Source organism: Paenarthrobacter sp. GQ52 (assembly GCF_059759005.1).
Map to the genome: position 1 here is coordinate 1 of NZ_JCAXEJ010000014.1, position 113,930 is coordinate 113,930.

The following is a 113,930-nucleotide window of genomic DNA, read 5'->3' on the forward strand; positions in this document are numbered from 1 at the left end:
ACTCCTCGCCGCCAAGGGAGAAGTTGAAGCAGGTGCGCTGGAAAAGGCGATCGAAAAGTACCGGCTTCTGGATGTGAACGCCGGCACCACCGGCGGAGCAGGCGGCGACGCCTAACTGTTCGTCGGGTAATTAGCGGCAAAAGCAGCGACAGCAATATCCGCGACGGCGGCTTTCACCGAAAGGTGGGGGCCGCCGTCGGGCGTTAAGCGGGTTAGGACATACATGCCAAGGACGTGACCAGCAACAACACGAGTTGTAGCCTTCTCACAAATGGAGCTTGTCCGTGATGGGCCGTATGCTCGTTCCATGGCAGAGCCGAGCAAAACAACCACCAAGCGCAAGGCAGCATCCCAGGCATTGTCACCCGAAAAGGCTGAAACCCTTCGGCAACTCCGCGCCAACGTGGGCCAGCTGTCCACCAGCACCATGCGCCAGCTCGAGAAATCGCTGCCCTGGTATGGCCGCCTGAGCTCCGATGAACGCTCGGCCTTGGGCCTGGTGGCCCAGAACGGCATCGCGGCCTTCGTGACGTGGTACGAACGGCCCAGTTCGCCGTCGTGGATCCTCACAGACGTCTTTGGCAACGCCCCCACGGAACTGACTCGTTCCATCAGCCTGCAAAAGGCCCTGCAGCTGATCCGCATCGTGGTGGAAGTCGTCGAGGACCAGGTGCCCGTAATTGCCCCGGAATCGGACCAGCCGTCACTCCGGGAAGCCGTATTGCGCTATTCACGGGAAGTAGCTTTCGCGGCCGCTGATGTTTATGCGCGGGCTGCGGAATCCCGCGGGTCCTGGGATACGCGGTTGGAAGCGTTGATCGTTGACGCCATTTTGCGAGGCGAGAACACCGATGCGTTAAGGTCCAGGATCGCAGCCCTTGGTTGGAAAGCGCAGGAGCGATTCACCGTGATGGTGGGAAATTCGCCGTCGGAGCCCAGCGCCAGCTATGTCAGTGAGCTTCGCCGTACCGCCGGCCGCTTCGCCGAGGATGCACTGGTGGGAATCCAGGGCGACCGGCTCATCTTGATCCTTGGCGGGGTGCAGGACCGCGACACAGCCTATGTCAAGCTCAGTGAGCTCTTTGCACCAGGGGCTGTGGTTTACGGCCCGGAAGCAGGCTCGTTGCTTGAGGCGAGCAGTTCCGCCCAAGCGGCATTCGCAGGGCTGACCGCAGCCCGTGCATGGCCGTCCGCGCCACGGCCTGTTGCTGCAGACGACCTCCTCCCCGAGCGTGTCGTTTCCGGTGATGACGCCGCGCGCAGGTCACTGATCAAGAACATTTACAGGCCCCTGCTGGCGGCCTCAAACGGGCTCGTGGAGACCCTGGGCACGTACTTGGAGCTCGGCCACTCGCTGGAAGCCACGGCACGCGAACTATTCGTCCATGCCAACACCGTGCGCTACCGTTTGAAGCGTGTCTGCGATGTGACAGGCTGGGATCCGCTCCTCCCCAGGGAAGCGTTTGTGCTGCAAACGGCGTTGGTGGTGGGGCGCCTTTCGGCCCAACCGAAAGCCGCCGCCGAACGTCACGCGTCACGTTCACAGAACTGAACCGTTGTAGACTTCCTACAAACTGACCCAGTGAGCTTGGTGTACCAAAACACCAGTGGATCACGTGGCAATTTGGAAAGCTGGATACGTGCTTGCAATCGTCTGCCCTGGACAGGGCTCCCAGACCCCCGGATTTTTGGCCCCTTGGCTGGAACTCCCCTCCGTCGAAGGCCAATTGGCCGTACTGAGCGAAATCGCAGGCATTGACCTCAAGGCCCACGGAACCACCTCGGATGAAGAGACCATCAAGGACACTGCCGTAGCGCAGCCATTGATCGTCGCCGCCGGCCTGGTTGCTGCCAAGTCCTTGTTCGATGTCGAACTCAGCACCCTTCCCGTCATCCTCGCCGGGCACTCGGTGGGCGAAATCACGGCCTCAGCCCTCGCGGGCGTCCTCACCGAGGCCGAGGCCATGAGCTTCGTTCGGGAGCGGGCCAACAGCATGGCTGCAGCAGCCGCAGTGACCCCCACGGGCATGAGCGCCGTTGTGGGCGGAGACCCGGCCGAGGTCCTGTCGGCAATTACTGCCGCGGGTGCCACACCAGCCAATGTCAACGGCGCGGGACAAACAGTCGCTGCAGGTACCTTCGAGCAACTCAAGGCTTTGGCGGACAACCCGCCAGCGAAGGCCCGCGTCATTCCCCTCAAGGTGGCTGGCGCTTTCCATACTTCCCACATGGCACCGGCAGTCAGCGCCCTTGAGGCCCTCAAGCCGTCCCTGTCGCCGCGAAACCCGGCAGTTCCGCTGTTGTCGAACTACGATGGCAAGGAAGTCACAGAAGGGTCTGCCGCAGTCGAAAGCCTGATCGCGCAGGTCTCACGCCCGGTCCGCTGGGATCAGTGCATGGAAACCCTGGTTGAACGCGGCGTCACCGGTGTGATCGAACTTGCCCCTGCCGGCACGCTCGCAGGGCTAGCCAAGCGCGGCATGCCCGGCGTCAAGACGGTTGCTGTCAAAACCCCGGAGGATCTCTCCGCGGCTCTCGCACTCTTTGCTGAATTGGAGGGGCAGGCATGAGCACTCCAGTACTCAACAAGGCTGCTGTCAACGAGAATGCACGCATTCTGGGCATCGGTGCCTACCGGCCGGACGTCATCGTCACAAACGACGACGTGTGCCAGTGGATTGACTCCTCGGACGAGTGGATCCGCCAGCGCACCGGCATCATCACCCGTCATCGTGCAGCCGCGGATGTCAGCGTGATCGACATGGCCGAAGGCGCCGCACGTGAGGCCCTCAAGCAGGCAGGAATTGAACCGTCCCAGCTGGGTGCCGTCATCGTGTCCACCGTGACACACCCGTACGCGACTCCCTCCGCTGCCGCTGCGCTTACCGACCGATTGGGCGCGACGCCGGCACCGGCCTTCGACATCTCGGCCGCCTGCGCAGGGTACTGCTACGGCGTGGCCCAGGCTGATGCCCTTGTCCGTTCCGGCGCTGCCGAGTACGTTCTCGTGGTCGGCGCCGAGAAACTCTCAGACGTCATCGACAACCACGAACGGACCATCTCGTTCCTCCTCGGCGACGGCGCCGGCGCTGTGGTGGTCGGCCCGTCCGATACCCCCGGCATCGGACCTTCGGTCTGGGGCTCCGATGGCAGCAAGTGGGACGCGATCGGGATGACCCACTCCTTGGAAGATGTCAAGAAACTCGGCGAATCTGCCCGCCACTCGGACGAAATCGACGACCCCGCCATCCTCTCCGCGACTCAGGACGTTTGGCCCACCCTGCGCCAGGACGGCCAGACCGTTTTCCGCTGGGCAGTCTGGGAAATGGCCAAGGTAGCCCAGCAGGCTTTGGATGCCGCCGGCATCGAAGCCAGCGACCTCGCTGCTTTCGTTCCCCACCAGGCCAACATGCGCATCATCGACGAGATGGTCAAGAAGCTCAAGCTTCCCGAATCTGTTGTCATCGGCCGCGACATCGCCCAGGCGGGAAACACGTCGGCGGCATCCATCCCCTTGGCAACGCACCGCTTGCTTCAGGAGAACCCTGAGCTGAGCGGCGGCCTGGCACTGCAGATCGGCTTCGGTGCCGGACTGGTCTTCGGCGCCCAGGTAGTGGTTCTGCCGTAGACCGGGACACGTCCCGGCTACCACCAGCCAACTGAATACGACTTACATACCCAAGCCGCAACCCGCGGTTTGCCCCCTTTCCGGCAGTAGCCGGTACAACAAGAAAAGGAGCCAACAATGGCTAGCAACGAAGAGATCCTGGCCGGCCTGGCTGAAATCGTCAACGAAGAAACGGGCCTTGCAACCGAAGCCGTGGAGCTGGACAAGTCCTTCACCGAGGACCTGGACATCGACTCCATCTCGATGATGACCATCGTCGTCAACGCTGAAGAGAAGTTCGGCGTTCGCATCCCGGACGAAGAGGTCAAGAACCTCAAGACCGTCGGCGACGCCGTCAGCTTCATCGCCAACGCACAGGCCTAGTCCTGACACCAGCTGTGCCGGGCCGGGATTCCTATCCTTGCGCCCGGCACAGCCGCAGTAACACCCATAGATTTTCATGCCTCCCCCTGTGAACCGCGCATGCGGGACGGCTATCCGACAGAGAGTGATCGCATGGCACGCAAAGTAGTCATAACCGGTCTGGGGGCCACCACTCCCATCGGCGGCGACGTACCCACAATGTGGCAGAACGCGCTGAAAGGGGTGTCCGGCGCCCGCACGCTCGGCGACGAGTGGGTGGCCAAGTACGACCTCCCCGTCCACTTTGCTGCCCGGGCCTCGACGCCGGCACTTGAGGTCCTGAGCCGCGTTGAGGCAAAGCGCATGGACCCCTCCACCCAGTTTGGCGTCATTGCAGCCCGTGAGGCTTGGTCCGACTCGGGGATTGAAGAAATCGACCACGACCGCCTCGCCGTGGCATTCGCCACAGGCATCGGCGGCGTCTGGACGCTCCTTGATGCTTGGGACACGCTCAGGGAGAAGGGCCCCCGCAGGGTCCTGCCGATGACCGTCCCCATGCTCATGCCCAACGGTGTGGCAGCGGCAGTCAGCCTCGACCTCGGCGCCCGGGCCGGCGCGCACACTCCCGTCTCGGCCTGCGCTTCCGGCACAGAGGCCCTCCACCTTGGCTTGGACCTGATCCGGTCCGGCAAAGCAGACGTTGTGGTTTGCGGTGGCGCTGAAGCTGCCATCCACCCGATGCCGCTGGCCGCCTTCTCTTCCATGCAGGCCTTGTCCCGTCGCAATGATGAGCCGGAGCGCGCCTCGCGCCCCTACGACATTGATCGCGACGGTTTCGTCATGGGCGAAGGTGCCGGTGCGCTGGTACTGGAAGCCGAGGAGCACGCCATCGCCCGCGGCGCGCGCATTTATGCCGAGCTTGCCGGAACGTCCGTGACAGCAGACGCTTACCACATCACAGCACCGGACCCTGAGGGTCTGGGCGCTACCCGTGCACTGAAGGCCGCTATGTTCGATGGGCGGATCCAGGCGGAGGACGTGGTCCACGTCAACGCGCACGCTACCTCGACTCCTGTTGGCGACAAGCCCGAGTACACAGCCCTGCGCGCCGCCCTGGGGACCCACGTGGACAACGTGGCAGTCTCCGCTACGAAGTCGCAAATGGGCCACCTCCTGGGCGCTTCAGGGGCCGTTGAAGCTGTTCTGACCGTACTTGCCGTCTACGAACGTAAGGCACCGGTCACCATCAACCTCGAAAACCAGGATCCTGAGATCCCACTCGATGTTGTGACGTCTGCCCGTGACTTGCCCAGTGGCGACATCGTGGCATTGAGCAACTCCTTCGGCTTCGGTGGCCACAACGCCGTCATCGCAGTCCGGAACGTCTAAGTCCGGCTTTCACCACTGCCTCGATGAGACATGAGAAGGGCCCCACCAACAGGTGGGGCCCTTCTCATTGCTATGGGAGACGTTTTTGAGTCAGTGCTCTGGATCGATTGCTGTTAACCGACTTGGTGCAACCAGCGCACGGGAGCACCTTCAGCTGCGTGGCGGAAGGGCTCGAGTTCCTCATCCCACGCTTCACCGAGCGCTAATGAGAGCTCGTGGTAAACCGCGGAGGGATCCCCTGCACCGGACTCATAGGCGTAGCGGATGCGGTCCTCCGTCACCATGATATTGCCGTGCACGTCGGTGACAGCATGGAAAATACCCAGCTCGGGGGTGTGCGACCAGCGCGCTCCATCCACCCCTTGGCTGGGTTCTTCGGTCACCTCGTAGCGCAAATGGGCCCAACCCCTCAGGGCTGATGCCAATTGCGCTCCCGTACCGGGCGCCCCGGTCCACGACAACTCCGCCCGGAACATTCCTGGCGCAGCCGGTTGAGGGGTCCACTCAAGATCGGTTCGCTTATCCACGACCGATCCGATGGCCCATTCAACATGCGGGCAAAGGGCCGTTGGGGCCGAGTGCACGAACAAGACACCGCGGGTTGTTGCAACAGACATTCCATCCTCCATAGCTGTAGGTACGTCTTCCCCAACGACCTCTGCCTGGATGTTTTGCTGTTGCTGCCGGATGCCATGAAACTCATGCGGGCCCTGACAGGCTATTCAGTTGTAGTACTACAGACGATATTGGCACAGATGTAACCCTCAACCGTGAATTGAAGGTTTCCCCGTGGTGCTTTCATTTTGCCGTACGCTGCACTTTTCCGCCAGTGGCGCCCTTGGGGCGCATACTCAGGCTCTCGGGTGCGCTTGTTGGTAGCTCTTCCGGAGTCGGTCCACGGACACGTGGGTATAGATCTGTGTGGTTGCCAGGCTGCTGTGACCAAGGATCTCCTGAACAGCCCGCAAATCTGCTCCTCCATCCAGCAAGTGGGTGGCCGCGCTGTGCCTGAGTGCGTGCGGCCCTGTGGCGGATGTGTCGCCCAGCGCCTGCAGCAATTGGCTGACCACTGCCCGGATTTGGCGGGGATCAACACGGTTGCCACGCACGCCCAGGAACAAGGCAGGTCCGCTCGTGGCTGTTACCACTGCCTGTCGACCCCGCCTGAGCCAATCGTCCACAGCAACAGCCGCTGGTACGCCGAACGGAACAGTGCGTTCCTTGTTACCCTTGCCCAGCACGCGGAGCGTACGACGATCAGGATCAAGGTCATCTATATCGAGCCCCGCTAGTTCCCCAACGCGGACTCCCGTCGCATACAAGAGTTCCACCATGGCCCTGTTGCGCAAAGCCATGGCGTCCCCCTCGGCGGCTGCAGAGTTCAGGTCATCCACCATCCGGGAGACCTGCTGTTGCTGGAGGACTCCGGGCAGGGACTTGTCCCGCTTGGGTGCCTGCAGACGGACCGCAGGGTCCGTCTGGATAAGTTCCTCCCGGAGCGCCCAGCCCGTGAACGACCTCGCGGTTGCGGCCCGGCGCGCCAACGTGGCCCGGGCCATGCCGGCCTCACTCTGCGCGCCAAGCCACCGACGCAGGGAGCCCAACTCCAATTCCCCAAGTTCCTTGACTCCTTCCTGCACGGCGAAGCCAAGGAGACTCTCGACATCGGCAAGGTAGGCACGGACTGTGTGCGCAGACCTGGCACGTTCGCCCTCCAAATACCGCCGAAAGCCATCGACTGCATCTTGAAGGGGTGCTGGTAGCGATTGTCCGTCCACCCTTCACACTGTGCCAGTTACCAGTACAAAGAAGGTGCATCAACATGCTTCTCCTTGACGGACTAAGCATTTTTGACCCGTTTCCACCCTCCCCCTTCCGAGCCGGCCAAACCCAGCAACCCCAACCGACCCAGGCCGGCCCTCACGGAATCCGCGCTCAGTCCTGCCACCACAGTCAGCTTTTCCACCGAGCTGGTGGACCGGAGAGGAAGTGCGTCCAGAAGAATGAGGTCCTCCAAGGACAGGCCATCGTGCACCGCTGCCTCTGAGTCCTTTTCCTCGCTTGTGGCTTCTCCTATGGCGCCGGCAAGCTCGGCAATTTCGCCGACGTCGGTAACACAGATTGCTCCCCCATCCCGGAGTAGGCGGTGACAGCCTGCCGAATTGGCACTGTGGATGGAACCCGGGACAGCAGCAACAACCCTTCCAATGGTTTCAGCATGGTGCGCTGTGTTGAGGGCGCCCGATCTCCAGCGTGCCTCCACTACCACCGTCACTGATGCCAAGGCGGCAATGATCCGGTTCCGTTGAAGGAACCTGTAACGGGTTGGAGCCGATCCAGGTGGTACCTCAGAGATGACAGAACCTTGAATGGACACTGCGCGAAGAAGGTCCTCGTTACCCGATGGGTAGAAACGGTCCACACCTCCTGCCATGACTGCGATGGTGGGCACGCTGGCGACTCCGCCGCTCAAGGCTCCACGATGTGCGTGAGCGTCGATGCCATAGGCACCACCGGAAACCACGGTATAACCGCGTTGCGCCAAGCCGTAAGCGAGATCACCTGTGACGGATGCTCCGTAATTGGTGCTGTCCCTGGAACCCACCAGGGCGATGGTTTGGCGGGCGGAGGGCAACTGCCGCTCCTGTCCCCGCCACCACAAACAAAGCGGCTCCTGGAGTCCCAGGTCTGCCAACTGCCCGGGCCACAAGTCATCACCGGGGATGATCAATCTCCCACCCAAACGACGCATGGTCTCCAAATCGCGGTCCGGCGCAAGGTCGGCGACGCGCGGTGCCCATCGCCGAAGGCTGGCCGGAAGTCCTGCCCACGACGATGCTCCTCCTCCGTCAACAAGCAATGACGAGATCTCCTGTTCCAGGCTTTGACCTGTTCTCAGCTCGCCGCTTGCAACACCCAAAGCCTCCACGGCGCCTACTGCCCTCACCAATGCGAGGCCTACGGAGTCCTGAGGTTCCATGAGCCGGGCCAATGCTGCCCTGGCTATGCGTTCTTTGTCTTGCTTCCCCAATTCGGCCACTGATGTGAATCCCTTCGTGTCGGTATTTCTCATGTCGCAGCTGCAGCTTGGCGCAGGCCCAGTGCTTGGCCTATGTGATCCATGTCCGGCGTATCGCTGTGCGCGAGATCTGCCAGCGTCCATGCCAGCCGGAGTACGCGGTCGTAGCCGCGCGCAGTGAGGGTGCCCCGTTCCAGCGCAGTGTCCAGAATCCGGGTGGTCCCGGGAGGCAGCCGCAATTCACCCCGCAAGGTTCGCCCCGGCACTTGTGAATTCGTTTCAAGCCCCATGGCCAGCAGTCGCTCAAGCTGGCGTTCCCTGGCTGCCAATACACGTTCCGCGACGATGCGGGTATCTTCTTCTTCACCCGCATGGCCGAAATCGGCCAAGGACACCCGTTCAACCTGCAATTGAATATCCACGCGGTCCAACAGCGGCCCTGAGATTCGTCCGAAATACCTGCGCCGCATCATTGCCGTGCACGTGCAGTCCATGCCTTTGCCGGAGGCTTTTCCGCAGGGGCAGGGATTTGCGGCAAGTATGAGCTGAAACCGTGCCGGGTATGCCGCAGTTCCCGCTGAGCGATGGATGACCAGCTCTCCGCTCTCCAGCGGTTGACGGAGGGCATCCAGTACCCGGCGCTCATACTCCGGGGCCTCGTCCAGGAACAACACGCCCCGATGTGCACGCGAGGCCGCCCCGGGCCGGGGAAGCCCTGAGCCTCCACCGATGATGGCAGCGGCGGTGGCACTGTGGTGGGGATTTTCGAAGGGCGGCCTGCGGACGAGCCGCACCGTAGACGACTGGACAGCGGCCAACGATCGGATAGCCGTAACTTCCATTGCCGCTGTATCGGCCAAATCCGGGAGCAAGCCCGGCAAACGCTCAGCCAGCATGGTCTTGCCGGCCCCCGGGGGTCCGCGCAGCGGTGTATTGGTGCGCTCAATTTCGAGGAGAAAAGATCCCTGCAAAATCACCACAATCAGCCCCTCCTACTGCGATCACCACATACTCACTAACTCTCGAGTTCCGACAGCGCACGCCGGCCAAACTCGCCGTCGAGGGTGAGGGAAAGAGTTGGTGGTGCGTCCGCGTACGTTCCCGGCACTGGAGGCTCGTCCCTGGTTCGCCGCCGGTCAGGTTTCGGTGGTGGTCACAGGAGGCTCACGGGCAGAGCGCTCCGATGCCGTTACCTGCGGTTTTCCACATAGAACAAGACGCTTCTGCCCGCAGCCGTTCGCCGATGCTGCACTGGAGGCATACTCAGCTATGAAGACATCATCCTGCTCGGAGAAGAACGGGTTCTCGTCATCCAGGAGCACGAGGATGGCCGCTGCTGGTGCGGAGAGATCTGGCATTGAGCGGCGTCGGGCTAGGAACTTTGCCGACCACCAGTGTGAGCCCGCTGATCAGCGCTCGCCTGGTTCAGTTGATGTCCGCGCGACGCATGCCGGGCCCCGGCAAATCCAGGGGTTCTCGCCAGCTCGGTCTGCATGACGAAAAGAAAGAACCCCGACAGCCTGAGCTGTCGGGGTTACGTCGAGGCGTGTCAGGAGCCGCTGATCTTCCCTGCCGCGATGAGCTGCTGGGCGCGATGCTGCTGCTCATCGTCGCCAAAGCGCGCCACCGCCGTCATTAGATCCATGCCATCCTCAAGTCCGCCATAGATGTCATCCAGCCGCTCGCGCGAGCCGCCGAGCAGGCTGATACCGCCCAGCGCGTTGATCTGCTCGAGCTGCAGGTACGCGCGGTACACGAGGTCGACGTGCACACCGTCATCGGCGGTGAAGGGGTTCGGGACGTAGTCTGCGTCCGGCGTAAGGCCATCCGTGTCGAGGCCCAACTGGGCCAGCTCGTTCTTGTTCATGGATGCTTCTCCTTGGTTTTGGGACTGTCACTCGGCTGTGACGACTCTCGATCTGAGACCGTCAGGATGCCCCCGGCCGGGCTCCGCCTGGCTGGAACGCCTGCGGGCCGACCACGATGATCAGGTTGCTTTGGACGTCACTTACCTGGCGTACCAGGACGTCATCGACGCCTTTCAGCATACCGATGGGTGGACCAGCAAGCGTGGCATGCAGAAAGTGAATGAGCAGTTGCGCGGGGGCCTGCCGGAAGGGCTTGAAGAGCTTGCCCGGCTGGGCAGGACGCTGCGGCCCGGACGGGCTCAGGTGCCGGCGTTCTACAAGCGTGGAGGCGCATCGAACGGTCCGGTCGAAGCGATCAACGATCGTCTCGAGCACCTACGCGGTATCGGTCTGGGCTTCGGCCACTTCACCCATTACGTCGCACGCAGCCTCCTCCAAGCGCCTGGTGGGAATGCCACCACACTATGGGACTCGCAGCACCGCGCTCTTCTGCGGCAGCAGGGACCAGGAGTCGAAGTCGATACGGACAGCGGCCTCTGGCACGCGATGGAGGTCTGACTCACGGACATGCGGACGAGATGTTCTGGAGAGTGGGAGTCTCAGCAGAGCCGGAGTGCGACATGCACATCTGAGGCCGGGGCCTCGAGACCGGACCCCCGGCACTGCACTGGAGGCCTGCTCAGCTATGAAGACATCATCCTGCTCGGAGAAGAACGGGTTCTCGTCATCTAGGAGCACGAGGATGGCCGCTGCTGGTGCGGCCAGACCTGGGACTGACCGGCATCAGCCTGACTTTACACCAGTGTTTACTGACGCCGGACTACTTCGTTTAGGCCGAACCAGACCGTGCTGGGAAGCGGCCGCACGTCACCCTCGCTCACAAGAACACGCAGTCCCCGCCGGCTAGGCGGGAGCACTTTGTTTAACGGTTCGCAGCGCTCGACGTGGAGACAGCTGGCGCCTGCGGATCCGACTCACGTCTGGAGCCAACAAGGCGGGATACGGCATATGAAGAGCAGGCAGGCCTTCACCGCCGGAGCGACGAGCGCAGAGCACCGTCAACCCGTGTGGACATGCGCTGGGCCGCGAAAGCTCGGGGTGCAGGTCGAGTGAGTGGTAACCACGGGCCATATTGGTCCCCTCCGCTCTCGCCCGCGCATGCACCTGCAAGGACAGCGCGGCGTCTAGGTCCTTGATGAGGTCGGCGGCATTCTCCAGTCCGATGCCAGTTGACCGGGTACAGCAGAGGAGACGGAATGCGCGACGTCGTAGATGAACTCCCGGATCACAGCGAGCATGGCGAGTGGAATATCCCCGTCCTTACCCGGAAATGATGAGTGAGTAAAACGGCTCCAGTTCTACGCCCCGGGAATCACCCTCGCGAAGCTAGTTGGCCGCGGCACGTCCGGGTCCGGTCCATGGCGCTCTCCTAGGTCGAGCGCATCGATGCTTGCAAGTTCGCCCGCGCTGAGTTCGAATTTGAATACGTTGAAGTTCTCCGCGATGCGTGCCGGGTTGGTCGACTTCGGGATGGCTGAGCGGCCCTGTTGCAGGTGCCAACGCAGCATAACCTGGGCTGGGCTTTTAGCGTGGGCAAGCGCTATGGCGACGATCGACGGGTCTTCCATCACGTTCATCTTGCGGTTCTCTCCAAAGCCAGGGTAGAAAGTGACGCCACCGATCGGTGACCATGCCTGGGTGAGGATGCCGTTTTTTGCATTCGCTGCCTGCACGGCCGGCTGTGTGAAGAAGGGATGCAGTTCGATCTGGTTGATGGCCGGGACGATGTTGGTCCTCCCGAGCAGTTGCTCGAGGTGGTGAGGCATGAAGTTGCTGACGCCGACCGTCCGCACACGCCCGTCGCCGAGCAGGGTCTCAAGTGCTTTGTATGCGGCGGTGGTCTTTTCGAAGCGGTCCGGTGCGGGCTGGTGCAGGATGAGCATGTCCAGATAATCGACGCCAAGTTTGGCGGTTGACTTCTCCCAGGCGTGCAAGGTCTGCTCGTAGCCGTAGTCACTGACCCAGACCTTCGTCTCTATGAACACTTCGGATCGATCGAGGCCGGACCTCCTTATGCCTTCGCCGACTTCCCGCTCATTGTCGTATGCGGCCGCGGTATCGATGTGACGGTAGCCAGCTGCCAGCGCGGCCTCGACAGCCGCCGTCGTTTGCTCCGGCGGACTCTGGAAGACGCCCAGCCCGAGGGCCGGCATCGTGACGCCATTGTTGAGAGTAAGTTCCATAACCATGACCTTTCAGTCTGATCTCAAGTTAGCGGTACGAGGTGGGCTGGCCAGTCGCCGCAGGAGTGCGGTGCTTGGGACTGGGGCCCAGCGTGCTTGTTCTCCTCGACGCCGACACCCTGTGCGCCCATGGCCAGGCCAAAACTGATGTCATAAAACGACTCCAGTGTCGACAGGGACCCAATCGTCGCGTTCGAAAGTCTGGCCGTAGGGGACCATGGAACTCAGGGCCACGGTGTAAATGTCCGGACCGTGCCGCGTCACGAGAATGCCCAGCCAGCCTTCTTCGAGAGCATGAGCACGAGCCTTCTCCACCGCAGTATTCAGATCGTCATCAATTTGGCCTTGAGTGTTCCCCCTGACGTGGAAGTATCGCCCTGGTTCGATCGTGGTAATCATCGAATATCACCTACCAGCCGCGTTCGGCGAGGCGGTGCGGCTGCGGGATTTCGTCGACGTTGATGCCGACCATGGCTTCACCAGACCGCGGGAGGCCTTGGCGATCATGTCGGGGTCGTCGAAGAAAGCGGTGGCTTTCACGACGGCGGCGGCGCGCTGGGCCGGGTTGCCGGACTTGAAGATGCCCGAGCCGACGAACACGCCGTCGGCGCCGAGCTGCATCATCATGGCCGCGTCGGCCGGGGTGGCGATGCCGCCGGCGGTGAACAGCACCACGGGAAGCTTGCCGGTGGCGGCAACTTCCTTGACCAGTTCGCACGGGGCCTGCAGTTCCTTAGCCGCGACGTACAGCTCGTCCTCCGGCAGGGCCGCGAGCTTGAGGATCTCGGCACGGATCTGGCGCATGTGCGTGGTGGCGTTGGAGACGTCCCCGGTACCGGCCTCGCCCTTGGAGCGGATCATCGCCGCGCCCTCGTTGATGCGGCGCAGCGCCTCACCGAGGTTGGTGGCTCCACAGACGAACGGAACGGTGAAGTTCCACTTGTCGATGTGGTTGGTGTAATCGGCCGGGGTCAGGACCTCGGACTCGTCGATGTAGTCCACGCCGAGGGACTGCAGGACCTGCGCCTCGACGAAGTGGCCGATCCGGGCCTTGGCCATGACCGGCACGGAGACGGCGTCGATGATCTCCTCGATCATGTCGGGATCGGACATGCGGGACACGCCGCCCTGGGCGCGGATGTCGGCCGGGACGCGCTCGAGCGCCATCACGGCAACGGCACCGGCGTCTTCGGCGATGCGGGCCTGTTCGACGTTGACGACGTCCATGATGACGCCGCCCTTGAGCATCTCCGCCATGCCCCGCTTCACACGGCTACTGCCCGTGAGGAGGGTGGACGAGGTAGCTGTCATTGTTGCTCTCTTTCTCGCTAGGTGTTTCACGACTTTTCCATTCAGCGTTGCCCGAGCCCTGATCAGCGCAGCCGCTGTATTTGGCGATCGGATACCAGCTGATTGCCAGAATGAAGACAGCAAAGGGGTGAACTCTGCCGCGCTTCACCAGCCCCGTCTATGGGGCGGGTGGAAGCGCGATTTTCCACCCACCCCCTGTCGTTGGCCCCGTCAGGCTGTCGCGACGTCCTGGGAAGGCCATGAAAGCGTCGCCCAGGTCTGGAAGACGGTACGGCCGTTTCGGGTATTGCCTGCAAGTTTTAGGCTGTGGCGCGGCGGGCGACGTTGTAAAAGCGGATGTTTTGATACTCTTCGAGTCCTTCGGAGCTGCCTTCGCGGCCGAGTCCGGATTGCTTGATGCCTCCGAACGGGGCGGTGGCGTTGGATGGCACTCCCTGGTTGATGCCCACGATTCCCGTTTCGAGTCTGTCGGCGACGTTGAATGCGCGGTCCAGATTCTCGGTGAAGAGATAGCCTGCCAGACCGAACTCTGTTGCGTTGGCCCGGGTGATGACTTCTGCCTCGGAGCTGAACCGTTGAATCGCTGCGATCGGGCCGAAGATCTCCGATGTGGCGACGTCCGATTCTTCCGGGACTCTGTCGAGCAGTGTCGGAGCAAAGAAGTGACCCGCCGAGGAGTATGCGTGACCACCCGTAACCAGCTCGGCGCCCAGATCGAGGGCATTGCGGGTGAAGGCCTTCATCTGGTTTACCGCGCGGTCGTCGATTAGCGCGCCGAGCTGGGTGCCTTTGCCAAGACCGCTTCCGACCGTGACCTGCTTGAACCGTTCTGTGAGGGCGGCGACGAAGTCATCCGCGATGCCGTCCTGGACATAGATGCGGTTGGCACCAATGCAGGACTGACCGCCGTTTCGGAGTTTTGCTGCAAATGTCCCATCGACGGCACGCTGCAGGTCTGCGTCGTCGAAGACAATGAGTGGCGCGTTTCCACCCAGTTCCATGGAACTTCGAAGCACGTTCCGTGAGGCCAGTTGCAGCAACTGACGGCCGACTGGGGTTGATCCGGTGAATGAAACCTTCCGCACTCTCGAGTCGCTGAGAACCGTTTCGCTGAAAGCCCGGGAATCGGACGTGGTGATGACCTGCACCAGGTCCTCGGGAACTCCTGCCTCAACCGCAAGCTGCACCGTAAAGTACGTCGTCAGCGGTGTCAGGGTCGCTGGTTTGATCACGACAGGGCACCCAGCCGCAAGAGCGGGGGCAATCTTTCGTGTCGCCATCGCCAGCGGGAAGTTCCACGGCGTAATCAGCACCGCCAGCCCCACAGGGGAACGGCGGGTCAGAATGTTTGCCGCACCGTCGGGTGATTCACGGAAGCTGCCCGCTGGCCGCACGGATTCTTCCGCGTACCAGCGCACGAAGTCCGTCCCGTATTTGACCTCGCCCCGGGCCTCAGCGAGCGGTTTGCCCATCTCCCGGGAAATCAGGTGAGCGAGGTCCTCGGCGTGGTCAATCAGTTTGTCATACCAGGCGTGAAGCACGTCTGCACGCTGGCGGGACGTGGTCCGGGACCAGACCTTGCCGGCACGGTCTGCTTCACTGACAGCCATCAGAGCCTTTTCCACATCATCGTCCCGGACGTGGGCTATCGTCTCCCCTGTGGCAGGATCATGCACGGCAACGCCATGTGCAGGGAGAGCCAGGCTACCGATGACCCGATCGGCTTCCTGGATACTTCCGGCGTCCGGGCTGATCAACGCTGTCACGGTCTCGAATGTCGTACTCAACGGCTTTCCTCCTTGATATCCGCTACGATCCAAATCTTTCGGAGGGTCTCGTGGACCGTCCACGTACCCTCCCAACCAGCAGGGGTCACGAACAGCGACCCGGGGCCGATTTCAAAGGTGCTGCCGTCGGTCTCCTCAATGGTGGCCGCTCCGCTGATGATTTGGCAGATCTCGTGGTGCCCGTCCCGAATGCTCGAGAAGATCCCCGGAGTGACTTCCCACAGGCCCGCCCTGATCCCCTGCCCCTCCCAGGCACGAAGGGAAACCTCCGTCTGGCCAGGGGTCCGCGAAGTTGCCTTCAGGACATGCTCGCCGGGATAGACGTTCGCGGTATCGCTGATAACAGTTGCCTTGACCATAAGGTCCTCCATTCCGGGACTGTGCCCCTCGTAGTGCGGTGCGACTTCTTCTACGCCGCCCGCATCTTCATTTACGGTTCGTCAATTGACGTTCTTGTGCTGAGGCCTTTAGCCCTTTTAGGCTCGGCGCCCGTGGTGTGTTTCATCGTTCTCGAGGTTGCGGCCGTCAAGTCGTACGGCGGGATCTGCCTCAGGGCACTGTTGCTCTCCTTGGTTTGGGGGCGGACATGATTGTCGGCTGTGATTCCGCTGATGCAGTGCTCTGCAAGGGTCGTGCACGCGGACGTGAGGTGGGCGAGACTGGCCAGCAGAGACTGCGCGATGATTGGCTTGAAGACGCTGGATTGCCCCTGTCCTTCTTCGGCCGCCATCGTGATCGTCAGATCGTTGCCGACGATGTTGAAAGCGACCTGATTGACGGCTTCGGGAATGGCGGGATTGATCCCCGCCAGCCCCGTCCAAGGCCCGGAGGAGAGTAGCCGAAGGTTGCTGCAAATTCCTGAGAGCCTGATTGCAGTTCGCTTGAGCGCCCCCGAGAAGAGTACGAAGGCACTGCAGGCTTGGTGCTCCTCCGGGTCAGCGCCGCCTGCTTCAAGGGGCAGGCCGGTGATCTGCCGCAAATGGGCTAATGCATACTCCGGGTGTGTGTTGGTGCCGGTGCCATTGGCTGTCCCTCCGAGGTTGAACTCATGGACTGGGACGAGCGCTTCTCGGATGCTTCGTTCGTCCTCGTTCACCATCGCCGCACACATCCTGAACTCCTGCGCCAGCGTCATGGGCAGGGGATCCTGAGCCGGCGTTGGGCTGACCGTGGCCATACCCTCGAACTCCAGGGCCTTCCGGGCCAGTTGCCCGCGGAGAAATGCCATCGCCGGGAGAAGCTCGAGGCCGCTCTTGATGGCCGCTATCTGGATGGCCATGGCATAGACCTCGGTCGTGGACTGCCGCATATTCACGTCGCTCAGCGGATGAATGAACGCATATGCGCCGCGGTGGTGGCCGAGAATCTCGAGGGCGCGGTTGGCGATCACCTCGTTCACGTTCATGACCGAGGGTGACCCGGCCCCGCCTTGGATGACATCGACGACGAACTGGTCAAGGAGCTGGCCCTGCTCGATCTCTCGGCAGGCCTGGGCGATGGCATCCTTCTTTTCCTCACTCATCAGGCCGAGGTCCAGGTTCCCCAGCACGGCGGCCCGCTTGATCTGGGCAAGCGCCGTTACCAGTACAGGGTACGAGGAGATCCGGATGCCGGTGACGGGAAAGTTCTGGAGTGCGCGGAGCGTGTGAATGCCCCAATACACATCAGCCGGGATCTCCCCGGCTCCGATCAAATCCTTCTCGATCCTGCTTCTGCCAGAGTGCCGATCCCCTGTGCTTCCGTTGAGTACTGAAGTCGTAGATGCCATACCTTCTCGGTTCATGGTCGGGATCGCCGCGGCACGACGGAGGTCCCGGGGAACCTCAGGTTCTGGGTAGGATTCCTGATGTCGCGGTGTCGGACTAAATTTCTGTTTCATCACGTCCTGTCGCCTTACAACGGCGGCCTCGCCATGAGCCGCGGGTACGAGAGAACAATCGTCGTTCTGCTCACATCCACCGACACAACAGCCGACTGGACTCGCAGCCCGCTGGCGATCGCCTCAATGCGGGCAGGCTCTTTGACGTGAACCCTCAGGAGCAGGCAACGGTCGTCCTGAAGGACTTCCGCGGTGACGATTTCCGGGATGTAGTCCAGAGAGCGCATGAGGTCGGCGCCTGTGTGTGTGTGGTCTTGAACCACTCTGATCACGGCAGAGATTGGGCGCAGTGCAGGGGCAGGGTAATCCCGCACGAGTGTGTAGCCCCCTATGTGGCCAGTTTTCTCCAGTTTCGCAATGCGAATCGCGCATTCTTCTGTGCTGGTCCCAACCCGAACGGCGACGGCATCTGCCGTAAGCCGCGAATCCGCCTCCAGTTCGCGGAGTATCGCATCATCAATATGGTCAAGAGGCGCCGGCACAGTGCTCTTGACATCGGCACCCTCCCTCGAATCGTGCGGGTACCGGGAGCATTCCAGATCACGCAATGATCGCTCGGCAGTAAGTTCTGACATTTCACTCCAATGCTTCGATATCTGTGCCTATGAGTCGATCGCCACGACTTTCGGCTGTGTCATCTGCTCGTAGGCGAACCTGGCCCCTTCGCGGCCCGTGCTCCCGTACTTGGCGCCTCCGAAGGGCATCGCATCGAAACGGTAGTCGGAGGAGTCGTTGATCATCACGCCACACGCTTCGATGGCTTTCGCAGTGCGCAGCGCACAGTCCAGGTCCTTGGTGAGTTACCTGCCCACGGCACTGCGGCCGTGGGCAGGTAACTCCGCATCGAAGCCCACCGAGTCGGTCAGACGGGAAGCCTGCCACAACGCCGCGCTTCGGATGGTACCGAGGCCAATGACGGCCAGTCTTCCATCTGTCCCTTCTTTAGAGCACTTTCTCGAGGAAGGACCGGGTGCGGGCTTCCTGGGGGTTGCCGAGGACTTCGCGGGCATCGCCGCGTTCGATGATGTAGCCCTCGTCCATGAAGACCAGCGAATCGGAGACTTCGCGGGCGAAACCCATTTCGTGGGTGACGACGACCATGGTCATGCCCTTCTTGGCCAGGTCCTTCATGACGGCGAGGACTTCGCCGACCTTTTCGGGGTCCAGGGCCGAGGTCGGTTCGTCGAAGAGCATGATTTCCGGGTCCATCGCCAGGGACCGGGCGATCGCGACACGCTGCTGCTGTCCGCCGGAGAGCTGGGCGGGGTAGTAGTCCCCGAACCCGGCCAGGCCGACGCTGGCGAGCAATTCGTTGGCCCGCTTGGCCGATTCTTTCTTGTCAGCGCCCTTGACCAGCACGGGCCCGGACATGATGTTTTCCTGGGCGGTCATGTTCGGGAACAGGTTGAAGGACTGGAAGACCATGCCCACCCGGGTGCGCTGCTGGGCCAATTTCTTCGGCGGCAGGGCGTGGTAGGCGTTATCGGTTTCGTAGTAGCCGAAGTCTTCGCCGTTGACCTTCAGGACTCCGGAGTCCACGGTTTCCAGGCCGTTGATGCAGCGCAGGATGGTGGATTTACCGGACCCGGAGGGGCCGATGATGCAGCAGATCTCTCCGCTGGCGATCTCCAGGTTGATGTCTTTCAGGACCGTCTTGGGGCCGAAAGACTTTCGGATTCCGCGGGCGTGAATGGTGCCGTCGGCGCTCATCGGAGGTTACCTTCTTCCGGTTCTGTCAGGACAACCGCTTTCTTCGCCTTCCGGGGAAGCCGGGAGGTGGCGCGGGAGTATTTCTGCTCGAGCTTGGACTGCGGGTAGGACAGCAGCAGGGTCATGATGAGGTACCAGAGGCTGGCGACGATCAGCAGCGGGATGGTGTCGAAGGTGCGGGCGTAGATCAGCTGGGCGCTTTGGAGCAGTTCGGCCACGCCGAGCACACTGACCAGCGAGGTTCCCTTGAACATGCCGATGACCTGGTTACCGGTCGCCGGGATGATCGAGGGCATCGCCTGCGGGATGATGACCTTGCGCATCCGCGTCCCGGCGCTCATGCCCAGGGAGTCGGCGGCCTCGATCTGGCCCTTGGGCACGGCGGAGAACCCGCCGCGGATGATCTCGGCCATGTACGCGGCCTCGTTCAGGGTCAACCCGACCAGCGCCGCGGTGATCGGCCCCATCAGGGCGTTCATGTCGATCTTGGTGCCGATGTCCGTGAACGGGATCCCGAGGAACAGGTCCGGGTACAGCGCGGAGATGTTGAACCAGAAAATCAGCTGGACCAGCACCGGGGTGCCGCGGAACAGGTTGATGTAGATATTTGCCGCGATCGAAACCGGCTTCACCCGCGAGGAGCGCATGATCGCCAGGCCCAGCCCCAGCAGCGTTCCCAGGGCCATGCTCGCAACCGTGAGGAAGATGGTGAGCATCAGCCCACGCAGGATGGATTCATGCGTGAAGTACCTGCCCACGATGTCCCACTTGAAGTTGGGATTGGTCATGACGGAGGTGAGGATCCCGATGCCGAGCAGGATGCTCAGGATCCACCCTGCGTACTCGGAGCGGGTCCGAACCCGGAGCCGCGGCTTCAGCGCCGCATCGATACTCCCCATCGGTGATTTGCTTCTTTTTTTGATAACCGTCGTCATTCAGGCCACCCGCTAGTTGAGCTTGGCGTCGGTGATGGCCCCGAACTCCAGGCCCCAGGTCTTGAGGGACTCCTTGTACTCCGGGGTACCAAGGATCGACTGGACTGCCGCCTGCAGAGCCGGAGTCAGGTCCGAACCCTTCTTCACGGCGACAGCACAGATGCCGGTACCCCCGACATTCAGCGCTGGCGTGAGCATCTTGAACGAGCCCGGCTGCTGCGTCTGTGCCCAGGCGAGTGCGGTCGTGTCGTAGAGGACGCCGTCGACCCGCTTTGCGTGCAGCTGAACCAGCGCCTCCTGGACGCTCGGCAGCGTCACGGCGTTGATGGCCGGCTTGCCCTGAGAGCTGCACGTCATCTCATTCAGGGCCGGGAGGCGCTTGAGCTGCCCCGTGGAGCCCTGGATGACGGCGACGTTCTTCCCGCACAGGGTCTCGTTGCTCAGGTTCTGCGGGTTTCCCGCGTTCACGCCGATGGATGTGCCGGCCTTGAAGTAGTCGATCATGTCCACGACCTTGAGCCGCTCATCGGTCTTCGCCATGGTCGAGACGGTGAAGTCATACCGTCCCCCGTCAAGGCCCGGGATCATCGTGTCGAACTTCGCCTCCACATACTTGATCTTTACCCCAAGCTTCTTGGCGATGAGCCGCGTAATGTCGGGATTGAGGCCGATGAGGGTGTCGCCATCCTGAGCGCGGAAGATGGTCGGCGGGCTGTTCGGGTCAGCGGCGACCGTGAGCTCGCCCTTGTCCTTGTACTTTTGCGGCAGCAGGCTCACAGCCTTGGCATCGGGCTGGACGCCCTCGGAGATGTCCCTCAGCCCGATTTCAGTGGGGCTGGGGTTGGCAGAATCGCCGCTGGCAGCGGTGCCGCAGGCGTTCAGGGTCAGGAGGAGGGCCAGGGCCGCAGCCGCGGCAGCGGCCTTTCGTGCTGTCTTCATGATGCTTCCTTGAATCATTTCGTTGGGATGATGAGGTTGTTTGCGAAAGCCTGGTAGTAGCACCGGTGGCTTTTTCGAGAATCTGCCCGTGCTTTGTCTTGTGGACATCGCGCCCGTCGTCATCGGCGTCGGACTGCCATAATGACGGGGCTCGGTTTTAGGGCCGGAACGTGGGCCTCACGTCACGGGTTCTCCGTTACGGTCGGCGTTGCAAGGAACCGCTCCGGGTTCAGCAGCGCTAGGGTGTTCTCGCTCGAGCCAGTGAGCGCATAGTCGGCGGCGATCTCCCCGAGTGCGGGAGCGAGCTTGAATCCGTGGCCCGACAGGCCCGTGACGGCGGTGATGCGTTCCTCACCACCGAGGCGCCCGACAATTCCGTGTCCGTCCCTGGTATAGCCCTCCATGTAGGCGCTGACACGGATCGGGTCCGGGTGGAGGCCCGGGAAGGACTCGGCTACGAGTGCCCTGAAGGTCTGCACCTCGTCCAGCGGAACCGTCCGGTCGAGGGCGTCGGGATCCGGAACCGGCCGGTTGACCGCGCCGGAGAGACCGAGCTTCAACCCGTTCCCGGCCATCCACGGCAGTCCGTAGAACTCCCGTGGAGTCGCCCGGACAAAGCACGGGAAGCGTGCCGGATCAAACGCTCCGGGTTCCTTCCCGGCGAACCACGCCGACACCACCTTGCGCGCCTCGATGAGGGTCGCAAGCTCGAGGAAGAGCTTTCCGGCCCAGGGGCCGGGAGTGACCACGGCATGATCATAACGCTCGCTATGGCCACCAGCCGTGACCCAGACGCCGTCGGCCTTGGCCTCGATCCCCTCGACGGGGGTGTAGGTCCGCAGTTCGGCGCCAAGCGCCTCGGCCCTGCGGGCCGCTTTCAGGACGGCCAGCTCCGGACGGAGATACCCTCCTTCGCGGTCCAGGACGACGACATCGTCCGCGCGGAAGGGATGCTGGGGCCACCGCTTGCGTGCTTCTTCAAGGGGAATGGCCACTGCGTTGACCCCGAACTTATCAATGGATTCACTGACGTTCGCCATCTCGGCCGAGGCTTCCCCCAGCATGAGGTTGCCGGTGAGGGTGAGCAGCTCGGTGCCGGTCTCGGCCTCGAGCTGACGCCACAGGGCCTTCGCGCTGCGGATCAGAGGCGCGTAGTCCTGATCTTCGAAGTAGGCGGTCCGGAAGATCCGTGATTCGCCGGCATGGGCGCTGCGGTCGTGGCCCGTTCCGAACTGCTCGTAGCCAACGACATCCGCGCCCCGCGAGGCCAGGCGCCAAGCAGCCATACTGCCAGCGGTTCCCAGGCCTATGACCGCGACGCGCTTCCTGGTAGTGCTCATTCAAACCTCCTAGGTGAGAGCGATAAGGAGTCCTTCCGCGACAACCGCGGGGCTCGTGGTGATGCGTGGCAATTCCGGGGTTCGAGCGGCTTCACTGCCTGGAATGGCGTCACCAAGAATCGCTACTCTTACTTTGTCTAACAATCATGTAGGACGTCACTGTTTGATATTATCGTTTCACAATCTTGTGTCAAGGCTCACTTCGAAACGGAGTGGCTGCCGTGAGTCATCTAGGGGAGTGAATGCATGGAGAGCAAGCCTTTCTCTGAGCCCGCAAGGACAACTCTTGCGAGGACTCTTGCACCACGGGGTTCGGAACGAACCACGCTTGTGGACCAGGTGGAGCACCTCATTAGGAGGGAGATCATCCTTGGAACCCTCGACCCCGGTCGGCATCTTGTAGAGACGAGGCTCGCCGAGGACCTGTCTGTGAGCCGCGGCACAGTGCGCGAAGCCCTCACACGTCTCGCGTCAACCGGCCTCGTCGAGTTCACGCCAGGGTCCGGCACCCGGGTTCGCTACTTCAGCGACAGCGACATTGCTGAGATTGGGGAAGTCTTCGCAGCACTTGAGGGAAGAGCGGCCCTGCACGCTGCGCTCCCCCTGCCCAAAAGCGCGGAAAACGAGCTGAGGGCTATCGCGGAACGCATGCGCGGGCTGCGCCTCCCGGAAGACGTCGACGATCTGATGAGACTGGACCGCGACTTCCACGGGACGCTGATGAGCCAACAGCCCAAGGGCAAGCTGTTCGAGGCCTGGCAGAGTCTGGAATCACTTCTAGCAGTTCAGATGGTGCCGATCATGCGGCGCGGCGTGGGCACCGCCGGCAACCAGGCCGACCGCCATCTGTTGCTGTTGGACGCTGCGATGACCGGAGAGCGCGAGCTGCTGATCAAGGCTCTCGAAGAGCACTACTACCAATCCTAAAAGCGGATCCAGACGAGACAGGCGGCGATCCAACCTCTCCCGCTAACGGTATCGAAACCGACGACGACGGGATCCACAGGTCTGCGCTGAGGGCGAGCACCAGCGTTATGATCATCTCGTGGTCACATCTGGTCGTTGGGCTCAGAAGCGCCTCAGAATTCTGCCATCTACCCGGGCCTCTCCCCGGAACCGCTCCTGGTTGCTGGCTACATGGAGGGTCAGCGAAATGGTGTGGGATTATGCGGACTTCGCGCTCAAGGCTCAAGTGACAGCGCCATTCCACCCTGAAACCCGAGCCGTCCATAGAGCTTCTACCGACTGCCAGCCGGTGATGTGATGCAAGTCCCATCCCGGACCATTTCACAGATTCCTTGGGGGTTCCAGGTCTACAAAGACCAGTGAATCCAGCATCCACGTCATAACAGTAGAAATGATTTCAAGGAAAGCATCATGAAGATTCAGCGTAAGGTCCCCGCCGCCGCAGCTGCCCTTGCCGCCCTCCTGGCCCTTAGCGCCTGCGCCGCCCCTGCCGGTAGCGAACCTTCTGCCAGCCCTACCGAACTTGGTCTGCGGGACATCTCCGAGGGCGTCCAGCCCGATGCCAAGGCTGTGAGCTTGCTGCCCCAGTCCTACAAGGACAAGGGTGAGCTCACAGTGGCGGCGGACCTGCACTACCCGCCGACGATCTTCCTCGCAGAGGACAACCGGACTGCAATCGGCCTGAACCCCGACATCGCGAGGCTGATCGGGAAGAAGCTCGGGGTGAAGGTGAAGTTCGTGGACGCGAAGTTCGACACGATCATCCCGGGAATTGACGGTGGCCGGTATGACTTCACCGTCTCGACGATGGCGAAGACTGATGAGCGGCTCAAGGTCCTGGACATGATCGACTACTTCAAGGCCGGCAGCTCCATCGGTGTCAACGCCGGAAATCCGCAGAACCTGAGCAACGAGACCCTGTGCGGAAAGAACGTCGCCGTCACCCAGGGCTCCACCGGCCAACTGCTGCGCCTTCCTGCCCTCAACGAGATGACCTGCACCTCTCAGGGCAAGCTGGCCATCAACGCCGTGACGCTGCCCAACATCCAGGAAGCCCTCGTCCAGCTGAGTGCCAACAGGATCGACGCAATACTCTACGACACCACTGCCCTCGCCTGGGCGCAGACCCAGCAGCCGGGCACATTCCAGATGCTGACCCCGCCGCTCAACGTGGGCGGAACCGGCATTACGGCCGTCGCGCTGAAGAAGGGTTCTCCGCTGACCCCGGCAATGCAGGCAGCGATTCAGTCGATCCTCGGCGCCCCGGAGTACAAGGAGTCCCTCAAGACCTGGGGGCTGGAGTTCGGCGCAATCACCGAAGCCAAGCTCAACTAGCGGACGCCTCCACGCTCACCGAAGGTGAGCACAGGAGTCCGGCCCCTAAGGGACCGGACTCCTTCAATGCGACACCTGCTCGCCGGATAGAGAGGCAGAACGCCCCTATCGGAGAATGTTAGGCGATCGGCTAGGCAGGCAGGTTTTGAACAAATCCCACCTTGCGAAGGGTTTCATGAATGGTCCAGCTGCCTCGCCATCCTTCCGGAGTGACAAAGAGTGAGCCGGGTCCGATGTCGAAGCTGCCGCTCTCGTCGGTGATGGTGGCCGTTCCGCTGAGGATCACGCAAACCTCATTGAAGCCCTCGCGGGTACTCGTGAATGTTCCAGGAGTAGCCTCCCACACCCCTGTACGAGCGCCGTCAGCTTCCCAGACCTTAAAAGACACCTCCGTCTGCCCCGGCGTAGTACTGGTCGGCTTCAGGACATGCTCGCCCAGATCCGCCGTTTGGGTGTCGTTCAACACAATCGCCTTGACCATAGAATCATTCCGTTTCCGGGCGCTTTTGCCCACGAAGAAGTGTGCCAACCCTCGTTGGCCTGGATGTAGAACCATGGAGTACTCCCTTAACACCACAAGATTGGTGCCGTTTGTCAGCAGGATCCGAAACCGAGGCCGATGATCCTTCGGTGAAGACACTTCCTTACCCGCGGCCGGCCCCTCCGGGACCTCAAGATGCTACAGTGACGATGATACACAATGTCGGACAATGTTGATTGACAAAATTTGAGAGTGGTTGTCTAACAGACCACATATGTGTTCTATCGTTCGGGGTCAGCCTTGCCGGCGTTCTCAACTAGTTCGGTAAACCAGGGTCGGTGCCCGCGATAAAGCGCCATTCCCTCTGGGAGGCCCTGGACTCTTGCGACCGAATTTGTAACATCGATAGTGATACGGCTTCCCGCCATGGGTGCGTTGCTGATGTGGACATCCCCATAGGATTGCGGGAGAACCGGATCCATCCAGAGACCGCCCTTCGAAACATCGGCGTCGTATCTCATCAGGCTCGTCACCAGCAGAATCGGTGTGGTCGCGGCCCATGCCTGGGGGGCGCAAGCCGTCGGGTACGGTACGGGTTCGGGGAACCGCTCCCTGCTAAAACCGCAGAATAATTCCGGCAGCCGACCATCCGAGAACTCGGCCGCCTCGAACAGAGCCGTTGAAATCCGCTGTGCCTCTTCAACAAAGCCGTACCGTAAGAGGCCAGCAGCAATAATCGCATTGTCATGAGGCCAGACTGACCCGTTGTGATAGCTCACAGGGTTATAGGCACCCATGTCCGACGCCAAGGTTCGCACTCCCCAACCGCTAAACATCTCTGGGGACATCAGCCTTTCGGCCACCAACGGCGCCTTGTCCTCATCCACCAAGCCGAACCACAGACACTGGCCCATATTGGAAGCGCACGCGTCCACCTGGCGCTTTTTCCCGTCCAGGGCCACTGCGTAATACCCACGCTCGGGCATCCAAAACTGCTCGTTGAACCGCTTTTTCAGTTGGGCGGCACGATCAGCGAGCTCCTCGGCCAAACGCCTGTCGCCGGTGTCGTACGCAATCCAAGAACGGGCCATGAACGCCGAGTAGACATAGGCTTGCACTTCACAGAGGGCAATTGGCGGCTCGGCCAGCCTCCCGTCCGCGAAATTGATTCCATCCCAGGAATCCTTCCAGCCCTGATTTATCAGGCCCTGCGGGTTGAGGCGTTCGTACTCAACAAACCCATCCCCGTCCTTGTCCCCATAATCACGTATCCAATCCAGGGCACGGTCTGCATGAGGCAACAAACTGGCAATAGTGTCCGGCGCGAATCCCCATCGGCTGACGTCCCCAAGCCAGCAAACAAACAGTGGCGTTGCATCGACGCTGCCGTAATAAACGGACTTTCCGCCCAAAGACAAGCTACTGGACACATCCAGCCTGACTTCATGAAGAATCTTGCCCGGCTCCTCTTCGCTCAATAGATCCACCACTTGACCTTGGCGATCCGCCAGGGTTTGCAGTGTTCCCAGCGCCAGCGACGGATCAACGGGCATCGCCATTTCAGCTGCCCACAGCGCGTCGCGACCAAAGAGCGTCATGAACCATGGAGCACCGGCCGCCACCACGACCCGCTCTGCATGATCCGGGTCTTCTATACGGAGGGAACCCAAGTCGTCGTAGCTGCGCCGGAGTATACGTTCGATCGAGCGGTTGCCCATCTGCAGCACCGGAATCTTGGCCACCCACTCTTGTCGCCGCAAATCCCGCGGAGACAGCAGACCATCCACTCCAGCATGGATAAACGTACTGTCAGGATCCGCTCCCTCCCCGGTGGGTACCACTGCAAGGACGCTGCTCCATTCGCCGTGAGCCGGGATGGACGTGCTGAATGAAATGCCGTCAATGGCGATATCGGCGCCGGGGGCGCGCGCGCTGATGCTCTTCCGAACTCCCTGCCAGGAAGCACTGATATCCAGTGATTCGCCATCGACCTGACGCGTCTCATCCCAGCGGCGCGGAGTCCGTCCTTCCTTGACTTCGAACAGGTCAGCGAAATCGGCTTCCAATCCCACCGCAATACGGCACTCCGCCGGCGCCGCAGAATAGTTTCGAACAGTTAGCCGCTCCTGGATTCCGGCCCCCACTTCGCGCAGCCGCTCCACAATCAACGGGCTGTCCGCATAACCGTCTGTTCGACTAACGCGGGCAGCAAACCGCGCCCGATATGGTTCCAGCATCTGCGCCGCCAAGGGCTCCAGCGCCTGCCCATTAATGGTCAGGCTCCAGCCGGACAGGATGCGGGTGTCCTGAAAGAAGACTCCATGTGGATAGGCAGGATCAATATCTCCGTTGGGCAACGAAATGCAGAAGGATGATCCCTCCACCAGAGTGACCGCCCCTCCGCCCGGCCCCGCTGCTGTATCAGCATTCCATCCAGCCATCCCGGCTCCTCTAGAACCAATGCCTACGGCGTCCTCTTCAGACGTGGCCCCTGTGGACCAGAGTTCCTCCACGCCATTGTCCAACCACGCTACGCCGCATTGGTTTCGCATGCTATAGCACCTCGCGCCCGTGTGGTGGCTCCAATGCTGCGAGCATTTGGTCCACAGGATCCACTTTTTTGGTCCTTTCGTCATAGCCAACGAGCGATGCGTTCATAGCTGGCTGACACCCTGCGGACAGAAGCTGTAAGTACAAAGCTTTCTATAGCCACAGAGGAGATCAAGTGACGACGTATAACCTGGCCCTGATCGGTTTCGGCGGCGTGAATCGGGCCCTGGCCACGCTCATTCGCGACGAGCCACACCGCTTCGCAGCTCTTGGATTCGAACTTCGCGTAGTTTCCATTACAGACCTTGCATTCGGTTCACTGGTGCAAGAGGAAGGCATCGATCTGGCGACAGTACTCGCCATGCCGCGAGGAGCCACGTTCGAAGGACGCCGCGGCGGATCTTCCGAACCGCGTAACGAAGAAGTAATCAAGAACAGCCCCGCTGACATTATCGTCGAGGCAACCTTCACAAGCCCCGTGGACGGAGAGCCGGCCGTATCGCACGTACGTTGGGCCCTTGCTGCGGGCAAGCACGTCGTGACCACAAACAAGGGACCAGTCGCTCTTCACGGCCAGGAACTGAATGCTCTGGCCAAGGAAAGTAACGCCAGCTTCGAGTACGAAGGATCGGTGATGAGCGGCACTCCTGTGCTGCGCCTGGCACAGAAAATGTTCGAGGGACTTGAGCTCAAGGGAGTCCAAGGCATCCTTAACGGAACCAGCAACTACGTCCTGGGCCGGATGGAAGCAGGATTGCGCTTGGAAGAAGCCATCGCAGAGGCCCAGGAACGTGGTTATGCCGAAGCGGACCCGACTGCAGACATCGGCGGATCCGACGTACGGCTCAAAGTTGCCATCCTGGCAAATGAACTTCTCGGCGCCAGCCTGCATCCCGATGAAGTCGAGACCACAGGGATCCAGGAAATTTCCAGCGATCAGGTCGCACAGGCACTGGCAAACGGTCAGCGCTGGAAACTCATCGGCGAAGCCATCCGCGGAACAGACGGCAAGATCAGGGCAAGTGTGCGACCAGCCACCCTCACCGCGGACCACCCTCTTGCCGGCATTTCTGGAGCGACCAACGCGGTTTCATTCGAAACCGACCTCCTCGGCGCCGTCACCGTCTCCGGCCCCGGAGCGGGCCGGACGGAAACCGCGTATGCCTTGGTTTCCGACATTGCCGCAGTAGACGCGTTCATCAAGGGAGGCGTCCATGTCTGAAACGACCATGGTCCGTATCGAGTCCGCTGAATCTCTTGATGAATTGGCCGTCTACAACAAGTACGACGGAACAGTTCTGGAGCATCTCCCCCAATCAACGAAGGAAGACGTTGAGCGGGAGCTGAAGCGCGCAGCCGCCGCGACCGTAGCAGCCGCCGCCATGCCACGGCATGAGCGGGCCCAAATTTTGGACACCGCGGCCGATTTGCTCAAGCAGCGCGCGGACAAGGCCGCGGACCTTATCGTCTTTGAAGCCGGCAAGACCATTCGGCAGGCCCGCAAGGAGGTCTCGCGAGCAGTTAACACCCTCAAGCTCTCTGCAGCCGAGTCGCGCCGCAATGCGGGTGAAGTTGTGCCTTTCGATTCGTTTGCCGGCTCTGAGAACCGGCTGGGCTGGTTTAGCCGGGAGCCTCTGGGTCTTATAGCCGCGATAACTCCTTACAACGATCCCTTGAACTTGGTCGCCCATAAACTTGGGCCGGCGATCGCAGGCGGGAACACCGTCATTCTGAAGCCCTCCCAGCTGACACCCCTTTCGGCGATGTTCCTGGTGGACCTGCTTGTGGAAGCCGGACTCCCGGATGACTTTATCGTCGTCGTGCTTGGAGACCGCACGGTCGGGCAGGCCATCATCGAGTCCAAACTGGTCAGAATGGTCTCCTTCACGGGCGGATTCGCCACGGGAAGTGCCATTGCCGCTAGCGCTGGCATTAAGCGCCTCTCCATGGAGCTCGGCGGGAACGCACCTGTCATTGTGTATGACGACGCCGATCTGCCCACCGCAGTTGAGGCAAGCGTTTCGGGTTCTTTCTGGGCGGCTGGACAGAACTGCATCGGTGCGCAGCGGATCCTGGTGCACCGCACGATTTTTGACGCCTTCCTGGAATCTTTTGTGTCCCAAACAAAGGCATTGGCGGCTGGTGATCCGTCGAAGGAAAGCACCGATGTAGGGCCGATGATCAGCCGGGCAGCGGCTGAAGAAGCCAAACGGAAGATCGACCAGGCAGTCGAGGCAGGAGCACGTCTGCTTACCGGTGGCGCCCTGACCGGCTCAGTCCTGACACCGGCCGTACTGACCGGGGTTTCCCGCTCTTGCGAGGCCTGGAGGGAGGAGCTGTTTGCCCCGGTGGTCCTGATCGAACCCTTCGACACGCAGGACGAGGCGATTCGCTTGGCTAACGACAGCGAGTACGCACTGCAGGCAGGCGTATTCACCAAGGACCTCGCACGGGCAATGGAAACAGCCAAGGCCATTGATGCTGGCGGTGTCATGATCAATGACTCGTCGGATTATCGCCATGATGCCATGCCGTTCGGTGGTTCAAAGTACGGAAGCATGGGCCGCGAAGGGGTCAGGTTCGCCTATGAGGAGATGACACAGCCCAAAGTCATCGCCATCGCATCATGACCACAGGTGTTCGCATCGAAAGGGATAGCCTTGGCGCCCTTGCCGTGCCGGCGTCCGCGCTCTGGGGCGTCCACACTGAGCGCGCGATCTTGAACTTCCCCATCAGCGGGATACATCTGGGAAAGCATCGCCACTTGGTCCGTGCCCTTGCGTACGTCAAGAAGGCGGCTGCTTTGACTAATACGGAACTGGGACTGATCCCCGACGACGTCGGGCAGGCCGTTGCCTCTGCTTGCGATGTCGTGGCGACTGGCGACGTTGATGACGCATTCAGAGTCGACGTCATTCAGGGTGGAGCCGGAACTTCCACCAACATGAACGCCAATGAAGTGATTGCGAATCTGGCACTACAAACAATGGGCCACCCGTTGGGAAGTTATGACGTGGTCGATCCCATTGCACACGTCAACAAGTGCCAGTCAACCAACGACGTCTACCCCACAGCGGTGCGCCTGGCGCTCGTGTTTGCCTTGAATGAACTGCTCGACCGCCTTGGAAAGCTGTCCAATGCCTTCGCAGAGCGTGGGAAGGCGTTCGGTTCAATCCCGAAGATCGGGCGCACACAACTGCAGGACGCTGTCCCCATGACGCTTGGGCAAGAGTTCAAGGCCTTTTCCGTGACGATCAATGAGGACCGGCGACTGTTGCGGGGGGCGGCCGTATTGCTGACCGAGTGCAGTCTCGGTGCCACGGCCATCGGGACCGGCATCACTGCAGATTCTGGATACATTGAGCGCATCGTCGAAAATCTTTCGGCTGTTTCCGGAGTCTCACTTTCCAAGCCTGAAGATCTGATTGAAGCGACCTGGGACACCGGGGCCTTCATGACATTTTCTGGTGCACTGAAACGGACCGCCATCAAGCTGTCGAAGATCTGCAACGATCTTCGCCTTCTCTCGAGCGGGCCACAAACGGGTCTTGCCGAGATCAAACTTCCTGCTCGTCAGGCCGGCTCGTCGATCATGCCTGGAAAGGTCAACCCTGTCATCCCAGAGGTTGTGAACCAGATTGCATACTTCGTTGCGGGAGCGGATACAACTGTCACGATGGCCGCAGAGAACGGCCAGCTCCAGCTAAACGCATTCGAACCCGCCATTGCCCATGCTCTGCTGGAGTCAATGTCCTGGCTTTCCAACGGATGCGATGTTCTCACGGAACTGTGCGTATGCGGGATCGAAGCCAATGAGGAACTGCTCAGAACCCGGGCCCGTGCGTCCACCGCGCAGGCAACCGCGTTGCTGCCGATCCTGGGTTACAACCTGGCGGCTGAGATAGCTCACAGGGCATTGGGCTCAGGTCAAAGTGTTGTGGAGATTGCACTCGGTGATGGATGGCTTAGTCAAGAACAGGTCGATTCGCTGATCCAGACGCCATAGGGCGTCAGCGCTGAGTTGATGCTGGTGGGCTGTCTCCGGGACGAGCAGCCCACCAGCTCGGTCGCCTTCGCCCTGAATCAGACCAGGGCAGAGGGTTCCGGCTACCTGTCGATGGCCGTTGAAAGAGAAAGGGCAGTTGTTATGTCCTTCACTCCGGGAAATTCCGAGACGCGGGACCAAATCTCACGGATCCGGGCTACATCTGACGCTTCAACCCTGACAACAATGTCCAGTTCCCCACTAACAACGTCACAGACAACCACTTCGGGAATTGCGCGCAGACCCGCAATCACATCACTGCCCCGCACTCGGTCACGACGCTGGATGAAGAGGAACGCGCTGACCTTAGAGGGTCCGTCGATCGCGGGTTCCCGGATTGTATAGCCGCGAATGTAACCATCCCGCTCCAATCGTTCAATCCGTTGCCGGACGGCGTTGCGGGAGAGGAGGACACGTTCGCCCAGTTGGGCAAGACTGATTCGAGCATTGATGCGGAGCTCGGTGAGGATGCGAGCATCGATCTCGTCATTGCTCTTTGACATGATCGTTCCTATCGGGGGTTTTTGCTGGTCGGCCGCCGGCTGTTGCCGGCGTGACACTGGCTTGACGAGGTTGATGACGGTGCTCTTGGGCACGGGCGTCTCGTAGACGGCACGCCCGACACCCTCACGGCCCAACGCCGGAATTCTTGTATCCCCGAAAGGCATCGAATCGATGGGTCATCACCTTGATACAACCGTTACCCCCGCTTCCTTAGCCGACGGTACAGTGCTAGATTAAGGTTAGCTTCTGTCCGACAATAATGACAGACAATGTTTACCCTCTGATACGGATCGGCGGCGAACCTCAAGGCTGAACGCGTCCGGGGCGCGCGTCCCATACGTAGAACAAACCTGCGAAGCGTTTGCCGACTTCCATCAGGGTCTGTACCAAGCCCAACCTCTTCACTGAAAACAAGGTAAGAACATGACAGCACTTGAAACGGACGTCGCAATCGTTGGAGTCGGCTCTGTAGGGAGCATGGCAAGTTGGCAGCTTGCCTCCCGCGGCCTGCGGGTCATCGGAATCGACCGCTTTTCGATCCCGGGCCCCTTCTCCGCCTACGCCGGCGAATCGCGGGTTTTCCGTAAGGTGTATGCGGAGGGCGGCCATTACACGCCCATCCTGCAGAGGTCGCAGGATCTCTGGCGCGAGCTGGAGGCAATTAGCGGGACTCAATTGCTCGACACCACAGGCGCTGTCACGATCTTCGACGAACACAACCCGCGGTTGGCTTCGCTTATTGCGGCAGGCAAAGAGCATGGCCTCGACTACGAACTTCTCCGGGGTGATGAGGCCAGGGCAAAGTATCCCGATCATGTGATCAGGGACAACGATGTTGCGATCTTTGACCCCGAGGGAGGCTACCTGAAGTCAGAGAAAGCTGTGACCGCCGCCCTGGTTGAGGCCAAACGGCTTGGCGCGCAGTTCCTGGGAAACCGGAAAGCACACACCGTTGAGACCTATGGTGACCGATACATCGTTAGAACCGATCAGGAAGAAATCATCGCCTCCCGGGTGATCCTCTCGCAGGGTACCGGCGCTGGTGCGGTGTGCAAGGAACTCGGCGTTCACCTTTCGGTTCTGCCGCAGGTCCTGACCTGGTTCCCGGCTGTGGATCCATCCGTATTCTGCAGGGAAGGCCTGCCGGTCTTCCTCCGGAGGGCTGAGGAAGACGAGCGCTCGGACAAGGTTCGCCTTTACGGGTTCCCGAGCGCAGATGGTTGGACTGTGAAGGTAGCGGGGAGCGTCTATATGGACGAAGTGGAGTCCATGGAGAAGCCTCTTTCGTGGGACCCTGAGTACTTGGAACCCATCCTTAAATGGGTCCGGGAATTCCTTCCTGGACTGATTCCGGACCCGGTTCGGGTTGCCCTCTGCGCAGACGGTTACACACCAGACGAGACCGGATTGTTGGGAACCGTGCCCGGAATGGACGGCGTTGTAACTGCGGTCGGCTTCTCCGGCCACGGCTTCAAGATGGCCTCTGCCCTGGGTGCTATTGCCGCTGACCTTGTTCTGGACGGAACAACTGCCACCGACGTCAGTTTCATGAACCCCGCAAGGTTCCTTGGACCAGACTCCAAGTTCACGTCATTGCCACTGAGCTGAAGTAGTTACGGAGATCCAGATGAATCGTCCACGTGAGCCATTCAGGGTGGGGTCCTTGGTTGCTGAACCAGGGACGCGGTCATCGGGCTACTGTTCGGTCGAGATCGATGAAGAGGTCCTTAAACTTCCCATCGTCATCGTTCATGGAGAACGCCCCGGGCCGATTCTTGCTGTCACCGCGGGAGTCCATGGCGGTGAATACGTTTCCATGGTGGCGTTACGGGACTTTGTTTTCGATCTGGATCCCACGGCCATTCAAGGAACCGTGATCGCTTCGCTACAGTCCAGTCCTCTTGCCTTCTTCAAGAGAACCGCGTTCGTCAACCCAATGGATGGAGAGAATCTCAACCGCGCTTTTCCCGGCGATCCAGACGGTGGACCTACTAGGCGGCTTGCCTACTGGCTGTGGTCAAACATTATCTCCCGCAGTAATTACTACGTAGATTGTCACAGCGGCGACATCCCCGAAATCCTGGACAACTATGCGTGTGTCAGCAACGTTGGAACGCCAGATGTAAACGACGCATCACTTAGAATGGCGAGCCAATTCGATGTTCCGAGGGTTGTATTGGTGGACACCGAGGGAACTTCCACCACAGAAGCGTCACGTGCCGGAATCCCTTCTGTCCTCATCGAAGTCGGAGGGGAAGGCAAGTGGTCCCCATCGGAAGTGGCGGTTCAGCGGGAGGGCCTTGATCGACTAGTAAAGATCTCTGGTCTGTTGGACGAGGACAGCGAGGCGAGAACTCCGCTGCCTCAGTTCACGAGCCAAGGCGTAATGTGCGAAAGCTCGGGATCATGGTTCGGCCACGTACTGCCAGGTTCGCCCGTCGAAGCCGGCGGCTTACTTGGCTTGGTCCAGGATCCCTTTGGAGCCGTGCTTCAGGAGGCGCGGTCGCCCGTTTCGGGAATACTCATTTACGGGATCTCAAGCCTGGCGGTGAACTCTGGTGACCTCATCGCTTCCATCGCAACGCCCGTGAACGTCGCAGAGCCACATGGAAATAAGGACGCTCCATGAACCCATTACAGTATGCGTCCCGGGATCGGCGCGACGAACCGACGTCGCCGCTCGGGATGCATACTGGCGTCCCTCATTACGACCAAGACGCCTGGAGGATCGGAAACACCGTAAAGTCGTTGAAGCTCTTGCCCCACCATCAACCTGTCAGCCTGTCAGCCTGTATAGATGGTGGCATGCGGGAGCAGACGGAATGAAGCCGCCGAAACAACTGGTGTAATTAAGGTTTGCAGACCGCGGTTGTAATGCCTCGTGTCCGTATCGCGAACAGGCTAGGAGCATCGACAATGACCGAAGAACTGCCAACAGGAACAGGTTCCCGCACGGCGCAGAAGAAACCCTCCCGGGTTGATATGGTAGCTACCGCCCTTCGGAACGAGATCCTGCTTGGCTCACGGTACCCGAGGGAAAGACTCGGCGAACTTGACCTGGCAGAGCAACACAAAGTCTCCAGGGGTACTATTCGTGAGGCGCTTCAGCGTCTGGCGGCCATGGGATTTGTCCTTGGGGAACCGCACAGAGGCTATTCAGTGCGAGAGTTCAGCCACGAGGACGTCGTGGGACTTGGCGAAGTGTTCGCCATGATTGAGTTGCAAGCTGTTCGGAGCATTAATTTTCCTGTCAGCCCGGAGACTGTGCAAACCATGCGTGAAGCCGCTGAGCAGATGAGTGAACTCGACCTGTTGCGCGATTTTGACAGGTTTTGGGAACTGGATCGCACCTTTCATGGCTCGCTGATTGCTGAGTGCAAGCACCCTTGGCTGATAGACACATGGCGGAGGCAGCAACCATTTCTGAATGTGATTACAGTCCCGACAATCCTGCGCCCCGGCGTTAAGTACCCGGGAGAAGTGGCTACCGAACGGCATCTTAAACTTCTCGATGCCGTGGTCGGTGGCGATCCCGAAATTCTTCAGCGGGCGATAGAAGACCACTACCATCAGCACGACGAGGCAGAGGTATCCCCCGGCGCCCTATTGTGACCAGATGCGCTCGGCGTTCCTAAAGGGCCCGAGCACGGCCGACACGGCGCCGGTGTGCGTTCGCCGGTAACGGAAGCAAGGAAGCTCGTCACACTGGGCGAGGGTGGAACGCCCCTTACTCACGCGCAAAAGCTGTCCGAGTTTACCCAGTCCCCTCGGTACCTCAACCTGGATGTAATAGACAGCACGGGTTACTGCATGGACCGTGGCATGATCATGACCGCAGCGCCCGAGGCTGGCGCCCGGGCCGTGATCTGCGCCTCGACGGGCGACACCTCGGCCCCGGCCACCGTCTACGCTACGGCTGTGGTTGGCGCTTCGTGTCGAAGACGGCATGCCGTCCAGGACGCCGACATCGCCGCCGTCCGCATTTTCCAACACGTCTTAGGCGCCCCACGTTTTCCTGGCTGATGCCGGACTGTGCAGACCGCGGCTGCCACACATCCCGGACTTACCTTCTGGTCTGAGAAGACTTGGCAGAGAAACCGTTCCGAGCCGCAAGCTCGAAAGCAACAAGAGCGGCAGTCCAGAGCTCACGAAAATTGCCTGTCGGACAATCTTGTCGAACGAGCCTTGGATTGAGTAGCATTACCAGAGACGCTCTAGCACCCGGGATATCTCGGGCACCGATCAATCGCTAGCGATTGAAAGCAGCGAGGGTAAGCCCGGGTGCTGCGACTTGGATCAACAACAGCACTGGTATGACACCGACACCCTCGTGTCGGGCGATGCTTGCCCTCGGCCATATGGGCCTGAAATACCAAGAAGGAATCTTATGCACACGGAGTTCGACGTTGCCGTTATCGGCTTGGGCGCCATGGGGAGCATGGCACTATGGCAGCTCGCGGAGGACGGCCTGAACGTCGTTGGGTTCGAGCAGTTTGGAATTGGCCACGATCGTGGAGCTGTTGGTGGCGAGACCCGGCTGTTCAGGCGGATGCAGACTAGCCGCCCGGAATATACTCCGGTGATTGAGCTGGCTCGCACCCGCTGGGAGACGCTGCAGGAGTTCTCGGACATCCAAATCCTGACCGAAACCGGTGGGCTTATGATCGGTCGTCCTGAGGATTCGAGGATGGTTGCCGCTAAGGTCGCGGCGAAACAAGCCGGTCTGGAGATCGAATATCTCAGCCGATCGGAAATGCAAAACCGCTTTCCGGAACACCGGCTGGACTCCGACGAGATCGGGATGTTTGACGCCACCCAGGGCTTTATTCGTTGCGAACAGGCCGTGCTGACCGCAGTCACGCGGGCAAATGCCTTGGGAGCCCAGGTCCACGACTATTCAAAGGTCAGGATTCACCACGCCTCGCCGGAAGGCGTGGTATTGACCGACGGCGAAAACGAATGGACTGCCAAAAAGGTCATCGTGACCACCGGTTCATGGTCCGGGGAGCATCTCAACCCGGAGCTTCGCAACAAGAGCCGAGCCGGCCGCATCAAACTCACTTGGTTCAGCCCGCTGCCCGGGCATGATTTCAGCGCGGAAAAGTTTCCCGTCTTTCAGCGCTTGGTCGCCGATGGGACTTTGTATGGCGCGCCAAGCCTGGACGGCGGCGGGTCCGTGAAAATTGCTCCCGGAGGAGCGCCCACTGAGATGACCGGGCCAGATGACTACTTCCGTGGCCAGACGGTGGAGGAAATCCAATACATGGAAAGGTACGTGGCCCACTACTTTCCAGGACTCAACAAGAGTCCGATACGGGCCGGTGCCTGGGCAGACTTCTACGTGGATGACTCGATCCCGTTCCTGGGATTCCTGCCGGGCAGCGAAAACATTCTTCTGGCCAACGGGTTTGCAGGATTCGGCTTCAAAATGTGCCCCGGCATCGGACGAATCGCAGCCGACATGGTCCAAGGGAACAATGACAGCAAATTTGAATTTATGGCCCCTACACGCTCGATCGGCAAGGCGCGATAACTATGCATAGCGCCTGAATTCCTACAAGGCCGTCCCGACAGCTCCGCCGGCTACGCAAGCAAGTAGACGGCTTCCCCGGGAGCAGTAGCCTCGATCGCGGACTGCTTCCCGGTGAGCAGTGCGCAGCCAAGGCAGCCGAGCAATCGGCTACCACGCGACACGCTACGCAACCGTCCGGCCAAGAGATGAGACCAGAGGCTTGGCCCGCCATCTGTCGTAATGTGCCCACCCGGCATCGTTGCGGTGATTACCAATTCGGTCGACCAGGCCTGCGTTATGGCGAGTAGCCAGGGACACGAAGGTACTCCACGGCTGGTCCGTCGAAGACGGAAGTCAGCGTCCGATCAGCTTCCGAGCAAGAGACTCTTCCCAAAGGAGTAACGAATATGAGACTTGATAAAGTCACGGCCCTGGTGACCGGCGCCAACAGTGGAATCGGGCAGGCGGTGTGTTCCCAGTTCCGCAACGAGGGAGGCCGCCTGCTGCTCACCGGGCGCAAGGAGCAGATCGACAGCGCCGAGCCCGGAGACCTCTACGTTCCCGGGGACCTGAACAACGAGGCCTTCGTCGAGCGCCTCGCCCGCGAAGCCGCCGAGACCTACGGCACCGTTGACGTCGTCGTCCTCAACCACGGACTGCAAGTCAGCGGCCCACTGACCGAGATGTCCTATGAGGACGCGAAGAACACGCTCCACAGCAACCTCTTGAGCTCATTCCTGGTGATGAAGCACTTCGCGCCGCTCATGCCCGCCGCCGGCGGCTCGTTCGTCCTCGTCAGCTCCCGCCTCGGCATGGTCGGCAAGCCCGAGGAAGTCCTGTACTCCGCCGCCAAGGGCGGGCTGATCATGCTTGCCAAGGGTGCAGCGATCGAGTGGGCTGAGCGGAACATCCGTGTGAACGTCGTCGCCCCGGGACTGACCGCCACCCCGATCATTGAAGCTTCCTTCCAGCGCAGGGAAGACCCCGAGGCCTACCGCCGCCAGCGCGAGGGGCAGATCCCGCTCCAGCGCCTCGCCACACCGGAAGAGGTCGCAGACGCCGTTCTCTTCATGGCGTCGTCGGAGTCCTCCTACATCACCGGGGCGGTCCTGCCCGTCGACGGCGGATACACCGCCTTCTGACGAAGCTCACCTTCAGCCCCCGGCTGTGAAATGACATCCGGAGGCTAGTTGCGTATTCGTCATCATAAAGCGAGGCAATCCCGGCAAACGCGCTGGCAATTCCCCTCCTCAACCCACCAATCGAATGCATTCACGCATACTCAGTTAAGGAGATAGCCCCGGGGGTCTATGTGAGGGGTATGTTTTCGCTCATAAGCGAGGAGGAAAGATCCCTGCTAAATCAGCACAAACAGCCCAGTCCCACTGCGATCACCACATGTTCACTAACTGCCGAGTTCCGACAGCACACGCCGGCCAAACTCGCCGTCGAGGGTGAAGGAAAGCGTTGGTGGTGCATCCGCGTAGGTTCCCGGAACTGGATGCTCGTCCCTGGTTCGCGGCCGCTCGGATTTCGGTGGTGGTCACAGGAGGCTCACAGGCAGAGCGCGCCGACGCCGTTACCTCCGGTTTTCCACATAGACCAAGACGCTTCTACCAGCAGCCGTTGGCCGATGCTGCACTGGAGGCATGCTCAGCTATGAAGACATCATTCTCCTCGGAGAGGAACGGGTTCTCGTCATCCAGGAGCACAAGGAAGGCCGCTGCTGGTGCGGCCGACTACAGGACACTTCTGGCAGCGGACCTCTTCCGGGACCAAATCCTCGTACAGAGTGAAGACCTGGTTAAGATCGAAGACTTCTGGAATGGCATAGCCCAAGCCACCCCACGGCCCACTGACGATCTGCTTCTGGTCGCCTCATCATCGTTCCATGCCCCTGCAGTATTCGCGGGACACATCCTCACGTGCGATGACCCTAGAACCTGGCAGGACATTCATAAGGTTCTCGCGCCCGCGCGCCCAGTTGCCTTGCACTTTCGACGGCATCAAAAACGGTCTTGGCGTCCTATTGAACAACAGAAGGACTGCTTCAGAACGTCGTCAGACCTCGTCCTTGAGGTATACGCGACCGATGTTCTTGACTCCGGCCTGGTTCACTACGTCCAAAGCCAAAGCACGGACGACATCGAGCGCCTCGGAGTCCGGTACTGTCCCAGCAAGGATCCCGGTAACTGGATGGAATCTATGAATGGGCGCTAGGCGATCCCGACTCGTCATGTGCCCCGACGTGTCAAAGGTCCGGATGTAGAGTCCACCCGAGTCCGGAGACCTCATCGTAAGGATGACTTCGAAGTCACCAGTAATGTCCAGTCTTGCCGCTACGCTCCTCGCGAGGTGGACGATATGGGCCGGCAGGAACTGCGCGTCCATCACGTGCACATCAGCCGATGGTGCGAAGTCGGGAATGTGGTCAATAGGAAAGCCGGCGTACGCCAGTGCAACGCTGCCATCATCGTGAACGTCGACCACGCTCCACTCTTTGTCTGTATCCGGGTAAGTCGATCGCCACTTCCTATATCCGGGCTTCGGCATCAAGCTGATGGCCTCCATACCAGAGCTCTCCTTCAAGAAAGGATTTGTGCTCATCAGATCGGCCAGCACGTCCCGCGCCTCGTATTCGGTGATCCTGCCGGCATAGGCGGGCCGGGGATTCACCGGCCGAGCTGCGGCTGCAAGCCACACTCGGTCACTCTCATCAACCCCAACGAGAGTCTGATCCACCAAATCAGACAGCGTCCGCTCGTGGTTACGGCGGTCTTCAAATCGAGCCCGATAGGCCTGCTCGATGTCTCGCTCGCTCAGGTAAACCGTTTGCGCGCCATAGCGCCGCGGAGCCCTGATGAAGTCGCCTTTCATCACAAAGTGCGGCGCTTCGAAACTTGCCGGGACCTGCAAAACGATCACCCGCGAGCCCTCACCTTCGCCGTCCAGCAGGGCCGTGAATTCAATCCCATGGACCGGCGGTTGGATCATCGAGTAGGCCCAACTCCTGAGCTTTCGCTCGATGGCGTCAGTCCAGTCCTCAACGGGGACGATCCTCGCAGCGGCGCTAGTTTCGCGATTTTCCGCCATCCCGAACACGATCATGCCCCCGCCACCGTTGACCATCGCAGCAATATCCTTGGCGAACTCTTCAGGTCCTTTGGGGTCCCGGCTGTCGGGAAGCTTTTCCTTCCAGTCCAGGTCCCCCTTCTCAGTGACTTGTTGACCGATGGCATCTTGAATCATCGAGTAGGTGAGCGCAGACGGCTCAAGACCGAGGGCCCGGTGCAAGGGGGTGAAGACCATCCTGCATTCTTACATCCATGCCAGCCGTTGGGCCATCGGTGGCGTCGTTCAGCGTCGAGCATGGTGATCGAGACGCTTTCGGCCGGTTCCACGTCCTCGGCGACATCCGGCACCGTAAGCAGGGGCTCGGGCAGCAATTCCCCGACGTACTCTTCCCGCCGTCGTGACAGCGTGTAGTGCCACGAGTTGTTGAACCCACTGACCACCTGCGACGCCAGGACCGAACCTTCCTTGCTTGCTTGTGGCTCTGCCAAATCCTTATCTGCCTGGCCAGCGCAGCTGACTCCCCCAGCCGAAGATGCGGGGCTCCCGAGGTCTGTTCGGATATCGTTGCCGCGTGAGCGATGAAGTAACAGGAACATTCTGGCTGGCGAACGGTCCGCGGATCGAAGGGACCTTGAAGCTAGAGGCCGGCACTTATTCTCTAGAACTCAACGGGTTCTGCTTCACTCCTCAAAGTTGGGACATTCAACCAGGCTTTATTGGCCTCAGCGGCGACCCTGCAGCAATCACCGCTGATTTCGCGCCTCGCACAATCCATGGCGAGTTAGATGGCGCAGGCCCCGTAACCCTCCTGCGCGCGCACATGGACACAGACCTCCTCGCTCATATGTTTGGCCCTCTGGTTCAGAGGTTTACTGGACCCTCTTACGTCCTCAACGCTCACATCAAGGGGGAAGACCATGAGGTCCATGGCATTAGATGGACCTACAACTTTTCGACCCGCCATGCTGGCTGGCATCAGGATTCTCCAGCTGACGTTACCGGTGGTCCTCTGCGCGGACAGTTGAAACCTTGGGTGTTCGACAAGGAGCCCGGTTTTGAACTCCAGCTTTCGGAACCAGCTGAGCTACGCGTCGTTCGACAAGGAGTCATGGCAGCCTCTACACAATTTCTAGTGTTGTGGACAGGGTGCGAGATGGCTCCGTGCCACGTGGAGATCCAGTTAAGCGACGGAAATTGGCACCAGTGCTCTGCCCCTCCATCAGGTGGGGGTAAATTTTCGAGAACAAAGCTTCTGCCACTAGACGAGATCACCCTGCAAACGTTGGCACGCTGGCTCCCTATGGCATTCCGGCTCGATCCGCTGCCCTACATAGCCTCTGCTAAAGCCGGGGTACTCCAGATCGACGCACAGGCAGTGGCCACTGCCCTCGAAGGTCTGCACCGTCGCTTACTCGGTGATCCCCGGGTTTTCGCCCCAATTAGTGCTGGTGCAGTCAAGAGATCAACCCGTGCAGCGCGGGAAGCCGGCGTCCAGAAGCTGGTGGAAAACGGCTTCGATGATGAGGCCCTTGCCGCCAAGCTTTTCAGCGAGGCACTCAACAACATCGACCAACCAAGCTATCAGCAACGCTTGTTAGAAATGGCATCTCCGGTGGTAGAAGTTGCGCCCGGTCTTTGCGGGCCTGACTTGTCGGACTGGGTCAAGTCCATGAGAAATATCCGAAACGATCAGAGCCATCAGTTGCTCGACCACTTCTATGATGAAGAAGTAACCCAGTATCACATCGCGAGTATCTCCGGGCGCTGGGTCCTCGTACTTCGGATCCTGCTGGAGTTTGCCGATCCCACCCGACTTGGCCTTGCCCTCGGCGAATCGCAGGCCTTCGCCTTCGCCCTTGCGAATATGGATGTGGAGGACTACTGGCCGGGCTTTTCGTGCCTACAAACTTTCCGTGCGAGCCAAGAAACATCGGACTAGGAGTGGAGTCTGTCAGAGCCGAGATCCTCGACCATAGGAAGGGCCATGGAGCATGACTGTAACGGAACCTGACCCAATCGAGGTCATCGCCCTCAACATCGCGCGGGCCGACATGCATTACCTAGCCACCTCTTTGACCGGCCTTCCGTCTTCCGCGGCTGCCGCAGAGATTGCCCTTCTCCAGTACGGAACCATGGCTGCCTATGAGGCCCAGCTCCATTTCAGGAAAACCCTGGGCTGACACTTAGAGGCAAACTGGGACGCAGGTACTGCGAAGGCTGCCCGAATGAGTGGCAAGTTCTTTGCTGACAGCAAGAGAAATCTCCAAGGGGTCGTCACCCATTTCGACAAGCTTCTCCAGGCCAACCACGGGGCGTTCTTCCCGAGGAACCGGCGTGGCCGCTTCTTGGATTTTCTCCGGGACGACCTTTCGGTTGTCCTCCTTGACGGTAGTCCGTACACGAACCTTGTCAGTGCGCACTATCTAACGGGGCTGGGGCCGGAACAGGTCGGCGACCTCGCAACCGTCGGTCCTGCCATCGGGCGATTGAGCGCCGGGGTCGGCAATATCGCGGGTGCCTTCCTGAACAACTCCGGCATTGACATGCACCCGCACGGACCCATCCCATCCTTTGAGTGGTTCGACGGGAAGAGCTCAGTCGCCTTGCCGCGCCTATTTGGTGGCGAGCTTCAACCCTCTCTCGCAGCATCCCTCCTAACTATCCAGAGCGCCTCTTCATCCGCAGTGCTGAGCGTGTCCCGATCTCTTTGCGAATGGTGTGAAGCCGCCACTCGCAAGCATCGGTTCATTGTCCTATTCCAGTCGCTCACAGCCCTTGAAATCATGCGAAGTGATGATGCTCAGGCTTCTTTGCCCGCCGGGATGAAAGCGTTTTTGGACGACCCTGAGTCGGTGTGGGTTCTGGGGCAGTCGAAGCTCCGGAACGGGCTGGTTCATCTCGGGCTTCAGGACATCGCGGGGAGCCTTGGTTTAGGGAGCAAAATCGAGGATGCCGTGCGCGCCTACACAGGGCAGCACCCCGACAAAGTTGCCGCCCGTGTCGTGAACCACCTGACCCGATTCGTCGACCTTCTAACGGAGTGGATGCTTTCGCCCACCTCCGATGGAGACATGTTTCTTGGGGCGCTACACCCTGCTCCTCTGCAATAATCAGCGCTCCAGCCGGAAACGCCCCCTCGAGGGCGAGACGGCATGACTGTGGACCGCACCCGAAACTGCCCTTACGTCGAGAAGGCTGGCAAAGGGCAGGCACATCAACCGCACCCGGAAGTCCGAGCCCTGGCTTTAAAGTCAGCCGGACCTGTTGGCGCTCCAACAGGTCCGGCCGGGTAGAACGTCTCCAACGGGAGACGTCGGTTCGAGCGTCTGAGACATTGATGCGCGGGTGACTTCCCGCAACTGTGACCTAACTGACGCTCTTGGATCTTGACCCGGGTTTAGAGACCGAGGTGCTTGTTCAGCTCGTCAAGGGACTTCACGTTGGTGATGTTGTAGCCATCGGCGAAGGGTTCCGCGCCACGGTCCAGCATTACAAGGTCCCGGAAACCCATGTTGTACATCGGGATGTGGTCGTACAGGGGGTGCGAGGAGACATGCAGGAAGTCTTCAGGCTTGGCGTTCAGGGTGTCCAGCATGTACTCAAACGCCTGGAGACGCGGCTTGTAGGCCCCGGCCTGCTCAGCGGTAAACACGGCGTGCCACTCTGCACCGAGCTTGGGAATGCTGATGTCCAGGAAGCTGTCGTCGGCGTTGGACAGAGCCACCAGCTTGTAGTTATCGCCCTGGAGCTTCAGCGCAGCCGGCACGTCCTCGTGCGCAACAGCGTTGCGTACAGCCTCAGCGAGCTCTGCGCCGGCACCGGGGGTCGGCCCAATGCCAAACCGCTTGCATGCGCGGTCAAAGGCATCCTGAAGGATCTGCTCGTAGGGCTTGTAGTCGCCATTGACCTCGTCGAACCGGTATGCACGGAAAACCTTCTTAAAGGCCAACCACTGCTCGTCCGGGATGCGGCCATCGAGCAGGCGCTGGGTGGTGGGATAAATGTTGAAGTTGATCAGCGTGCCGTAGACATCATAAGAGATGTACTCCGGCCGGAAGTTCGTGTCTGCCATGATTAATCCGTTCCTAGTTGTTTTGTATTTTGCTGGCGGGTTGTTGATTAATTAATGCTGCGCTTAGCTCAGAGCCAGTGACGCGATTTGTGTGTCCGGCCCGAGGAACCTGGCGGGGTTCAGGAAACTGACGTCGGTGGCCGTGGTTCCGTCCAGCACGAGGTCGGCGGCAATAGCTCCCAGTGCGGAAGCCATCTTGAAGCCGTGGCCGGAGAAGCCGGCCGCCACGACGACGCCTTCCATTCCGGGCACTGTGCCGAACAGCGCGGTCTTATCAGGCAAATGACCGTCCGCGCACGTGGCCACCCGCACCGGATCCGGACTCAGTCCCGGAATGAATTCCCGGACCCAGGCCCGGATGGTGTCCAAATGCTGAGGATCCCAGGTAGGAGGCTTCTCCATGGACTCGACCTCATCCAAAAATATGCTGGCGACGACTTTCACCGTCCAACCGTCAGCGCTCGGGAACCCGTAGAACTGGGCATTGTCCGGCCTTCCGTCTTCCTCCGCCCTCCTAAGGAAGACCGGCATGTCCTCCCTGCAGAATGCTGCTGGATCCCTAACGGGGAACCATGTCAGGATCTGCGGCAGAACCGAAAGGTGAACACCGAGTTCCTTGCACACCGCTCCCGCACCATTGCCCTGCGAGATGATCACCCGGGAGGCGATGATTTCTTCCTGATCGGTCCGCACGATGTACCGGTCACCGTACGGCTCAACGCTGTGCGCTTTCCGGTTTCCCAGGAACTGAGCGCCAAGCCGTGTAGCCTCCGCGAGTGCGGCGGTCACGGCCCTCTCAGACTTCAGGTAGCCGCCCTCTGGATCAAAGATGGTGACATCCGTGTCCCTGATGACATGTTCGGGATACTTTGCCCTGGCCTCGTCGCCCCGGAGAAGCTGGTAGTCGAGGCCGTTGTCTTTCCCGGCAGCAAGGAGCGATGCCAACCGCGGATTGTGCTCGTCATATACCGTGACGGCGCCAGTAGTGTTGAGCAGCCGGATCCCGCTGATCTTCTCCAGCTCACGCCACAGGTCCTGTGACCTCTGCAAAAGGGGTGTGTAGTGCCCGCCCTCCGCGTACACCTTGCGGAAAAGGCGCGATTCGCCGGCGTAGGCAGAGAAGGGGCCGGGGATCGAAAACCTGTCTATTCCAATGACCCGCTGACCACGGGATGCCAGCTGCCAGCTCGCCATGCTTCCTACCGAGCCAACTCCGACGATGACAACGTCCGTTTCGAGTGCAGTCATTCTTCCACCTTGCTTTCCCTTATTGCACGCCGTTGTCCCAGTTCCGGGTCTGCCTCTGAAGGCGATATCTTCGGCTCCTGCTAGCGTACGAGACAAGAAGACGACGAACAATGGCACGTGAGACAATGCATTGTTGCCAAAAACGATAGAAGCAGGATATGGACCTTAGATCGATCGATGATTTGGACTTTTTTGAACAGATTTCCCGTTCCCAGAGCCTTACCGAAGCGGCCAGGAGCTGGGGTAAGTCGGTGTCAGCGGTCAGCAAACGCCTTGCCGCGCTTGAGTCGCGGCTGGGAGTACCACTGGTCCGGCGCAGCACCCGGCGGCTGACCCTGACCGAAGAGGGGCAGCGCTATGCCTCAGGCGCCCTGGCCATCCTGCAGCAAAAAACTGATCTCGAAGAAGCCCTGTCCGAGCAACATGGTGAGCTCAGGGGACGCATTACCGTTCATTCGTCCCTGGGAATCGGCCGCAAACACATTGCGCCACTGCTGGGGGAGTTCGTCCGGCAGCACCCATTGATCCAGATAGACCTGGAGCTTTCGCCGTTGCCGTTGAACATCTCGGGTACGAATTTCGACATCGCCATCCGGGTCGGAGGACTCTCGGACTCCAGGCTTAAGGCAAAACTCCTGGCGCGGAACCGAAGGATCGTCTGCGCGGCGCCAAGCTACATTGAAACCGCACCCCCGCTGGGGACCATTAGGGACCTGGAACGGCATAACTGCATCGTCCTGCGTGAAAACAACGCCGATTATGCACTGTGGCGCTTTGGTGAGAAAGAGCAGGAGTACGTTGACGTCAAGGGCAACATGATCAGCGACGACGGGGATGTGGTGACCGACTGGTGCGTCCAGGGCCTCGGCTTGATCATGCGCTCCACGTGGCACGTCAACCCGCTGATCCAACAGGGAGTACTTCAGCAGGTCCTCCCGGACATGCCAACGCCCAACGCCGACATTTATGCTCTCTACCCCGCCACGGAACGGACACCCCGCAGGATCACCTCGGCCATTGAGCATCTGCGGCAGGGCCTTGCAGCGAGGTTAGGTCCCTAGCGCCGGCAAGAAGCGCGGCCCCGTACCACCAAAAAGCCCCGGAACAGCTGCTGCTGTTCCGGGGCTCCTTCAGGTCAGGCTCCGACCTAGTCGCGCCGGACTGGTCGTTCGCCGGGCTTGTCGTTTGTCGGACTACTCGTTCGTCGCCGGGACGTCCTTAACGACCCACATTTTGCGGACCGTTTCGCGGATAGTCCACTGGCCCTCCCAGCCGGCGGGAGTCACGAACAACGTCCCCGGACCAATATCAAAGCTGGTGCCATCCGGTTCAGTGATTGTGCCGGACCCGCTCAGAATCTGGCAGATCTCGTCGTACCCGGGCCGGGTGCTCTTGAACTCCCCCGGAGTTACCTCCCAGATACCCGTTTTGAAGTCGTCCCTGGCCCAAAGGCGAAAGGACACTTCGGTCTGGCCGGGCGTAACTGAGGTTTCCTTGGCTTTGTGCTCTCCCGGATTTGCGGTTGTTGCGTCACGCATGACGGTTGCCTTGACCATTGTTGCTCCTTCTCGACTTTCACTTATCCCGTAGTCCCGACTTCGGGCTTGCTGTGCTTGCAGTCAACCACCGTACGAGAAAAGAAAATGCGGATTAGAGGCAATTGAGACAACGCATTGTTTCTGGAGACGACAGAAGCAGTATCTGCACAGCATTGCGCCGCTGCAGGGGAAGGTCATCGGACCAGTTCCGTTGACCATCGAGTGATCTAAGGTTTACAACCCCACTTCTATCCTTTTTGGAAACATTGCATTGTCCCCTGTGCCGTATTTCACGCTCTTCTTGTCACGTACGCTAACAGAGCCGAAGAAGTCTGTGGCACTTGTGAGCCAAACCCGGAATCGGGACCACGGCGAGCAAACCCTCATCGACGACTGTCAGCCGGGTATTACCCGCCCACTCCTGCAGCTTCATCAGCCGCTGCGAACAACAGAAAGAAGATCATGAATTCGTCTTCGAAGACCATCGATCCCCTTGCCGTGGCGGCCCAGGACACGAACACTGCTCCGGTGCTTGCGATGCTGCACACGGTCCCCGGCCTGGTAGCGGGCATGGAAACCCTGGCCGCGGGCACGGTCCCTGGCCTCCGTGTGTTGCACTACGTGGACGAGTCATTGCTCCAAGACACCATTGCCCAGAGAACAGCGCCCGGGCATGTTCGACGGCGGCTGGTCAACTATGCCCGGTTCGCCGAGGAATCAGTTGCCCAGGCATTGTTGGTGAGCTGCTCCTCCATCGGTGAAGCGGCAACCGCCGCGGCTGGCTTCGTCTCCATCCCTGTCCTGCGCATCGACACTCCGATGGCCGAGCTCGCTGTAGCATCCGGCGACAGGATCGGGGTGCTCGCGACCCTGTCTGCGACCCTTGGACCAACCACGCGGCTCGTCCAGGACTCAGCCAAAAGGCAGAACAAAAAGCCCGCCATCACCGCCAGAATAGTCGAAGGCGCTTTCTCCGCCCTGCGCGCAGGTGACCGGCCGATGCATGACAGGTTGGTGCTCGCCGCTTTCTCGGAGCTGGCAGCGGAGTGCGATGTCGTTGTTCTCGCCCAGGCGTCCATGGCCCGCGTCATTGAGCACACCCAGGACCGGGCCGGAGGAGGACCCACCGTCCTTGCTTCCCCCGACTCCGGGATGACCCAGCTCAGCACTGTTTTCGCTTCCAAAGACTCATAGGACACCGTCACCACCCGAGAAGGATCCGACTATGTCAAACACTCAAATGACAGCGAATGTCCCCTGGCTGGGAGTCATCGCCGACGACTTCACAGGAGCCTCCGACGTGGCCGGCACTCTTGTGGGCGCCGGGATGCGGGTCGTGCAGACCTTCGGCATCCCCGAGCCATCGATGCAGCTGGACGACGTTGACTGCATAGTCGTTTCCCTGAAGACCCGCAGCGTGCCCGCCGCCCAGGCTGTAGAGGAGTGTCTGGCCGCGGCACGGGCCCTCAAGTCCCGGGGCGTTCAGCAGCTCTACTTCAAGTACTGCTCCACGTTCGATTCCACCCCGGAAGGCAACATCGGCCCGGTGGCGGACGTCCTGCGCAAAGAGTTCGTCCCGGCCGGTCAGATCACAGTCGTCGCTCCCGGAACCCCGGCACTGAGGAGGACCGTGTACAACGGTGTGCTGTTCGCAGGCACGGATCTCCTGCAGGAATCATCCATGCGCAATCATCCGCTGACCCCGATGACTGATTCGAGCGTGCCAAGGCTGCTCCAGGCCCAAACCAAAAACGTCGTGGGCCACATCGGCTACAGCGTCATCGAAGCAGGTGCCCCCGCAGTTCAATCCCAGTTCGAGACCCTGAGCGGCCAAGGTACCGAGTACGCCGTCGTCGACACACTTAATGACCGCCACCTCGCAGTGCTGGGGGCTGCAGCGCTCGATCACGCGCTTGTCACCGGCGGATCAGGACTGGTCGGAGGGCTGGCGGCTGCCCGCGGGTTCCGCGTCCAATCAGAATCGGCACGCGCCGCCCGGCCAACGGGCCCGGCCGCCGTCGTCGCTGGCAGCTGCTCGGAGATGACGAACGCCCAAATCGACACTTTCCGCCAGTTCCGCCCCTGCTTCCTGGTCGACCCTGTCGCCATCGCCGAAGGACAAGACGTCGTCGCCGAAGCGCTGCTGTTCGCGCGGGAAAATCTTGCGGACGGCCCGATCCTGATCCATTCCACGGCCTCCCCACAGGAAGTCTCGAGAGCGCAAAAGGAACTTGGCCAGGCCCGGGCCGCGGAAATAACCGAAGACAGCCTTTCCACGATCGCCAAAGGGCTCGTCGGTCTGGGCTGCCGACAACTCATCGTCGCTGGCGGAGAAACCTCCGGCGCTGTAGTCCGCAGGCTCGGCATCACCACAGCCCATGTCGGCAAGGAAGTCTCCCCCGGCGTGCCATGGCTGAAAACGGAAACTGACCCCGGGCTGTCCATCCTGCTCAAATCAGGAAACCTCGGAATGCCGGGACTCTTCCTTGACGCATGGGACCACAACCGGTGACCGACATGGATAGCCGCAACGAGCTCGTCCGATTGGCCAGGTCCCTGCACCAAAGAGGACTCACCAGGGGAACATCCGGAAACCTCAGTGCGCGCGTGGACGGCGGAATGCTGGTCACCCCCACCAACGCCTCCCTGGGTGAACTCACAACAGACGATCTGTCAATGGTCTCCGACACCGGCGAACACCTGTCCGGAGCCCGCCCGTCCAAAGAGGCATTCCTGCACCTGGCGATGTACCGGGCGCGGCCACAGGACCATGCCGCAGTCCATCTGCATTCGACCTACTCCACCGCTCTTTCATGCCTGGACGACCTGGACGACGATGACGTTCTGCCACCCTTGACGGCCTACTTTGTGATGCGGGTCGGACGGCTGGTCCGGTTGCCATATTTCGCACCCGGAGACCGAGGCCTGGCCGAGGCCGCCCAAAAAGCCGCAGAATCGACCCGAGGCCTGCTGCTGGCCAACCACGGACCGATCGTTTCCGCGCCTTCCCTCGCACAGGCTGTGGACGCTGTTGAGGAAGTAGAAGAAACAGCACGACTGTTCTTCCTCCTCCAAGGCCACGCGACGCGACCCCTTCAGCCCGCCCAGGTCACCCGTCTCTTCCCAGGGTGTGCTTAGGAAGTTGTGCAGGAGAAACGGAAACCAGTCCCAAATGACCCTCACCACGCCTGAATTCCCCCACTTTTCTGCAGGTTGGCAGTGGGAGGAAACCACATGAGTGGCAGCAGCCTGCCTCTTCAAGGACCGAAAGGCAGCATTCATCAGTATCCGTCTACCGGCGCCATTCAAGCGCTGGCTCTAGAATCAGGAGAGTCAACTGGCACGTAAAGGTCTTGTCAGGGCTGGACCTGCCCCGCAGCTGTTACTGGCCAGCCAGTTGATTTTCAACATCGGCTTCTATTCCGTGGTGCCGTTTCTCGCAGGCGTGATGCGGGACGACTTCGGCATGGGAACGTTGGCGGTCGGGATCGTTCTTGGCGCGCGCACATTTGCACAGCAAGGATTGTTTCTTTTCGGAGGGGCGCTTGCCGACCGATGGGGAGCAAGGCAGTCAATGATTGCCGGTTGTCTAGTACGGGTCGTGGGCTTTCTGCTTTTGGCGTGGGCATCGGACTTCCCGCTGTTCCTACTCGGTGCCGTGGTGACGGGCATTGGCGGCGCGCTTTTTGCGCCTGCGATGCAAAGTCTCGTGGCATCTGCCGCCGAACAGCCCATCGCCCAGAAAGGCACCAGACAGGACGGCGCCACGCATTGCGCCGCCGCACGGAAAAACCACAGATCCACACTCTTTACATTGCTGGTGGTCTGCGGCGAGGTAGGTGCTGTCGTAGGTCCGCTTTTGGCAGCTCTTCTACTCAAAACAGGCTTTGACACCGCCCTGCTGGTTGGGGCAGGGGTCTTTGCCGTGATGGCTGCGGTCTTCCTGTGCTTCCTGCCAAAACCACACCGCGGCGCCCCCAAAACAGCAGGCGGAAAGACCTCCTCCTCACCGGTGCCGGGCCTGTGGTCCTGCCTTAAGGAGAAACAGTTCGTCCGGTTCACGGCCTTCTACAGCGTCAATCTCCTGGCGACAAACCAGCTGTATTTCGGGCTTCCAGTGGAACTGGAACGCAGCGGGGCAGGGGCAAGTGCGTTGGCGGTGGTTTTTGCCTACGCATCCGTCCTAACTATCATCCTTCAATGGCCCATAGCCCGGCTCATGCGCAAAGCCGGACCAGAAATTGCACTTCCCGTCGGCTTTGCCCTGCAGTCTCTTGGCTTCGCTTCCATCGCGTTCCTGGCTGTCATCCCTCCGCCAAGCGGTCTATCCATGTTTCCGGCCCTCTTGCTCGTAACAGGTCTTGCACTCGGGAACATGTGCGTGATGCCCATGGCCATGGGATTAGTATTGGAGTTCGCCGCCGGGCGCCCCACAGGCGCCTATTACGGATTGCTCGCAACCGCAGGAGGACTCGCCGTCATCATCGGCAATACGGTCCTGGCCCCGCTCTACGAACACGCCTACACACCATCAATCACGGCACTCCCTCCCTGGCTCCTCATGTCGCTCTTCGCAGCGATAACGGCAACATTCATTCGCCGCTTCGTCCCCAACAGGCCCCTCCGAGCCCCCCAACCGTTTGTCTTTCTACGTGGTCTTCGGCCAAGAAAAGTTCCAGGGTGACCTGGTCGGGGAGCGACTCGCGATGGCTTTCAGCCTAAGACCTGTTACGCCAAGCGCCAGATTGAGGAATCCCCGGCCTCCTGGGCTCCAGGGATGAAGAAGGGTTGTGGCGTGAAGGGCCGGCTAAGCAAATACTCGTCGTTGTGTGTCATGGCGTCACTGTAAAACTCAGGGCGTGTCCGTTGTGGGACGAGAGCCCTGGAACGAGCAGGATGCGAGTCAGATCCTGAGGGCCTCCACTGGCGTCTTGCCACTACGGGGTGCCTCAATGGTCCCGACCCCGTTCAAGGTGCGCTGGTTCCGGATAACCACACCCATGAAGGGGAGGGTGGCAGTCTGTTCGAGTCAGGCCGGGTCCGGGGCACCTGCTTTGGCACGGCCCTAAAGATGATGAGTGCTCCGGAGACGGTTGGCGGTCACTGCTGCGACCCGTCAGCAGCTATTGCGGCGATTGCTCGGTGAAGGTTCCTCTTCCGGCTAGAGTCACGTAACAGGGGCCTGTTCACTGCGCCTCAAATTCTTGGGGAAGGGACATTAAGTGTCTAAGTCAGGGCATGAAGGTCAAGAAGTCCGTACCCTCCGGGAACAGATTCGGAGGGCAGTCGATCCATCCGGTCAGCACTTTGCGTTGATTGAAGCTGTTGAATCGTCTCCCGAACTGCCGGAGTGGTTAGCCAGCGTGAAGGAAGGTCTGGCGGAACAGTGGGCTCAGTTGGGTGGCCTTAGTGCTGAGTACCGGCAGCTTCTGCATGCGATGGAGGAAGCTTTAGGGGTTCTAGTGCCCAGGGGATGGGCTCCTTTCCATATGGACACCAATGCTGTAAACCAAGCCGCCCTTCTGGTCCGCGCTGGTCGCGGTGATGATGCTGATGAATTGCTGGCCGATCAATGGGAGGGCGAGGGGAGCTGGCGAACCAAGCAGGTATTCTCCCGTGTTTCCGTCATGGGCGCCGGAGAGGGGCAGCCTGAGTATCACGCGCTGTTCAGGGAGCGGGCTCGCCTTGTCTTGAAAGCCAAAGAACACCACGAAGCCGGGCGGTATGACGCATCTATCCCTCTGATTCAGAATCAGATGGAGGGAATAGTGATGGACGTGGCCGCTGACAAAAAGTTCTTCACGCAGGCCGCGACGTACAAAGCTGATCTGGTGGACCCTCTGCAGCTCGTTGGAGTGGAGGCCTGCCTGGCCACTCTGCAAAAGATTCTTGGAGAAGGGGTCAGCCGGACACAAACGGCGGGCAGCTTGTCCCGCCATGGGGTCGCCCACGGGCGCGAACTCGCTTATGACACTCGTGTGAACTCAGCTAAATACTGGTCCGTACTCCATGCCCTCGTTCAGTGGGCAAGGCCACTGGCCCAACGGGAGGCTGTACGGCTTCGGAAGGAACGGGAAGCCGCGGCAGCCGGTAGCGAGGTTACCGACGAACATGGTCGCAGGTTAGACAATCGAGAGTTTCGCGAAACTAAGGCAATGTTGCGGAAGCTCCTCACTTCGGCCATGGGTTGGCATGCTTCAAAGGGGCATATGAGAAGGGACCTGGTTGGGGGCGTCTACACCGTAGGCGATTTCATAAAAGCAGGGCTGCCTGAAGATCCACGGATAGAAACACGGGTTTCATCCGACGGTAAGGTCATCTGGTTCTGGCGGGCCACCGTTTCTGGCTGGGTTCTAGGGGCCTCTATCGGCATAAGTGAAAGAGGTTTTGACGAGTGGCTCTACTCCGGCCCGACAGCACCAATTGAATGTCCTCGCGAAGCTCCGGAAGTGTGGGGCCAACCTTTCGGCACTCCGGCGGACTGGACATCCTGATCGCCCCTTGATCCTTCCCGTAGCGAGCTCGTTCAATCATTCAACAACTCGAATCCGGGGCGGCCTTTACCGGGTGAAGTTGATGCATGGCGGTGCCAGGAGAAGGCCCGTGCGGTCTAGCTGGTTACTCCGAGGGCAGGACCGTCAGCCAGACAGCCAGCGTCTGCGGCTATTCCTCCGCCAGTGCATTCGTCACGACGTCGCTCCACATTCGGGCCAACCCCGGGATCGCTATACCGGTAGGGGCGGCGGCAAGCCCGACGTCGTAGATGAACATGCGGAATCGCCGCGACCGGGTGACCGGGTTGTCCTGGGTCGTGAACCCCTCTCGCCCCGCGATGCATAGGCACGACCGGTGGCAGCGGCAAAGATCGCACCAACTCTTAACTCAGGGATGGGTGGCGATAGTTCTCTCTGAGCAGCCGCATCTGCCTAGGCATGAGTCCCGGGAAGGATGGGACACGCACGCCGCAAGTTTGGCCGGAGACCGCGGTGAGATGGCTTAGCCTGCTGGCCTTCATCGCCGCGTCGAGGTCCGCGCTCACTGCTCACCGTCGTCCCCCGGCGAGCCCGGGCAGCAGCTCGGCGGGCTCGGGCAGGCGCTGCTTCCCCCGATGAATGTCGCGCTCATGTTTGACGGCAGTCGGCCCTCGCGTGAGGCCTTCACGCATACACGGTTAAGGACATAGACCCGGCGGCCCGGTCAGCAACATGTGATGACCCCCGGCGGCAGCTACCTCCAGGGCACGTCGCGCCTCGCCCTGCCCCGACACATCGCAAAGGTCCGGCATCGTGGCTGCAACATCGTCGTCCTCGTCCAGAGCATCGGCGTCCAAGGGATTGTAATCGAGGGCGAGGTCCTTGGGATCGGCGCCAAAGTCGAAGGCAAGCCGAGCCAGCGTTTTATAACCGCGGACCTTTGCCCCGGGAACAAGGGCGGCCTCCACGGCGTTGGAGTCGGCCACCACAATATCCGGATAGCCAGCCTGAACAGCGGCCATTACGGCAGGAAGTATGCCCCGTACCGGCCTCAACCTGCCGTCCAAGCCAAGCTCCGCGATGAAGACGGTTCCACCAATTTCACGGATGTCGTTGGCGGCGCGGAGCACGGCCATGGTGATGGCGAGATCGAATCCAGAGCCCCGCTTGGGGAGGGAAGCGGGAATCAGGTTGGCCGTGATCTTCCGTCTGCTCAGCGGAATCCCGGAATTCTGCGCCGCAGATCGAATGCGTTCCTTCGCCTCATTCAAGGAAGCATCAGGGAGCCCAAGGATCACAAAGTTCGGAAGAGTTTGGCCAATGTCAGCTTCGACCTCCACGATGTAGCCGTTGAGCCCTACCAGGGCAACGCAGTAGCTGCGTCCGACCCCCATCAGCCGACACCCCGCAGATGCTCCAGCTGCGGCTCACCGACGCCGCTATCAATCACGGACACGACATCGATGCGCCTCCGCGGGGCGTTGAGGTCGTGCTCCCGGCACCACGCCGATGAGAGCCGGTGGAGTCGGGCCAGCTTGGCCGCGTCCACCGCCTCAAAAGGATGTCCGTAATCCAGGCTCTTCCGGGTCTTCACCTCGGCAACTACCAAGGTGTCGCCCTCCAACGCCACAATGTCGATCTCCCCGTGAGGACACCGCCAATTGCGATCGACGATCCGCATTCCCTGGTTCTCCAGAAAACCGGCCGCCAGTGCTTCGCCGTTTCGACCAAGCAGGTCTTTTGCTCTCATGACCACCACCTCCGCTCACCAGCTTTCAGGCTGGGGGAAAGCGGCGGCAGAGGCCTATGAAGCTATGTGGGTAAACCTGGCCATATGGTGGTTGTGGAGGACTACTCCAGGCAAAGGCAGGCGCTAGTTACCGAGATCTCCCAAATCCCCAAGTCCGCCATCCTTCGGCAGGGCCAGTTCCTCATTTCGCGGCAACTCTTCCACATTGACGTCCTTGAACGTGATCACCCGGACGTTCTTCACGAAGCGGGCCGAGCGGTAAACGTCCCAAACCCAGGCATCCTGCAGGGTCAGGTCAAAATAGACTTCACCGTCCGCGCTGCGCGCCTGCAGGTCCACATGGTTAGCCAAGTAGAACCGCCGTTCGGTTTCCACTACATAACTGAACAGACCGACAACATCCCGGTACTCGCGGTAGAGCTGAAGCTCCATGTCGGTTTCATAGTTCTCAAGGTCCTCGGCGCTCATAGTTCCATCTTGCACTATCAGCCGGGCGGCCCGCGCCATGGAAGCCGGCAGCGCCGCTCAGGGTGACGTCAGAGGAGTTCCGGCCCAGTGAGGTTCCAGCTCGTCCGGTGATACGCGCTTGGGCCCTGCAGCCGGATCATCTCCCGGTGGGCAGAGGTGGCGTAGCCTTTGTTCTCGTTCCAGCCGTAGGCAGGAAGTTCCGAATGCAGGCCCACCATGATGCGGTCCCGGGCCACTTTGGCCAGGACGCTGGCTGCGGCAACACTGAGGCAACTCATATCGGCCTTGACCTTGGTATGGACAGGCGCTTCGCACCACGGTCCCGAGTCGGGCGTATCGAAGAGAGAGGCCTGAACCTCGGGCGACAACCAGTTGTGGCTGCCATCAAGCAGCACCGCATCAGGCGTAACGCCGCCAGCCAGGATCTCGAACCAGGCGCGGGTTCCGGCCAAACGGAGCGCCCCGATAATGCCGATCTGGTCAATCTCCCGGGACGATGCGTGCCCAACGGCGGAGGCCACGGCCCACTCCCGAACCAGTGGTTCCAGCCTGTCGCGATCCTCAGGCTTGAGCAGTTTGCTGTCCCGGACGTCTGCCAACAAGCCGTGGTTCTCGAGGTTGACCACGGCAATTCCCACACTCACAGGACCAGCCAATGCTCCCCGCCCAACCTCATCCACGCCGGCCAACAAGCGCACTCCGGAGGACAAGAAGGATCGTTCGACATCAAGGGTAGGGAAACCCACCGGGTTCTTGGCCTTGGTGGTGGATTTCGCCGTTGTCTTGGACGCGGCTTTGACCTTCGTCTTGCCCTTCGTGCCGTTAGCAGTTGTTGCCATTACTTTGCCGGGATGCCTTACTTTGACGAGGTGCCTTCAGGGACGTCACGGAAAACGTCCTGATAGTTATCGAGGATGGTCCAGCGGTTGATCGGCCAAGCGATGACGGTGGCCTTGCCTTCGACGTCCTCAATGTCAACGAAGCCACCATTGACTTCCTGGTGCGCCCGGGAGTCCTCTGAGTGGTTTCGGTTATCGCCCATCACCCATACCTTTCCTTCAGGAACGACGACGTCGAACGTCATGGGCGAAGGCACTTCTGCCGGGTTGATATAGGTCTCGTTGACAGGCACACCGTTGATCGAAAGACGGCCCTCTGCATCGCAGCAGGAAACTCTGTCACCCGGGAGTCCGATGATGCGCTTTACAAGGTGTTGCTCATTGTCATCAGGAGCCAAACCTACGAACTCCAGACCGTCTCCCACCCAGTCCATGGGCCCGGCCGGCTTCTTGGCCACGGGCGGCAACCAAGCCTGGGCATCCTTGAAGACCACAACATCCCCGCGCTCAAGATCGAATGGCCCGGGAACCAGGAGATTGATGAAGATGCGATCGTTGACGTCCAAGGTGCTTTCCATGGACTCGGAAGGAATGTAGAACGCCCTGAACAGGAAAGTTTTGAGAAGGAAGGACAGCACCAGCGCAATCGCCACCACAGTGACGATCTCCTTGACCCACACGAGCACGGGGTTTTTGCGCGGCTTCTCTGCAGCGTGGGAGCCGCCTTCAGAATCACGGGAACGGGGCTCGTCCGCGGCATGGCGCGAGCCGGATGTGACGCCGTCGACCTGGCGCGGCTCAGCCACACCGGCGGCGGCACTTGCCGTTCCGTCCGAGAGCCGGGCGTCGTCGTCGTACCGCTCGGGATTCTCAGGAGCTTTGTCCGGCATTTACTGTCCGTTCTTCGATGATGTTTCAGCCTGCGCTGAGCGAGGCATCTCTGCAAATCTATCAAGTGGCCAAACAATCTGAACCGGTCGCCCGATAACACGCTCGACCGGGACCATGCCGCCACCCGGCGCCCCCAGTAGTCCACGGGAGTCAGCAGAACGCGAACGGTGGTCACCCATGAGCCATAGTCGGCCATCAGGAACTACGACGTCGAATTTCTGCGTGCTGGGCTCATCCCCCGAATACAGATATGGTTCCTCAAGAATCTGACCATTGACCGTGAGATGCCCTGCTGCGTCACAGCACTGGACGTGGTCGCCCCCGACCCCAATGACCCGCTTGACGTATGTCGTGTCACTGCCGGTAAGCCCGAACCATTGGCTTGCAGCCGACACCGCGTCAACGAATGGGCTCTGACCGCTGCTCAAGGGTGCGAAGGAACCGCGGCCGTCGAAGACCACAACGTCCCCGCGGCGGATCGGCTCGGCGCTGAAGGCCGTCCGCGAAACCAGGATCCTGTCCCCTTCAACGAGGAGGGGCTCCATGGACTCGGACGGAATGTAGTAGACATCCAGCCACAAGGACCGGACCAGGCCGCTGATCGCGACGGCCAGCACCAGTGCGAGCAAAACAAAACGCCAGCCCTGTTTACGGGGCTGGCGTTCTGTTGTGTCCATGACTCGTATCCCTGTTGCGTTGCGGATTGCTCCGGAACTACCGGGCACGAATCCTGGACCCGTTGCGTAAGTCGCGGGACTTACTTGGCGAAGTCGCGCTTTTCCTTGATCTTCGCAGCCTTACCGCGCAGTGCGCGCATGTAGTAAAGCTTCGCGCGGCGGACGTCACCCTTGGTGACGACCTCGATCTTGTCGATGATCGGGGAGTGTACCGGGAAGGTACGCTCTACGCCGACACCGAAGGAAACCTTGCGCACGGTGAAGGTTTCGCGAACGCCGTCACCCTGGCGGCCCAGGACGAAGCCCTGGAATACCTGGACACGGGAGTTCTTGCCTTCGATGATGTTGACGTGAACCTTGAGGGTGTCGCCCGCGCGGAACTCCGGAACATCGTTACGCAGCGAGGCTGCATCTACGCTATCGAGGATATGCATTAATCCACTCCTGGTGAACGCCACAGGTCATTCACTTTGGGTTACGGCAGACAAGCCCGGGCACGAAAGCAACCGGAAATCCCTGCCGAAGTTTCTTAGTGTCCAGCTCCGCCACTGATTGGCGTCGCCGGGTTGTCCGACTGTTGGCTGAACTCCCCCTGTGGCAGGTGTCAGCCCAGCAGACACAAGGGTTAATTCTGCCATAGTCGCCACCATCCGGCCAACTGCCATGAGTTCCGAACGTTCGACGGCGGAAAGTGGACTTAGTTTTCGGCGTCCCCGACCGGTCTGGCACGGAGGCGGCCGTCAACGACGTCGTACCCAAGGTCCGCGAGGGCCATACGGTCCGCGCGACTCAACACACCGGCGTCGAAACCCTCCATAAGATCAGGCCGGCGCTCAGCCGTCCGGCGGAACTGCTCGTGGCGCCGCCACTGTGCAATCTTGCCGTGGTTACCGCTGAGGAGGATCGGAGGGACGTCGTGTTCCCGCCATGCCGACGGTTTGGTGTACACGGGATACTCCAGGAGGCCATCGGAGTGGGACTCCTCTACCAAAGACTCAGGGTTGCCAACCACGCCGGGAAGGAGGCGGCCAATGGCCTCGACCATGGCCAACACGGCCACTTCTCCGCCGTTGAGGACGTAGTCACCGAGACTTACGGGCCGGACCGTGAAGTGTTCCTGCGCCCAATCGATGACGCGCTCGTCGATGCCTTCGTAGCGTCCGCAGGCGAAGACCAGCTGCTCTTCTTCGGCTAGCTCATAGGCCAAGGCCTGGTTGAACTTCTCCCCTGCCGGCGAAGGGACAATCAGCACCGGCTTGGAGCCTTCGCGGGCTGCGGCAACCGATTCGAGGGCCTGGGCCCATGGCTCCGGTTTCATGACCATTCCAGCGCCGCCACCGTACGGCGTGTCATCTACGGTCCGGTGCTTGTCGGTGGTGAAGGTGCGCAGATCGTGGACGTTGAGCTCCAACAACCCGTCCTGGCGGGCCTTGCCGATGAGCGACAGCTCGAGCGGGGCGAGGTACTCAGGAAATATGCTGACGACATCGATCCTCATTCAGGCATCATCCCCGGCGTCGTCCGTGGGCTCCTTGGGGTTTTCGTCGTTGATCTCAAAGAGCCCAGTCGGCGGGGTGATAAGGATGTACCCACCCTCGACGTTGACCTCCGGCACAATTTCCTCGACGAAGGGAACCAGGATTTCCTTGCCGTTGTCAGCCTTGACCGTCAACAGATCCTGAACGGGCAGCGTGGTGAGGGCGGCAACCTTGCCCACCACTTGCGAACCTACCCGGGCCTCCAGGCCAACGAGCTCGTGCTCGTACCAGCCCTCATCATCGTCTTCGTCGTCGAGTTCCTCGGTTTCGATGAAGAGCTTCGCCCCACGGATGACCTCGGCGGCATTGCGGTCGGCAATTTCTTCGAAGCCAAGCAGGAGGATGTCCTTGTTCCACCTGGCACTGCGGATGGTCAAAGGTCCAGCGGAGGCGGGCTCAACGACGAACTCCGTTCCGGCGACGAAGCGCTCGGAGGGGGCATCGGTGAGAACCTGCACCGTAACCTCGCCGCGGATGCCATGGGGTTTGCCGATCCGGGCCACCTGGAGCTGCATGGGTTCCTCTGAATTCTTGTAATGTCCGCGCCACCGGGTGGCAACGGACAGGAAAATGTGGATAAAGCAATCCGGCCCCTCCACCATATTCGGTGAAGGGGCCGGATCTAAGACAAGTATTGCTGAGCGCGTTACCGGCGACGGTCGGTGTCGACGACGTCGACCCTGACCTGCTCGCCACCAGCCAAGGCTGCAACCACAGTGCGCAATGCGCGTGCGGTGCGTCCCTGACGGCCGATCACTCGTCCGAGGTCCTCCTGGTGAACACGCACCTCGAGGGATTCCCCGCGGCGGTTGTTCTTGGCACTGACCTTGACATCCTCAGGGCTGTCAACGATCCCACGGACCAAGTGCTCGAGCGCTTCTGCCAGCAACTTACTCAGCCTCGGTGGTCTCTGCTTCAGCCTCGGCCGGAGCTTCGGCTTCGTCCTTCTTGGCCTTCTTGGTGATGGCTTCCGGAATGATGACGGAACCCTTCTCCGGGGCTACGAAGGCTTCCTTCGGAGCTTTGGTCTTCAGGGTGCCTTCCTGGCCCGGCAGGCCCTTGAACTTCTGCCAGTCACCGGTGATCTTGAGGATCGCGGCAACCTGCTCGGTGGGCTGGGCGCCAACGGAAAGCCAGTACTGGGCGCGCTCGGAAGCGACCTCGATGTACGACGGCTCTTCGGTGGGGTGGTACTTGCCGATTTCTTCAATGGCACGGCCATCGCGCTTGGCGCGGGCATCCATGACGACAATGCGGTAGTACGGTGCGCGCATCTTACCGAAGCGCTTAAGGCGAATCTTTACGGCCACTTTTGTGGTCACTCCTGTTTCTGAAACGAGGTGAACCCGACGTTTTGCACCCGTGGGGCGGGCCATACTTGACGGTTCGAAGGACAAGATACGAGCACGGAGAGAGGGGCCGCACCGATCGAGTACCTGTCTATTGTGCCAGATGCCCGGAGCAAATACGACTCAGCCCACGTCGAGCGGCGTGTTCTTGCCCACTCCCCCGAATAAAACGTGCCGCATGGTCCGCGTCAATGCATCATTCAGACCAGACGAAGAGTCCGGAGCGTTCCGCCTTTTCGACATCCGTGGCGAGGGCGGCCAACTGCTGGACATACTGGCGCGATCGGGCTGCATCAAACGGCATATCGTCCTGCGCGGCCCAGGCAGCAGCCACGTCATCGAGGACGTTCGCGTCGCCTTCGCTTTCATAGGTGAGCAGTTCGGCCAACGCCCTCACCATGGCTTCAGGAACCCCAAGAAGGGCATCACTGGTGACATCAACCAGGGCAAGCTCATAGTCAGCTCCGGCGGCGTGGACAGCTTGTCCTGCGAGGTCGCCCAACTGCTCCACCTCGAAGTCGGTGATTCCCTCGATCCTCACGGCGGGGCCGGTTACATCGGCACCCTTTTCAAGGGCAGCTGCCCGCTTGAGTGCTTCATCGTGGGTGGCTACAAAAATTTCGGCAAAGCCCATGGAGAGTACTCTCATTCCTTCGTGCTGACGGGGCGGCGGCACGAATCCGAATGGCTCCGTGCCGTCACTGCCCAGCCTAGTGCAGGAGAAGCGGCAAGCTGCTAGCGGACGGCAACCCGCAGCTTGTTCCGCCAAGGGTCCTTAAACTGAAGCTCGGCCCCGGTGTGCTGATGCTGCACTCCTGCAACCTTCAGTCGATCCGCCAACGCTGCGACGTCGTCACTTCCGGGCACTTCGATCAGAACCTCCCCGAGTCCGAGAGTGTCCTTTCGGGGGCCGGCTCCGCGGCTGTTCCAGACGTTCATGGCCATGTGATGGTGGTAGCCGCCGGCGGAAACGAACAACGCCTGGCCATGCCAGCCTGCGGTCCGCTCGAAGCCGAGGGTCTCCACATAGAACTTTTGCGCAGTTTCGACGTCACCCACCTGCAAGTGCACGTGCCCGATCCCGGCAGCGGCCTCGCGTTGACCCGTCACTGCAGCTTCACTCAGGTGCTGCTGGAGGAAGCGCTGCGGAGGCAAGGCCACATTGTCCATCACAACATTGCTGCCGTCCCACTGCCAGAGCTCACGCGGCTTGTCGTAGTAAAGCTCAATTCCGTTGCCTTCGGGGTCAGTGAAGTAGAACGCTTCGCTCACCAGGTGGTCGGCGCTGCCTGCGAAAGCACGAGGTTCGTACTCCGCTGCCGTAGCAATAGTCGCGGCCAGCGACGGCTGATCCTGGAACAGGATTGCTGTGTGGAACAGACCGGCCTCTCCCCGCCCGGGAATCTGCAGTCCCGCAGCGGGGGCAAGGTGGACAATGGGCTTAGCTACGCGTCCGAGGTACAGGCCACCATCCTGCTCAGCCACGACTTCCAGGCCAAGTGCTCGCTGATAGTAGTCGCTCATGACCTTCATGTCGCCCACCTTGAGCATGACGGTGCCCATGGTGAGTTCGGCAGGCAGAAGATCCTGGCTGAATGATGAGGTCATGTGAAGCTCCCGGTTCTGAGGTGGCCGCGCATCGGCACCTTCTTACCTATCTAAATTACTTGAAGCTTCAATTTATTCCTAACGAACGACATTACCCCTGAGCACGACGTGTTTGAGCGCCGCGATGGTACCCGGATGACGGCGTGGATCGTCACTGCAAAGCACGACGTCGGCACTTGCGCCTTCGCTGATGCCCTCGACTCCCAGCCACTCACGGGCGCCCCAGGCGGCGGCGTGCAGGACCGCCGCCGGCGGAAGGCCGGCGTCGTGCAGTTCCATCATTTCGTCCGCAATCCTGCCGTGTTTGATCACGCTACCGGCGTCGGTACCGGCATAGACGGAAACCCCCGCTTCGAAGGCCTCCAGCACACGCTCGCGACGACGCTCCCAGAGACGCATCATGTGGTCCGCGTACTCCGGAAACTTCGGCGCTGCCTGGGCTGCGATATCCGGGAAGGTAGCGATGTTGACCAGGGTGGGGACGATGGGCACTGACTGTTCCACCAAACGGGGAAGGTGCCGCGAAAGGAGTCCGGTGGCGTGCTCTATGCAGTCGATATTGGCGTCGAGCATGTCATCGATGGTGTCCTCACCGAAACAATGCGCGGTGACCCTTGCTCCCTCATCGTGGGCCGCGGAAATGGCTTCCTTGACGGTCTTCGCGGGGAACGAGGCAGCGAGGTCTCCAACGCCGCGATCGATCCAGTCGCCCACAAGTTTCACCCAGCCATCTCCGTCACGGGCTTCCTTTCGGACCGTTTCCACTAGTTCCCGCGGCTCAATTTCATGACCCAAACCGCGAAGATAACGCCGGCTCCGGGCGATATGCCGACCCGACCTGATCAGTCGCGGCAGGTCCGTTCGTTGCTGCACCCAGCGGGTGTCGGCGGGCGATCCGCAATCGCGGATCAGCAGCGTTCCGGCGTTGAGGTCTGCTTGGGCCTGGGCGAGCGTTGCCTGTTCATCCACCGCTCCTCCAAGGCCGAGTCCGATGTGACAGTGGGCATCAACCAAACCTGGCAGGACCCAGCCATCCAATATCCTGTCCGGCGTCGCACCGGGACGCTCAAACGTCAGTATGCCGTCTACGGACCACAGCCCATGGCGCTCTTCGTCTGCCGATACGAGCGCAGGTCCGCTGAATTCGATGATGTTGGCCATGGCAAAAGCGTAGCGGGGCGGCGTGCTGGAGCCTGGTGCCTGCATGTGACTGGGAGCCCGCCGGGAGCTGTGGTAGCTTCGTCTACGACCACACGGGGGCCCCTGCAGGGGCTGAGATCGGACTGACGCAGTCTGCGACCGTTGAACCTGTCCGGGTAATGCCGGCGAAGGAAGTGAGTATTCCCTTGAGCACCACAGAAACACAGCACAGCCCTGCCCAAAACCAGACGAATACTGTCCAAAATACGGCGGAAACTGTAACGCAATCCCTGAAGTCCCATTCGTTGGCTTGGCTGGAAGACCCAGGTAACGGCATACGGGTCCCCGTCACGGAGATCGCCTTGGAGCCTTCTCCCAATGGGCAAGCAAACAAACCTCTGCAGGTATACCGAACAGCGGGCCCCGGAAGCGATCCCGTGGTGGGCCTGGAGCCTTTCCGTGCACCATGGATCGAATCCCGCGGAGACACGGAGGCTTATTCGGGGCGGGAAAGGAACCTGCTCGACGACGGTAAGTCCGCGGTTCGGCGTGGAGCCGCGTCAGCGGAGTGGAAGGGTGCGCAACCGGTGCCGCGCCGCGCCGTCGCGGGTAAGACCGTCACGCAAATGCACTACGCGAAACAAGGCGTCGTGACTCCGGAGATGCAGTTCGTTGCGTTGCGGGAGAACTGTGACGTTGAGCTGGTCCGCAGCGAAGTCGCCGCGGGAAGGGCAATTATTCCGAACAACATCAACCACCCTGAATCCGAGCCGATGATCATTGGCAAGGCATTCTTGGTCAAGATCAACGCCAACATCGGCAACTCGGCAGTCACCAGCTCCATTGCAGAGGAAGTGGACAAACTGCAGTGGGCAGCCCAGTGGGGCGCTGACACGGTGATGGACCTCTCCACCGGAGATGACATCCACACCACTCGCGAGTGGATCATCCGCAACTCGCCCGTTCCGATCGGAACAGTGCCTATTTACCAGGCACTTGAGAAGGTAAACGGGGAGGCCAACCAGCTGACGTGGGAGATCTTCCGCGATACCGTGATCGAGCAATGCGAGCAGGGTGTGGACTATATGACCATCCACGCTGGCGTTCTGCTGAGGTACGTGCCCTTGACCGCCAACCGCGTCACGGGCATCGTTTCCCGCGGCGGATCGATTATGGCCGGATGGTGCCTGGCACACCACCAGGAGAACTTCCTCTACACGCACTTTGACGAGTTGTGCGAAATCTTCGCCAAATACGATGTCGCATTCTCCCTGGGTGACGGTCTCCGCCCGGGTTCCATCGCCGACGCCAACGACGCCGCGCAGTTCGCCGAGCTTGATACGCTCGCGGAGCTGACGCAGCGGGCGTGGGATTTCGACGTCCAGGTCATGGTGGAGGGACCCGGGCACATTCCCTTCCATCTGGTGCGGGAAAATGTGGAGCGTCAGCAGGAACTCTGCAAGGGTGCGCCGTTCTACACGTTGGGGCCGCTGGTTACCGATATCGCCCCCGGCTATGACCACATCACTTCAGCAATCGGCGCCACGGAAATTGCCCGCTACGGCACCGCGATGCTCTGCTACGTGACCCCCAAGGAGCACCTGGGGCTTCCCAACAAGGACGACGTCAAGACCGGTGTCATCACGTATAAGATCGCGGCTCACGCAGCGGACCTCGCCAAGGGACATCCGGGGGCCCATGAGCGTGATGATGCTCTTTCCAAGGCACGGTTCGAGTTCCGCTGGAGGGACCAGTTCGCTTTGTCCCTTGACCCGGTCACGGCAGAATCCTTCCACGACGAGACCCTGCCCGCCGAGCCGGCGAAGACCGCGCATTTCTGCTCCATGTGCGGCCCCAAGTTCTGTTCGATGCGCATCAGCCAGGACATCCGTGACGAGTATGGTTCGGCAGAGTCGCAGGCCGCAATCGCCGGGATGTACAGCGGGATGCGGGAAAAGAGCGAGGAGTTCCTGGCCTCCGGCGGAAAGGTCTACCTGCCGGAGCTTCAGGTCCAACGAACCTAAACGGAAGCAGTTCAGGAAGCCTGAGCTGACATGGTTCGTCCGACGTCCGCGATGAATGAGCGGATTGCCTGGTCGCCATCAACTGAATCCTGGGGCCGGTGTCCACCCGCTGCCACGCGGCGGAGGGCGCCGGTCTCCTGGAGATAGCCGGCGATTTCCTCGTACAGGGGCTCCCAACCGCCAGTGAGAACCAGCGTGGGAACGCCCGGCACAATGTGAAGTGGAGCCTCCCATGGCGGTGCTTGGAGCCGGAGCCTGTGTGCTGACCGCCGCGCCTCCCGAGTGTCCAGTCCGCCGGTCTCGGCGGAGAAAGCACGCCGGTAAAACTCACGCTGGTAATCGGCGTCGCTGAGCTGGTTTCGCACGTCGAACAGCGGTTCCATGAGGGCCCGATAGGAAGCAGTCGCCGGAAGCTCAGCGGTCAGGGACAAACAGGACGGCTCTACCAAGCAAAGTGAGTGCACCAAGTCCGGGCGCTCGACGGCTGCCAGCATGGCGGAAATTGCACCTTGTTCATGGGCAACGATGTGACCGCCGCCGGAATCGACCAACGCATTGATCAGAATGGCGACGTCCGCCGCCACGTTGGATTCCACCGGTTCGGCCATAGCGTCAAAGCCGTGCCGCCGGAGGAAGAGTGCATCATAAGCAAGGGCCATGCCATGCTGCTTCGGCCATGCCGCAGCACCGAAACTTCCCAGGCCATGGACGAAGACTACGCGCTGCTTATGCATTGGTTCAGCCTATTCCACGGCTCTGACATCCCAACTGCGACGCGGTTGGGATGTCAGCCACGGACTACTTGCCCAGGAACTTGTCGAAGCCCTTGGGGAGGTTGAGCGATGAGGGATCGAAGTCTGCTGCGCCTTGGCCGAATGCCGCGCCTGTGGGGGCTGCCGAGGCTGCATTTGCACGCTTGGCTTCGGCATCCCGCAGCTCTTGGGCTGCCTTGGCAGGGTTGCCCGAGCGCGCTTTCTTCTTGGGAGCGTTCTTGCCGCCCTTGCGTCCGCCGCCGGGGCCGCCAAGGCCAGGCATCCCGGGCATACCCGGCATGCCACCGCCCTGAGCGAGCTTCTTCATCATCTTCTGGGCCTGGGCGAACCGCTCCAGCAGGCCGTTGACCTCAGACACGTGTACACCGGAACCCCTGGCGATACGTGCGCGGCGGGAACCGTTGATGATCTTCGGAGCCACACGCTCGTGCGGAGTCATGGAGCGGACAATCGCCTCGACGCGGTCGATCTCTTTTTCGTCGAAGTTCTCCAGTTGCTGCCGGATGTTTTGCGCACCCGGCATCATCATGAGCATCTTCTTCATGGAGCCCATGTTGCGGATCTGCTGCATCTGGGCGAGGAAGTCGTCCAGGGTGAAGTCTTCCTGGTCAGCGAACTTCTTCGCCATCCGGGCGGCTTCGTCTTTGTCCCACGCCTTCTCAGCCTGTTCGATCAGGGTGAGGACGTCACCCATGTCCAGGATGCGGGAGGCCATGCGGTCCGGGTGGAACAGTTCGAAATCGTCCAGGCCTTCACCGGTGGACGCGAACATGACCGGCTTACCGGTCACGGACGCTACCGAAAGCGCGGCACCACCGCGGGCGTCGCCGTCGAGCTTGGAGAGCACGATACCCGTGAAGTTGACGCCTTCATCAAACGCCATCGCCGTGTTGACGGCATCCTGGCCAATCATTGAGTCGATGACGAAAAGGACTTCGTTGGGGATGATCGCCTGACGGATGCGGCGGGCCTGATCCATCATCTCGGCGTCGACGCCAAGGCGGCCGGCGGTGTCAACGATCACGACGTCGTGCAGCTTCTGGCGCGCTTCCTCGACGCCGGCCTTGGCTACGGCTACCGGGTCACCGGCAGGGTGCTCGAGCTCGGACGTAGCACCGGGGTGCGGAGCGAACACGGGGACGCCCGCGCGCTGACCAACAACCTGGAGCTGGGTCACTGCATTGGGTCGCTGAAGGTCACAGGCCACCAGCATGGGGCTGTGCCCTTGGGCCTTGAGCCACTTGGACAGCTTGCCGGCGAGGGTGGTCTTACCGGCACCTTGGAGGCCGGCAAGCATGATGATGGTGGGGCCGGTCTTGGCCAGGCGGATGCGGCGGGTTTCGCCACCGAGGATCTCCTTGAGTTCCTCGTTGACGATCTTCACGATCTGCTGGCTCGGGTTCAGTGCTCCCGAGACTTCAGCACCCAAAGCGCGTTCGCGGATACGGCCAGTGAACTCGCGGACCACGGATACGGCAACGTCCGCATCCAACAAGGCACGGCGAATCTCGCGAACGGTGGCATCGACATCAGCCTCGGTGAGGCGGCCCTTGCCACGAAGGTTCTTGAAGGTTGCTGTCAACCGGTCAGAGAGTGAATTGAACACGCGCCGTGCACTTCTTTCGATGGTCTACGAATGGCGGCCAATGCGGCACGCCATAGTCTTGACGATTCTTGCCCCGGCAAATATGTCTCAACTACGGGACTCGACTATCTAGGGTACCAAGTCGCACCTGCAAGATGGCATGCTGGCACAGTGACCAGCAAAACAACTGTAAAAACGTTGCTCATCCTCGGCGCGTCCGGGGACCTGACAGGCAGGCTGCTCCTGCCCGGGCTTGCCGGACTCCTGGCTTCCGGCCGGGCGCCCGGACTTCGGCTGGTCGGGGCGGGTTCCGACCCTTGGTCCCCTGAACAGTGGCAGGAACGGGTTCATGGCGCCTTTGCTGCGGCGTCGGATGCAGCCGACGCAGGAGGCCGCGCTGCACTGGCTGCTGTAGCCGCAGCAACCGAATACCATCAGCTCGATGTCACGGCAGACGGGCCTTTGGCGGAGCTGCTGGCCAGGTTGGAAGGCCCGGTAGCCATTTACTTCGCCCTGCCGCCGCACATCAGCCAGAAGGCTTGCGAGGTTCTCCATGAGGATCAGCTACCAGCGGGAACACGCTTGGTGATGGAAAAGCCATTCGGTTCGGGAACAGAATCTGCGCACGCGCTGAACAAGACGCTGGCCGCACTGGTGCCCGAGGACCACATCCACCGCGTGGACCATTTCCTGGGCAAAGCCACGGTGCTGAACATCCTGGGACTTCGTTTCGCCAATACGTTCCTGGAACCGGTGTGGAACCGCCACCACATCGAAAAAGTGGAAGTCATCTTTGACGAGGACCTGGCACTTGAGGGCCGCGCCCGGTACTACGACACCGCCGGGGCGCTCCGCGACATGATCCAAAGCCACCTCCTGCACATCATGGCTTTCCTGGCCATCGACGCGCCGGCCACCATCGAAGAACGGGACCTGCGCGACGCCGTGGCGACGGTCCTGCGGGCCAGCAGCATCAAAGCCCCGTACGCCGATTCCACACGCCGGGCCCGATACACCACGGGAACCCTCGGAGAACGAACGGTGCCGGATTACGCTGCCGAGGAAGGCGTGGACCCGGCCCGCAACACTGAAACCCTTGCAGAGGTCCGGGTGGACATCGACAACTGGCGTTGGAAGGGTGTCCCGTTCATCCTTCGCTCCGGCAAAGCCATGGGACGCCGACGCAAGGAGGCCGTGATCACCTTCCGTCCTGTCCCCCACCTGCCCAAAGGATTTTCGGGCGTGGACTCCCCCAACCAGCTGCGGATCGGTTTCGGTCCGGACGTGCTCCAACTCGACGTCGACGTGAACGGCCCCGGCGACATCTTCACGCTGGACCGCGCTAGTTTGGTGGCCGAGCTCAACGCAGCCGGAATGCTGCCTTATGGAGAGGTGCTGGAGGGCATCCTCAACGGCGACCCGTTGTTGTCCGTTCGGGGCGATACCGCCGAAGACTGCTGGCGGATCATCGAGCCTGTTCTTCGCGCCTGGGAGGGCGGCGACGTCCCGCTTCAGGAGTACGACGCCGGCAGCGCCGGGCCGGCGGACTGGCCCACCGTCGTCGAGGACTAAAGAAGGTGTGACGGATAGACACCGCCAACACGGCAAGCGGGCCGGGTACCTTGAACTGGTACCCGGCCCGCTGTGTGTGACTGAAGGACTTAGATTGCGGCTGCGCCGCGCTCCCCGGTCCTGACCCGGACTGCTTCGTAGACATCCACGGTCCACACCTTGCCGTCACCGGCGCGGCCTGTGTTTGAGCTGGCGATGAGGACATCCAGGATGTCGTCTGCCTGCTCATCCGTGGCGAGGACCTCGATGCGGATCTTGGGCAGCAGGTCCACGTTGTACTCGGCTCCGCGATACACCTCCGTGTAGCCGCGCTGACGGCCGTAGCCACTGGCCGCGCTGACCGTCAGGCCCTGGACCCCGTACGACTCGAGGCCTTCCCGGACTGCTTCAAGCTTTTCGGGACGGACGATCGCTGTAATGAGCTTCATGCCTGGACACTCTCCTTGCCTTCTGCGGGGGTCTTGGCTGCTTCGGGGTCGGACTTTCCAGTCACTGCATTGTGCAGCGGCTGGAAGCTGCCACCGTGGCCATTGACGCCGAACTCGTATGCCGTCTCAGCGTGGAGGCTGAGGTCGACGCCAACATTCTCCTGCTCCGTGGAGACCCTGAAGCCCATGGTCTTGTGGATGGCGAAGGCAATGATGGCGGTCATGATGGCGGAGAAAGCGATGGCGATGCCGGCCGCTGCGAGCTGTGCCCACATCTGCGTCATGCCGCCGCCGTAGAACAGTCCGCCACCGACTCCGTCAGTGGACTTGGCGATGAAGCCAAGGGCCACGGTGCCGATAATGCCGGAGACGAGGTGGACGCCTACTACGTCCAAGGAGTCATCGAAGCCCCAACGGAACTTCAGGCCAACTGCCAGGGCAGAGGCAACGCCTGCAACTACGCCCAGGCCGAGGGCGCCAACGGGGTCTACGTTTGCGCAGGCCGGGGTGATGGCTACAAGCCCGGCTACAACACCGGACGCTGCGCCGAGCGACGTCGGGTGGCCGTCACGAATGCGTTCGGTGATGAGCCAGCCGATCATGGCTGCTGCAGGGGCTGCCAGGGTGTTGATCCAGATCAGGCCCGCCTGTTCCGCGGTGGTTGCAGCGCCGCCGTTGAAACCGAACCAGCCGAACCAGAGAATCGCAGCGCCGAGCATCACGAACGGGATGTTGTGGGGACGGTGGTTCGGGTCCTTGCCGAACCCGCGGCGGTTACCGATGATGAGGACCAGAACGAGTGCCGCGACACCCGCGTTGATGTGGACTACGGTGCCGCCGGCAAAGTCGATGGCCGGGCCGAGGGCCTTGCCAATGGCGCCTTCGGGACCGAACAAGCCGCCGCCCCAGACCATGTAGGCCAGCGGGCAGTAGACCAGGGTGACCCAGACCGGAACGAAAATGCTCCAGGCGCCGAACTTTGCGCGGTCTGCGATTGCGCCGCTGATAAGGGCGACGGTGATGATGGCGAAGGTGGCTGCGTAGCCGATCTTGATCATCGCGTCCGGTGTGGTTTCAACTCCGGCAAGACCGAAGGCAGCAAAGGGGTTGCCCACGATCTGCATGAAACCTTCACCGGAGCTCATGGAAGCGCCCCACAGCACCCAGACGACGCCCACGATGCCGATGGAGATGAAGCTCATCATCATCATGTTCAGTGCTGCTTTGGCGCGTGTCATGCCGCCGTAGAAAAATGCCAGACCAGGTGTCATGAACAGCACAAGCGCCGCCGCCACCATGACCCATACGTGACCTGCGGTAAGTTCCATGGTGCACGTTCCTCTCTTGCTAGATCTGCGGTTCAACCGCTGTCCTGACGCCGTTTGCGTCCTGCTTAAGAGTTTTGTGCCGCCGTGTTTCACCTGCGCAGGTTTTACATTGCGGGCTCGTTACAACAACCTCCCCAACGTAAATGGTGCATATCCCCGGTGTTACGGATATGTTTCAGGCGTCGGACTTCACCGGAAATACCCGGTTTTGGACCACAGGCACCTCGATATCCCCGCAAGCAGCACCAGAAATCCCACCAGAAGGACCAGCACCGTATGACCGAGTCGCCCAGATCCGTCAAAGCCCCAAGGATCAGGCCGGATAAGGCTCCCCTTCCGCGCGACATCAAGGTGATGTTGGTCGCGGCGTTCCTGATCGCGCTGGGCTTTGGCTTAGTGGCGCCGGTTCTGCCGCAGTTCGCTACGACGTTCGATGTTGGTGCCACGGCCGCCGCGGTGATCGTCAGCATCTTCGCATTCATGCGGTTGGTCTTCGCCCCTGCAGGCGGCGCCTTGATTGGACGGTTCGGTGAGCGGAACGTCTACGTCACCGGTTTGTTGATCGTGGCCGTCTCCACCGCGGCATGCGCTTTCGCGCAGGACTATTGGCAACTACTGATCTTCCGGGGCCTCGGAGGGGCCGGCTCTGTGATGTTCACCGTTGCCGCCATGGGACTACTCATCCGCCTCGCACCGCCCGAGCGTCGGGGCCGCGTGTCCGGGGCTTACGCCTCGGCATTCCTGATCGGAAGCGTCCTGGGTCCGGTCGTGGGCGGTTTGCTGGCAGGCTTCGGCCTCCGGGTACCGTTCCTTGCCTACGCAGGAGCGTTGTTGGTGGCGGCCTTGGTGGTGCGCACCATGCTCAGCGGAGAAGGCAACGCGGCCGAGAACGCCACACCTGCCCCGGCCATGACGCTCAAGGAAGCCCTGGCGGACTCCGCTTACCGCGCCGCCATATTTTCGAGCTTTGGCAACGGCTGGGTGACCTTCGGCGTCCGAATGGCCACCATCCCGCTGTTCGCCGTGGCCGTCCTGCAGTCAGCGCCCGAGACCGCTGCCTGGGCACTGGCCATTTTTGCTGTGGGCAACGCCTTGGCCCTGACATTCAGCGGTCGGCTCGCAGACGCTTGGGGACGTAAGCCCCTGCTCATCCCAGGCTTGCTCATCACGGGCGCAGCCACCGGCGTTATAGGACTCACCACCGACCTGACTGCATTCCTCATCGCATCCGCAGTGGCGGGTTTCGGCTCCGGATTGCTGGGCCCGGCGCAACAAGCCGCCGTCGCGGATGTCATCGGTCGCGGACGCTCGGGAGGGAAAGTACTCGCCATCTTCCAGATGGCGGCCGACACGGGCGCGATTGTCGGTCCGATTGTGGCCGGTCTGCTCGCTGACCGCCTCGGCTACGGATGGGCGTTCGGCATCACCGGAGGAGTGCTCATCCTCACCGCAGTGGCATGGCTGCCGGCGCGCGAACCCTCAAAGCACTCCCCCTCCGGTGACGACGTTAGTTGAGCAGTGCGTCCACGAAGCTCTCGGCGTCAAACGGTGCGAGGTCGTCCGGGCCTTCACCCAAGCCAATGAGCTTCACCGGGACGCCCAGTGACTTTTGGATGGCCACGACGATGCCGCCCTTGGCGGTTCCATCCAGTTTGGTCAGCACGATGCCGGTGATGTTCACCACCTCCGCGAAAACGCGGGCCTGGTTGAGGCCGTTCTGTCCGGTGGTGGCGTCAAGGACCAGCAGGACCTCATCAACTTCGGCCAGCTTCTCAATAACCCGCTTGACCTTGCCAAGCTCATCCATCAAACCGGTCTTGTTCTGCAGGCGTCCTGCTGTGTCCACCATGACCACATCGACTTCCTGGTCGATGCCGGCCTTCACGGCTTCGTAGGCCACGGACGCGGGATCGGCGCCGTCGATGTCGGACTTGACCGTGGGCACGCCCACTCGCTGTCCCCAAGTGGCCAACTGCTCCGCAGCAGCTGCGCGGAAAGTGTCAGCGGCGCCCAACAGGACATCCTTGTCTTCGGCCACCAGCACACGTGCCAGCTTGCCCACTGTGGTGGTCTTGCCAACGCCGTTCACGCCAACAACCAGCACGACGGCGGGACGGTCAGCTTTACGCTCGACGTTCAAGGAGCGGTCCATGGAGGGATCGACCAGCTTGATGAGCTCCTCACGGAGCATTGCCTTGACGTCCTCGGGGCTGCGCGTGCCCAGCACCTTGACGCGCTCACGCAGTGCATCGACCAGCTGCATGGTGGGTTCGGTGCCAAGATCGGCCAGGAGGAGGGTCTCCTCCACCTCGTCCCAGACGTTTTCATCGATCTTGTCGCCCGACAGCAGAGCCAGGAGGCCCTTGCCCAGGATGTTGTTGGACTTGATCAAACGCGCGCGGAGGCGGGTGAGCCTGCCTTCCACCGGCGCCGGAGTATCAATCGCGATGGTTTCGAGCCCGGCGGCGTCATCCGGGACATCCGTATCCTCCACGGTCCCGTCGAAGGTCGGGGCCGGAGCGGTCACCGCATCCGGGCGGTCCTCCACAAGGGTTCCGCCGCCTGCTGCTGATGACTGGACGGGATCGTTCGCGTCGCGTGTTCCGGGGTACTTGGCTCCGGTCTTCCGGGCTTTCATCAGTACCGGCACGAGTCCGCCGACCACTACGAGCGCAGCGAGAATGGACAGAATTATGGGTAGGAAATCGTTCACTCCCCTACCTTCTCATAAAGCTATGCCCCGGCACCGAGCCTCTGGCTGATGACCGTAGAGACGCCGTCGCCCCTCATGGTGACTCCGTAAAGCGCATCCGCCACTTCCATGGTGCGCTTCTGGTGGGTGATCACGATCAACTGGCTGGACTCGCGCAGTTCCTCGAAGATGGTGATGAGCCTGCCCAGGTTGGTATCGTCCAACGCCGCCTCCACCTCGTCCATGACATAGAACGGTGAGGGCCGGGCTTTGAAGATGGCCACCAGCAGCGCCACTGCCGTGAGTGAGCGCTCCCCGCCGGAGAGCAGCGAAAGCCTCTTGATTTTCTTTCCCGCAGGCCGGGCCTCTACTTCAATTCCCGTGTTCAGCATGTCGTCAGGGTCCGTGAGCACCAACCTGCCCTCACCACCAGGAAAGAGACGGGCAAAGACGTGGTCGAACTGGGCGGAAGTATCAGCAAAAGCCTCAGTGAATACCTGCTGGACACGGTTGTCCACCTCTTTGATGATGTCCAGCAGGTCTTTGCGGCTGGATTTCAAGTCCTCGAGTTGCGAGCTAAGGAACTGATGCCGTTCTTCCAGGGCGGCGAACTCTTCCAACGCGAGCGGGTTTACTTTGCCCAGCGCCGCGAGTTCCCGCTCGGCCTTCTTGAGCCTCTTCTCCTGTTCCGCCCGGACGAACGGAACTCCCTCAATGATGGCCTCGCCATTCTCATCAACGGGCGCCCGCAGTTCAGCCCACTTATCGGTGGTGGTTCCAGGAGGCAACGGAACCGGTTGATCGGGACCGTAATCTGCGATGAGTTGTTCAGCGGAGAGGCCCAGTTCTTCGATGGACCGCGTCTCCAGGGCCTCGATACGGAGCCGCTGCTGTGTCCGGGCCATCTCGTCCCGGTGGACGGAATCGGTAAGTTGGGCAAGCTCCCGGGCCAAGGCATCGTTACCAGTGCGAACCTCGGTGAGTTCCTTCTCCAGCTGCTCCCGCTTTTGCTCGGCAAGGTCACGATCATAGCCCGCCAAATCCACCGAAATATCGATGAACCGGAGGGTCTGCTCCACCGCTGACGCGACTGCGGCGGCACGCTGGGCCTGGGCGCGTCGGCGTTGGGCCCGGCGGGCGGCTTCTTCACGGGCGCGGCGTTCTGTCGCTGCTGCCCGCTCCAGCGATGCAGCCCTGTTGCTGATGGCCCCCACTTGCTCCTCGGACGTGCGGAGGGCAAGGCGGGCCTCCGTTTCTTGTGCCCGGGCGGTTCTGGCCCTGGCAGCGAGTTCGTCCCGTTGGTCGGTGGACGGTTCCTCGTCCGGAGCTTCCTGGGCCGCGGCGAGGCGCTCCGCCGCAACTTCGAGGTCCAGTTGAGCATCGGCGATGTTGGCTTCAGCCTTGGCCATGGAAGCAGCGAGCCGTTCGCTTTCTCCAACAGCACTGCGAAGAACCGAATTAAGGTGACCCAAGCGCTCGGCTACCGCCGCAAGCCGGGCGTCCGATTCGTGCAGCCTCTCCAACGCGGCATCGGCGCGGTCCTGCGCCTCAGCGCGGCGGGACTGGGCCCCGGCCAGGGCGAAGCGTCCACGTTCCAGACGGGCCGTGACCTCCTGAAGCCGGGCAACGGCGTCGTCAACTGCTGCCTGGACCTCAAGCAGCGACGGCGCGTTGGCCGATCCTCCTGTGATGGTCAGGGAGGTCAGGATGTCACCTTCCCGGGTGACGGCCCTGAGGTCGGGATGTTCCGCGATGAAGGCTGCCGCCGCCTCCAGATCATCGACGACGGCGGTCCGGGCCAGGAGCCCGAGCGCGCCTTGGGCAGCGGGATCAGCAATCTTGACAACATCCGCTGCCCAGCGGCTGCCACCGGGAAGCGCGGGGTTGGCACGGCTGTCTGCATCGACAGCGGTACCGCCGGCTAGAAGCAATGCTGCCCGCCCGCCGTCGTTATCCTTCAACAATCCAATGGCTGCTAAAGCAATATCCTGATCGGCAACCACCAAGGCATCGGAGGCACTCCCCAAGGCGGCAGCTATTGCGGCCTCGTATCCCGGCTCGATGGAAACCAGCGCGGCCAAAGGTCCAAGCACGCCATCGGCCGTGAGGAGACTTGCGGACCCGTCCTTGCGGTTGAGCCCAAGCTGAAGGGCATCGCGACGTGCCGTCAGCGCGTCCCGCTCACGGACAGCTTCCCGCTCAGAAGCTTTGAGCTCCTCGATTTCCGCGAGGACTGCGTCCAGGACGTCATTGGCCTCCTCATAGTCAGCGTCAAGGCTCTCTTCGCCATCCTCAACACCGGCCACTTGCGACTCGAGGGCAGTGAACTCGCTCTGGGCCTTGCGGCGCCGTTCATCACCTGCAGCGAGGGATTCCCTGAGGCGACCACGTTCGGCCTCGGCAGCTTCAGCCCTGGACCTGGCCGCGGCCACCTGGCCTGCCAATCTGGCCAGCCCTTCCCGACGGTCGGCGGCTGCCCTCAGCATGGCCGTCAAGCGTTTGTCTTCCGCAGCTGCGAGCGCTTCGGCCGAGTCCTTGGCAACTGTGGCCTCCAGGAGTGCCGCTTGCTTTGCAAGGATGTCGTGCTCAAGGGCAGCCTGTTCCTCACGGACCCTGGCGGCTTGGCGTTCGAGTTGCTCGGGGTCGCGTCCTGTGTCCGGGCTGACCTCCGAGGAACCCAAGAGCCTCCTGCGCTCGGTGGCCAGTGATCCGAGCGAGCGGAGTCGTTCCCTGTTTGCTGAGAGCTGGTACCAATGGTCGCGTGCTGCGTTGAGTCGCGGTGTGGCTTCGGTGGCCTGTTGCTCCAAGGCAGCTTGGCGCCGCCTCCCCGCACCCAGCTCCGCTTCAACCACCTGGCGGCGCTCCTTGAGCGCTGCTTCGTCGGCGACGTCCTTTTCAAGGGTTGTGGTCAGTTGCACGAGGTCGTCAGCTAAAAGTCGTGCGCGGGCATCACGGACATCGAACTGGACTGTTTGGGCACGGCGGGCTATTTCTGCCTGCTTGCCCAAGGGGGTTAGTTGCCGCCGTATCTCTGCCGTGAGGTCACCGAGCCGTGCGAGGTTGGCCTGCATGGCTTCCAGCTTGCGGACAGTCTTTTCCTTGCGGCGGCGGTGCTTAAGGATGCCTGCGGCTTCTTCGATGAAGCCGCGGCGGTCCTCAGGGGTGGCATGGAGTACGCGGTCCAGCTGGCCTTGTCCGACGATGACGTGCATCTCGCGGCCGAGGCCGGAATCGGAGAGGAGTTCCTGGATGTCCAGGAGCCTGCAGGGTGCGCCGTTAATGGCGTACTCGGACCCGCCCGTACGGAAGAGGGTCCGGGAGATGGTGACTTCGCTGTACTCGATGGGGAGAGCGTTGTCCGCATTGTCGATTGTCAGGGCTACATGGGCTCGGCCCAGCGGAGGCCGGCCTGAGGTACCCGCGAAGATGACGTCTTCCATCTTGCCGCCGCGGAGGGTTTTTGCGCCCTGCTCTCCCATGACCCAGGCCAAGGCATCCACCACATTGGATTTGCCCGAGCCGTTGGGACCGACGACGGCAGTGACGCCCGGCTCAAAGTCGAAGGTCGTGGCCGACGCAAACGACTTGAATCCTCGGACAGTCAAACTTTTCAGGTGCAAGGCGCTTCGGTTCTCCTGGGTGGCCCGGGTGTCTGTATCCACTAAATCTACTGCGGTTTGTGCGAAATCCGCGGATCTGAAGGCGTAAGCCCTTGCGGGCGGCAAGCCACGCCCCTACACTCCTGCCAAGGGTTACTTGGCGGATTCGTTCCTGTGATCCGGCTTCGGCTTGAACTTCTGTTCGGTCTTTGCCGGATCCGGTCCCGATCTTCGGAACATCCATCCGTGATAATCCTGTATTTCATAACTGAAGATCTTGGTTTGACCCTGGCTGGGGAGCGGCAAGCAGGGGCTGCGCTTAATGCGTGGCCCCGTCTTAGCAATCGGCGTACCACTCCAGGAGTTCTCATGCCCGGTCCTTCAGCTACCCAACCGCAGCGGGTCTTCAAAGGGTTTCTTGTGCCCTTGGTGCTTGCCATGGTGGCAGCCCTGCTGCCTCTTACAGCACCAGCAGCCGTTGCGGCAGGGCCCTGCGACCCCGTGGTAAACCCTGTGGTCTGCGAGAACTCCAAACCAGGCAGCCCCCCATCGGAGTGGGACATCCTTGGAGCCGGGGATGACAGCATTCAAGGCTTCTCGACCGAGATCAGCGTCAATGCCGGCCAGCCCATCCGCTTTAAGGTGGCCACGAATGCGCCGAGCTACACCATAGCGATCTACCGCACAGGCTGGTACGGCGGCAACGGAGCGCGCAAGATCGCGGATGTTGTGCCATCGGTCTTGCGCCAGAACCAACCTGCCTGCCGGAGCGACCTCGCCACGGAGCTGTACGACTGCGGCACGTGGGGTGTGTCGGCAACGTGGCAAGTGCCGGCAACAGCAGTATCCGGTGTTTACGTTGCCCTGCTGACAAGGCCTGATACTGGCGGCCAAAGCCACATAACGTTCGTTGTCCGCCAAGACGCCAGCCGCTCGGACGTGGTCTTCCAAACCAGTGACACCACATGGCAGGCCTACAACACTTACGGAGGCTCCAGCTTCTATGAGGGCGGTGACAATGGCAGGGCCTACAAGATCAGTTACAACCGGCCCATGAACAGCCGCGGCGGGCCCGATGGCAGGGACTTTTACTTCGCCAACGAGTACCCGATGGTCCGCTTCCTGGAGCAAAACGGCTATGACGTCAGCTACATCAGCGGGCTCGACACCGACCGCAGCGGGAGTTTACTGCTCAATCACAAAGTGTTCCTGTCCGTGGGGCACGATGAATACTGGTCCGGCCCACAGCGCGCCAACGTCGCAGCGGCACGCGATGCGGGCGTCAACCTGCAGTTCTTGTCCGGCAACGAGATGTATTGGAGGACCCGTTTCGAACCCTCAATCGTGGATGGCGCAGCCGGGCGCACGCTGACCTCCTACAAGGAGACGTGGTCCAACGGCAAGATCGACCCCAGCCCGCAGTGGACAGGCACCTGGCGGGACCCGCGTTTCGCATCACAGGCCAATGGCGGCGGACTCCCGGAGAACGGGCTGACTGGAACCCTGTACATGTCCAACTACTCCGACCTTCCCGTGACCGTCAGCTCCGAGGAAGGCAAGACGCGGCTATGGCGTAATACCACTCTGGCTTCCCTGCCGGCAGGCTCGTCGGCGGCATTGGCTCCGCACACCGTGGGGTATGAGTCGAACGAGGACATCGACAACGGCTTCCGTCCGGCGGGCCTCATCCGCCTGTCCACAACGGTAGGCAGCGTAGCTGAATATCTGCAGGACTACGGGAACACGGTGAAGCCCGGAACCACCACCCATAACGTCACGCTGTATCGCGCTGCGAGCGGGGCCCTGGTGTTCTCAGCCGGCAGCGTGCAGTGGACCTGGGGCCTGGATCAGGAACACGACGGCAACGGGGCTCCGGCTGACCCGAGGATGCGCCAAGCCCAAGTCAACCTTCTTGCCGACATGGGGGCGCAGCCGGCTTCGCGGGCAGCAGGCCTTGTGGCCGCGGCCGCCAGCAGCGATCGGACAGCGCCGACGGTTGCTGTTACCGCCCCGGCCAACGGGGCCACCATCCCCCATGGCAGCAAAGTCACAGTAAGCGGCACCGCAGCCGACACCGGCGGCGTGGTTGCCGGCGTCGAGGTTTCCACGGACGGCGGCAGCACTTGGCACCCCGCCGCGGGCAAGCAGAACTGGACCTACAGTTACATCCAGCAGGGCCTCGCGAATGCCACCATCCAGGTTCGGGCGATTGACGACAGCGCCAACATTGGAACTCCGACCACCCGCAACCTCGTACTGAGCGGACCGTACAGTGTGTTCGGCCAAACGGTTCCCGCGATCCAGGACTCCGGTGATGGGGGCGCCTACGAAATGGGACTGCGTTTCACTCCCACAGTGGATGGCTTCATCACCGGCGTCCGCTTCTACAAGAGCACCGCAAACACAGGAACGCATACGGGCTCACTCTGGAGCTCCTCCGGCGAGCGCCTGGCCACCGCCACATTCAGCAATGAGACTGCCAGCGGTTGGCAGAGCACGCTGTTCAGCCAACCTGTAGCGGTCGCCGCCGGGCAGAAGTACACGGTCTCGTATTGGGCTCCACGGGGGCACTATGCCACCAAGGACTTCCAGTGGGTGAGCTTCGGGTCCACCGCTGCCCCACTGACGGTTGCGGGGGGCTTTGGCGCTGAACCCGCGGGTGTGTACAGCACCTCCCAGAGCTTCCCGACCACCAGCTTCAACGGGGGCAACTACTTCGCCGACGCCATCTTCAGCACCGTTGACAATTCCCCAATGACGGTGTCCGGGCACTCCCCGATCCCGTCGTCGTCAAGCGTCGCGGTCTCCACGAAGGTCAGCGCGGTGTTCTCCAAGCCCGTCACCGCCGCCAGCGTCCAGTTGACGCTGCGGTCTGCTGCCGGTCCCGTGGCCGGCACCACGACCTACGACGCTGCTACCCGCCGCGCCACGTTCACTCCGACGTCGCAGTTGGCCTTCAGTACGCAGTACACGGCGACTCTTGCCGGTACCGACACGGTAGGCGGCCAGGTAACCTCAGGCGGCACTTGGACGTTCACTACAGCGTCGACGGTGCCGGTTCCCGGTTCCTGCCCCTGCAGTCTTTACGACGACAGCGTGACGCCAGGGATTGCCGAGATCCGTGATGGCGTTCCGCTGACATTGGGTGTGCGGTTCTCGAGTGTTTCGGCAGGCGAGGTCACCGGCATCCGGTTCTACAAGTCAGCCGGCAACACGGGCACGCACACGGGCGCCCTCTACACGGCCACGGGCCAGCAGCTGGCAACAGTTACCTTCGCCAACGAGAGCAGCTCCGGATGGCAGACCGCAATGTTCAGCCAGCCCGTCCAGATTGCGGCGAACACTGAATATATTGCGTCCTACAAGTCACCCACGGGGGCCTACTCGGCCACGTCCAACGGCTTTGGGTCCGGCATGAGCGTTGGACCCCTGCGGACTGTGTCGGACGCGGGCGCGTACACGTACAGTGGCGATTTCCCGGGTTCGCGGTCGTCCGCCAGCTACTTGGTGGACGTGGTGGTCATGGTTTCGGCGCCACCGTTCACGGTCGGCGGTCATAACCCGATCCCGAACGCTTCCAGCGTCCCACTGAACTCGACCGTGAGCGCAGTCCTTTCCGAGGCCGCAGTTGCCTCAAGCGTTACTCTGTCCCTCAAGACCGCCGCCGGCGTTGCGGTTTCAGGAACCACCGCCTACGACACGGCAACGCGCAAGGTCACGTTCACTCCGGCGGCCTCCTTGGCGGCCGGTACAACGTACACGGCAACGGTGACTGCGACGGCGGCGTCCGGACAACCGATGTCGTCCGGTGGTACCTGGCAGTTCACCACTGTCCCGCCGGCCGGCACACCTGGTTCATGCCCCTGCACCCTGTACGAGGACACGGTGACGCCGACCACTGTCGAAGTCAATGATGGAGTGCCTTTGACGTTGGGCGTCCGGTTCAGCAGTGACACCGCCGGCCAGGTAACCGGCGTGCGCTTCTACAAGTCCGCCGGGAACACCGGAACCCACACCGGGTACCTGTACACGGCGGCCGGCCAGGTTTTGGCTACCGTCACCTTCACCAATGAATCCAGCACCGGCTGGCAGACGGCCACCTTCAGCCAACCTGTGAACATCCAGGCTGACACGGAGTACGTGGCCGCCTACAAGACGCCTACAGGTAAGTACTCATACACGGCCGGAGGATTCGGCGAAGGCTTCACCAGGGGGCCGCTGAAGACCGAGCCGGATTCCGGGTCTTACTCCTACAGCGGGGATTTCCCGAATACCGCATCCACGGCAAGCTACCTCGTGGATTTGGTATTTACCGTAGCGGCACCGCCACTGAGCATGGTGGCACAGGTGCCGGCACCCGGCGCAACGGCCATTCCGACTGACGTGAAACCGTCCATCACGTTCTCCACGGCCATAAAACCCGGTGCCTCGTTCACCTTGACCGCGAACGGCTCGTCCGTCGCCGGGACGGCTGCCTTGTCCGCCGACGCGAAGACCATTACCTTCACGCCGACGGCTGCACTGCCGGCCAACACTGCGATTTCCGCCAGCGTCTCAGGTGTGGCAACTCCACAAGGGCAGACACTGCCCCCGAGCAATTGGCAATTCACCACGGCCGCCCCAACAATGCAACAATCCACGATCTTTGGATCGCTGGTGCCACAGGTGGCCGCAAACTCCGACTTCCTATCTGTGGAACTCGGTACTGCCTTCACAGTCTCCCAAGCGGGAAATGTGACCGGCATCCGCTTCTACAAGGGGACCGGTAACACCGGAACCCATGTGGGCTCACTCTGGAATGCAGCCGGCACCCGCCTGGCTCAAGTAACCTTCACCAACGAGACGGCAACGGGCTGGCAAACCGCCACCCTGGCCACACCAGTGGCACTGGCGACAGGCCAAACCTACGTCGTGTCCTACCGGGCGCCGAACGGCCGCTACTCCTCAACGCAGGGCTTCTTCAACCAGACGTGGACGAGCGGAGTATTTACGGCCACCGGCCCGAACAATGGCCGTTACCGGTACGGATCCGGCGGTGTAATGCCAACCAACTCCTGGAACGCCACGAACTACTTCGTTGACGTCGTGTACTCCACGGCGGCGCCGGCCCAGCAGCAGGCTGCACCTTCAGCCACAGCTACTCCGACTGCCACCGCCACGGCAACGCCGTCACCAACAGCGACGGCGACGGCGACTCCTACGGCGACGGCCACACCCAGTCCGACCCCGAGTCCGACGCCCAGTCCCACGCAAACCGGCGGGCTTCTCTGCGGGTTGCTGCGGGCCTGCTGACGGCCGGCCGTAAACGGCGACTTCCGCTGGTGCCCGCCCCCCGAACTCCGGGCCGGGCGCCAGCGGTTCCACGTACCAGCGGTTCCATGTGCCAGCCGATTTTGAGCCCACTACCTTCAGCGGACGACTACCTTCAGCGGACGACGCTGGGAGACCACCCATGGGCGATGAACAGGCTTGGCTGTGAGGTCGGGTCCGTGCCGAGTTTCCATATGTTGCTGTCACCGTTACCGCCATCGGCTGCCAAGCCATAGAGCAGGTTCCGGTTATCCAGCCACTCGATCTGGTCATCAACACTGCGCTTCTCGGAGAGCACGGTTTGTTGTCCCGTAGCGAGCTCAAGCACTGCGACTTTCCAGTGTGCGGCCAGCGCCCCGCCGTCGTTCTTCTTAAACGCGATCCTCGTGCCGTCAGGCGAAATGGACGGACACTCCACATTGTCGTGAATGGCAGTCAGGGTCTTCGCGGACAGGCTCCCCCGAACCAGCCAGATGCGCCCGGAGGAAGCGGCCGTTGCGTAGAAAACATCGCTCTGGCCAGGCGCGAACGTCACACCCCAAATATTCCTGTCCGTAGCCAGAAGCCTTTCGCCGTTCACCATCAAAGCAAAGTCCTCGAGGTTGCCTGATGTGCCTTCCGGAAGGCTGATCTCGGTGGCCGTGGAAAAGCCTGCCGTGGCGTAGGAGTGGCCCGAGACGAACACGGTGGTGGCAATCATGGATCCGTCGGGGCTGATGCGGGTCCTGCTGGGTATTCCCGGGACCGGCCATGCCCTTTGCTGCTCCCAGTTGCGGTCCAGGACAGCAGCTTCAAACGCCGTCACCAGTCCACGGTTTGTCTTCAGGCACACCACCTTCTCAGACGTTCCGTACACGCGGTCGCACTCCTGCCCACTGACGGCCCGGTTGCCATCGGGAGATGCCAACGGCACAGTGGCCGCGTTGCCATAGCCTTGGCCCGATGCTGTGTTGCGAAAAAGGATGAAGGGCGCTGCTGGAAGCGGCTGGCTCGCTGTGGTGCCCACGGACGAAGCCGCAGTGCGACTTTCTTCAAAACGCTGGTAGGCCGCCACCGCGTATATACCGGCCGCCACCAGGACGAGTGCCGTGACGGCCAGGAGTGCACCCCACCGCAGCTTGCCTTCAGCGAGCGCGCCGCTCATGCCTCGTTGCTCGAGTCATCCGGGTCCCCTGCCGGCGCAACCCCTGCGCCACGCAGGATAAAGGCCACAGCCACAACAGCACAAGCGAGCAATCCACCCGCCACCACCATGGCCGTTGGGGCACCAACCGCATACCAGAGAACACCAAAACCTGCCGATGCCAACATCCGGGTTAGCGCCACTACGGTCTGCGCGGACGCGATGCCCGTAGCAAGTTTTCCCGGAGGTGTCAGCTGGCTGGCCAAGGCGGCCAGCACGCCGTCGGTGGCTGCATAGAACGCCCCCAGAAGGATGAGGCAACCGACGGTCGCCCACAGCCCACCAAAAGGTGCCGCCGCGAGAAGGTACGTTGCCAGCAGTGCAATATGCCCACCCACGAACACCGGGATTTTTCCCACCCGGTCAGCCAGCCGTCCCAGCGGAATGGCGAAAGCCAGGAACACCACGTTTGTGCCTACGAACAACAGCGGAAACCACTGGACTGCGAAAGAATCCCGTGCCTGCAGCACCAGATAGATGAAGCCGTCGCCGATGGTCACCAAGCCCAGCAAACCGGCAGCGATCAGCAGCTTGCCGAGGCCCGGTTCCTTCAGGTGGGACCAGGAGAAAGCGAAAAGACGGCGGCCTTCACGCTCCTCCATGCCCTTAACGCCATGTGCCTTAATGTCAGGCACCACCAAGGCGAGGACGGCAACACCGATCACGGCGAACGCCAGCGACACCACAAAAACCGTGCTGAAACCGTTGGGAATCATCAACAACACGAAGAAGGCGATCAACGGCCCGGCTGCGGCGCCGATGTTGTCCAGCATGCGATGAGCGCCGAACGAACGGGCCAGGTGTTCAGGCTGTGCTGAAACTGAAATGAGGGCGTCCCGCGGTGCAGTGCGGATGCCCTTGCCGATCCGGTCCCCGGTAACTATCGCCGCAATTGCCCAGAACCCGCCCGCGAAGAGGAAACCGATCCGGGCAAGCATTGATAATCCGTAGCCGGCCAAAGCTATCCGTTTGGGGTGTCCGCTGCGGTCGGCAGCCCAGCCGGCCGCGATCCTGACGATTGCACTGGCACCCTGGTTGATTCCGTCGATGAACCCGAAGGCAATGGTGGACAGCCCCAGGAAGCCGGTCACGTACAAAGGGAGGATCGCTGTGACTGATTCCGAAGAAACATCGGTGACCATACTCACAATGCCCAGCCACAGAATGACCGGAGACAAACGGAACGGCACTTCGCTCGATAGTGCCGTTCTTGTTCCCTCCGGCTTGTCCCGTTTGCCCCGGTCCGAAAGTGAAATGTACATCGCTGCCCCTAGTCCGCCGCCGTGTGCAGGCTGCCCAAAAGCTGGAAGCGTGAGTTGCCTGTGCCTGTCGTCGACACTGAAACCGTGACCGTGTCTGCGCCTCGCACGAATCGTTCGGCCAGTGCGCCCTCTGCGGCCGGCGCAGCCTCAGACCAGAACCCGTGGGCAACCAACGACTGGCGGAAGGACGCCAAGACCTCTGCCTGTGGCTTGGCGATGATGCCATCAGCAGCCACCTGGAGGACATCACCCGACGTCGACACTGACGTGGAACCGATCGTCGTTCCTTCGGGCAACGTCAGAATGTCGGCAGGCCACCCGTCAACCACTTCGCCGGCTGCGCTGCCGGGGTCAGGCAAGGTGGTGACCAATGGTGCGGGGGCAGATGGTTGAGGCAGCCCTGTTGGGGTGGCAGTCACCGGCGGCAGGACTTCGAGCGGCTTGGCAGTGGACGGACCATCATCACCCTCACCGCTGCCTTCAGTCCCCGACGCCGGGCTGCCGGGCTGAGGATCGCCGGTGGGATCTCCCGTGCCGCCAGGGGTTGCTCCCCCGGACGGGGTGATGCCGGAGCCAGTACTCGGAGCGGAAGAGGATGTGCTTTGGGCAGCAGACGGCCCTGGCTTCCCGGCCATCTGGTCCAGAACTATGGCGACGGCGGCGATCAGCACAGCAAGGCAAATGCCCGCGATGACCAACCGCCGCGCCATCATGGCGTACCCGGGGTGACTGGGTTGCCGAAAGGTTGGGAGGCGCTTTCACGAAGGAGAGCGGATAGAACTGACGCCACCCGCATCGTGGTGGCGTTGATCCTTGCGATGGCGATTCGAAGCGCCAAGCTGTTCATGGGGACAGTCTGCCATTGCGATCCCGATTCCGGAACAGTTTTGGGCCTACCAACGTCCATTCCGGGGCCGCGGTTGGCACACAGGGCAGGTATAGGAAGAACGGTTCATAAACTGTTCCCGCTTTATGATGCTGTGCAGGCCTGTCGCCGCGCAGCGGCCGCACATTTCACCAGCACGCCCGTAGGCATTCAGCGACCGGGCGAAGTATCCGGAATCGCCGTTGACATTGACATACAGAGAGTCGAAACTAGTCCCTCCCGCGGCAAGTGCAGCGTTCATGACCTCTCTCACGGCTTCAACCAGCCGTCCAGCATCCGCGCGGCGAAGCGTGTCCGTGGCCCTGGCGTAATGGAGGCGGGCGCGCCACAACGCTTCGTCCGCGTAGATGTTGCCGATGCCGGAAATAACCGCCTGGTCCAGCAGCGCCCGCTTCAGCCCTGTCTTGCGACTCTTGATCTTCCGATAAAACGCGTCGAACGAAAAGTACGGGTCAAGCGGATCCCTGGCGATGTGCGATGCTTCTTCTGCGATCTCCGGCAGGGGTGTTTCGCCCAAGCCGCCAGGGCCGCCGTCGACAGTCGGCACCAGGGACGTCACGAACAGGCCGCCAAAAATTCTCTGGTCCACGAAACGCAGCTGCTCCGGCATACCATCCGCGGAACTGAGCCTGATCCTGACTTTGAGGTGCTTTTCATCCGGTACTTCGGGGTCCTGCATCAGCAGTTGGCCGCTCATTCCCAGATGCGCCATCAGCGCCACTTTAGGGAGATCTGCTGTGAGGACCGGCGCTATTCCGGGGTCGGATTCGGACGAGCCGGACATGGCCAAGGGCATCCAGAGGAATTTCCCTCGCCGCACGACGTCCAGCACAGTGGCTTGCTCAAGATTCCCGATGAAGTCTTCGGTTCCGAGTGTGTGTCGCCGGATGGAGCGCGGATCGACGACGTCCACTCCGGTGATTGTTCGGCCACGGACCCAACGGGCCAAGCCGCGGCGGACTACCTCTACTTCGGGAAGTTCAGGCATTTTGGGTTCAAGAGGAAGAAGGACCGGCAGTAGTGGGGTCCAGGGCGGTCAGGGCACGCCAGGCATCAGCGGCGGCTTCCTGCTCCGCTTCTTTCTTGGAGTGGCCCGAGCCCCGACCGTAGGGAGTTCCGCCGATGTTCAGAACTGCCTCGAACGTCCGGGCATGGTCCGGCCCTGAACCTTCGACGGCATAGTGAATGGCGCCCAGCTGCCGGCTGGCCGTAAGTTCCTGGATGCTCGTCTTCCAGTCAGTTCCCGCCCCCAGTGCGCCTGCATCCTTGAGGAGCGGTCCTACCAGGCGCATGACCAGTTGCCGCGCGGTCTCGATATCGTTCGAGAGATACGTGGCCCCGATCAGGGCTTCCATGGTGTCAGCCAGGATGGAGGCCTTGTTCTTGCCATCGGTAAGCTTCTCGCCTTGCCCGAGGTATATAAACTCGCCCACGCCGATTTGCCGGCCTATCCCGGCCAGCGCGCGCGTACTGACGACGGCCGAGCGTCGCTTTGCGAGCTCACCTTCGGGCAGCGAGGGGTTCTCACGGTAAAGGGAATCGGTCACGGAGAAGCCCAGGATGGAGTCGCCGAGGAACTCGAGGCGCTCGTTGGTGGGAATCCCGCCGTTCTCATACGCGTATGAGCGATGTGTCAGAGCAAGACGAAGCGTCTCGGTGTCAATCGAGACACCGAGACGCTTCAGAAGCTCTTCAGTTGAAGACATCCTTAGTCAGCCTGTACGGCAGATTAGGCGTCTGCGACCTTGCGGCCCTTGTATTCAAGGAACAGCGCGGTGCCGGCAGAGTCAGTGACGACCTTTGCCTGGTGCGGCAGGCTGTAGGTAACCTGACCGTTTTCGATGGTCTTGACCAAGTTGGGGGCAGTTGCCTTCCACTGGGCACGGCGGGCGCGTGTATTTGCGCGAGACATTTTCCGCTTGGGAACAGCCACGGCTATCTCATTTCTCTCTTAGACGAACACTTACTAATCGGTTTGCCGGTCAGTCTTAGCCAGATCAGCTAGGGCAGCCCAGCGAGGGTCAATGACCTCGTGGTGGTGCCCCGGCTCGTCTTCCAGGCGCGCTCCACATTCGGAACACAGGCCCTGGCAGTCTTCCCGGCACACCGGCTGGAACGGCAGCATAGTGACAACTGCGTCCCGCAACACCGGCTCAAGATCGATCAGATCGTACTCGACTCGACGTTGCTCTTCATCGTCTTCTTCGCCTGAAAGCTCAACACCTTCATAGAAGAAAAGTTCTTGCACATTGACCTCAAGGTCATACGCAAGGGGATCCAGGCATCGACCGCATTCGCCGGTTACTTCGACGACTACGGTTCCGGATACCAGAATTCCTTCGTGTACGGCCTCAAGACGAAGATCCAGCTCGATATCCGAGCCTTCCTTTACGCCAATGAGCGCCACACCAAGGTCACTTGGCGCAGGTACATGCTCGTTGAGTGTCCGCATGGTCCCTGGACTGCGTCCAAGGTCCTTGACTACCAGCGCCAAGGGCGAACTTGCATCTCGCTTAATGAGAACTCCTGTAGAACATATGACCGACGTACCATCTTAGCCTGATCACGCTTGAGGACTCAAACCGACGCCGGGCGCGCGTGAACGCGCAGTGGTTTCAGCTTGGGGAACTCTGCGCGATGGCGCAAGGTACCCGACAAGCCTACCCCTTGCGCGGCGGTTCTGTTGGCGGCTCGCCAGCAAGGAGCCTCTTCAGTACCGATTTGGGGACGAAATCGGAGATATCGCCCCCGAGGACATTGACCTCTTTGATCAAGGTGGAGGAAAGGTGCACGTAATGCGCTTCAGCAGGCAGGAAGACCGTTTCGACGCCGGCCAACTGGCGGTTCATGGTGGCCATCGGCAACTCGTAGTCAAAGTCCGACGATGAACGAAGGCCCTTGACTATGGCTGAGACACCGCGGTGGCGGCAGTACTCCGCCAGCAGCCCTTCACCCATCGGCTCAACGATGATGCCGCGCAAAGAGGCCAAAGTTTCCCGCGCCATCTCCATTCGGTCCTCAAGACTGAACCTGTACTTCTTGGCGTAGTTAGTGGACACGGCCACGATGACTTCGTCGAACAGGCCGGCGGCCCGGGCGATGACTTCGAGATGTCCATTGTGGATAGGGTCAAAGGATCCAGGGCATACCGCGCGTCTCATGAGACGAACCTACCCCATGGCTTTGCCGGGATACCATGTCTGACATGGCATCCGCAGGCAGCAATTCTTCCCTTGATATGAGCGCGGGCACCACCGCAGGTACCATCGCAACACCATGGCAGCGGGCGGCCACGGGAGCCAACCTGCTCTCCCCCGAAGGAACGCTGGGAGTGACCATTTTTGAGGAAATGACCACTTTGGCACTGTCCACCGGCGCCATCAACCTCGGCCAGGGTTTTCCCGATGAAGACGGCCCCGCGGAAATCAAAGCGGCAGCCCAGTCCGCCATCGCCGCGGGAGCCAACCAGTATGCGCCCGGCAAAGGCGTTCCCGCGTTGAGGGAAGCCATCGCCTCCCACCAGCAGCGCTTTTACGGGCTGAACCCGGATCCTGATACTGAAGTCCTTGTCACGACGGGCGCAACAGAAGCGATCGCAGCGACGCTGCTCGCGTTCATCCAGCCCGGGGACGAAGTCCTGACCTTCGAACCCTTCTACGACTCCTACGGGGCCATCATCGGCATGGCCGGCGCCAAACACGTCACCGCTCCCCTGCTGGCCCCGGATTTCCTTCCCGACCTCGCGATGTTGGAAAGCTCCTTCAGCACCCGCACCAGAGTTGTCCTCCTGAACAACCCGCACAACCCCACGGGTGCGGTCTTTCCGGAATCCGTCCTGTCCATGATTGTGGAACTGGCCGCAAAGTACGGCGCCATCATCGTCAGCGACGAAGTCTACGAGCACCTCACCTTCGGCGTACCGCACCTACCGATTACTTCGCTGCCCGGCGCCGCCGAACGTACCATCACCATTTCATCCGCGGGAAAGACGTTTTCCTTCACCGGCTGGAAAATCGGCTGGCTCAGCGGACCGGCACACTTGGTGGCTGCAGTTCGCACGGTGAAGCAGTTCCTGACCTACAGTTCAGGCACCCCCTTCCAGAGCGCCATCGCAGTGGGCCTTGGCCTTCCCGATGAGTTCTATACAGGAATCGCCGATCAACTGCGCCGCAAACGGGACATTCTCGCCCAAGGCCTCCGGGCAGCCGGCTTCGGCGTCTACAACCCGAGCGGCACCTACTTCATCAACGTGGACACGGCACCGCTGGGCATTCGCGACTCCGTTGACCTCGCAAGGCGGCTGCCAGGGCTTGTAGGCGTGGCAGCCATCCCGGTCCCGGTGTTCTGCCATCCGGAGGGAGCCGAGCGTACGCGAAGCCTGCTGCGTTTCGCTTTCTGCAAGAAGACCGGCGTCCTGCAGGAAGCCGCCGAACGCCTCGCCACCCTGAAGGACCGGCTCTGAACGCCAGAGGCTCCGGCCAGCCCCAGGCAACGCGCTTCCTCCGAACCACGGGACAGCACGCCACCATCGAGAACGACACCCTCGTCGAGGGCGGCTTCATCCTCAGCATCGGCGGAGCCGAACAATCGCACGTGAACCTGGCCGATCCCTCGGAGATCTTCTACGAGTACCTCCGCAGGATCGGGCATGTGGTGGACTTGGCTGCAGAACCAGGAGTACCCATCAGCGCCCTGCATTTGGGCGCCGGTGCCCTCACCTTGGCGCGGTACATCCAAGCAACCCGTCCGGGCTCGGAGCAATACGCTGTTGAGCTTGAGCGTGAGCTGTTGGACTTCGTACTTCAGAAGCTGCCCATGCCTGACGGCGCTACGTTGACCACTCTCATCGGCGACGCCCGCGACGCCCTGGCGGAGCTTCCCGCGCAGGTGATGTTCGACGTCGTGATTCTCGATATCTTCTCCGGGCCGGAGGCCCCTGCCCATATTGCCTGCCGGGAATTCTATGAGGAAGCAGCAGGTAGGCTCCGGCCGGATGGGGTGTTGATCGTTAATGTGGGTGACGAACCTGCGCTGACGCTCGTCCGTAGCCAGGTGGCAGCGCTGCGCCAAGCCATGCCGGACGTCGCTGCCTTCGCTGAGACGGGAATGTTCGCTGGCCGCTACCCGGGCAACATCGTCCTGGTAGGCACATGCAAACCGTGGTCCCCGGACTGGACGGCGCAACTGCTAGCACGTGGCCCCCACCCCGCCAGCGTCCTCACGGGCGTTGAGCTCGACAGTATTACGGGCTGAAGAGAGGGTCCGCTAGGCCGGCTCAGCGAACCACAGCTTGGTCTCGCCGTACTTCTTGTCGGCGAAACATTCCATGGCGTCGGGCCACTCAGGCTCAGGGCTCCGCGAACTCCGCTCCACCACCACAACGGCCGCATCGTCCAAATGCGGCCCCAGCTTTGCCAGCACAGCACTCAAGGCAGGTTCGTCCAAGGGGTAAGGCGGATCAAGGAAGACGAGATCCCACATGTCCGCGTTACCCGCACGCTCCAGGAATGATTCCACCTTGGACCGATGGACTGAGACCCTTTTCCCGCCCAGAAGTTGGTTCACCAGATCCGCATTGCGCTGGCAGACATCGCTTGCCTTGGCATCGAACTCCACCAGATCCACGGTCCGGGCCCCTCGGCTGGCACTTTCGATGCCCAAGGATCCGGAGCCTGCATAAAGGTCCAGGACCCGGGCATCTTCAATGACTGCCAAGGATTCCAGGCGGGAAAAGAGCGCCTCCTTGACCCTGTCCGTGGTGGGACGCGTCGCCGTTCCGGGGACGCTGGCCAGCGGGTTCCCGCCACCAACCCCGGCGATGATCCGGCTCACAGGGATTCTCCATGAACACGCTTCCGTGGATCTCTAACCGCGTTCAAGGAACGCCTCCTTCTCCGGGTTCAAATAATCATCTATTGCGGCGGCAAGTGCCGGCTGTTGTTGCAGGGCAGAGTCTTCCGACACCAGGCCTTGGGCGTCGGTACGTGCCCGGGCAATGATGTCTTCGTGTTCAAGGACACGGAGCAACTTCAGGGTGGAGCGTCCGCCGGATTGCGAAGCACCTAGAATGTCGCCTTCACGGCGGAGTTTCAAGTCTTCCTGGGACAGCTCAAATCCATCCGTCGTTGAAGCAACGGCATCAAGCCGGCGACGACTCGGGTGTCCGGGTTCCAGCGTGGTCACCAGCAGGCAAGTGCCGGGCAAACCTCCACGGCCAACCCGCCCACGCAGCTGGTGGAGCTGTGAGATTCCAAAGCGGTCGGCATCGAGAATCACCATGAGGGTGGCGTTGTGGACATCGACGCCCACCTCAATGACAGTGGTGGACACCAGCACTTTGGTGTTGTTGGAGGCGAACGAAGCCATCGTCTCCGACTTCACCTGCGGATCCTGCCGCCCATGGAGCGGCGCTACCGGGACGCCAGCCAGTGAAGGCTCCTGCAGGAGGCTTTCGACGACGGCGGTCACCGATGCGAGTTCCCGCGCCGGGCCTTCGTCCGCCAGGTCGACATCGCTGGGTTCCGCTTCGCCCGGACTGAAGTCACCGTCGTCGTCGGAGCCGATCTTGGGGCACACCACATAAACCTGGTGACCCGAATCGACTTCTTCGCGGGAACGTTTCCATATTCGGTCCACCCAGCCCGGATTCTCCGCGAGCCCCACGACGTGAGTGGAAATCGGCGCACGCCCGGCCGGAAGCTCATCAAGGATGGAGGTCTCGAGGTCACCGAATACCGTCATGGCCACCGTGCGGGGAATCGGCGTGGCTGTCATGACCAGCAAATGTGGAGGCCGCTGCGCCTTGGCCCGGAGGGCATCGCGCTGTTCCACACCAAAGCGGTGCTGCTCATCCACCACGATCAGCCCGAGGTCTTGGAAGCTGGTCTTGTCGCTCAGCAAAGCGTGCGTGCCAATGACAATTCCCGCATTTCCTGAGGCCGCGTCCAGCATTGCCTGTTTCCGCGCAGCAGTGGGCATGGAACCGGTCAGGAGCGTCACTTGAACGGCTTCCTGGGTGGAGTCGCCGCCAAGCATGCCGGCACCGCCAAAGATGTGGTCGCGGGCGAGAGCACCCAACGTCTTGCGGATGGAGTGGAAATGCTGGGCCGCCAAGACCTCCGTGGGCGCCAGGAGTGCTGCCTGGCCACCTGCATCCACTACCTGCAACATGGCCCGCAAGGCCACGATCGTCTTTCCCGAGCCCACTTCACCCTGCAGCAGACGGTTCATGGGAGTGTCGCGCCCGAGCTCTTCAGCCAGCGTCTTTCCGACGGCGGATTGGCCGGCAGTCAGGGTAAAGGGCAGGTTTTGATCGAACTTAGTTAGCAAACCTCCCACGCGCGGACGGCGCGCAGTGGCTTCTTCTGCAGCCAGCTGGGCGCGCCGGCGTGCAAGGGCCGTTTGCAGCACCAGGGCTTCCTGGTATCGGAAGCGTTCCTGAGCGCGTTGCCAGTCCTTGGCAATCCCGGGTGAATGGATCAAGCGGTAGGCCTCAGCGACACTGAGCAGGCCGTCCCTTTGGACGATGCTTGCCGGAAGCGGGTCTTCCAAAGAATCAAGGTCCATGGTTTGGATCAAGGAAGTGATCACTTTATGGATAGACCAACTGGTCAGCTTGGCCGTCGCCGGGTAGACAGGGATGGGCATGGCTGCGAGCTTTTCGGGATCCACGGAACCCTCAGCCTCAGGGTCCTCGTCCAGCAGCAGAAAGTCCGGGTTGGTCAAGCCGAGGGCCCCGCCGTAGCGGGTCACCTTGCCCGAAAACATGGCCCGACGACCGGCCAGGAGTTCTGCCTTTGCCCGGAATCCGTTGAAGAAGCTGACCTTCAACGTACCTGGGACACCGCTACCACCGGCTTCGTCCGTCACCACCACATCGGTGATCGAACCACGGCGGGCCCTCATCTGGCGGGTGCTGTTGGACAGAACCCGGGCAATCAGCGTGACCTCTTCATCCAGCGGGAGCTTGCTGATGGGCGTCAACTCACCGCGGTTCAAGTATCTGCGAGGAAAGTAGTTCAGCAAGGCTCCGGCCGTTTTTAGGCCCAAGTGCTTTTCTATGACGGCCGCAGACCGCTTGCCAATCCTGCGTTCGAGGGGCAGGTCCAGCTCAGTATTCATGCCGTGACTGGCCTGAGACATTGAAAGCGTCACTGATGCCCTCGGATTCGCTGCCGACTGGTTCTTGTGTGGGAGCCGGGCGCTGCACGTCATCACGGGGTATTGCCAACTGGCTTACTGCTATATCAGTCGGTTCTCCCAGCGAACGAATGAATGCGACGGCCGGTTCCGGGTCGGCGACGTGCACATGGACGCGCCAACGGTAACTGATCTCCACACTGGATTCGTCGTCGTCATCATCTGCGCCTTGGGCACCGCCGACTTGGCTCATGATGACGGAATCGCCCATCTCGTCCAGGCGTTGCCGAAGGATGGCCGCATTCAGGGGCGAGAGGTTGATGGTGCACATGACTTCCACGCCGTCGTCGGCCGGCATGTGCTCGTGGATGTGGGGATCCTGCAATTTGTAGCCGTGGAGGCCGTCGAGCAGCTCCTCCTGGAGTTCTTCCCCAAGGACGGCGGCTCGGAGGCAATCAAGCACCAGCAGCATCCCCACGCCGCCTGCGTCCACAACATGTGCTTCATGGAGTTGTGCGAGCTCATCCTCTGTCCGGACGACGGCTTGGTAGGCGGCCTCCACCACGGCGTCGAGCGAGAGCCCCAATGCATGGTTGCTGTCGTCGCCACTTTGGGATGCGTCCACGGCTTGAGCAGCATGGGCGGCCGCTTCCAAAACCGAAAGCATGGTGCCTGCCACAGGTTCACTCAGGGCAGACCAGGCACGGATCTGTGCCCTGTTCAGCGCAGTGGCAAGCAGGGGCGCGCTGAGGCGGGTTTTCCCGGCCAGGGGCTCGGCAGCGGCGCAGAGGAACACTGCAAAGAGTGTGCCCGAATTGCCTCGGGCTTGCTCCATGGCTGCCTGCCCGGCACGGGACAGTATGGCGCCGACGTCGTTGCCGGTTTCAGTGGAGTCCGGCGCATTTCCGCCTAGGGCAGCCACAGCTGCCCGGACAGTGAGATAAAGGTTGGTTCCGGTATCTCCGTCAGCGACGGGGAAGATGTTGATCGCATTGAGACGGTCACTGTGGTTGCCGAGGACCACCTCCGCCTTGCCGAGCCAACGTTTCATGGCGTGTGCATTCGCGGCGATCTTAGTCTGCAAAGTGATCCCATCCAACGGTGTCAGCAGTTTGCCCGGCAATCCGGACGCCACTGCCTGGCGGCTCGACAACGGCTTGCACCGAGCCTATCGCAGTGAAGCCCTGCGGCAGCTGAATTCCTGCCGGGAACGTAGCGAGCAAACCATGGTCTTCTCCCCCGCCAAGCACCCATCGCATGGCTTCCCTTCCCAGAACGGCCGCTGCTGGTTCCAGTGAGGCTGCATAAGTTTTCAAAGCAACGGGATCGAAATCAAGGATCACGTTGCTCGCTCCGGCCAGGCGGCTACCATCCCGCAGCAGGCCATCGGAAATGTCCATCATGGCCGTGGCACCCGTACGCGCGGCCAGCGGTCCGGCGGCCAGCGGTGGCATCGGCCGGCATTGGTTGTCCACCAGGCTCCGCAATTCAGAAGACAGCTTGTCGAACGGAATGTCGCTTTCCAGCAGCGCCCAGCCCGCAGCGGCCCTTCCCAGGGTCCCTGAAACCGCCACGACGTCCCCGGCTTTGGCACCGGACCTCAGCACTGGCGCAACACCGGCAAGCGTCCCGACGACGGCGACAGTTACCGCCAGCTCGCGGCCCCTTCCAAGGTCTCCGCCTGCCACCGAGCAATTCGAAGCGCCCAAGCCAACAATTGCCGCCGTGAGCCCATCAGCAAAAGCTTCAACCCATTCGACAGGCGTTTCCGGCGGCATGGTGAGGCTTACCACGAGACTCGTGGCGCTGCCGCCCATGGCGTTGATGTCGCTGAGGTTTTGCGCTGCGGCCTTCCAGCCGACGTCGAATCCTGTGGTCCGGTAGCCGTTACGCCACTCAAGCCTGAAGTCCTGGTCCTGCGTTTGGGTGTCGATGGAGATGAGCGCCCTGCCATCCGGCGCTGCTATCAGGGCGGCGTCGTCGCCGGGTCCCAGCAGAACGCCTGGGCTATGGTGCAGGCGCGGAAAAATCCGCGCGAGGAGCTCTGACTCCGACAGGTGTTGGACGGTCAACGGTTCTTCTGGCACTGCTGTCAACTCTTCTCTTGGCACGGCGCCTGCGTCTTCTCATGGCACCGCTCTACGCTATCGCGATCCACCGACAGAATAATGCGGCTCTCCGGACGGCAGTTCCAGCGGGAATGTGACCCGGGCAACGCGAATCTGCCTGCCGGCGCTTGCGGGATAGGCTGGATAAATGCACCGAAAGACCCTTCCCCGGACCGCCCTGGCCATCGCCTTGGCTTCCGCATCCGTCACCGCTTTGTCGGCCTGTGCGCCTACGGTGGACGTCACGGCAGCCTCCGACGCCGCCAATCCTGCCTGCGCGCCAATGATGGTTGCTCTGCCGGACCAGATCGGTGATGCTGCCCTCCGCAAAACCAACAGCCAGGCGACAGCTGCCTGGGGAGATCCTTCGCAGGTCATTCTCCGATGCGGAGTGAACGTTCCCGGACCCACCACGGACCGTTGTGTGAGCGTCAATGACATCGACTGGGTCATCAAGGAAGGCGATCCCGTTTACACCCTGACCACGTTCGGCCGCGAACCAGCCACGGAGATCTTGATAGATCCAGTCAAGCTGGAGGCGGCAAACATCAGTTCAGCAACTGTCCTGACTGAGTTGGCAGCCGCGGTTGGCAAGATCAAGGCGACCGGAAAGTGCGTGGGCCAGGAAGATCTGCAGAACCTGCCATCCCCGCAGTAGTGCTTTAGCGCAGCCCCGTCTTGCGGGTCAGAGCCAAGTGGATCAGTTCGTCGATCAAGTCCCCGTAAGCCAGCCCGGATGCCGCCCACATCTGCGGGTACATGCTCTTGGGCGTGAAACCCGGCATGGTATTGATCTCGTTGATGATCAGTTCACCGGCCGGGGTGTAGAAGAAATCCACACGGCTGAGGCCTTCCGCCCCCACGGCGTCGAAAGCGACGGCGGCGAGTTCACGCACGCGTGCGATTGCCTCGTCCGGCATGTCAGCCGGGCAACTCAGGGCTGCGGCACCGTCCTCAACGTACTTGGCAGCAAAGTCGTAGAACTGGTGCTCACCGGTTGCCACCGCAATCTCACCAGGCATGGAAGTACGGGGCGCATCCGTGCCACGACCCTGCAGGACAGCACACTCGATCTCGCGGCCCACGATGCCGGCTTCAATGACCAGCTTCAGGTCATGGCGGCGGGCTTCCTCGATGGCAGCGTCGAGCCCTTCCATTGAGTCGACCTTGGAGATGCCCATGGACGAACCCGCGCGGGCAGGCTTAACGAAGACGGGGTACCCGAGCTTGTCCACGCGCTTACGGACGGCCTCGGCGTCCGTGGTCCATTCGCGGTCCGTGACAGCCACGTACGGTCCTACGCTCAGTCCGGCGGATTCAAAAACCACCTTCATGAAATGCTTGTCCATCCCCACGGCCGAGGCCAGCACACCGGCGCCTACATAGCGCGTGTCCGAAAGCTCCAGCAGGCCTTGGATGGTCCCATCTTCGCCCCATGGCCCATGAAGCAGGGGGAAGACAACGTCCACGGAACCCAGTTCCTGGGGAACCGCGTTGGGCTCGGTAACGATGAGCTGATGCTCACCACCCACTTCGGCCAAGGTCACGGTCCTGCCTGAGGGCGCCACCTCGGGAAGCGCTGCCGAAGCCAAGGACCAGTCGCTGGTGTCACCCGAGGCAAGTACCCACTGCCCCGATTTGGCGATGCCAATCGGTATGACCTCGTACTTGTTCTTGTCGATCGCGCCCATGACACCAGCCGCTGTCACGCAGCTGACGGCATGTTCGCTGGAGCGACCCCCAAAGAGAATCGCTACGCGGGGGCGGCCCGTCAAGGGGGTGGATTGGTCAGTCACCATCAGTAGTCGCCTTCGGACTTCAGTGCCCGGGCCAACAGTCGTGGCCCCAGGTCATCAACGGACATTCTGCCTTCCAGCACTGCCACGACGGCAGCCGTAATGGGCATTTCAACATTCAATTTGCCGGCCAGCTCGTGCACAGCGGGGCCGGATTTGATGCCCTCTGCTGTCTGCGTCATCTGTTGGGCCACTTGCTCGAGGCTGAGGCCTTCACCAAGCAACCTGCCGGCGGTGTGATTCCGGGACAGGGCTGAAGAGCACGTGGCAACAAGATCGCCGAGTCCGGCGAGACCGGCCATGGTGTGGGCTTCTCCGCCAAGGGCCAAGGCAAGCCGGGACGTCTCAGCGAGTCCGCGCGTGATCACCGAGGCTTTGGTGTTGTCGCCCATCTGCCGGCCTTCGCAAATGCCCACAGCAAGCGCAATCACATTTTTTACGATCCCGCCGATTTCCACGCCCACAACATCAGTGCTGGTGTATGGCCGGAAGTACGGCGCCGTGCAGCACAGCGCAATGGCAGCAGCAGTGTCTGCGTCACTGCAGGCAACAACTGACGCTGTTGGTTGTTCCCTCGCAATCTCCATGGCCAGATTGGGGCCTGAGACTACTGCTACGCGCGGTGCCGGAAGACCCAACTCCTGGGCAATGACTTCGCTCATCCGGGCGTCCGTGCCCAGTTCCAGGCCCTTCATCAGGGAGACAACCACGGCGTCAGGCGCAAGGAAGGCCTTCCACTCCCCGAGCTGCGGCCGAAGTGACTGGGCGGGTACGGCGAGGACCACCAGGGTGGCATCCTTGAGAACCTTCTCCACATCCGTAGATGCTGTTACGGATGGTGGAAGCTCAATGTCTTTGAGGTACTGCTCGTTTCGGTGCGAAGAGTTGATCTGCTCCACGACCTCCGCCCGACGACCCCAGATCCGGATACTACGCTCAGATCCGGTAGCCGCAGCGGCATCGGCCAGGACCTTGGCAAACGTGGTTCCCCACGAACCCGCGCCCAAAACAGCCACGATGTCCGGCGTGGAGACATTCGTTTCCACCGCGGTCATTTGCCGTCCTCGCCTTCGTGGGCATCAGGAGAACTACCCTGAATGAAGCGGCCGTGCTTGGACTGCTTGTGCACAGCCGGATCCCAGCGTTCAGCCGGGGCCTGTTCGCCTCGAAGAGTTTCAAGGAGTTCGGTAATGGCATCCATGATGACTTCAGTGGCCGCTGTCAGCGTTGTGCGATCCAGCGGCCGTTCGCTGAAGGCACTGAGATCAACGGGCTTCCCAATAAGCACTCGGACGGTTTTCCGCGGGAAGATATGGAACCGCTTGGCATACCGGGGGAAAACCTCTTGTGCACCCCAGTGCGCCATGGGCACCACAGGGGCTCCGGTCTGCAGGGCTAGCCTGGCGGCCCCGGTATGGCCCTTCATGGGCCACAAATCGGGATCGCGGGTGAGAGTGCCCTCGGGGTAGATGATGATGGCACCACCGGCGTCCACCACTTCTTTGGCGACTTGAAGCGAGCGGTTCGCTCCCGCCGTCGAGCGTTCAACCGGTATCTGCTTTGTGGCGTGCAGCAGGGCACCCAGGACAGGCACTTTGAAGAGGCCCGTCTTCGCGAGGAAATGCGGTGGCCGCTTCTGGTTGTACACCATGTGTCCGATGACGATGGGGTCGATCTCGGTGCAATGGTTTGGTACTGCGATAAAGCCACCGGGTGGAAGGTTCTCCACGCCTTCCCACTTCCTGGCCATCAGGACATTCATCAACGGACGCGCGAGACCCGCCAGCAGCATGAACGTTGCACGGCTCTTGGCCGATTCCTTCAAAGGAGCCCCCGCTACTTGGTGGTGGTGATATCGAAATCGGCGCCCAGGCCGGCGAGCTTCTCGGTAAAGCGCTCGTAACCGCGGTTGATGATGTCAATGCCCGTAACGCGTGACGTGCCTGTAGCTGCCAGCGCTGCGATGAGGTGGCTGAAACCACCCCGGAGGTCTGGGATGTCAATGTCTGTGCCCCTGAGCGGAGTGGGGCCTGAAATCACTGCTGAGTGCAGGAAGTTCCGCTGTCCGAACCGGCAGGGAACGCTACCCAGGCACTCGCGGTGCACCTGGATGTTCGCACCCATCCGGGCAAGGGCTTCCGTGAATCCGAAGCGGTTCTCATAGACAGTCTCGTGGACGATGGAAACGCCCTCGGCCTGTGTCAGGGCAACCACCAGGGGCTGCTGCCAGTCCGTCATGAAGCCCGGGTGGACATCCGTCTCCAGGACGAGCGGGGAGAGCTTGCCGCCTTGGTGGTAGAAGCGGATACCGTCGTCGCCGATGTCCATGCCGCCACCAACTTTGCGGTACGTATTCAGGAACGTCATCATGTCGCGCTGCGAAGCACCCTCAACATAAATGTCGCCGCGGGTAACCAATGCAGCAGAGGCCCAGGATGCGGATTCGTTCCGGTCCGGGAGCGCACGGTGGTTGTAACCCCGAAGGTCCTTGACGCCCTCGATCCGGATGGTCCGGTCAGTCTGGACGCTGATGATGGCGCCCATCTTCTGCAGGACCGCGATGAGGTCGATGATCTCGGGTTCCGTGGCCGCGCCAATGAGTTCAGTGATGCCCTCGGCACGCGTTGCGCTCAGGAGCACCTGCTCGGTGGCGCCAACCGATGGGTACGGCAGCGAAATTTTGGCTCCATGCAAGCCATTCGGGGCAGAAATGTGGATGCCGCCCGGGCGCTTCTCCACCACCGCGCCGAACTGCCGCAGGACATTCAGGTGATAGTCGATGGGCCTGTCGCCGATCTTGCAACCACCCAGATCCGGGATGAAGGCCTCGCCGATCGCGTGAATCAGCGGTCCGCACAGCAGGATGGGAATCCGCGAATCGCCGGCGTGCGCATCAATTGCCGTGCTGGAGGCCGTCTTTGCATCTTTGGGATCCAGAGTGAGGTCGCCCGATACCGGATCCTTCACAACGGTCACGCCGTGCAGCTGCAGCAGGCTGGTGACAACCTCGACGTCCTTGATTTCCGGCACGTTCCTCAGCACCGATGGTTCGCTGCCCAGCAACGCCGCCACCATGGCCTTGGGCACCAGGTTCTTGGCACCGCGAACGGTCACTCGCCCGGTCAACGGGACGCCACCGCGGATTGTCAGAACACTACTCATCTATACCGGTTTCCTCACGACTACTCGCCCCCCAAACTTACAAAGGCTCCAGCTAAGCATAGAAGCTCGCTTTACCGATCCGAAATGGAACCGCCCGACACACCCCGTATCCGGCTTCAGCCGCACACCGACGAAAAAGGACCGGCAGACGCTCCCGAGGGAGGCCTGCCGGTCCTTGTATCCGCAGGTTGCGGCCTAAGACAAGGGGTTACCGGGCATCAACTTTCGCCGGGAGCGTCTTCGGCTTGAAAGCCGGGCGGGTGGCCTCGTACGCCGTGATGTCCGACTCATGCTGAAGGGTCAGGCCGATGTCATCGAGGCCTTCCAGGAGGCGCCAACGGGTGTAGTCGTCAATGTCGAACGGCGCCACCACGTTGCCGCACTCAACCGTTTTGGAGACCAAATCAACCTTGACCTCAGTTCCCGGGTGGTTTTCCAGGACCTTCCAGATCAGTTCGATGTCATCCTGTGCCACCTGGGCTGCCAGCAGCCCCTGCTTTCCGGAGTTTCCGCGGAAAATGTCGGCGAACCGGGAAGACAGGACGGCTTTGAAACCATAGTCCTTCAACGCCCAGACAGCGTGCTCACGGGATGACCCCGTACCGAAGTCAGGGCCTGCCACCAGCACTGAGCCCGCATTGAACGGGGCCTGGTTAAGGATGAAGGACTCGTCCTTCCGCCAAGCAGCGAACAAAGCGTCCTCGAAGCCAGTGCGCGTGATGCGCTTGAGGTACACAGCGGGGATGATCTGATCGGTGTCCACGTTGCTCTGACGCAGTGGAACGCCGATGCCGGTGTGGGTAGTGAATGCTTCCATGGGATCCTCCTAGACTGCGATTCCGGTCAGTGTGCCTGCGGCAGCGGACTCGAGGTCCGACGGCGAACTCAGCGTGCCCCGGACAGCAGTGGCCGCAGCCACGACAGGCGAGACCAGGTGCGTGCGGCCGCCCTTGCCCTGGCGACCCTCAAAGTTGCGGTTGGATGTTGAGGCGCAGCGCTCCCCCGGCTCCAACTGGTCCGGGTTCATGCCCAAGCACATGGAACAACCGGCAAAACGCCATTCTGCGCCGAATTCCTTGAAGACCTTGTCCAGGCCTTCCGCCTCTGCCTCCAGGCGGACACGGGCGGAACCCGGTACCACCAGCATGCGGACCTTGGGGTCCTTTTCGCGGCCACGAATGATGTCCGCAGCAGCGCGCAGGTCCTCGATGCGTGAGTTAGTGCAGGATCCCAGGAAGACGGTGTCCACGCGGATGTCCTTCATGGGAGTGCCGGCTTCCAAGCCCATGTACTGCAGGGCGCGCTCGGCAGCTGCCTTGGCATTCTCGTCACCGAAATCTTCCGGCGACGGTACCTTTGCGGACAGCGACACGCCCTGGCCCGGGTTGGTTCCCCAGGTCACGAACGGTTCGAGCGTATCGGCGTCCAGGTCAACCTCGACGTCGAAAGTTGCGTCCGCGTCCGTGTTGAGCGTGTTCCAGTACTCGACGGCGGCATCCCAGTCGGCGCCTTCCGGCGCGTGGGGGCGGCCCTGCATGTAGTCGTACGTGGTCTGGTCCGGAGCCACCATGCCGGCGCGGGCACCGGCTTCGATGGACATGTTGCAAATGGTCATCCGGGCATCCATCGACAATGCACGGATGGCCGAGCCGCGGTATTCGAGCACATAACCCTGACCGCCGCCTGTCCCGATCTTGGCGATGACGGCAAGAATGATGTCCTTGGCGGTGACGCCGGGACGCAGGGTGCCTTCAACATTGATGGCCATGGTCTTGAATGGCTTCAAAGACAGGGTTTGGGTGGCCATGACGTGCTCCACCTCGGACGTGCCGATTCCCATGGCCAACGCACCAAAGGCGCCATGTGTTGAGGTGTGCGAGTCGCCGCAGACCACTGTCATGCCCGGCTGGGTCAGTCCCAGCTGCGGCCCCACGACGTGCACGATCCCCTGTTCCTTGTCACCCAGGGAATGCAGTCGGACGCCGAATTCCTTGCAGTTGGCGCGCAGGGTCTCAATCTGCGTGCGGCTGGTCAGGTCCGCGATTGGCTTGTCGATGTCCAGCGTGGGAGTGTTGTGGTCCTCCGTGGCGATAGTCAGGTCGACGCGCCGCAGGGGCCGGCCAGCCAGGCGCAGGCCCTCAAACGCCTGCGGGGACGTCACTTCGTGGACCAGGTGCAGGTCGATGAAGAGAAGGTCTGGCTGGGCATTGGCTCCTTCGCCCTCACCCTTGCGCACTACGTGCGCGTCCCAGACTTTCTCGGCCAGTGTCTTTCCCACGGCCTTGCTCCCTTCACTGCGGTTGGCTTGTTGCGTTGTTCTTGTTCCACTGAAGCAGCACCGCCGCAAAATAGGCCAGCGAAACAACTTGCATCTCAGATATTGAGACGGCAATATCATTACATGGACAATTCTAGTGGAGTCGGTGTCATTGATAAAGCGGCCCAAGTACTCGATGCTCTTGAGGCAGGGCCCACGACTCTCGCGCAACTCGTAGCGGCCACGGGGCTTGCCCGGCCCACAGTTCACCGCCTTGCGCTGGCTCTGGTTCACCATCGCCTGGTGAGCCGGGACATCCAGGGACGCTTCGTCCTGGGCAGCCGGTTGGTGGAGCTCGCATCCGCTGCCGGTGAGGACCGGCTCATTGCCTCCGCAGGGCCCGTTCTCATTCAGCTCCGGGACGCCACGGGCGAAAGCGCGCAGATCTTCCGCCGCCAGGGCGACTGGCGTGTCTGCGTGGCATCCGCGGAACGTCCCATCGGCCTGCGTGACACTATTCCGGTGGGGACCCAGCTCTCCATGAAGGCCGGCTCCGCCGCACAGGTCCTGCTGGCGTGGGAAGACCATGACCGCCTCCTCGAAGGGCTGCAAAATGCCCGCTTTACGCCCACCGTCCTTGCAGGCGTACGACGCCGGGGCTGGGGTCAGAGCCTTGGCGAACGCGAGCCCGGGGTCGCCTCGGTTTCAGCCCCCGTTCGCGGACCGTCAGGCCGGGTCATCGCAGCTGTGTCCATTTCCGGTCCGATTGAACGCCTTACCCGCCAGCCGGGCCGCCTTCACGCCGAGGTAGTTTGTAACGCCGCCCGGGTTTTGACCGAAGCCCTGCGCAAGAACAATGACTAGCCTGAGTAACTACGCCGTATTCCTCCGCGGCATCAATGTGGGCGGCATCAACATCAAGATGGCCGATCTCACATCAGCCCTCAAGGACTACCCGTTTACCAAGGTCAAGACGCTGCTGGCCAGCGGGAATGTGGTGCTTCAGAGTGAACTCAGCGTCAAGGACGTCAAGGCGCAGTTCGAGAAGTGCCTACGGGAAACCTTTGGTTACGATGCCTGGGTGGTTGTCCTTACTGCCGCGCGGGTAGCGGAATTGGTGGACGCGTGCCCGTACCCGGCGGACGACAAAACCACGCACAGCTACATCACCCTCACCTCCGATACAGCCATGCTCGATGAACTTTTTCAGGCAGGCGAAGCGGTGGACGGCGTGGAACAAGTGCGGCTGGGCCCGGAAGCCTCCGCGTGGCTGGCTCCCGCCGGCGGGACGCTGGACAGCCCCTTCAGCAAGCTCTCGGCCAAGGCACGCTACAAAGCCAGCACGACTACAAGGAACCTGCGAACGCTCATCAAAGTCAGGGACGCCGCTTCGGCCCTCTAAGCTGCATGGCCCTAGCCGGAGCGCGCGGCCTTCAGCGCCGCGTTGAACGCTTTCAAGCGCGTAATTTCCACCCCGACAGGCTCCACGATCCGTTGCTCGGCAACTGCCGCCACGGCGGCCTTTAAACGCTTCGCTGCTCCCGATGCCCTGACCCGGGCAGCCCAGCCTCCAAGAATCCTTCCAGTGATGGCAAGGACGATGCCCAGCACCACTCCCCCGGCGACCATCAGCGTAGGCCACGGCCACCCTTCAGTTCGCGGGACCTCCGGCACTGGCATTTGGAAGTAGCCGAGTACGGCCAACACACCCAGCCACCCAAGGCCGCCTACTGCGAGCAGAAGCGCAATCCATTGAAGGGTATTGAAAAGGATCCACCACAGGGGACGTTTGCCCGCCTTCAAGTCGGTGCCTGCAATAGCTTGATCCAACGCGTCAGGCAGCTGTTCCCGCCCCTCCCTGGCCACGCTGCGAATTGCTGCACGCCAAGGACCGGGGGCGCCGGCGGAAGCCTCATCGGCAAAATCCCTGACGGCGGCGTCCGTCCGTGCCCGTTCCGGCGCCCCCGCAGGAGGCAGCGATGTCCGGCTCAATTCCGGCTTGGTGTCATCCCTGCCCAGGTTCAGCCTCCGCAATGGGTCGGGTCGGAAACGCAACAGCCATCGGGTGACGGGCCACCCGGTCCTCTTGGCTGACTCCCTCGTGAAAGATCGCTGCACGGCGTCCACCACCACCGGTACGTTTGCCGCCGTCGAGAGTTCAGACGCCAGGCGGGCCTTCGCGCTTCCTTTGATGCCTCGGGCTTCGCCCTCGCCGGAGGCCCGGGCAAGTTCCGCCGCGGCCTTGGTGACGTCTGCTGACAGGCGCTGTGTTGTTGCCTGCCGCTGGACCACGACGTTCCGGATGGCCGCGCGGAGAGTCGGGACGCCGTCGCCGTTTAGCGCCGAGGCACTGAGGACCCTGACTTTGCCCAGTCCGTCCCGCGCCAGGATCCCTTCCAAGGACTCCATGACGGCGGCTGCGTCGGCTGCATTGAGTTTGTCCACTTGGTTCAGGACAACCAGTGTGACGGCACCGTGGGAGGCCATGGGTCGAAGGAAGTCGTTATGCACCGCAGCGTCGGCGTACTTTTGCGGGTCCAGGACCCACACCAGCACATCCACCATGCCCACCATGCGCTGAACAATCTCCCGGTTTTCCACCCTGGTGGAATCGAAGTCGGGCAGGTCCAGCAGCACCAGGCCGCTGTTCTCGTCTGCGAGCCCTGGAACCGGCGGTAGAGTATGCCGCTCCTTGACGTCCAGCCAATCAAGCAAAGGGCCGCTGCCTTCTTCGCCCCAGATGCCCGCCAAAGGTGCAGACGTTGTGGGACGCCGCGCAGTGGCAGTCGCGAGATCGCTGCCGGATACAGCATTGAACAACGACGATTTTCCGCTGCCCGTCGCCCCGAAAAACCCCACCACAGTATGCCCTGCCGACAATGACCGCCGCGAGGTTGCACGCTCCAAAACGTCGTACACTGACTGCAGATCGGGGTCCGGCAGGACGCCCTCAGCCAGTTCCCTGGCAGTGTTGAGCGATTCAAGCCGGCGCTGCAGTTGAGACGACTCGCGGACCTGGCCGTGGCGGCTCATGCGACCCCTGCCAGGCGGCGCAAGGCCTGGGCATGCCGGGCGAGGTTGTCTCCGGAGTTTGGATGGGCCGCTTCAAGGCGATCCAGGAACCGTTGCCTCTCGTCGTCCAGGAGCCGTTGGCACTGTGTGTGCAGATCATCCCTGGCCTGCTGGGCCAAGCGACGTACTGCGTCCTCACCGAACACGGCTTCCAGCAGCTTCTGTCCAACAACAGCCGTTCCGCCTGCGATACCGATCTCCAAACCACTCAGGCCGGCGGTCATGGAGAACACCACCACCATGAGCGCGGCGCCGAGCCCGTTGACGCCGAAGGACAACCACCGGGCCTGGGTGCGTTTTCCCTGGCCCTGCGTGCGGATCATCTCCATCAGTCCTTCCTGCCAGGAACGAATAGCTGCTGCAGCCTTCGCATCGAAACCCTCGCTGGTGCCCGAAAGATCTTCGGAGCCAAGAAGTTCCCGACCAGCGGGGTCCGAACGCCAGCGCCTGTCCACGTTTTCGGCCGCGTTCGCGGCCTCGTCCAGGATCACCGCCTGCAACCCGGTCTCGATCGCGGTTTCAACCTTCACCGCGGGAGCCGGCTCGCCCCGGAAGAAGGCCCCTACACGGTCCCGCATCCGGCCGATGTTCTGCTCCAGTGCCCGGAAGAATTCCCCTGTTCCCACGAAGTCCTGCCACCGCGCCAACACTTCGCCGCGAAGCAGCGCTCCGTCCTTCGTGGCTTCCAGAATGCGCGAGAGAGCTTGCTCATACTCGGTGACGCACGTTGACTGGAGATCGTGGGCGGCGGCATCCTGGGCCGCAGCAGCACCCGCGATTCCCTCCAACCGGACGCTGACAGCTTTAATTGCGCCATTCAGTGTCCGCCTGGCCACTTCCGCCCGTCCGGCCGCATTGGCCGCCAAGGCCCCCAGCCACTGACGCAAGCCGACCACGGAGTCCTCCGGGAGCATCCCCAGCCCATCCAAGGCACTCTCCGGAACGACGAAGAGCTTCGCGTCAGCCAGGCCCTGCCGGTCCAGCATTGCCTGGAGGTCAGTCCTGACTTCATCCTCCGCAGCTGCGGGCACGCGGTCCAGGACCACCGCTACGGTGATATCCCGCGAAGCTGCGTCCAAGAGCAGGCGCCACGGTACGGCGTCGGCATAGCGGTTAGCCGTGGTGACAAACACCCAGAGGTCAGCGGCAGCAAGCAGTTGTCCGGCGAGCCGACGGTTGTCATCGGAGATGGAGTCGACGTCGGGTGCATCCAGAAGGGCGATTCCCTGGGGCACTGACTCGTGTCCCACCAGTACCAAAGATGTGATGGCCTGTGCGTCCGGAGCGGCCCCTGCCTGATGCGCCGGGAGAGGACTCGCAGAGACGGTGCCGCGGATACGGTCCAGGCTGGGAAGTATCCGGTGGCCTTCAAACCACCCGGCGTCCAGAGGATGGTGCAGGAGGATGGGCTGGCGGGTGGTGGGCCTGATAGCGCCTGCACGGGTCACCGGGTAGCCGATCAGCGCGTTGACCAACGTGGATTTCCCTGCGCCGGTGGAACCACCTACGACGGCCAGCAGCGGAGCGTCGAGGCTGCGGTAGCGGGGAATCACGTAGTCGTCGAGCTGGGCCAGGGATTCACGGATCCACTGACGGGCTTCCCGGACCTCCGGCACCGCGAGCGGAAGGGTTGTGGCCGCGAGTTCCGCACGGGCAGCTTCCAAGGCCTCGACGGCGGTTGCCGCACCTTGGGCAGCTTGGGTAGCCCGGGGTGTTGTCTCATCATCATTTGCGGTCACAGCATCATCATGCCAGCCCGATCTCCGTCACAGGAGCGGCGCAAGCACCGTGGCCGAAATTGGGGAAAAGAAATCCCCCGGAACGGTGGTTCCGGGGGATTTGTTTGTGACCCCAGCGGGATTCGAACCCGCGTTACCGCCGTGAGAGGGCGGCGTACTAGGCCGCTATACGATGGGGCCTTGCACTTTTTGTCACCGTTTCCGGCGATCAAGCTGAATGAGTATTTCATACTTTCAGCTACGCTCCAAATCGACTAATCGACTTGAAACTTCTGAATTTCCAGCGTGTTTACGCGGATTTTCAGAGCTGGGATACCAGGACTCGAACCTAGAATGACGGTACCAGAAACCGTAGTGTTGCCAATTACACCATATCCCAAAGTGGCCTTTGGACCGGAGTTCAGCGCTTTGGTTTCCCTCAGCTTTTCCCTCCGTGCCCCTCAGCACGAGTAATGACTCTACCGGAGTCTTGCCACCTGCACAAATCGTAAAGCCGTTACCTGCATCACACGGCCTTCATGCCGGAGTAGCAGCCTTCACCAGTAGCCGCGACAGTGAGTCCACTTGGCGGCCGGCAAACTCTTCCACCACTTCCCCCGTCCTGTTAAGCCACACGCCAACCAAGCCCGCCGCCGTTGCACCGTCAGCATCAAGCAACCTGTTATCGCCCACATAGAGGGTCTCCCCCGGACGGGTACCCAGCAGGCGCACGCCTTCGAGGTAGATCGCAGGATCAGGCTTCGGCACACCTACAGTGTCCGTACCCACGAGGACCTTGATCCTTGCAAGGCCGGCACCATCCAGCTTGGCCCGCTGGTAATCATGCACATTATTGCTGACGGCGCCGTAAGGGATGCCTGCAGCATCGAGTGCGTCCAGTACGCCTTCTACATCGTCAAAAGCCCGGACGTACGCCGTCTGGCGTTGGTGATAGTCGGCTACCCACGCCTGCGACTCCTCGCCGTCCTGAAGCTCCACACCAAAGTGGCCCAAAGCGGCCCTGCCACGCAGCAGCCGCTGCTCGTTGAACGTCAACTCTCCGGCCAGGTAGCGGTCGTAGAAGTGCGTGGTTTCGTGGGTAAAGATGCGCCCGAACTTCACCCACCCGGCCTGGTCCAGGCCGGGCAGGAGATGCTCGCTGACATCGCGGAGTGCTGTTGTCATGGCGTACTCAAGGTCCACCAAGGTGTCATCAATGTCGAAGAGGACACCGCGAATGGTGCCGAAAGTACTTGAGATAGCCATGACTGCTTCCGTTGCTAGCCGCGGAAGGCGCGGACGCGGGCGAGCGAGGAATCCTTGCCGAGGATCACCATCGACTCGAAAAGCGGCGGCGAAATGCGTCGTCCTGAGATAGCAGTGCGCACAGGCCCGAACGCCGCACGCGGTTTGATACCCAAGTCCTCAACCAGAGCCTGCTTGAGCGCGGCCTGGATGTTCTCTGCCGTCCACTCCCCGATGGGCTCCAACGCCGCCAGGGCGGCATCCAGTACTTCTTCCAGGTTCTGCGGGAGACCCTTGCGGGCATCGTCCGCAACATCGATCGCGTCATCGGCCTTGAAGAGGAAAGCCAGCATCTCGGGAGCTTCACCCAGGAGGGTGATTCGTTCCTGGACCAGAGGAGCTGCTTCAGCGAGGATCTCCTCCTGCCGTGGAGTCAGGATTTCCCCAACGAAACCAGCAGCGCGGAGGTATGGAACCAGGCGCTCCTTGAAGTCCTCCGGCGCGAGCATCCGCACGTGCGTTCCGTTGATGGCTTCGGCCTTCTTGATGTCGAAACGGGCGGGGTTGCCCAGGACATCATGAATGTCGAAGTTAGCAACAAGCTGCTCCACGGTGAAGATGTCCTCGTCCGCGCTCAAGGACCAGCCAAGCAGCGAGAGGTAGTTGAGCAGGCCTTCGGGGATGAATCCTCGTTCACGGTGCAGGAAGAGGCTCGACTCCGGGTCGCGCTTGGAAAGCTTCTTGTTGCCTTGGCCCATGACATAGGGAAGGTGTCCGAATTCCGGCATGTACTCGGCCACGCCAATGGCGTAGAGCGCACGGTACAACGCAATCTGACGCGGAGTGGAGCTCAGGAGGTCCTCGCCACGCAGGACATGGGTGATTCCCATGAGGGCATCGTCAACGGGGTTCACCAACGTATAGAGCGGAGCACCGTTGGCGCGGACAACGGCAAAGTCGGGAACCGAGCCTGCCTTGAAAGTAATCTCGCCCCTGACGAGGTCGTTGAATGTCAGGTCCTCGTCCGGCATGCGGAGACGCAGGACGGCCTCGCGGCCCTCGGCCTTGAACTGTGCCAGCTGCTCATCCGTCAGGTGCCGGTCGAAACCGTCATAGCCCAGCTTCGGGTCGCGGCCGGCCGCCTTGTGGCGGGCTTCAATCTCATCGGGCGTGGAGTAGGACTCGTAAACGTGTCCCCCTGCCTTGAGCTTGGCGATAACGTCCTGGTAGATGTCGCCGCGCTGCGACTGCCGGTAAGGCTCGTGCGGTCCGCCAACCTCTACGCCCTCATCCCAATTGATGCCGAGCCACTTGAGGGCGTCCAGCAGCTGGTGGTAACTCTCTTCGCTGTCGCGGGCTGAGTCCGTGTCCTCGATGCGGAAGATCAGCTTGCCGCCGGTATGGCGTGCATAGGCCCAGTTGAACAGGGCGGTGCGGATCAGGCCAACGTGCGGCGTTCCCGTGGGTGACGGGCAAAAACGGACGCGGACCGGAGTCTCGGCGTTGACGGCAGGAATGGCGCTGGAGGCAGCGTTCGACGCAGAAGCAGTAGTCATAGTGGTTCCAACTTTACCGCTTGGCGATGCCTCGGATTCCCGTACGGAAACGCTCGACGGCGGCACGCGCCTTTCGTATGAAAGGTGCGTGCCGCCGTCGAGGTTTAAGGCCTGGCTGGGAGCCTAGCGGCGAACCACCGGGTTGGAGAGCCGGCCGATGCCTTCGATTTCCACTTCAAAGCGGTCGCCTTCACTGACCAGGCCGACGCCGGCCGGGGTGCCGGTCATGATGACGTCGCCCGGAAGCAAGGTGAACGCGTGCGAAACGATCGAGACGAGCTCGCGTACACCGCGGATCATCTGGTTGGTGCTGCCGTCCTGGCGGAGTTCGCCGTTGAGCCGGCCCTGGATGGACAGGTCCTCATGGTCGAGTTCGGTTTCGATCCACGGACCCAGCGGTGCGGAGGTATCGAACCCCTTGGCCCGCGCCCACTGAAGATCGGTCTTCTGGACATCACGGGCGGTGAGGTCGTTACCGCAGGTGTAGCCGAAGATAACATCGTCCGCACGCTCCTCGGGAACGTCCTTGCAGATCCGGCCGATCACTACGCAGAGCTCAGCTTCGAAGGAAACTTCCTCGGAGAACTCGGGAAGGATGATGGGATCGTTCGGGCCGATCACTGATGTGTTGGGCTTCAGGAACAGCAGCGGTTGCTGGGGAACCTCGTTGCCGAGTTCAGCGGCGTGCTCGGCGAAGTTCCGGCCAACGCCGATGACTTTGCTGCGGGGAATGATCGGGGCGAGGAGCCGCACGTCCTCCAGCTTGTGCTTCACATGGGTACGTTCGACGCCATTGAAGAAGGGGTCGCCGTTGATGACAGTGATTTCCTCACTGCCGGGCTCGCCTTCAACAACGCCGTAAAGGGGATCAGAATCAACTACAAACCGGGCGATACGCATGGGCTCAAGCCTACAGTCCGGGTTTAGCTTCGGAGGTAATCCAACTGGGCCGTAACGGAAGTCTCTGCCGCCCACCTGACGGAAGGGTCGACGTCGGGATAAACGGCATCCGTGACCGCAGCGACGGATGCATGAGTACCGAGGTGTTTCAACGCCATCCGGATTTGGTCGAGCCGCTGCTCGCGATGATGACGGTACTCACGGCACTTTTCGTCCAAGGCCGGCAGAACAGGCCCATGTGCGGGCAGCAGTGTTGCGGGTCCTAGCGCTTCCAGCCTGTCCAAGCTTGCAAGGTAGTCTCCCAACCGGCCATCCGGGTAATCCAACACAGTGGTTCCGCGGCCCAGGATTGTATCGCCGGTGAGAACGGATCCGCTGGGCCCGTCATCAGGGAGATGGAAGCAGAGGGAGTCCGACGTGTGACCCGGGGTGGCCACCACACGGATCTCCACGCCACCCGCCGTCAGGACTTCGCCGTCCATCAGCGGCTCGCCGCCGTGGCAATGCTCCGGCAACGCAGCACGGACAGGCGCCCCGGTGATCTGGTGAAAACGTGCTGATGCCTCAGTGTGGTCCGCGTGCCGGTGGGTAATGAGGACAACATCCACAACACCTGCCGATGCCAACGCAGCCAAATGCTGTTCGTCTTCAGGGCCCGGGTCTACCACCGCCACATGACGGGATCCCGGCGCGCCGATGACGTACGAGTTCGTGCCGTCCAGGCTCATTGGGCCCGGGTTCGGAGCCAATCGGAAGCGGGTGAGTTCGCTGCTGCGCTGCAGGGAAGAGGAGTCACTTGTGGGCGAGTTGCCGGAAGTCGCCATTGATTCTGAAGTCACTGTCCCATCTTGACACTGAACGCATGCTCGCTCACATCCCAAGCCCT

At 61.5% G+C, this 113,930-nt stretch carries 102 protein-coding genes, 2 tRNA genes, 4 pseudogenes and 1 riboswitch; of the genes and pseudogenes, 36 read left to right on the top strand and 72 right to left on the bottom strand.

What is annotated here, in order from left to right; translation table 11 throughout:
- Nucleotides 1–307: 307 nt before the first annotated feature.
- From AC6CH8_RS16345 to AC6CH8_RS16365, 5 genes are all read left to right on the top strand, one after another.
- Nucleotides 308–1,552, top strand: a complete 1,245-nt coding sequence (locus AC6CH8_RS16345; protein ID WP_091468076.1) for a PucR family transcriptional regulator — start codon at nucleotides 308–310, stop codon at nucleotides 1,550–1,552.
- 88 nt (nucleotides 1,553–1,640) lie between these two features.
- Complete coding sequence (locus tag AC6CH8_RS16350; protein ID WP_178997597.1) at nucleotides 1,641–2,570, top strand: ACP S-malonyltransferase; 930 nt, start codon at nucleotides 1,641–1,643, stop codon at nucleotides 2,568–2,570.
- On the top strand, nucleotides 2,567–3,628 hold the full coding sequence (locus tag AC6CH8_RS16355; RefSeq protein WP_091468082.1) for a beta-ketoacyl-ACP synthase III: 1,062 nt from the start codon (nucleotides 2,567–2,569) through the stop codon (nucleotides 3,626–3,628). The genes AC6CH8_RS16350 and AC6CH8_RS16355 overlap by 4 nt, the downstream gene beginning before the upstream one ends.
- A 117-nt stretch (nucleotides 3,629–3,745) precedes the next feature.
- Entirely contained in the window at nucleotides 3,746–3,991 is a 246-nt protein-coding gene (locus AC6CH8_RS16360) for an acyl carrier protein (protein WP_011692310.1), read from the top strand.
- Nucleotides 3,992–4,123: 132 nt separating this feature from the next.
- Entirely contained in the window at nucleotides 4,124–5,359 is a 1,236-nt protein-coding gene (locus AC6CH8_RS16365) for a beta-ketoacyl-[acyl-carrier-protein] synthase family protein (RefSeq protein ID WP_498191501.1), read from the top strand.
- A gap of 113 nt (nucleotides 5,360–5,472) precedes the next feature.
- Here AC6CH8_RS16365 and AC6CH8_RS16370 read toward each other — a convergent pair whose 3' ends face one another.
- From AC6CH8_RS16370 to AC6CH8_RS16395, 6 genes and pseudogenes are all read right to left on the bottom strand, one after another.
- Complete coding sequence (locus tag AC6CH8_RS16370) at nucleotides 5,473–5,976, bottom strand: DUF3145 domain-containing protein (RefSeq protein ID WP_018776197.1); 504 nt, start codon at nucleotides 5,974–5,976, stop codon at nucleotides 5,473–5,475.
- Between the two features lie 234 nt (nucleotides 5,977–6,210).
- A complete protein-coding gene (locus AC6CH8_RS16375; protein WP_498191502.1) occupies nucleotides 6,211–7,137 on the bottom strand; it encodes a tyrosine recombinase XerC in 927 nt (308 codons plus the stop codon).
- Nucleotides 7,138–7,199: 62 nt separating this feature from the next.
- Complete coding sequence (gene dprA, locus AC6CH8_RS16380) at nucleotides 7,200–8,432, bottom strand: DNA-processing protein DprA (RefSeq protein ID WP_498191503.1); 1,233 nt, start codon at nucleotides 8,430–8,432, stop codon at nucleotides 7,200–7,202.
- A pseudogene (locus tag AC6CH8_RS16385) lies at nucleotides 8,429–9,304 on the bottom strand (YifB family Mg chelatase-like AAA ATPase); the annotation flags it as partial. The gene dprA and the pseudogene AC6CH8_RS16385, both read right to left, overlap by 4 nt.
- Before the next feature lie 210 nt (nucleotides 9,305–9,514).
- Complete coding sequence (locus tag AC6CH8_RS16390; protein WP_498191504.1) at nucleotides 9,515–9,736, bottom strand: hypothetical protein; 222 nt, start codon at nucleotides 9,734–9,736, stop codon at nucleotides 9,515–9,517.
- Nucleotides 9,737–9,927: 191 nt separating this feature from the next.
- On the bottom strand, nucleotides 9,928–10,245 hold the full coding sequence (locus tag AC6CH8_RS16395; protein WP_498191505.1) for a hypothetical protein: 318 nt from the start codon (nucleotides 10,243–10,245) through the stop codon (nucleotides 9,928–9,930).
- A gap of 37 nt (nucleotides 10,246–10,282) precedes the next feature.
- Here AC6CH8_RS16395 and AC6CH8_RS16400 point away from each other — a divergent pair, with 37 nt between their 5' ends.
- Nucleotides 10,283–10,804 (top strand): transposase, encoded by a 522-nt coding sequence (locus AC6CH8_RS16400; protein WP_498191506.1) that lies wholly within the window; start codon nucleotides 10,283–10,285, stop codon nucleotides 10,802–10,804.
- Nucleotides 10,805–11,604: 800 nt separating this feature from the next.
- On the opposite strand, the gene AC6CH8_RS16405 is transcribed toward AC6CH8_RS16400, so the two are convergent.
- The 12 genes and pseudogenes from AC6CH8_RS16405 to solA (AC6CH8_RS16460) all read right to left on the bottom strand — a co-directional run bounded on the left by AC6CH8_RS16405 (nucleotide 11,605) and on the right by solA (AC6CH8_RS16460) (nucleotide 22,390).
- Entirely contained in the window at nucleotides 11,605–12,489 is an 885-nt protein-coding gene (locus tag AC6CH8_RS16405; RefSeq protein ID WP_498191507.1) for an aldo/keto reductase, read from the bottom strand.
- Between the two features lie 150 nt (nucleotides 12,490–12,639).
- Nucleotides 12,640–12,888 carry a hypothetical protein gene (locus AC6CH8_RS16410; protein ID WP_498191508.1) on the bottom strand — a complete coding sequence of 83 codons (249 nt, stop codon included), beginning with the start codon at nucleotides 12,886–12,888 and terminating at the stop codon, nucleotides 12,640–12,642.
- A gap of 10 nt (nucleotides 12,889–12,898) precedes the next feature.
- A pseudogene (pdxS, locus tag AC6CH8_RS16415) lies at nucleotides 12,899–13,800 on the bottom strand (pyridoxal 5'-phosphate synthase lyase subunit PdxS).
- A gap of 299 nt (nucleotides 13,801–14,099) precedes the next feature.
- Nucleotides 14,100–15,587, bottom strand: a complete 1,488-nt coding sequence (locus AC6CH8_RS16420) for an NAD-dependent succinate-semialdehyde dehydrogenase (RefSeq protein ID WP_498191509.1) — start codon at nucleotides 15,585–15,587, stop codon at nucleotides 14,100–14,102.
- On the bottom strand, nucleotides 15,584–15,946 hold the full coding sequence (locus AC6CH8_RS16425; protein ID WP_498191510.1) for a cupin domain-containing protein: 363 nt from the start codon (nucleotides 15,944–15,946) through the stop codon (nucleotides 15,584–15,586). Before AC6CH8_RS16425 ends, AC6CH8_RS16420 begins: the two co-directional genes overlap by 4 nt.
- Before the next feature lie 71 nt (nucleotides 15,947–16,017).
- On the bottom strand, nucleotides 16,018–17,355 hold the full coding sequence (locus AC6CH8_RS16430; protein WP_498191511.1) for a lyase family protein: 1,338 nt from the start codon (nucleotides 17,353–17,355) through the stop codon (nucleotides 16,018–16,020).
- 125 nt (nucleotides 17,356–17,480) lie between these two features.
- Entirely contained in the window at nucleotides 17,481–18,041 is a 561-nt protein-coding gene (locus AC6CH8_RS16435; protein WP_498191512.1) for an Lrp/AsnC family transcriptional regulator, read from the bottom strand.
- Between the two features lie 27 nt (nucleotides 18,042–18,068).
- Nucleotides 18,069–18,263 (bottom strand): annotated as a pseudogene (locus AC6CH8_RS16440) (aldehyde dehydrogenase family protein); the annotation flags it as partial.
- Between the two features lie 145 nt (nucleotides 18,264–18,408).
- Nucleotides 18,409–19,176 carry an amino acid ABC transporter ATP-binding protein gene (locus AC6CH8_RS16445; protein ID WP_498191513.1) on the bottom strand — a complete coding sequence of 256 codons (768 nt, stop codon included), beginning with the start codon at nucleotides 19,174–19,176 and terminating at the stop codon, nucleotides 18,409–18,411.
- Nucleotides 19,173–20,075, bottom strand: a complete 903-nt coding sequence (locus AC6CH8_RS16450) for an amino acid ABC transporter permease (protein ID WP_498191514.1) — start codon at nucleotides 20,073–20,075, stop codon at nucleotides 19,173–19,175. Before AC6CH8_RS16450 ends, AC6CH8_RS16445 begins: the two co-directional genes overlap by 4 nt.
- 48 nt (nucleotides 20,076–20,123) lie before the next feature.
- Nucleotides 20,124–21,050, bottom strand: coding sequence for an ABC transporter substrate-binding protein (locus tag AC6CH8_RS16455; protein WP_498191515.1), 927 nt, complete (start codon nucleotides 21,048–21,050; stop codon nucleotides 20,124–20,126).
- A gap of 182 nt (nucleotides 21,051–21,232) precedes the next feature.
- Entirely contained in the window at nucleotides 21,233–22,390 is a 1,158-nt protein-coding gene (gene solA, locus AC6CH8_RS16460; protein WP_498191516.1) for an N-methyl-L-tryptophan oxidase, read from the bottom strand.
- Between the two features lie 246 nt (nucleotides 22,391–22,636).
- On the opposite strand from solA (AC6CH8_RS16460), the gene AC6CH8_RS16465 reads away from it, so the two are divergent.
- Entirely contained in the window at nucleotides 22,637–23,317 is a 681-nt protein-coding gene (locus AC6CH8_RS16465; protein ID WP_498191517.1) for a GntR family transcriptional regulator, read from the top strand.
- A 450-nt stretch (nucleotides 23,318–23,767) separates the two neighbouring features.
- Entirely contained in the window at nucleotides 23,768–24,691 is a 924-nt protein-coding gene (locus AC6CH8_RS16470) for an ABC transporter substrate-binding protein (RefSeq protein ID WP_498191518.1), read from the top strand.
- A gap of 130 nt (nucleotides 24,692–24,821) precedes the next feature.
- Here the strand turns inward: AC6CH8_RS16470 and AC6CH8_RS16475 are convergent, their stop codons facing one another.
- Both AC6CH8_RS16475 and AC6CH8_RS16480 read right to left on the bottom strand, forming a co-directional pair.
- Nucleotides 24,822–25,172 (bottom strand): cupin domain-containing protein, encoded by a 351-nt coding sequence (locus tag AC6CH8_RS16475; RefSeq protein ID WP_498191519.1) that lies wholly within the window; start codon nucleotides 25,170–25,172, stop codon nucleotides 24,822–24,824.
- Nucleotides 25,173–25,453: 281 nt separating this feature from the next.
- Nucleotides 25,454–27,613 (bottom strand): amylo-alpha-1,6-glucosidase, encoded by a 2,160-nt coding sequence (locus AC6CH8_RS16480; RefSeq protein ID WP_498191566.1) that lies wholly within the window; start codon nucleotides 27,611–27,613, stop codon nucleotides 25,454–25,456.
- A 284-nt stretch (nucleotides 27,614–27,897) separates the two neighbouring features.
- Between AC6CH8_RS16480 and AC6CH8_RS16485 the strand changes: the two genes are divergently transcribed.
- The 3 genes from AC6CH8_RS16485 to AC6CH8_RS16495 are packed head-to-tail and all read left to right on the top strand — an operon-like array spanning nucleotide 27,898 to nucleotide 31,728.
- The gene (locus tag AC6CH8_RS16485; protein ID WP_498191520.1) at nucleotides 27,898–28,944 is read left to right on the top strand and encodes a homoserine dehydrogenase; all 1,047 of its coding nucleotides are present in this window, start codon (nucleotides 27,898–27,900) and stop codon (nucleotides 28,942–28,944) included.
- A complete protein-coding gene (locus tag AC6CH8_RS16490) occupies nucleotides 28,937–30,352 on the top strand; it encodes an aldehyde dehydrogenase family protein (RefSeq protein WP_498191521.1) in 1,416 nt (471 codons plus the stop codon). The genes AC6CH8_RS16485 and AC6CH8_RS16490 overlap by 8 nt, the downstream gene beginning before the upstream one ends.
- Nucleotides 30,349–31,728, top strand: a complete 1,380-nt coding sequence (locus AC6CH8_RS16495; RefSeq protein WP_498191522.1) for an aspartate ammonia-lyase — start codon at nucleotides 30,349–30,351, stop codon at nucleotides 31,726–31,728. The genes AC6CH8_RS16490 and AC6CH8_RS16495 overlap by 4 nt, the downstream gene beginning before the upstream one ends.
- A 101-nt stretch (nucleotides 31,729–31,829) precedes the next feature.
- Here AC6CH8_RS16495 and AC6CH8_RS16500 read toward each other — a convergent pair whose 3' ends face one another.
- Nucleotides 31,830–32,270: an Lrp/AsnC family transcriptional regulator gene (locus AC6CH8_RS16500; protein WP_498191523.1), complete on the bottom strand. Its 441-nt coding sequence runs from the start codon at nucleotides 32,268–32,270 to the stop codon at nucleotides 31,830–31,832.
- A gap of 424 nt (nucleotides 32,271–32,694) precedes the next feature.
- Between AC6CH8_RS16500 and solA (AC6CH8_RS16505) the strand changes: the two genes are divergently transcribed.
- The 6 genes from solA (AC6CH8_RS16505) (at nucleotide 32,695) to AC6CH8_RS16530 (ending at nucleotide 38,925) form a co-directional block, all read left to right on the top strand.
- Nucleotides 32,695–33,879, top strand: coding sequence for an N-methyl-L-tryptophan oxidase (gene solA, locus AC6CH8_RS16505; RefSeq protein WP_498191524.1), 1,185 nt, complete (start codon nucleotides 32,695–32,697; stop codon nucleotides 33,877–33,879).
- A 55-nt stretch (nucleotides 33,880–33,934) separates the two neighbouring features.
- Nucleotides 33,935–34,900 (top strand): M14 family metallopeptidase, encoded by a 966-nt coding sequence (locus AC6CH8_RS16510; RefSeq protein ID WP_498191525.1) that lies wholly within the window; start codon nucleotides 33,935–33,937, stop codon nucleotides 34,898–34,900.
- 287 nt (nucleotides 34,901–35,187) lie between these two features.
- A complete protein-coding gene (locus AC6CH8_RS16515; RefSeq protein WP_498191526.1) occupies nucleotides 35,188–35,883 on the top strand; it encodes a GntR family transcriptional regulator in 696 nt (231 codons plus the stop codon).
- Nucleotides 35,884–36,093: 210 nt separating this feature from the next.
- The gene (locus AC6CH8_RS16520; protein ID WP_498191527.1) at nucleotides 36,094–36,294 is read left to right on the top strand and encodes a hypothetical protein; all 201 of its coding nucleotides are present in this window, start codon (nucleotides 36,094–36,096) and stop codon (nucleotides 36,292–36,294) included.
- A 268-nt stretch (nucleotides 36,295–36,562) separates the two neighbouring features.
- A complete protein-coding gene (locus AC6CH8_RS16525; RefSeq protein WP_498191528.1) occupies nucleotides 36,563–37,804 on the top strand; it encodes an FAD-dependent oxidoreductase in 1,242 nt (413 codons plus the stop codon).
- 386 nt (nucleotides 37,805–38,190) lie between these two features.
- On the top strand, nucleotides 38,191–38,925 hold the full coding sequence (locus tag AC6CH8_RS16530) for an SDR family NAD(P)-dependent oxidoreductase (protein ID WP_498191529.1): 735 nt from the start codon (nucleotides 38,191–38,193) through the stop codon (nucleotides 38,923–38,925).
- A gap of 919 nt (nucleotides 38,926–39,844) precedes the next feature.
- Here the strand turns inward: AC6CH8_RS16530 and AC6CH8_RS16535 are convergent.
- Nucleotides 39,845–41,092 carry an AlbA family DNA-binding domain-containing protein gene (locus AC6CH8_RS16535; protein WP_498191530.1) on the bottom strand — a complete coding sequence of 416 codons (1,248 nt, stop codon included), beginning with the start codon at nucleotides 41,090–41,092 and terminating at the stop codon, nucleotides 39,845–39,847.
- Nucleotides 41,093–41,109: 17 nt separating this feature from the next.
- Between AC6CH8_RS16535 and AC6CH8_RS16540 the strand changes: the two genes are divergently transcribed.
- From AC6CH8_RS16540 to AC6CH8_RS16555, 4 genes are all read left to right on the top strand, one after another.
- Nucleotides 41,110–41,259 carry a hypothetical protein gene (locus tag AC6CH8_RS16540; RefSeq protein ID WP_498191531.1) on the top strand — a complete coding sequence of 50 codons (150 nt, stop codon included), beginning with the start codon at nucleotides 41,110–41,112 and terminating at the stop codon, nucleotides 41,257–41,259.
- Nucleotides 41,260–41,429: 170 nt separating this feature from the next.
- On the top strand, nucleotides 41,430–42,797 hold the full coding sequence (locus AC6CH8_RS16545; protein ID WP_498191532.1) for a HEPN domain-containing protein: 1,368 nt from the start codon (nucleotides 41,430–41,432) through the stop codon (nucleotides 42,795–42,797).
- A 52-nt stretch (nucleotides 42,798–42,849) separates the two neighbouring features.
- Nucleotides 42,850–43,038: a hypothetical protein gene (locus AC6CH8_RS16550; RefSeq protein ID WP_498191533.1), complete on the top strand. Its 189-nt coding sequence runs from the start codon at nucleotides 42,850–42,852 to the stop codon at nucleotides 43,036–43,038.
- Nucleotides 43,039–43,083: 45 nt separating this feature from the next.
- Entirely contained in the window at nucleotides 43,084–43,968 is an 885-nt protein-coding gene (locus tag AC6CH8_RS16555; protein WP_498191534.1) for a hypothetical protein, read from the top strand.
- Nucleotides 43,969–44,255: 287 nt separating this feature from the next.
- Here the strand turns inward: AC6CH8_RS16555 and AC6CH8_RS16560 are convergent, their stop codons facing one another.
- The gene (locus tag AC6CH8_RS16560; RefSeq protein ID WP_498191535.1) at nucleotides 44,256–44,930 is read right to left on the bottom strand and encodes a haloacid dehalogenase type II; all 675 of its coding nucleotides are present in this window, start codon (nucleotides 44,928–44,930) and stop codon (nucleotides 44,256–44,258) included.
- Between the two features lie 63 nt (nucleotides 44,931–44,993).
- Complete coding sequence (solA, locus tag AC6CH8_RS16565; RefSeq protein WP_498191536.1) at nucleotides 44,994–46,178, bottom strand: N-methyl-L-tryptophan oxidase; 1,185 nt, start codon at nucleotides 46,176–46,178, stop codon at nucleotides 44,994–44,996.
- A 158-nt stretch (nucleotides 46,179–46,336) separates the two neighbouring features.
- Here solA (AC6CH8_RS16565) and AC6CH8_RS16570 point away from each other — a divergent pair, with 158 nt between their 5' ends.
- Nucleotides 46,337–47,239 carry a LysR family transcriptional regulator gene (locus tag AC6CH8_RS16570; RefSeq protein ID WP_498191537.1) on the top strand — a complete coding sequence of 301 codons (903 nt, stop codon included), beginning with the start codon at nucleotides 46,337–46,339 and terminating at the stop codon, nucleotides 47,237–47,239.
- A gap of 132 nt (nucleotides 47,240–47,371) precedes the next feature.
- Here AC6CH8_RS16570 and AC6CH8_RS16575 read toward each other — a convergent pair whose 3' ends face one another.
- Nucleotides 47,372–47,734 (bottom strand): cupin domain-containing protein, encoded by a 363-nt coding sequence (locus tag AC6CH8_RS16575; RefSeq protein ID WP_498191538.1) that lies wholly within the window; start codon nucleotides 47,732–47,734, stop codon nucleotides 47,372–47,374.
- Nucleotides 47,735–48,178: 444 nt separating this feature from the next.
- On the opposite strand from AC6CH8_RS16575, the gene AC6CH8_RS16580 reads away from it, so the two are divergent.
- The 5 genes from AC6CH8_RS16580 (at nucleotide 48,179) to AC6CH8_RS16600 (ending at nucleotide 54,210) form a co-directional block, all read left to right on the top strand.
- Nucleotides 48,179–48,910 (top strand): aspartate/glutamate racemase family protein, encoded by a 732-nt coding sequence (locus tag AC6CH8_RS16580; RefSeq protein WP_498191539.1) that lies wholly within the window; start codon nucleotides 48,179–48,181, stop codon nucleotides 48,908–48,910.
- Nucleotides 48,911–48,941: 31 nt separating this feature from the next.
- Complete coding sequence (otnK, locus tag AC6CH8_RS16585; protein WP_498191540.1) at nucleotides 48,942–50,228, top strand: 3-oxo-tetronate kinase; 1,287 nt, start codon at nucleotides 48,942–48,944, stop codon at nucleotides 50,226–50,228.
- Nucleotides 50,229–50,233: 5 nt separating this feature from the next.
- Nucleotides 50,234–50,854, top strand: a complete 621-nt coding sequence (gene otnC / locus AC6CH8_RS16590; RefSeq protein ID WP_498191567.1) for a 3-oxo-tetronate 4-phosphate decarboxylase — start codon at nucleotides 50,234–50,236, stop codon at nucleotides 50,852–50,854.
- A gap of 259 nt (nucleotides 50,855–51,113) precedes the next feature.
- The gene (locus AC6CH8_RS16595; protein WP_498191541.1) at nucleotides 51,114–52,400 is read left to right on the top strand and encodes an MFS transporter; all 1,287 of its coding nucleotides are present in this window, start codon (nucleotides 51,114–51,116) and stop codon (nucleotides 52,398–52,400) included.
- Nucleotides 52,401–52,938: 538 nt separating this feature from the next.
- Nucleotides 52,939–54,210, top strand: a complete 1,272-nt coding sequence (locus tag AC6CH8_RS16600) for a hypothetical protein (protein ID WP_498191542.1) — start codon at nucleotides 52,939–52,941, stop codon at nucleotides 54,208–54,210.
- 689 nt (nucleotides 54,211–54,899) lie between these two features.
- On the opposite strand, the pseudogene AC6CH8_RS16605 reads toward AC6CH8_RS16600, so the two are convergent.
- From AC6CH8_RS16605 to AC6CH8_RS16670, 14 genes and pseudogenes are all read right to left on the bottom strand, one after another.
- Nucleotides 54,900–55,583 (bottom strand): annotated as a pseudogene (locus AC6CH8_RS16605) (magnesium chelatase domain-containing protein); the annotation flags it as partial.
- Nucleotides 55,583–55,948: a YraN family protein gene (locus AC6CH8_RS16610; protein WP_498191543.1), complete on the bottom strand. Its 366-nt coding sequence runs from the start codon at nucleotides 55,946–55,948 to the stop codon at nucleotides 55,583–55,585. The pseudogene AC6CH8_RS16605 and the gene AC6CH8_RS16610, both read right to left, overlap by 1 nt.
- A 114-nt stretch (nucleotides 55,949–56,062) precedes the next feature.
- Nucleotides 56,063–56,407, bottom strand: coding sequence for a DUF2469 domain-containing protein (locus AC6CH8_RS16615; protein ID WP_026005632.1), 345 nt, complete (start codon nucleotides 56,405–56,407; stop codon nucleotides 56,063–56,065).
- A 68-nt stretch (nucleotides 56,408–56,475) separates the two neighbouring features.
- Nucleotides 56,476–57,246: a ribonuclease HII gene (rnhB, locus tag AC6CH8_RS16620; RefSeq protein ID WP_498191544.1), complete on the bottom strand. Its 771-nt coding sequence runs from the start codon at nucleotides 57,244–57,246 to the stop codon at nucleotides 56,476–56,478.
- A gap of 17 nt (nucleotides 57,247–57,263) precedes the next feature.
- Nucleotides 57,264–58,136 carry a signal peptidase I gene (gene lepB / locus AC6CH8_RS16625; RefSeq protein WP_364308682.1) on the bottom strand — a complete coding sequence of 291 codons (873 nt, stop codon included), beginning with the start codon at nucleotides 58,134–58,136 and terminating at the stop codon, nucleotides 57,264–57,266.
- Entirely contained in the window at nucleotides 58,137–58,814 is a 678-nt protein-coding gene (gene lepB, locus AC6CH8_RS16630; protein ID WP_498191545.1) for a signal peptidase I, read from the bottom strand.
- A gap of 80 nt (nucleotides 58,815–58,894) precedes the next feature.
- Nucleotides 58,895–59,248, bottom strand: coding sequence for a 50S ribosomal protein L19 (rplS, locus tag AC6CH8_RS16635; RefSeq protein ID WP_014922079.1), 354 nt, complete (start codon nucleotides 59,246–59,248; stop codon nucleotides 58,895–58,897).
- 263 nt (nucleotides 59,249–59,511) lie between these two features.
- Complete coding sequence (gene trmD, locus AC6CH8_RS16640) at nucleotides 59,512–60,312, bottom strand: tRNA (guanosine(37)-N1)-methyltransferase TrmD (protein WP_498191546.1); 801 nt, start codon at nucleotides 60,310–60,312, stop codon at nucleotides 59,512–59,514.
- Nucleotides 60,313–60,867: a ribosome maturation factor RimM gene (rimM, locus tag AC6CH8_RS16645; RefSeq protein ID WP_178996731.1), complete on the bottom strand. Its 555-nt coding sequence runs from the start codon at nucleotides 60,865–60,867 to the stop codon at nucleotides 60,313–60,315.
- A 131-nt stretch (nucleotides 60,868–60,998) separates the two neighbouring features.
- Nucleotides 60,999–61,241, bottom strand: a complete 243-nt coding sequence (locus AC6CH8_RS16650; RefSeq protein ID WP_011775119.1) for an RNA-binding protein — start codon at nucleotides 61,239–61,241, stop codon at nucleotides 60,999–61,001.
- A 1-nt stretch (nucleotide 61,242) separates the two neighbouring features.
- Nucleotides 61,243–61,662, bottom strand: a complete 420-nt coding sequence (gene rpsP / locus AC6CH8_RS16655; protein WP_017199647.1) for a 30S ribosomal protein S16 — start codon at nucleotides 61,660–61,662, stop codon at nucleotides 61,243–61,245.
- Between the two features lie 235 nt (nucleotides 61,663–61,897).
- Entirely contained in the window at nucleotides 61,898–62,350 is a 453-nt protein-coding gene (locus tag AC6CH8_RS16660) for a hypothetical protein (RefSeq protein WP_091468112.1), read from the bottom strand.
- Nucleotides 62,351–62,436: 86 nt separating this feature from the next.
- Entirely contained in the window at nucleotides 62,437–63,309 is an 873-nt protein-coding gene (locus tag AC6CH8_RS16665) for a VOC family protein (protein WP_498191547.1), read from the bottom strand.
- 78 nt (nucleotides 63,310–63,387) lie between these two features.
- Nucleotides 63,388–64,470, bottom strand: a complete 1,083-nt coding sequence (locus AC6CH8_RS16670) for an amidohydrolase family protein (protein WP_498191548.1) — start codon at nucleotides 64,468–64,470, stop codon at nucleotides 63,388–63,390.
- Nucleotides 64,471–64,552: 82 nt separating this feature from the next.
- A riboswitch (TPP riboswitch) is annotated at nucleotides 64,553–64,660 on the top strand.
- Between AC6CH8_RS16670 and thiC the strand changes: the two genes are divergently transcribed.
- Entirely contained in the window at nucleotides 64,656–66,473 is a 1,818-nt protein-coding gene (gene thiC / locus AC6CH8_RS16675) for a phosphomethylpyrimidine synthase ThiC (protein WP_498191549.1), read from the top strand. Its footprint overlaps the riboswitch before it by 5 nt.
- Nucleotides 66,474–66,484: 11 nt before the next feature.
- On the opposite strand, the gene AC6CH8_RS16680 is transcribed toward thiC, so the two are convergent.
- Entirely contained in the window at nucleotides 66,485–67,207 is a 723-nt protein-coding gene (locus AC6CH8_RS16680; RefSeq protein ID WP_498191550.1) for an alpha/beta fold hydrolase, read from the bottom strand.
- Nucleotides 67,208–67,271: 64 nt separating this feature from the next.
- Nucleotides 67,272–68,852 (bottom strand): signal recognition particle protein, encoded by a 1,581-nt coding sequence (ffh, locus tag AC6CH8_RS16685; RefSeq protein WP_011775126.1) that lies wholly within the window; start codon nucleotides 68,850–68,852, stop codon nucleotides 67,272–67,274.
- Between the two features lie 30 nt (nucleotides 68,853–68,882).
- Here ffh and AC6CH8_RS16690 point away from each other — a divergent pair, with 30 nt between their 5' ends.
- Complete coding sequence (locus AC6CH8_RS16690; RefSeq protein WP_498191551.1) at nucleotides 68,883–70,403, top strand: glucose-6-phosphate dehydrogenase; 1,521 nt, start codon at nucleotides 68,883–68,885, stop codon at nucleotides 70,401–70,403.
- Between the two features lie 89 nt (nucleotides 70,404–70,492).
- Here AC6CH8_RS16690 and AC6CH8_RS16695 read toward each other — a convergent pair whose 3' ends face one another.
- Nucleotides 70,493–70,831, bottom strand: coding sequence for a P-II family nitrogen regulator (locus AC6CH8_RS16695; protein ID WP_011775128.1), 339 nt, complete (start codon nucleotides 70,829–70,831; stop codon nucleotides 70,493–70,495).
- Complete coding sequence (locus AC6CH8_RS16700; protein ID WP_420178322.1) at nucleotides 70,828–72,159, bottom strand: ammonium transporter; 1,332 nt, start codon at nucleotides 72,157–72,159, stop codon at nucleotides 70,828–70,830. The genes AC6CH8_RS16695 and AC6CH8_RS16700 overlap by 4 nt, the downstream gene beginning before the upstream one ends.
- A gap of 276 nt (nucleotides 72,160–72,435) precedes the next feature.
- Between AC6CH8_RS16700 and AC6CH8_RS16705 the strand changes: the two genes are divergently transcribed.
- Complete coding sequence (locus AC6CH8_RS16705) at nucleotides 72,436–73,674, top strand: MFS transporter (protein WP_498191552.1); 1,239 nt, start codon at nucleotides 72,436–72,438, stop codon at nucleotides 73,672–73,674.
- On the opposite strand, the gene ftsY is transcribed toward AC6CH8_RS16705, so the two are convergent.
- Both ftsY and smc read right to left on the bottom strand, forming a co-directional pair.
- A complete protein-coding gene (gene ftsY, locus AC6CH8_RS16710) occupies nucleotides 73,667–74,872 on the bottom strand; it encodes a signal recognition particle-docking protein FtsY (protein ID WP_091468133.1) in 1,206 nt (401 codons plus the stop codon). The two genes, AC6CH8_RS16705 and ftsY, sit on opposite strands and share 8 nt — an antisense overlap.
- 20 nt (nucleotides 74,873–74,892) lie before the next feature.
- Nucleotides 74,893–78,471, bottom strand: a complete 3,579-nt coding sequence (smc, locus tag AC6CH8_RS16715; RefSeq protein ID WP_498191568.1) for a chromosome segregation protein SMC — start codon at nucleotides 78,469–78,471, stop codon at nucleotides 74,893–74,895.
- Between the two features lie 348 nt (nucleotides 78,472–78,819).
- Between smc and AC6CH8_RS16720 the strand changes: the two genes are divergently transcribed.
- Nucleotides 78,820–83,742 carry a DUF4082 domain-containing protein gene (locus tag AC6CH8_RS16720; RefSeq protein WP_498191553.1) on the top strand — a complete coding sequence of 1,641 codons (4,923 nt, stop codon included), beginning with the start codon at nucleotides 78,820–78,822 and terminating at the stop codon, nucleotides 83,740–83,742.
- 133 nt (nucleotides 83,743–83,875) lie between these two features.
- On the opposite strand, the gene AC6CH8_RS16725 is transcribed toward AC6CH8_RS16720, so the two are convergent.
- The 9 genes from AC6CH8_RS16725 to coaD all read right to left on the bottom strand — a co-directional run bounded on the left by AC6CH8_RS16725 (nucleotide 83,876) and on the right by coaD (nucleotide 90,252).
- Nucleotides 83,876–84,904, bottom strand: coding sequence for a TolB family protein (locus AC6CH8_RS16725; RefSeq protein ID WP_498191554.1), 1,029 nt, complete (start codon nucleotides 84,902–84,904; stop codon nucleotides 83,876–83,878).
- A complete protein-coding gene (locus AC6CH8_RS16730; protein WP_420181168.1) occupies nucleotides 84,901–86,133 on the bottom strand; it encodes an MFS transporter in 1,233 nt (410 codons plus the stop codon). The genes AC6CH8_RS16725 and AC6CH8_RS16730 overlap by 4 nt, the downstream gene beginning before the upstream one ends.
- 80 nt (nucleotides 86,134–86,213) lie before the next feature.
- Complete coding sequence (locus AC6CH8_RS16735) at nucleotides 86,214–86,918, bottom strand: hypothetical protein (protein WP_498191555.1); 705 nt, start codon at nucleotides 86,916–86,918, stop codon at nucleotides 86,214–86,216.
- Complete coding sequence (locus AC6CH8_RS16740; protein WP_498191556.1) at nucleotides 86,915–87,052, bottom strand: hypothetical protein; 138 nt, start codon at nucleotides 87,050–87,052, stop codon at nucleotides 86,915–86,917. The genes AC6CH8_RS16735 and AC6CH8_RS16740 overlap by 4 nt, the downstream gene beginning before the upstream one ends.
- A 46-nt stretch (nucleotides 87,053–87,098) precedes the next feature.
- Nucleotides 87,099–88,079 carry a bifunctional DNA-formamidopyrimidine glycosylase/DNA-(apurinic or apyrimidinic site) lyase gene (gene mutM / locus AC6CH8_RS16745; RefSeq protein ID WP_420178327.1) on the bottom strand — a complete coding sequence of 327 codons (981 nt, stop codon included), beginning with the start codon at nucleotides 88,077–88,079 and terminating at the stop codon, nucleotides 87,099–87,101.
- A gap of 7 nt (nucleotides 88,080–88,086) precedes the next feature.
- Nucleotides 88,087–88,797, bottom strand: coding sequence for a ribonuclease III (gene rnc, locus AC6CH8_RS16750; protein ID WP_420178328.1), 711 nt, complete (start codon nucleotides 88,795–88,797; stop codon nucleotides 88,087–88,089).
- A 23-nt stretch (nucleotides 88,798–88,820) separates the two neighbouring features.
- Nucleotides 88,821–89,024 carry a 50S ribosomal protein L32 gene (gene rpmF, locus AC6CH8_RS16755; protein ID WP_011775139.1) on the bottom strand — a complete coding sequence of 68 codons (204 nt, stop codon included), beginning with the start codon at nucleotides 89,022–89,024 and terminating at the stop codon, nucleotides 88,821–88,823.
- 33 nt (nucleotides 89,025–89,057) lie between these two features.
- Nucleotides 89,058–89,585 (bottom strand): YceD family protein, encoded by a 528-nt coding sequence (locus AC6CH8_RS16760; RefSeq protein ID WP_017199628.1) that lies wholly within the window; start codon nucleotides 89,583–89,585, stop codon nucleotides 89,058–89,060.
- A gap of 166 nt (nucleotides 89,586–89,751) precedes the next feature.
- Nucleotides 89,752–90,252 (bottom strand): pantetheine-phosphate adenylyltransferase, encoded by a 501-nt coding sequence (coaD, locus tag AC6CH8_RS16765; protein WP_091468145.1) that lies wholly within the window; start codon nucleotides 90,250–90,252, stop codon nucleotides 89,752–89,754.
- A gap of 77 nt (nucleotides 90,253–90,329) precedes the next feature.
- Here coaD and AC6CH8_RS16770 point away from each other — a divergent pair, with 77 nt between their 5' ends.
- A complete protein-coding gene (locus AC6CH8_RS16770; protein WP_498191569.1) occupies nucleotides 90,330–91,553 on the top strand; it encodes an aminotransferase class I/II-fold pyridoxal phosphate-dependent enzyme in 1,224 nt (407 codons plus the stop codon).
- Nucleotides 91,550–92,344 (top strand): spermidine synthase, encoded by a 795-nt coding sequence (locus tag AC6CH8_RS16775; RefSeq protein ID WP_498191570.1) that lies wholly within the window; start codon nucleotides 91,550–91,552, stop codon nucleotides 92,342–92,344. The genes AC6CH8_RS16770 and AC6CH8_RS16775 overlap by 4 nt, the downstream gene beginning before the upstream one ends.
- 12 nt (nucleotides 92,345–92,356) lie before the next feature.
- On the opposite strand, the gene rsmD is transcribed toward AC6CH8_RS16775, so the two are convergent.
- The 4 genes from rsmD to thiL are packed head-to-tail and all read right to left on the bottom strand — an operon-like array spanning nucleotide 92,357 to nucleotide 97,317.
- On the bottom strand, nucleotides 92,357–92,923 hold the full coding sequence (rsmD, locus tag AC6CH8_RS16780; protein ID WP_498191557.1) for a 16S rRNA (guanine(966)-N(2))-methyltransferase RsmD: 567 nt from the start codon (nucleotides 92,921–92,923) through the stop codon (nucleotides 92,357–92,359).
- A 33-nt stretch (nucleotides 92,924–92,956) separates the two neighbouring features.
- A complete protein-coding gene (locus AC6CH8_RS16785; RefSeq protein ID WP_498191558.1) occupies nucleotides 92,957–95,212 on the bottom strand; it encodes an ATP-dependent DNA helicase RecG in 2,256 nt (751 codons plus the stop codon).
- Nucleotides 95,202–96,281: a DAK2 domain-containing protein gene (locus AC6CH8_RS16790; RefSeq protein WP_498191559.1), complete on the bottom strand. Its 1,080-nt coding sequence runs from the start codon at nucleotides 96,279–96,281 to the stop codon at nucleotides 95,202–95,204. The genes AC6CH8_RS16785 and AC6CH8_RS16790 overlap by 11 nt, the downstream gene beginning before the upstream one ends.
- 22 nt (nucleotides 96,282–96,303) lie before the next feature.
- Nucleotides 96,304–97,317: a thiamine-phosphate kinase gene (gene thiL / locus AC6CH8_RS16795; protein ID WP_498191560.1), complete on the bottom strand. Its 1,014-nt coding sequence runs from the start codon at nucleotides 97,315–97,317 to the stop codon at nucleotides 96,304–96,306.
- Between the two features lie 169 nt (nucleotides 97,318–97,486).
- Here thiL and AC6CH8_RS16800 point away from each other — a divergent pair, with 169 nt between their 5' ends.
- Entirely contained in the window at nucleotides 97,487–97,996 is a 510-nt protein-coding gene (locus AC6CH8_RS16800; RefSeq protein ID WP_178996746.1) for a DUF3515 family protein, read from the top strand.
- Between the two features lie 4 nt (nucleotides 97,997–98,000).
- Here AC6CH8_RS16800 and AC6CH8_RS16805 read toward each other — a convergent pair whose 3' ends face one another.
- The 6 genes from AC6CH8_RS16805 to leuC form a co-directional block, all read right to left on the bottom strand.
- Entirely contained in the window at nucleotides 98,001–99,137 is a 1,137-nt protein-coding gene (locus tag AC6CH8_RS16805) for a D-alanine--D-alanine ligase family protein (protein WP_498191561.1), read from the bottom strand.
- A complete protein-coding gene (locus AC6CH8_RS16810) occupies nucleotides 99,137–100,189 on the bottom strand; it encodes an NAD(P)H-dependent glycerol-3-phosphate dehydrogenase (RefSeq protein ID WP_498191562.1) in 1,053 nt (350 codons plus the stop codon). The genes AC6CH8_RS16805 and AC6CH8_RS16810 overlap by 1 nt, the downstream gene beginning before the upstream one ends.
- Nucleotides 100,186–100,959, bottom strand: coding sequence for a lysophospholipid acyltransferase family protein (locus AC6CH8_RS16815; protein ID WP_498191563.1), 774 nt, complete (start codon nucleotides 100,957–100,959; stop codon nucleotides 100,186–100,188). Before AC6CH8_RS16815 ends, AC6CH8_RS16810 begins: the two co-directional genes overlap by 4 nt.
- A gap of 11 nt (nucleotides 100,960–100,970) precedes the next feature.
- On the bottom strand, nucleotides 100,971–102,296 hold the full coding sequence (gene murA / locus AC6CH8_RS16820) for a UDP-N-acetylglucosamine 1-carboxyvinyltransferase (RefSeq protein ID WP_091468167.1): 1,326 nt from the start codon (nucleotides 102,294–102,296) through the stop codon (nucleotides 100,971–100,973).
- A 208-nt stretch (nucleotides 102,297–102,504) separates the two neighbouring features.
- Nucleotides 102,505–103,113 carry a 3-isopropylmalate dehydratase small subunit gene (gene leuD / locus AC6CH8_RS16825; protein ID WP_420178338.1) on the bottom strand — a complete coding sequence of 203 codons (609 nt, stop codon included), beginning with the start codon at nucleotides 103,111–103,113 and terminating at the stop codon, nucleotides 102,505–102,507.
- A 9-nt stretch (nucleotides 103,114–103,122) separates the two neighbouring features.
- Complete coding sequence (gene leuC, locus AC6CH8_RS16830) at nucleotides 103,123–104,574, bottom strand: 3-isopropylmalate dehydratase large subunit (protein ID WP_091468172.1); 1,452 nt, start codon at nucleotides 104,572–104,574, stop codon at nucleotides 103,123–103,125.
- Nucleotides 104,575–104,697: 123 nt separating this feature from the next.
- Here leuC and AC6CH8_RS16835 point away from each other — a divergent pair, with 123 nt between their 5' ends.
- Nucleotides 104,698–105,417 carry an IclR family transcriptional regulator gene (locus AC6CH8_RS16835; RefSeq protein ID WP_014922101.1) on the top strand — a complete coding sequence of 240 codons (720 nt, stop codon included), beginning with the start codon at nucleotides 104,698–104,700 and terminating at the stop codon, nucleotides 105,415–105,417.
- Between the two features lies 1 nt (nucleotide 105,418).
- Nucleotides 105,419–105,955 carry a DUF1697 domain-containing protein gene (locus tag AC6CH8_RS16840; RefSeq protein ID WP_498191571.1) on the top strand — a complete coding sequence of 179 codons (537 nt, stop codon included), beginning with the start codon at nucleotides 105,419–105,421 and terminating at the stop codon, nucleotides 105,953–105,955.
- Nucleotides 105,956–105,966: 11 nt separating this feature from the next.
- On the opposite strand, the gene AC6CH8_RS16845 is transcribed toward AC6CH8_RS16840, so the two are convergent.
- The 8 genes from AC6CH8_RS16845 to AC6CH8_RS16880 form a co-directional block, all read right to left on the bottom strand.
- On the bottom strand, nucleotides 105,967–107,586 hold the full coding sequence (locus AC6CH8_RS16845) for a GTPase (RefSeq protein ID WP_498191564.1): 1,620 nt from the start codon (nucleotides 107,584–107,586) through the stop codon (nucleotides 105,967–105,969).
- Nucleotides 107,583–109,364 (bottom strand): dynamin family protein, encoded by a 1,782-nt coding sequence (locus AC6CH8_RS16850; RefSeq protein WP_498191565.1) that lies wholly within the window; start codon nucleotides 109,362–109,364, stop codon nucleotides 107,583–107,585. The genes AC6CH8_RS16845 and AC6CH8_RS16850 overlap by 4 nt, the downstream gene beginning before the upstream one ends.
- A 107-nt stretch (nucleotides 109,365–109,471) precedes the next feature.
- Nucleotides 109,472–109,544 (bottom strand) — tRNA-Glu (locus AC6CH8_RS16855).
- Nucleotides 109,545–109,671: 127 nt separating this feature from the next.
- Nucleotides 109,672–109,743 (bottom strand) — tRNA-Gln (locus AC6CH8_RS16860).
- 137 nt (nucleotides 109,744–109,880) lie between these two features.
- On the bottom strand, nucleotides 109,881–110,609 hold the full coding sequence (locus AC6CH8_RS16865; RefSeq protein WP_091468179.1) for an HAD family hydrolase: 729 nt from the start codon (nucleotides 110,607–110,609) through the stop codon (nucleotides 109,881–109,883).
- 14 nt (nucleotides 110,610–110,623) lie between these two features.
- The gene (gene gltX, locus AC6CH8_RS16870) at nucleotides 110,624–112,144 is read right to left on the bottom strand and encodes a glutamate--tRNA ligase (protein ID WP_178996751.1); all 1,521 of its coding nucleotides are present in this window, start codon (nucleotides 112,142–112,144) and stop codon (nucleotides 110,624–110,626) included.
- Between the two features lie 123 nt (nucleotides 112,145–112,267).
- Entirely contained in the window at nucleotides 112,268–113,044 is a 777-nt protein-coding gene (locus AC6CH8_RS16875; RefSeq protein WP_090818840.1) for a fumarylacetoacetate hydrolase family protein, read from the bottom strand.
- A 23-nt stretch (nucleotides 113,045–113,067) separates the two neighbouring features.
- On the bottom strand, nucleotides 113,068–113,868 hold the full coding sequence (locus AC6CH8_RS16880) for an MBL fold metallo-hydrolase (protein WP_498191572.1): 801 nt from the start codon (nucleotides 113,866–113,868) through the stop codon (nucleotides 113,068–113,070).
- Nucleotides 113,869–113,930: the final 62 nt, after the last annotated feature.

Bases quoted from the DNA above. Each gene is read 5' to 3' on its own strand.
- AC6CH8_RS16345 (WP_091468076.1), top strand. From the start codon at position 308: ATGGCAGAGCCGAGCAAAACAACCACCAAGCGCAAGGCAGCATCCCAG.
- AC6CH8_RS16355 (WP_091468082.1), top strand. From the start codon at position 2,567: ATGAGCACTCCAGTACTCAACAAGGCTGCTGTCAACGAGAATGCACGC.
- AC6CH8_RS16360 (WP_011692310.1), top strand. From the start codon at position 3,746: ATGGCTAGCAACGAAGAGATCCTGGCCGGCCTGGCTGAAATCGTCAAC.
- AC6CH8_RS16365 (WP_498191501.1), top strand. From the start codon at position 4,124: ATGGCACGCAAAGTAGTCATAACCGGTCTGGGGGCCACCACTCCCATC.
- AC6CH8_RS16370 (WP_018776197.1), bottom strand. From the start codon at position 5,976: ATGTCTGTTGCAACAACCCGCGGTGTCTTGTTCGTGCACTCGGCCCCA.
- dprA (WP_498191503.1), bottom strand. From the start codon at position 8,432: ATGAGAAATACCGACACGAAGGGATTCACATCAGTGGCCGAATTGGGG.
- AC6CH8_RS16390 (WP_498191504.1), bottom strand. From the start codon at position 9,736: ATGCCAGATCTCTCCGCACCAGCAGCGGCCATCCTCGTGCTCCTGGAT.
- AC6CH8_RS16395 (WP_498191505.1), bottom strand. From the start codon at position 10,245: ATGAACAAGAACGAGCTGGCCCAGTTGGGCCTCGACACGGATGGCCTT.
- AC6CH8_RS16405 (WP_498191507.1), bottom strand. From the start codon at position 12,489: ATGGAACTTACTCTCAACAATGGCGTCACGATGCCGGCCCTCGGGCTG.
- AC6CH8_RS16410 (WP_498191508.1), bottom strand. From the start codon at position 12,888: ATGATTACCACGATCGAACCAGGGCGATACTTCCACGTCAGGGGGAAC.
- AC6CH8_RS16425 (WP_498191510.1), bottom strand. From the start codon at position 15,946: ATGGTCAAGGCAACTGTTATCAGCGATACCGCGAACGTCTATCCCGGC.
- AC6CH8_RS16430 (WP_498191511.1), bottom strand. From the start codon at position 17,355: ATGGCATCTACGACTTCAGTACTCAACGGAAGCACAGGGGATCGGCAC.
- AC6CH8_RS16435 (WP_498191512.1), bottom strand. From the start codon at position 18,041: ATGTCAGAACTTACTGCCGAGCGATCATTGCGTGATCTGGAATGCTCC.
- AC6CH8_RS16445 (WP_498191513.1), bottom strand. From the start codon at position 19,176: ATGAGCGCCGACGGCACCATTCACGCCCGCGGAATCCGAAAGTCTTTC.
- AC6CH8_RS16450 (WP_498191514.1), bottom strand. From the start codon at position 20,075: ATGGGGAGTATCGATGCGGCGCTGAAGCCGCGGCTCCGGGTTCGGACC.
- AC6CH8_RS16455 (WP_498191515.1), bottom strand. From the start codon at position 21,050: ATGAAGACAGCACGAAAGGCCGCTGCCGCGGCTGCGGCCCTGGCCCTC.
- solA (WP_498191516.1), bottom strand. From the start codon at position 22,390: ATGAGCACTACCAGGAAGCGCGTCGCGGTCATAGGCCTGGGAACCGCT.
- AC6CH8_RS16465 (WP_498191517.1), top strand. From the start codon at position 22,637: ATGGAGAGCAAGCCTTTCTCTGAGCCCGCAAGGACAACTCTTGCGAGG.
- AC6CH8_RS16470 (WP_498191518.1), top strand. From the start codon at position 23,768: ATGAAGATTCAGCGTAAGGTCCCCGCCGCCGCAGCTGCCCTTGCCGCC.
- AC6CH8_RS16475 (WP_498191519.1), bottom strand. From the start codon at position 25,172: ATGGTCAAGGCGATTGTGTTGAACGACACCCAAACGGCGGATCTGGGC.
- AC6CH8_RS16480 (WP_498191566.1), bottom strand. From the start codon at position 27,613: ATGGCTGGATGGAATGCTGATACAGCAGCGGGGCCGGGCGGAGGGGCG.
- AC6CH8_RS16490 (WP_498191521.1), top strand. From the start codon at position 28,937: ATGTCTGAAACGACCATGGTCCGTATCGAGTCCGCTGAATCTCTTGAT.
- AC6CH8_RS16495 (WP_498191522.1), top strand. From the start codon at position 30,349: ATGACCACAGGTGTTCGCATCGAAAGGGATAGCCTTGGCGCCCTTGCC.
- AC6CH8_RS16500 (WP_498191523.1), bottom strand. From the start codon at position 32,270: ATGTCAAAGAGCAATGACGAGATCGATGCTCGCATCCTCACCGAGCTC.
- solA (WP_498191524.1), top strand. From the start codon at position 32,695: ATGACAGCACTTGAAACGGACGTCGCAATCGTTGGAGTCGGCTCTGTA.
- AC6CH8_RS16515 (WP_498191526.1), top strand. From the start codon at position 35,188: ATGACCGAAGAACTGCCAACAGGAACAGGTTCCCGCACGGCGCAGAAG.
- AC6CH8_RS16520 (WP_498191527.1), top strand. From the start codon at position 36,094: ATGATCATGACCGCAGCGCCCGAGGCTGGCGCCCGGGCCGTGATCTGC.
- AC6CH8_RS16530 (WP_498191529.1), top strand. From the start codon at position 38,191: ATGAGACTTGATAAAGTCACGGCCCTGGTGACCGGCGCCAACAGTGGA.
- AC6CH8_RS16535 (WP_498191530.1), bottom strand. From the start codon at position 41,092: ATGGTCTTCACCCCCTTGCACCGGGCCCTCGGTCTTGAGCCGTCTGCG.
- AC6CH8_RS16540 (WP_498191531.1), top strand. From the start codon at position 41,110: ATGCCAGCCGTTGGGCCATCGGTGGCGTCGTTCAGCGTCGAGCATGGT.
- AC6CH8_RS16550 (WP_498191533.1), top strand. From the start codon at position 42,850: ATGACTGTAACGGAACCTGACCCAATCGAGGTCATCGCCCTCAACATC.
- AC6CH8_RS16555 (WP_498191534.1), top strand. From the start codon at position 43,084: ATGAGTGGCAAGTTCTTTGCTGACAGCAAGAGAAATCTCCAAGGGGTC.
- AC6CH8_RS16560 (WP_498191535.1), bottom strand. From the start codon at position 44,930: ATGGCAGACACGAACTTCCGGCCGGAGTACATCTCTTATGATGTCTAC.
- solA (WP_498191536.1), bottom strand. From the start codon at position 46,178: ATGACTGCACTCGAAACGGACGTTGTCATCGTCGGAGTTGGCTCGGTA.
- AC6CH8_RS16570 (WP_498191537.1), top strand. From the start codon at position 46,337: ATGGACCTTAGATCGATCGATGATTTGGACTTTTTTGAACAGATTTCC.
- AC6CH8_RS16575 (WP_498191538.1), bottom strand. From the start codon at position 47,734: ATGGTCAAGGCAACCGTCATGCGTGACGCAACAACCGCAAATCCGGGA.
- AC6CH8_RS16580 (WP_498191539.1), top strand. From the start codon at position 48,179: ATGAATTCGTCTTCGAAGACCATCGATCCCCTTGCCGTGGCGGCCCAG.
- otnK (WP_498191540.1), top strand. From the start codon at position 48,942: ATGTCAAACACTCAAATGACAGCGAATGTCCCCTGGCTGGGAGTCATC.
- otnC (WP_498191567.1), top strand. From the start codon at position 50,234: ATGGATAGCCGCAACGAGCTCGTCCGATTGGCCAGGTCCCTGCACCAA.
- AC6CH8_RS16615 (WP_026005632.1), bottom strand. From the start codon at position 56,407: ATGAGCGCCGAGGACCTTGAGAACTATGAAACCGACATGGAGCTTCAG.
- rnhB (WP_498191544.1), bottom strand. From the start codon at position 57,246: ATGGCAACAACTGCTAACGGCACGAAGGGCAAGACGAAGGTCAAAGCC.
- lepB (WP_364308682.1), bottom strand. From the start codon at position 58,136: ATGCCGGACAAAGCTCCTGAGAATCCCGAGCGGTACGACGACGACGCC.
- lepB (WP_498191545.1), bottom strand. From the start codon at position 58,814: ATGGACACAACAGAACGCCAGCCCCGTAAACAGGGCTGGCGTTTTGTT.
- rplS (WP_014922079.1), bottom strand. From the start codon at position 59,248: ATGCATATCCTCGATAGCGTAGATGCAGCCTCGCTGCGTAACGATGTT.
- trmD (WP_498191546.1), bottom strand. From the start codon at position 60,312: ATGAGGATCGATGTCGTCAGCATATTTCCTGAGTACCTCGCCCCGCTC.
- rimM (WP_178996731.1), bottom strand. From the start codon at position 60,867: ATGCAGCTCCAGGTGGCCCGGATCGGCAAACCCCATGGCATCCGCGGC.
- AC6CH8_RS16660 (WP_091468112.1), bottom strand. From the start codon at position 62,350: ATGAGAGTACTCTCCATGGGCTTTGCCGAAATTTTTGTAGCCACCCAC.
- AC6CH8_RS16665 (WP_498191547.1), bottom strand. From the start codon at position 63,309: ATGACCTCATCATTCAGCCAGGATCTTCTGCCTGCCGAACTCACCATG.
- AC6CH8_RS16670 (WP_498191548.1), bottom strand. From the start codon at position 64,470: ATGGCCAACATCATCGAATTCAGCGGACCTGCGCTCGTATCGGCAGAC.
- AC6CH8_RS16680 (WP_498191550.1), bottom strand. From the start codon at position 67,207: ATGCATAAGCAGCGCGTAGTCTTCGTCCATGGCCTGGGAAGTTTCGGT.
- AC6CH8_RS16690 (WP_498191551.1), top strand. From the start codon at position 68,883: ATGGCGGCCAATGCGGCACGCCATAGTCTTGACGATTCTTGCCCCGGC.
- AC6CH8_RS16695 (WP_011775128.1), bottom strand. From the start codon at position 70,831: ATGAAGCTCATTACAGCGATCGTCCGTCCCGAAAAGCTTGAAGCAGTC.
- AC6CH8_RS16700 (WP_420178322.1), bottom strand. From the start codon at position 72,159: ATGGAACTTACCGCAGGTCACGTATGGGTCATGGTGGCGGCGGCGCTT.
- AC6CH8_RS16705 (WP_498191552.1), top strand. From the start codon at position 72,436: ATGACCGAGTCGCCCAGATCCGTCAAAGCCCCAAGGATCAGGCCGGAT.
- AC6CH8_RS16720 (WP_498191553.1), top strand. From the start codon at position 78,820: ATGCCCGGTCCTTCAGCTACCCAACCGCAGCGGGTCTTCAAAGGGTTT.
- AC6CH8_RS16725 (WP_498191554.1), bottom strand. From the start codon at position 84,904: ATGAGCGGCGCGCTCGCTGAAGGCAAGCTGCGGTGGGGTGCACTCCTG.
- AC6CH8_RS16735 (WP_498191555.1), bottom strand. From the start codon at position 86,918: ATGATGGCGCGGCGGTTGGTCATCGCGGGCATTTGCCTTGCTGTGCTG.
- AC6CH8_RS16740 (WP_498191556.1), bottom strand. From the start codon at position 87,052: ATGAACAGCTTGGCGCTTCGAATCGCCATCGCAAGGATCAACGCCACC.
- mutM (WP_420178327.1), bottom strand. From the start codon at position 88,079: ATGCCTGAACTTCCCGAAGTAGAGGTAGTCCGCCGCGGCTTGGCCCGT.
- rnc (WP_420178328.1), bottom strand. From the start codon at position 88,797: ATGTCTTCAACTGAAGAGCTTCTGAAGCGTCTCGGTGTCTCGATTGAC.
- coaD (WP_091468145.1), bottom strand. From the start codon at position 90,252: ATGAGACGCGCGGTATGCCCTGGATCCTTTGACCCTATCCACAATGGA.
- AC6CH8_RS16770 (WP_498191569.1), top strand. From the start codon at position 90,330: ATGAGCGCGGGCACCACCGCAGGTACCATCGCAACACCATGGCAGCGG.
- AC6CH8_RS16785 (WP_498191558.1), bottom strand. From the start codon at position 95,212: ATGAATACTGAGCTGGACCTGCCCCTCGAACGCAGGATTGGCAAGCGG.
- AC6CH8_RS16790 (WP_498191559.1), bottom strand. From the start codon at position 96,281: ATGAAACGTTGGCTCGGCAAGGCGGAGGTGGTCCTCGGCAACCACAGT.
- AC6CH8_RS16800 (WP_178996746.1), top strand. From the start codon at position 97,487: ATGCACCGAAAGACCCTTCCCCGGACCGCCCTGGCCATCGCCTTGGCT.
- AC6CH8_RS16805 (WP_498191561.1), bottom strand. From the start codon at position 99,137: ATGGTGACTGACCAATCCACCCCCTTGACGGGCCGCCCCCGCGTAGCG.
- AC6CH8_RS16810 (WP_498191562.1), bottom strand. From the start codon at position 100,189: ATGACCGCGGTGGAAACGAATGTCTCCACGCCGGACATCGTGGCTGTT.
- murA (WP_091468167.1), bottom strand. From the start codon at position 102,296: ATGAGTAGTGTTCTGACAATCCGCGGTGGCGTCCCGTTGACCGGGCGA.
- leuD (WP_420178338.1), bottom strand. From the start codon at position 103,113: ATGGAAGCATTCACTACCCACACCGGCATCGGCGTTCCACTGCGTCAG.
- AC6CH8_RS16835 (WP_014922101.1), top strand. From the start codon at position 104,698: ATGGACAATTCTAGTGGAGTCGGTGTCATTGATAAAGCGGCCCAAGTA.
- AC6CH8_RS16845 (WP_498191564.1), bottom strand. From the start codon at position 107,586: ATGAGCCGCCACGGCCAGGTCCGCGAGTCGTCTCAACTGCAGCGCCGG.
- AC6CH8_RS16865 (WP_091468179.1), bottom strand. From the start codon at position 110,609: ATGGCTATCTCAAGTACTTTCGGCACCATTCGCGGTGTCCTCTTCGAC.
- gltX (WP_178996751.1), bottom strand. From the start codon at position 112,144: ATGACTACTGCTTCTGCGTCGAACGCTGCCTCCAGCGCCATTCCTGCC.
- AC6CH8_RS16875 (WP_090818840.1), bottom strand. From the start codon at position 113,044: ATGCGTATCGCCCGGTTTGTAGTTGATTCTGATCCCCTTTACGGCGTT.
- AC6CH8_RS16880 (WP_498191572.1), bottom strand. From the start codon at position 113,868: ATGGCGACTTCCGGCAACTCGCCCACAAGTGACTCCTCTTCCCTGCAG.